Raw genomic sequence first — 113,853 nt, forward strand, 5'->3', positions numbered from 1 at the left:
TCGCGGTTATGAGTTAACCCATAACTTCCTGGTTATGGATTCCCATGTCTCTCGCCCCCGACCTCCTGTTCCGGACGCTCGCCGACCCCACAAGGCGGGCGATCTTCGAGCGGCTGTGCCGCGAGGGGGAGCAGACGGTCGGGGCCCTGACCGCGAGATCCGGCGTTTCCCAGCCGGCCGTCTCGAAACATCTCGGCGCGTTGAAGCTGGCCGGCCTCGTGCGGGACCGCCATGAGGGGCGGCAGACCCACTACAGCGCGCAGCCCGGCGCACTCGATCCGCTGCGCGACTGGACCAGCCAGATGACCGGATTCTGGCAGAGGCGGCTCGACGCACTCGACGATCTCCTGAAGAGGATGGACCAATGACCGAAGCCTCAAGCGAAACACGCTCCGTCGTCGTCGAGCGCGAATTCGCCTTCCCGGCCGAGCGGCTCTGGCGCGCGCTGACGCAGCCGCATCTGATCGAGGAATGGCTGATGAAGAACGACTTCAAGCCGTCAGTCGGTCATCGCTTCAATCTTCGCGGTGAATGGGGCGGCGTGCTGGACTGCGAGGTGCTCACCATCGAGCCGCAGAAGACGCTCGCCTACACCTGGAATTTCTCGCATGAGGACGCCGCGTTCAACCTCAGGAGCGTCGTGACCTTCACGCTGACGCCGACCGGCGCGGGCACTCACCTACGCGTCGAGCAGGCGGGCTTCAGCCCGACGCAAAAGCAGGCTTACGGCGGCGCGCATGCCGGCTGGAAGCAGTTCCTTGCCAAGCTGGACGAGGTGCTGGCGCGGGTTGAATAGCCCCGGCCGGCCGTATCCATTCCAATCATTTTGAGAAGGAGACCCCAGTGAGTACAGACATGTGGATTCGTCAGATCCATCGCTGGTTGTCGATGGCTTTCACGCTCGCCGTCATCGCCAACATCGTCGCCATGACCATGCAGCTCCAGGCGGTCTGGATCGGCTTCCTGGCGCTCGTCCCGCTGATCCCGCTGCTGGCGACCGGGCTCTATCTGTTCGCGCTGCCCTATATCGGCCGCCGCGGCAACGCGTGATGCGAGGCGAGACGATGAAGAAGGCAGTAGCAGCGAAGAAGAGCAGCACGAAAGACGCGACTGGGCCGTCGCCCTCCAAGCTGATCGACGGCAGGATCAAGGAGCTCGGCGACTGGCGCGGCGAAATGCTGGCGCGGGTCCGCGGCCTGATCAAGCAGGCCGATCCTGAGGTCGTCGAGGAATGGAAATGGCGCGGCGTTCCCGTCTGGGAGCACGACGGCATCATCTGCACCGGCGAGACCTACAAGGAAGTGGTGAAGATGACCTTTGCCAAGGGCGCCGCGCTGGACGACCCGGCCGGCCTGTTCAATTCCAGCCTCGACGGCAACGTGCGGCGCGCGATCGACATTCGCGAAGGCGAGAAGATCAACGAGAAGGCGTTGAAGGCGCTGATCCGCGCGGCGGTTGAGCTGAATGGGTCGAAGAAGAAGGCGGCGAAGAAGCGGCCGGCGTAGAACAGCCGTTATCCAGCCGCGAATCTCTTCCTTCTTCCCTTGTGGGAGAAGGTGGCACGAAGCGCCGGATGAGGGGTCTCCTTCGACACGTAAAGGTGCGGAGAGATACCCCTCACCCAAGCGAGCTTGTATCTTCCGGCGTCGCCGCCCTCTCCCACAAGGGGCGAGGGCACATCAACGCGCATCTCGCCTTATTGCCGCGCAGACGGCAGCCTCAAGCCACCGCCGCCGGGATCGGACGCGGGCTCACGACGTATTCGCGCATGACCTTGTCGTTGGCATCGACCTCGATCAGTGCGACGTCGTAGGTCCAGAGATCGGCCAGGTGCTGCAACACCCGCTTGGCATCGGTCTCGTTGAGTTGCGAGCCTTTGATGACGTGGTGGTGCAGGATCAGCCGGCGGTCGCCGGAGAGATCGACGTCGACCACCTCGATATTGGCGTCGATGAAGCCGACATCATGCTGCCGTGCCAGCTCGCGGCGGACGCGGCGGAAGCCGCGCTCGTCGTGGATGGCATCGACCCGGATGCCGGCGCGCTCCTCGGGATCGTCGTGCAGATGGAACATGCGGAAGTGCCGCATCAGCTTCGGGCTCAGGAACTGGGCGATGAAGCTTTCGTCGCGGTAGTTGGCCCAGACGTCGCGCAGCACGCCCATCACGTCGCCCTTGCCGGCGATGTCGGGGAACCATTCGCGGTCCTCGTCCTCCGGTTTGGCGACGATGCGCTCGATGTCCTGCATCACGGCAAAGCCGAGCGCATAGGGGTTGAATCCGGAGAAGCGCGGGTCGTCGAATTCGGGCTGGAACACCACATTGGTGTGCGATCCCAGGAATTCGAGGAAATTGCCGTCGGTGATGCGGCCCTGCTCGTGCAGCTTGGTCATGATGCGATAGTGGACGTAAGTCGCCGTCCCCTCGTTCATCACCTTGGTCTGGCTCTGCGGATAGAAATATTGCGCGATGTGGCGGACGATGCGCAGCAGCTCGCGTTGCCACGGCGCCAGTCGCGGCGCACTCTTCTCCAGGAAATAGAGCAGGTTTTCCTGCGGCAGGCCGAGCAGCTTGCGGCGGCGCTCGATGCTGAGCGCGGACCGGCTCTTGGCCGCGCCCTTGGGGACGGTGCGCCAGAGGTCGTTGAAGACCTCCTCCTCGTGCTGGCGACGGCGCCCTGCCCGCTTCTCTTCGGCCCGCAGATCCAGCTTCTTCTTGCCGGGATAGCGGTCGATGCCGTGCGACATCAGCGCATGCGCGGCATCGAGCGTCCGCTCGACCTCGACGCGGCCGTAGCGCTCCTCGCATTGCATGACATACGTCTTGGCGAAGTCGAGATAATCCAGGATGCCGTCGGCGTCAGTCCACTGCTTGAACAGGTAATTGTTCTTGAAGAAGTGGTTGTGACCGAAAGCGGCGTGCGCGATCACCAGGGTCTGCATCGTCGCCGTGTTCTCCTCCATCAGATAGGAGATGCAGGGCGAGGAGTTGATCACGATCTCATAGGCGAGCCCCATCAGGCCCTTGCGATAGGACGCCTCATGGTAAGCGAATTGCTTGCCGAACGACCAGTGCTTGTAGAACAGCGGCATGCCGACGGAGGAGTAGGCATCCAGCATCTGCTCGGCGGTGATGACCTCGATCTGGTTCGGATAGACGTCGAGCCCGAGATCCTTCGTCGCCACCGCCTCGCAGGCATCGGTGATGCGCTGCAAGGTGTGGAAATCCCAATCCGCGCCTTCGAACAATCGTTCCGTCATGGAGCGGCTTTCTCCTGGGCAGTTTCGCGGCGCTGGAACAGATCGTGGAACACCGGAAAGATCTCGCTGCGCTCGCTGACCTTGCGCATCGAGAGCGGTGCGCCGCTGTTGCGCAGGCGGTCGTAGAGAGTCCAAAGCGAGGAGTCGGAGAGATCGAAGGCGCTGCCGCCGGATTCCCCGACCTCGAGATAGGCAAAGAACTGACAGACCGGCAGGATCTTGTCGGTCAGCAGCAGCCCCGTGAGCTCGCCGTCGGAATAGGAATTGTCGCCGTCGGAGGCCTGCGCGGCGTAGATGTTCCAGTCCGACGGATTGAAGCGCTCGCGCACGATCTCGTGCATCGCCTGCAGCGCGCTCGAGACCAGCGTGCCGCCCGAGGCCGGGCCATAGAAGAAGGTCTGCTCGTCGACCTCCTCGGCGCGGTCGGTGTGGCGGATGAAGACGATCTCGACATGCTTGTAGCGGCGCTTCAGGAACACGTAGAGCAGCATGTAAAAGCGCTTGGCGAGATCCTTCATGTGCTCGGACATCGAGCCCGACACGTCCATCAGGCAGAACATCACCGCCTGCGCCACCGGCTTCGGCACCGTCTCGAAGCGGCGGTAGCGGATGTCGAGCGGATCGATGAAGGGAATCCGCTTGGTCTTCGCCTTCAGCTTCTCAAGCTGGGCGAGAAGCACCTCAAGCTCGTCCTCGTCGGTGCAGGCGGCGATCGCGGCTTCCAGTTCCTCGATCTCCTCCTTGCGGGGACGCTTGAGCGCGATGCGGCGGGCGAGCGCCAGCTTCACCGTCCGGCTCACCGAGATGTTGGCGGGCGAGCCCGACGTGGTGTAGCCGGCGCGCTGAATGCCCTCGCTCTCGGTCTGCGCGATCTTGCGCTTGGCCAGATCCGGCAGCTCGAGATCGTCGAGGAAGAGATCGACGAACTCGTCGCGGGAGAGCACGAAGCGGAAGGCATCCTCGCTGTCGCCTTCGCCCGGGCCGGAATTCTTGGCGCTGCCCTGGCCGGAGCGCTGCAGATAGTCCCCCTCGATGAACTTCTTGTTCCCGGGCAGCACCATGTCGCGCGTTCCGCCTTCGCGGCGGAAGCGCGGCTCGTGCATGCCGTCGAGCGGGATCGTGACCTCACCACCCTCCAGGACGTCCTTGATGTCGCGTTCCTGCGAGGTCTTCTTGACGGCGCCCTGCACCAGGGATTTGGCCCGACGCAAGAACCGCTGGCGGTTCTCAAGACTCTTGCCGCCTGGATTCAGGCGCCTGTCAATAATGTGAATGGGCACTTTACCATCCGCCTCAACCGGCCTGCTTCACACGCATGTACCATTCGACGAGCCGGCGAACCTGACGCTCGGTGTAGCCACGCTCCACCATGCGTGCGACGAACTCGCCGTGCTTCTTCTCCGTCTCGCCGTCCTTCTTCGATCCGAAAGAGATGACCGGAAGCAGGTCCTCGACTTGCGAGAATATCCTCTTTTCGATCACGTCGCGAATCTTCTCGTAGGAGGTCCAGGTCGGATTTTTGCCACCGTGCTGGGCCCGCGAGCGTAACGAGAATTTGACGACCTCGTTGCGGAAGTCCTTGGGGTTGGCGATGCCCGCCGGCTTCTCGATTTTGGTCAGCTCCTGGTTCAAAAGCTCGCGATCGAGCAGCTGGCCGGTGTCGGGATCCTTGAAGTCCTGGTCCTCGATCCAGGCGTCGGCATAGTCGACGTAGCGGTCGAACAGATTCTGGCCGTAATCCGAGTAGGATTCGAGATAGGCCTTCTGGATTTCGTTGCCGATAAACTCGGCGTAGCGCGGCGCCAGATCCGCCTTGATGAATTCGAGATAGCGCTTCTCGACTTCCTCCGGCAGCTGCTCCCGGCGGATCGACTGCTCCAGTGCGTACATCAGATGCACGGCGTCGGCGGCGACCTCCTGCGGATCGTGGTTGAAGGTCGCAGCCAGGATCTTGAAGGCGAAGCGGGTGGAGACGCCGTCCATGCCCTCGTCGACACCGGCGGCGTCGCGATATTCCTGGACGCTGCGCGCCTTCGGATCGGATTCCTTCAGGCTCTCGCCGTCGTAGACCCGCATCTTGCCGAACAGGGTGGAGTTCTCGTGCTTGCGCAGGCGCGACATCACCGAGAACCGCGCCAGCGTCTCCAGCGTCGAAGGCGCGCAAGGCGCCGACGCGAGCTCGGAGCCCTGGATCAGCTTCTCGTAGATCTTCTGCTCCTCGGTGACGCGCAGGCAGTAAGGCACCTTGATCACGCAGATGCGGTCGATGAAGGCTTCGTTGTTCTTGTTGGCCTTGAAGCTCGCCCACTCGGCCTCGTTGGAGTGCGCGAGGATGACGCCGGTGAACGGGATCGCGCCGATGTTCTCGGTGCCGATATAGTTGCCCTCCTGCGTCGCGGTCAGCAGCGGGTGCAGCATCTTGATCGGCGCCTTGAACATCTCGACGAACTCGAGCACGCCCTGGTTGGCGCGGTTGAGGCCGCCGGAATAGCTGTAGGCGTCGGGATCGTTCTGTGCGTAGGTCTCGAGCTTGCGGATATCGACCTTGCCGACCAGCGAGGAGATGTCCTGGTTGTTCTCGTCACCGGGCTCGGTCTTGGAGATCGCAATCTGGCGCAGCCGCGACGGCTGGATTTTTGCGACACGAAACTGGGAGATATCGCCGCCGAAGGCTTCCAGCCGCTTGTAGCACCACGGGCTCATCAGGCCGGTGAGACGACGGCGCGGAATGCCGTATTTCTCTTCCAGCATCGGCCCGAGATGATCGGGATCGAACAGGCTGAGCGGGCTCTCGAACACCGGCGAGAGCTCGTCGCCGGCCTTGAGCACGTAGATCGGATGCACTTCCATCAGCGACTTCAACCGCTCGGCGAGCGAGGATTTGCCGCCGCCGACCGGCCCGAGCAGATAGAGGATCTGCTTGCGCTCCTCCAGGCCCTGCGCCGCATGGCGGAAGAAACCAACGATGCGCTCGATGGTTTCTTCCATGCCGTAGAAGCCGGCGAAGGCCGGATAGGTGCGGATCGTGCGGTTCAAAAAAATACGGCCAAGGCGTGGGTCCTTGGCCGTGTCAATCGTCTGGGGCTCGCCGATCGCCGCTAGTAGTCGTTCGGCCGCGTTCGCGTATTTCATGGGATCGCTTCGACACGATTCCAGATATTCCGCCATCGACATGTCGTGCTGGCTTCTCGCCTCGAACGACCGAGCGAAAGCGTTGAATAGAGAATCGTTGTACATGATCCCTCTCCGCGTGAGTTCCGCTACAAGCTGAAACGAAAGCAGTTACCGGACCGTTCCTCAGGCCGTTTCGAATCAGCGTGAGCACATGACGATCATTGGACACCCGGGTGCCGACACCACGCAACGCACAACGTAGGCACTCGTTGAGTTACGAACAGGCACCTGCCCGTATTTTGTGCGAATCTCTGTCTATATTGGCTCATTTCCAGAAAATGTCACTCAGTCGCAACATCCGGGCGTTACCGGGGATGAGTCCATCCGGCGTTGCAGCATAGCGATCTGCGAGCGGCGATCTTATGACGCTTGTACGGCGAAGCCTTGAGCGCCGCCTTGGTTTCCACCTTGGGTGCCGCGTTCATCTTCCTGCTGCAATGCGGCGCGCGGAGTGCTGGCAGCGTGACAGTCGCGGCAAGCGCGCAGCAATGTATCAAAATCGGTCGCCAGGCCGTCCGACAGGATGACGATACGATCGTTTCGCACGCAACGGGCCAAATCGCGGATGCCGCAGAGCTGCTGCTGCAAGGCCGGCGTCGGCGTCAGCACGATCATCTTGTGGCCGCGGCTTTCCTCAGCCGAAATCTCTGCAATCGAATCCCACGGCAGAAATTCATTGCCGATGCGGAGATCGCGGATGCCGTAGGGGGTGACGACCACCACCGCCCCCCGTTCGGCGGGCAGCATCCAGATCAGCCAACAGGTCACCAGGCCGAACAGCGCGACGCCGGCATAGCCGAGCGTCGTGTCGTAGTCGCCCAAACCGTCCCACAAGTCGAAGGCGAGGCTGGCGCTGAGCAGGGTCATCGCAAAGCCAGCCGCGACCAGCAGCCGCAACCGCGTCGCGCATCGCCTGATTTCGAGATCGCGGGATGCGTCGATGGTCATGGCAGATTGCTGGCTGTCGGCAACACCAAACGCCAGACCTTCAGGATGGGCGTGCATGCTCTTCCCCAGCATGGCCATTCGCGGCCGAACCACGATGCACCAGACGGACCGGAATCCGCTGATGGCACTCCACGCAGCCACTGGCTGACGACGAAGCGGCCGGCGTTACGCAACGAGACCCGGCCGAACCTTCGGCCAACGACTTTTTACGCAACAACCGCTACTCCCGCCCGAATCGCCATGATCGCGACGGAGTTACACTGGAGGTATGACGCCTGTACCCTTGATTGGTTCCCTCCCGGGTGCATGTAAGCTAGAGGATAGCGCGTCAGGACCGGCGCGGAAACCCCTCGCCCGCAGGCTTGGAGATAAATAAGCATCATGAATCCCGTCAAAGAACTGGAAAAGCACGGACAAGCCGTCTGGCTGGACTTCCTGGCCCGCGGCTTCATCGCCAAGGGCGACCTGAAGCGGCTGATCGAGACCGATGGCGTCAAGGGCGTCACCTCCAACCCCTCGATCTTCGAGAAGGCGATCGGCAGCTCGGACGAGTATGACGCCCCGATCGGCAAGGCGCTGAAGCGCGGCGACCGGACCGTGGCCGACCTGTTCGAGGCCGTCGCGATCGAGGACATCCAGAATGCAGCCGACGTGCTGCGCCCGGTCTATGACCGCCTCGAGGGCGGCGACGGCTATGTCAGCCTGGAGGTCTCGCCCTATCTCGCCATGGACACATCAGGCACGGTCGCTGAGGCTCGCCGGCTCTGGAAGGATGTTGGTCGCAAGAACCTGATGGTGAAGGTGCCGGCGACGCCGGAAGGCCTGCCGGCGATCGAGCAGCTGATCGGAGACGGCATCAGCATCAACATCACGCTGCTGTTCTCCAAGGCGGTCTACCTCCAGGTGGCCGAAGCCTACATCGCCGGCCTCGAAAAATACGTCGCAGGCGGCGGCGACCCCTCGCATGTCGCGAGCGTGGCCAGCTTCTTCGTCAGCCGTATCGACAGCGTGGTCGACAAGCAGCTCGACGACAAGATCGCCCGCGCCAACGATCCGTCCGAGAAGGAGCGGCTCGCCGCGCTCAAGGGCAAGATCGCGATCGCCAACGCCAAGGTCGCCTACCAGGACTACAAGCGCCTGTTCTCGGGTCCCCGCTGGGACAAGCTCGCCGCCAAGGGCGCCAAGCCGCAGCGGATGCTGTGGGCCTCGACCGGCACCAAGAACAAGGATTACAGCGACGTCCTCTATGTCGAGGAGCTGATCGGTCCAGACACCATCAACACCGTGCCGCCGGCAACGCTGGATGCGTTCCGCGACCACGGCAAGCCGCGCGACAGCCTGGAAGAGAACGTCGAGGACGCCTACCGCGTGCTGGAAGAGCTGGAGCGCTCCGGCGTCTCGCTGGACGCCATCACCGAGGAGCTCGTCAAGGACGGCGTCAAGCTGTTCGCGGACGCCGCCGACAAGCTCTACGGCGCCGTCGCCCACAAGCGCGCCACGGTGCTTGGGCCCGCGCTGGACCGCCAGTCTCTCTCGCTCGGCGACGGGCTCGACAAGGCCGTAACCAAGAGCACGGAGGAATGGCGGGCGTCCGCGAAAATCCGCAGGCTGTGGCAGCGCGACAAGTCGGTCTGGACCGGCACGGACGAGGACAAATGGCTCGGCTGGCTCGACAGCGCCGCCAAGGCCGACGTCGCCGATTACGAGGACTACGCCGGCCGCGTGAAGGGGCAGAAGTTCTCCGACGCCGTCGTGCTCGGCATGGGCGGATCGAGCCTCGGGCCGGAGGTGCTGGCCGAGACTTTCGGGAAAAAGCCCGGCTTCCCGAAGCTGCATGTGCTGGATTCCACCGATCCGGCGCAGGTGCGGGCGATGGAGGCCCGGATCGACATCTCCAACACCGTGTTCATCGTCTCCAGCAAGTCCGGCGGCACCACCGAGCCGAACGCGATGAAGGACTATTTCCATGAGCGCGTTGCGCAAGCACTCGGCCCGAAGGCGAAGACCGGCTTCCGCTTCATCGCGGTGACCGATCCCGGCTCATCGCTGGAGAAGGCCGCCAAGAAGCTGAACTACGCCCGCATCTTCCATGGCGAGCCCTCGATCGGCGGGCGCTATTCCGTGCTGTCGCCATTCGGCCTCGTGCCGGCGGCGACCGCCGGCATCGACGTCAAGACCTTCGTCAAGCATGCGCTGGCCATGGCGCGCTCCTGCGGACCGGACGTGCCGCCGAGCGAAAACCCGGGCGTGCAGCTTGGCCTTGCCATCGGCCTCGCTGGCCTCGAAGGCCGCGATAAGGTGACGATCCTGTCGTCGAAGAAGATCGCCGATTTCGGCGCCTGGGCCGAGCAGCTCATCGCGGAATCGACCGGCAAGGAAGGCAAGGGCCTGATCCCGATCGAGGGCGAGCCGCTGGGCGATCCTTCCGTCTACGGCAACGATCGGTTCTTCATCGACATCCGCGTCGAGGGCGAAGCGGATGCCGCCCATGACTCCAAGCTTGCCGCGATCGAAGCGGCCGGCCACCCCGTCGTGCGCATCGTGATGAAGTCGATCGACCATCTCGGCCAGGAGTTCTTCCGCTTCGAGATGGCGACCGCTGTGGCGGGCTCGATCCTCGGCATCAACCCGTTCGACCAGCCGGACGTAGAAGCCGCCAAGATCAAGACCCGCGAGCTCACGGCGTCGTTCGAGAAGACCGGCGCCTTGCCGGAAGAGCAGCCGGTGGTCAGCACCGATGAGGCCGATCTCTACACCGACGAGGCCAACGCCACCGCGCTGCGCGCCGCCGGCGCCAACGGCGACCTCGCCTCGTGGCTCAAGGCGCATCTGTCGCGCTCCGGCGACGGCGATTACGTCGCCCTGCTCGGCTACATCGCCCGGGACAAGGTGACCATCGACGCGCTTCAGGCCATGCGGCTAGAGGTCCGCGAGAAGCGGCAGGTCGCGACCTGCGCCGAGTTCGGACCGCGCTTCCTGCACTCCACCGGGCAGGCCTACAAGGGCGGGCCCGACAGCGGCGTGTTCCTCCAGATTACCGCCGATGATGCCAAGGACCTGGCGGTGCCGGGCCAGAAGGCCAGCTTCGGCATGATCAAGGCGGCGCAGGCACGCGGCGATTTCGACGTGCTCACCGAACGCGGCCGGCGCGCGCTACGCGTGCACCTCAAGGGCGGACTCAAGAAGGGTCTCGCGGCACTCAATGCGGCACTCAACGACGCGCTGAACTAAGGGAATATCGCAGATGCAACTCGGCATGATCGGCCTCGGCCGAATGGGCGGCAACATCGTTCGCCGCCTGATGCGCCAGGGACACTCGACCGTGGTCTATGACAAGGACGCCAAGGCCGTAGCTAGCCTTGCCGCGGACGGTGCGGTCGGCTCCTCGACGCTCGAAGACTTCATCTCGAAGCTTGAGCGGCCGCGCACGGCCTGGGTGATGCTGCCTGCGGGGCACATCACCCAGACCACGATCGACACCATCGCGGGCGTGATGCAGCCAGGCGACGTCATCATCGATGGCGGCAACACCTTCTGGCAGGACGATGTCCGCCGCGGCAAGGCGCTGAAGGAACGCGGCATCCACTATGTCGACGTCGGCACATCGGGCGGTGTCTGGGGCCTCGACCGCGGCTATTGCATGATGATCGGCGGCGAGAAGCAGGTGGTCGACCGGCTCGATCCGATCTTCGCCGCGCTGGCGCCCGGCGCCGGCGACATTCCACGCACGGAAGGACGCGAGGGCCGCGATCCCCGCATCGAGCAGGGTTACATCCATGCCGGCCCGGTCGGCGCCGGCCACTTCGTCAAGATGATCCACAACGGCATCGAATACGGCCTGATGCAGGCCTATGCCGAAGGTTTCGACATCCTCAAGAACGCCAACATCGCGGCTCTCCCGGCAGATCACCGCTACGATTTCGATCTCGCCGACATCGCCGAAGTGTGGCGGCGCGGCAGCGTGATCCCGTCCTGGCTGCTCGATCTCACCTCGACGGCGCTCGCCGACAGCCCGCAGCTGGCGGAATATTCCGGCTTCGTCGAAGATTCCGGCGAAGGACGCTGGACCGTGAACGCGGCGATCGACGAGGCCGTGCCGGCCGAAGTTTTGACCGCGGCGCTCTACACACGTTTCCGTTCCCGCCAGGAACACACCTTCGCCGAAAAAATTCTCTCCGCGATGCGCGCAGGTTTTGGCGGTCACAAGGAGCCGAAGCAGCCGGGCGCCGCGAAGCCCAAATAAGAGCTCAGTAAGCGTAACTAAGCGAAGGCCGACAATTCGTGACAAAAGACCCGCAAGTAAAGCGCAAGCCGGAAAATTGCGCCTTCGTCATCTTTGGCGTGACCGGCGACCTCACTCATCGGCTGGTGATGCCGTCGCTCTACAATCTGGCGGCCGAGCATCTGTTGCCGGAAAAGTTCTGCGTCGTCGGCGTGGCCCGCAGGGGGCAGTCGGATGACGAACTGCGCAACAGCCTGTTGAAGGGACTGCGCCAGTTCGCGACCCGTCCCGTGGACGACGACATCGCAAAGAAGCTGCTGGAATGCGTGACCTTCGTCGAGGCCGATCCGAAGGACCCGCCGTCGTTCGATCGCCTGCGCGAGCACCTGGATTCGCTGGAATGCGCGCAGGATACTGGCGGCAACCGGCTGTTCTATCTGGCAACGCCGCCCACTGCGTTCGCACCGACGGCGCGCGAGCTCGGCCGCACCGGCATGATGAAGGAGAACGGCGCCTGGCGGCGGCTCGTGATCGAAAAGCCGTTCGGGACCGACCTCGCCTCGGCCAAGGCGCTGAACGCCGAGTTGCTGAAGATCATGGACGAGCACCAGATCTACCGGATCGATCATTATCTCGGCAAGGAGACCGTGCAGAACATCCTGGTGCTGCGCTTTGCCAACGGCATGTTCGAGCCGATCTGGAATCGCAACCACATCGATCACATCCAGATCACCGTGGAAGAGAAGCTCGGCGTCGGCCATCGCGGCGGCTTCTACGATGCCACCGGCGCGCTGCGCGACATGGTGCCGAACCACCTGTTCCAACTGATGTCGCTGGTGGCGATGGAGCCGCCGGCGCGCTTCGACGCCCATTCCGTGCGCTCCGAGAAGGCCGAGGTGCTCACGTCGATCCAGCAGCCGAGCCGCGAGGATGCGCTGCAAAACTCGGTCCGCGCGCAATATCTCGCGGGCCGCGTCGGCGACGACGATATCCCGGACTACCACAAGACCCAGGACGTCAAGCCCGGCAGCAGCACCGAAACCTTTGTTGCGCTGAAACTGATGATCGACAATTGGCGCTGGGCCGGCGTGCCGTTCTATTTGCGCACCGGCAAGGCGCTGGGCCACAAGCGCACCGAAGTCGCGATCAAGTTCAAGCAGGCGCCGCTGTCGATGTTCTCAGGCACGACCGTCGATCGCCTGTCGCAGAATTTTCTCACCATCGGCATTGCGCCGACCGAGACCATCGAGCTGCAGTTCAACGCCAAGATCCCGGGGCCGAGCGTCACCATCGACGGCGTCGAGATGAAATTCCGCTACGGCGATTATTTCCGGGCCGATCCCTCGACCGGCTACGAGACGCTGATCTACGACTGCATGATCGGCGACAACATCCTGTTCCAGCGCGCCGACGGCATCGAGGCCGGATGGCAGGCAGTGCAGCCGTTCCTGGACGCCTGGAAAAGCGCGGGCACCAACGGCATCGAGACCTATGAAGCCGGCAGCGACGGCCCGGCCTGCGCCGACGAGCTGCTCCGGCGCGACGGACGAAGCTGGCGGAAATTTTCGTGATGGCGGCGGCCGGACTGCCGGAGCTGATCGTCGCGGCCGACGCCGGGGCGCTGGCGCAAGCCGCGGCCGAACGGGTGATGGTGCGGATCAAGGCCAACCCCTCGCGCATCGCGATCTGCCTCACCGGCGGCTCCAGCCCGAAAAAGCTCTATCAATTGCTCGGCAGCGAGCCCTGGCGCGGCAAGATCCCGTGGGACCGCGTGCACTGGTTCATCGGCGACGAACGCTTCGTGCCTGAGAGCGATCCGCTCAACAACATGGCGGTCGCGCGCGCGGCCTTTCTCGACCGCAATGCGCCCTCCGGCCATATCCACCCGATCCCGACCACGGCTGACAATCCGGACCGAAGCGCCGAGGCCTATGCGCGCGAGCTGCAGGCCTTCTACGGTTCTGAAAATCTCGATCCGGCGCGGCCGTTGTTCGACTTGGTCCTGATGGGCGCCGGCCCCGACGGCCACACCGCCTCGCTCTTCCCGGGCTTCCCCGAAATCGAGGAGACCGAACGCTGGGTGGTCGGGGTGCCCAAGGCCAATGTCGCGCCTTTCGTGCCGCGGATCTCGCTCACTTTGCCCGCTCTGGCGTCCTGCCGCGAAATGCTGTTCGAGATTGCCGGGCATGACAAGCAGCCGATCTTGACGCGCCTCGTCAATGGCGAGACTCTGCCGGCCTTACGCGCGCGCTCGAATGGTGAGACCGTCTGGCTGGTCGACAGGGCCGCGCTTCCGGAGGGAATTCGTGGCGGGCGTTGAAGCACCTTGTGCATTGATCGTGATGGGCGTGTCGGGTTCGGGCAAGAGCACGGTTGCGGAAGCACTCGGCGAGCGGCTCGGTTGGCGCTTCGAGGACGGCGACGGCTTTCATCCCGCCAGCAATGTCGAGAAGATGCGGGCCGGCCATCCCCTCACCGACGAGGACCGCTGGCCCTGGCTCAACGCCATCGCCGACGAAATCGCACAGGTTTGCGACAAGGGCGGGCATATCATCATCGCCTGCTCGGCGCTGAAGCACACCTATCGTGACGTGCTGCTGCGTGGACGCGACGACGTCCGCTTCGTGTTCCTGAAGGGAACCAAGGAGCTGATCGCCGAACGGCTGGCGCAGCGCAAGGGGCATTTCATGCCGCCTGGGCTACTGACGAGCCAGTTCGACACGCTGGAGCCGCCGGAGGCGGGCGAGCACGTCATCACCGTCTCGATCGACGAAACCGTCGAAGCGATCGTGGACGGCGTGGTGCGGCAGCTGAAACTGGGTACTGCGAAACGCTGAGGCAAAACCGTTAGGTCCTGTCATGACGCAAATCTCACTCGTAGTGTCCGACGTCGACGGCACGCTGCTGACCAAGGACAAGACGCTGACGGAACGCGCGAGGAGTGCGGTGCAGCGGCTGCACAAGGCCGGCATCGGCTTCACCATCACCTCCAGCCGTCCCGCCATCGGCATGCGCTTCCTGATCGAGCCGCTGGCGCTCTGGCTGCCGGTCGGCCCGTTCAACGGCTCCTCGATCGTCGATCCGGAGATGCGGCCGGTCGAGCAGCACCTAATCCCGGCCAGCGCGGCCGAGCGGTCCTTGCAGATCCTCCGCAAGTTCGGCGCCGACATCTGGCTGTTCACCACCGACAAGTGGCTGATCGACAACCCCAGCGGTAAATACGTCGCGCACGAGCAGCATACGATCCGCTCCGATCCCACCATCGTGACGGACTTTTCGCCTTACCTTTCGAGCGCCTGCAAGATCGTCGGCGCCAGCGCCGACGCCGCCAGGCTCGAGGCTTGCGAGAAGGCGATGCAGGAGGCGCTAGGCAACGAGGCAACGGCAGTGCGCTCGCAGACCTATTATCTCGACATCACCCCGCCCGGCTTCAACAAGGGCACCTTCGTCGAGGCGATGGCCAGGCGCCTGGGCATTGCGACCGGCGCCGTCGCCACCATCGGCGACATGCAGAACGACCTTGCGATGTTCGCCGTCAGCGGCATCTCGATCGCCATGGGCAACGCCACCGACAACGTCAAGGACCAGGCGACGCACGTCACCGCGAGCAACGAGCAGGATGGTTTTGCCGAAGCGATGGAGATGATCTTGAAGCGGAATGGGGTGGGCTGAGCGATCGGCCTAATTCGGTGTGCGATCTTGGGAATTGAACATCTCACTCTTCTGGATGATGGCGCGCAGCTATTCCGGCGGGCGCTGACCTCAGATGCGGTGAGCCAGCTCAAGGCAATCCTGTCCCATCTGCCGCCTGACCACGCGGGCCTGAGACTAAGAGGCGTCGACGGCCTCGCGCCCTTCCTGGCCACGAGCGGAGATATCGGAAGCTGTGCCGCGTCGGCGCTTGGAGAAGCCTGCCGCCCGGTCAGGGCCATCCTGTTCGACAAGACGGCTGCGACGAACTGGGCTTTGGGCTGGCATCAGGATCGCACGATCGCCGTGAAAGCGCGCGTACCGGTCGACGGCTTCGAAACATGGAGCGTCAAGAGCGGCATGCAACACGTCGAGCCGCCCTTCGCATTGCTATCGGGTATGGTAACTCTGCGAGTTCATATTGATCCTGTCCCGGCAAGCAATGCGCCGCTTCTGATCGCGCCCGGATCGCATAAGCTTGGGCGGATTGCCGAGGAGGACGTAAAGGACGTCGTCCGGCATTGTGGCACCATCGCGTGTGTGGCCGAGGCAGGCGATATCTGGCTCTACGCGACGCCGATTCTCCATGCATCGGAGGCGGCGACCACTCCGATGCATCGCCGCGTCCTGCAAGTCGACTTTGCCGTAGGCGAGCTTGCGGGCGGCCTAGAGTGGCTCGGGGTCTAGGGGCAAGCGGCTATGACTATTTCGACCGCTGCACCGCCGGCTTCTCGCTCTCCTGTCTTGCCGCCGACAGATTATGCGCGGTGTTGATCAGCGCGATGTGCGTCAGCGCCTGCGGAAAGTTGCCGGTCTGGCGGCGGGCGACTGAATCGTATTCCTCCGCCAGCAAGCCGACATCGTTCGCGATGCCCACGACGCGATCGAGCAAGATCTGCGCCTTGTCGAGATCGCCGGCGAGCACATGGGCATCGGCGAGCCACAGGCTGCAGGCCAGAAACGCGCCTTCGAGCGGCGGCTGCCCCGCAGGCAGCTCGCGCGGATCGTGCCGCAGCACGAAGCCGTCGCGCATCAGGCATGTCTCGACCGCGGCGATGGTGCCACGGATGCGCGGGTCCGACGGCGGCAGGAAGCCCACGGCCGGCAGGAGCAGCACGCTGGCGTCGAGCAGCTTCGAGCCGTAGGATTCGACGAAGGCATTTTCCTCCATGTCGAACCCCCGATCGCAGACGTCGCGATGAATGGCCTCGCGCAAGGTACGCCAGTGCAGCAGCGGCGCCTTGAAGCCGAAGGTCTCGGCGCTCTTGATGCCGCGGTCGAAGGCGACCCAGGTCATCACCTTGGAGAAGACGTAATGCCTGGGCTGGCCGCGCCGCTCCCAGATGCCGTGATCGGGCCGGTCCCAGACTTCGGCCAGATGATTGAGCACGGCACATTCCAGCGCCCATGTCGTTTCATCATCGAGCTTGAGCTTGGCCATGCGCGACTGGTGGAAGGCGTCGATCAGCTCACCGTAGACGTCGAGCTGGAGCTGCGCATGCGCGGCATTGCCGACGCGCACCGGCCTCGCGCCCTCATAGCCGTCGAGCCAGCCCGCCTCCCATTCCAAGAGCCGCCGCTGGCCCCAGATGCCGTACATGATCTGCATGTTCGCCGGAGAGCCGGCCGCCGCGCGCAGCAGCCAATTGTGCCAGGCCAGCGCTTCCTCGGTATAGCCCGAGTTCATCAGCGCCAGCAGCGTGAAGGTGGCGTCGCGCAGCCAGCAGAAACGATAATCCCAGTTCCTGCTGCCCCCGAGCTTTTCCGGCAGCGAGGTGGTGGGTGCCGCGACGATGCCGCCGGTCGGCGCGAAGGTCAGCGCCTTCAGCGTGATCAGCGAGCGCATGACGAGGTCTTGATAGTCTCCGTCGCGGGCGCAATGGCCGCACCAATCCTGCCAAAACTTTTCGGTGTCCTGAAGCGCGATCTCCGGATCGATCGGCGCGGGCGGCTCCAGATGCGAGGGGCCGTAGGTCAGCACGAAGGGTACCGTCTCGCCGGCCTTCACCTCGAAATCGGACACCGTGGTCAGATCCTCGCCGCGGGTCTCGACCGGCGTGCGCAGCACCGTCATGTCCTGGCCGGCGATTGCCATCAGCGAATGGTCGATCCGCCGCACCCAGGGGATATCGGTACCGAAGCCGAAGCGGATGACGAGCTCCATCCGCATCTTCACCGCGCCGCTGACGCCGCGGACCAGCCGCACGATGTCGGACGCCTTGCCGCGCGGCGGCATGAAATCGATCAGCGCGACGGTGCCGCTCTTCGTCTCGAAACGCGTTTCGAGGATGAGAGTGTTGCCGAGATAGCGGCGCGAAATCTTCGTGACGTCCTCGCCCGGTGCGATCAGCCAGCGGCCATTCTTGTGGGTGCCGAGGATGGCGGCAAAGCAGGCATCGGAATCGAAGGCCGGCCAGCACAGCCAGTCGATCGAGCCGTTGCGCCCGACCAGCGCCGCGGTCTCGCAATCACCGATCAGCGCATAGTCCTCGATCCTCTGAGACAATGTCGTGCGAGCCTTGAAAGAGCCCTTGTAACCCTCGCGCGTCAACTCCCGCCATTCAGCGAACGTTCCCGCGTCGCGGCTCGCAAGGCCGTGAGGTCGACCTTCGCGGCGATCTTGTCGAGCGCGACCGGCAAGCGCTGACGCCAGTTCGGATGTTCGTCGATCGTGCCGGGAATGTTGGGCTGGTCGATCACGCCGAGCAGGTCCTCCATTGAGACCGCGAGCAGCCGCGACGGCGTGCGCGACAGGAAGGCCAGCACGGAATAGAGGTCGTTGGCACGAATGCCGTTCTGGCGCAGGATCTCGTCGAGCCTGCCGAGCGCATCCCAGCGCGCCTGGTCGTTCTCGCCGGGATCGAGCCCGAGCGAGCGCTTCATCTTGAGGTCACTGAAGGAGCGCCAGCCGGCATAGGTCGACAAATCATGCGTGTTCAGCGTGACCAGCGCGTTGGGCCGGTAATGGTCGACGTTGCGGAAATGGCCGGCATCGTCGCGCTCGAACATCATGACGAGATAGGACCAGATACCGAAATCCTGCATCATCTCGCGAAAACCTTCCGGCACGGTGCCGAGATCCTCGCCGATCACGATGCATTTGTGGGCCGCGCTCTCGCGCGCCACCGCGCCAAGCAGCGCCTCGAACGGCATCTGCACATAGGCACCGTTGTCCGGCTTGAAGCCGCGCGGCACCAGATAAAGCCGCTTCAGCCCGAGCACGTGATCGAGCCTGATAGCGCCGGCATGGCGCATTGAAGCGGCGAGCATGTCGGCGAACGGCACGAAGGATTGCGCTTCCAGGCCGCCGGCGTTGAAGCCGGCAAGGCCCCAGTCCTGGCCGATGGTGTTGAGCACGTCGGGCGGCGCGCCGACGGCGAGATGACGGGAGATCGCCATCTGCTCGTTCCAGGCATCGAAGCCGTTGGACTGCACGCCGACGGCGACATCGAGATAGAGCCCGACGCGCATGCCGAGCTGGCTGGCAAGCTCCTTGGCAGCATGCAGCTGGCTATCTGCGGTCCATTGCACGAATTCGACGAACTCGACCTCGCGCTTGTCAGGCCCATTGCGCAAGCTGGCGCATTTTGCCTCATCCGGTTGCTGCCATTCAACCGGCCATTCCCACCATGGCGCGGTGAAACGATGGCGCAGCACCTCGAAGCAGGCGAAGCGGGACAATAGGGGCGCGCGGGCGGCGCGGAAGGCGTCGAACGCCTTGCGGCGCGCCGCGCTTGCCGTCGTCACGAAGCTGTCAAAGGCGGCGCGCAGGCCCAGCCATTTCAACGCCGCCATATCGGCATAGGGGACGCGGTCGCCTTGGCGCAGACGCGCCGCGGTCGCGGCTGCGTCGGGGACGAGGTCTGCGGAGAATTCGGGAATGGCCTCGACGTCGATATAGAGCGGATTGAGGAACAGCCGGCTGTTCGGCGAATAAGGGCTGCAATCGGCCGGGTGGTCGTCGAACAGGACATGCAGCGGATTGAGCCCGACGCCGTCGGCCCCGAGCTGCTTTGCGAGCCGGACCAGATCGGCGAGATCGGTGAAATCGCCAATGCCCCAATTGCGGTCCGAACGGACGCTGTAGAGCTGCACGGCAAGCAGCCAGCCGCGGTCGAAATCGCCGCCGAAGGCGCGCTCGGGCGCCACGATCATCGGCACCTCTTCCGTCACACCTTCCGCATCAGTCAGTGTCAACCGGTGATAGCCGAGCGGCAGGCCGGCAGGCCAGGCGATCACGGGCTCGCGGGCCTTGCCCTCGGCGATCACCTCCGCCTTTGCGGTCAATTTCCACTTCAGCGGCGGCGCGCCGATCGTCGCCAATTCGGTGCGCGGATGCCCTAAGGCGCGGACCACGACCGGCCCGCTGACGAAGCGATAAACCCGCTTCTCCGGCAGGGCATCGAGGATGGATTTGAGGGCCACGGGATCGGTGACCCGCAGCTTTCCGAGGGCGTCGATGAATTCGGATTGAACGCCCTTGATGCGGGCTTGAGCTAAAAGATCCATTCGGCACGCAGCTTGCAGGCCACCCTTTTGCCGGGGGCATCAATTTTAACGAGACGGTGGAAGACGTTAGTCAGCCCTAACTCGCAGACCGCGCTACCCGTTCCCGAGGGAACTAATGACACACAACCGGCTTTCTATATAGGTATCAAGCGTAGGTTCCCGACAAGGGAAACGGGCTCCTGCTTTCTTGTCAATGGCATCACCGTGAACAAGACAATTCAAACTGTCGAAAGTGCCGCAGCCGGCAGCGCTTTCCTGATCGAGGACGTCTATCCCGCAATCGACGCCGGCCGCTTCGCCGTGAAGCGGATCGCGGGTGAGCGCATGGAGGTGTGGGCCGATGTCTACCGCGATGGCGACGCCGTGGTCGGGGCCGCGCTGATCTGGCGCCGCGAGCAGGACCGCGACTGGAAGCACGAGCCGATGGACCATCGGGGCAACGACCGCTGGTCCGGCGGATTCACACCCGTTGAGCCCGGGCAATACGTCTATGCCGTCGAGGCCTGGACCGACGAGTTCGCCACCTGGTCGCACGGGGTCGCGCGCAAGCAGCGAATGGGTGCCGATGTCAGCCTCGATGCGATCGAGGGGGCCGGGCTCCTGACCAAGGCGCATGGCGCGCGACAGGACGCGGCGGCCGTCATCGTCAAACAGTGCGAGGATTATCTTCAGACTGGCGATGTCGCCTCGCTGCTTGCCGCCGAGCTCGGCAATGCCATGGCAGAGAGCCAGTCCAGGCCAGACCTGACCCGCTCGCAGCCCTTCCCGCTGACCGTCGACCGCGACAAGGCGCGCTTCGGCGCCTGGTATCAGATGATGCCGCGCAGCCAGAGCCAGGTCGCCGGCCAGCACGGCACGCTGCGAGACTGCATCGCCCGCGTGCCTGATATCGCCGCGATGGGTTTTGACGTGCTCTATTTCACGCCGATCCACCCGATCGGCCGTCGCCGCCGCAAGGGCCGCAACAATGCGCCGGTGGCAACCGAAGGCGAGCCCGGCTCGCCCTACGCGATCGGAGCCGCCGAGGGCGGCCACGATGCGCTGCATCCCGAGCTCGGCACCATCGAGGATTTCCGCGCGCTGGTCGCGACTTGCCTGGAATATGGTCTCGAGCTCGCGCTTGATTTCGCCGTGCAATGCTCGCCCGACCATCCCTGGCTGACGCAGCATCCGGAATGGTTCAAATGGCGGCCGGACCGCTCGGTGCGGACGGCCGAGGGACCCTATTCGGACATCGTGATCCCCGATTTCAACTCCGTCGACAGGGCCGGGCTGTGGAATGGGTTTCGCGACGCCATGCTGTTCTGGATCGATCAAGGCGTCACCATCTTCGCCATCGACAACCACGACACCGCGCCGCTTGCGTTCTGGGACTGGCTGGTCCGCGACATCCGCCGCCGGCATCCCGAGGTGATCCTGTTCTCCAAGACGTTTGCCCGGCCGAAGCTGATGAAGGGCCTCGCCAAGCTCGGCTTTGCGCAGTCCTTCACCTATTTCCCGTGGCACACGACAAGGTGGGAGCTGGAGCAATATCTCGGCGAGCTGACGCGCTATCCCGAGCGCGACTTCTATCGCCCGAACCTGTTCGTCAACACGCCCGACCTGCTGCCCTATCATCTCCAGAGCGGCGAAGCCTGGGCATTCAAGTCGCGCCTCGCGCTGGCGGGGACATTGTCGGGCAATTACGGCGTCTACAGCGGGTTCGAGTTGCTCGAACACGAGGCGATGCCCGGCCGCGAGGAATATCTGGATTCCGAGAAATACCAGATCCGGCAACGCGACTGGGACCGGCCCGGCAACATCAAGTCCTACATTGCCGCGCTCAACCGCATACGCAACGACAATGCCGCGCTCCAGCAAACGGCGAACTTGCGCTTTCTCGGCGTTGAAGACGGCGAGACGATCGCCTTCGTCAAGGAAGCGGCCGAGCCTGCCAATACCGTCCTCAGCGTGATCGCGCTTTCGGGCCATTTGCGCGAGTGCTGGCTGCCGCTGGGCGACGTCACCGTTGACGCCGGCGGGCAGCGGCACCATGTGACGAAACTCGAAAACCTTCTCACCGGCGAACAGTCCCGCATCGAATGGGGCGGGATCAGGTTGCGTATCGATCCCGACCGCGATCCGGCGCTCTTGTTCCGCTGCCTGGCGTAAGGGGTCACGCCATGAATGTTCTGTCTTCCGTCGACACCAAGAAGCTTGAGGCTGCCGAGATCGTGGATGAGCTCTGGTACAAGGACGCCATTATCTATCAGCTCCACGTCAAGGCCTTCGCCGACAGCAACAATGACGGCATCGGCGATTTCGCCGGTCTGACCGAGAAGTTGCCCTATCTGCAGGAGCTCGGCGTCACCGCGCTGTGGCTTTTGCCGTTCTATCCCTCGCCGGGGCGCGACGACGGCTACGACATCGCCGACTACGGCTCGGTCAATCCCGATTTCGGGACCATGAAGGATTTCAAGCGCTTCATCCAGGAAGCGCAGAAGCGCGGCCTGCGCGTCATCACCGAGCTGGTCGTCAACCACACCTCGGACCAGCACAAATGGTTCAAGCGCGCGCGCCGCAGCCATCCCGGCTCCAGCGCCCGCAACTGGTATGTCTGGAGCGACACCGACCAGAAATACCAGGGCACACGGATCATCTTCACCGACACCGAGAAGTCGAACTGGACCTGGGATCACGAGGCCGGTGCGTTCTACTGGCACCGCTTCTTCTCGCACCAGCCGGATCTCAATTTCGACAATCCGCGCGTGGTCAGCGCGCTGATCCAGGTGATGAAGCGCTGGCTGGACGCCGGCGTCGACGGCTTCCGGCTCGATGCCATTCCCTATCTGTGTGAGCGCGAGGGCACCTCGAACGAGAACCTTCCCGAGACGCATGCGATCATCAAGCGCCTGCGCCACGAGCTGGATTCCTATTCAAAGGGCAAGCTGCTGCTGGCCGAGGCCAATCAATGGCCGGAGGACGTGCAGGAATATTTCGGCCGTGGCGACGAGTGCCATATGGCCTACCACTTCCCGCTGATGCCGCGCATCTACATGGCGATCGCGCAGGAGGACCGCTTTCCGATCACCGACATTCTGCGCCAGACACCTGATATTCCGGCGAGCTGCCAATGGGCGCTGTTCCTGCGCAACCATGACGAACTGACGCTGGAGATGGTCACCGACGTCGAGCGCGACTATCTCTGGACCACCTACGCCAACGACCCGCGCGCCCGCATCAATGTCGGCATCCGCAGGCGCCTTGCGCCGCTGATGGACAACGACCGGCGCAAGATCGAGCTGATGAATTCGCTGCTGCTGTCCTTCCCCGGCACGCCGATCATCTATTACGGCGACGAGATCGGGATGGGCGACAACATCTATCTCGGCGACCGCAACGGCGTCCGCACGCCGATGCAGTGGAGCCCCGACCGCAACGGCGGCTTCTCGCGCTGTGACCCCGCCCGCCTCTACGCGCCGCTGATCATGGACCCCGTCTACGGCTACGAATCGGTAAATGTCGAAGCGCAATCGCGCAGCCTGTCGTCGCTGCTCAGCGCCACCAAGCGGCTGATCTCGGTGCGCAAGTCGACGCTCGCTTTCGGCCGCGGCACCATGACCTTCATCCGCCCAGCCAATCGCGCCGTGCTGGCCTATGTCCGGCAATATCGCGACGAGGTGATCCTCTGCGTCGCCAATTTGTCGCGCGCCGCGCAAGCGACCGAGCTCGACCTGTCGCCCTGGAAGGACCGCATCCCGCAGGAGATGCTCGGCCGCACCCGCTTCCCCGCGATCGGCGAACTGCCCTACATGATCACGCTGGGGCCTTACGGCTTCTACTGGTTCCAGCTTCAGGAACGCGACAAGTCCGAGCCGGTGACGCCGCGCGCGGTGCCGGAGTTCGAGACGCTGGTGGTGCCGGTGAACTCGAACTGGGTGTCGCTCGCCCGCGAGCGCGGCGTGTTCGAGCGCGACGTGCTACCGGGATTCTTGTCGCGGACGCGGTGGTATCCCGAGCACAATCCCAAGCAGATCAAAACCACGCTGACCTCGGCCGTGCCGTTCTGCGACATCGGCGACAACAGGCCCTGGATCGCTTTTTTCCAGAAGGCCGACCAGGGCGCCGCGTCGCGCTACGTGCTGCCGATGCAGATCGAGTGGGTGCGCTTCGACCGCGAGCGCTTCAACCCGAAGGCGCTCGCCGCCGTCCGCCAGGGTGCGCGAGAGGGCACGCTGCTCGACGTGGCGACCGATCAGATCTTCATCGGCCTGTTCCTGCGCAACCTGTCGCAGAATTTGGTGGTGGAAGAAAACAATCTGCGGCTGGAGTTCAAGGCGACGAGCCGCTTCGCCGATTACACCATCAAGGAGCCCGAACGCATCCGCGCGATCGAGCAATCGAACAGCACCGCGCTGGTCGACAACCAGTACGTCGCCAAGCTCTATCGCCAGCTCGAAGGCGGCATCAACCCCGAGATCGAGATCGGCCATTATCTCACCGAGGTCGCGCGCTTTGCCAATACGCCGGCGCTGCTCGGCAGCGTCGAGCTGGTCGAAGGCGATCAGCGCAGCACGCTCGGCGTGTTGCATGCTTATGTCGAGAACCAGGGTGACGGCTGGACCGTGACCACGGGCTATCTCGATCGCTATATCGACGAGCAGCGCGTGCTATCGGCAGGCGAAGCGCCGCGCGAGACCCAGGAGCAAGCGCCTTATCTGCACTTCATCGCGCAGATCGGCCGGCGGCTCGGCGAGTTGCATGTCGCCTTGGCGGCGGCAGAGCCGCACGATCTTGCTCCAGAGCCGATCGGCTCTGCGCACGCCAAACGATTTGTGTCCGACCTCAAGGCACGGGCCGAGCGAATTTTCGAGCGGCTGGCCGACAGCCGCGACGGCCTGCGGGAGGCGGACCGACCGTTGATCGACCGGCTCGCCGCCGTGCGCACGTCCCTGCCCGACCACCTGAATGCGCTATTGCCTTCCGGGATCGGCGGGCTGAGCATCCGTCATCATGGCGACTTCCGCCTCGGGCAAACTCTGATCGTGAAGGACGATATCTTCATCATCGACTTCGACGGCGATCCGCGTCTGCCGCTGGCCGACAAGCGGCGCAAGGCGCCGGCCGCGCGCGACGTCGCCGGCCTGATCCGCTCGATCGATCTTTCGGTTAACGCGGCGCTGAGCCGTGCGCTCACGGGCGCTTCCGACGAGCAGGGCCGGATCACCGCCGCGCTCGACGAATGGCGCGAGCGAGCCGCCGCAACCTTCCTGTCCGCCTATCGCGAAGCCATGACCGATCGACGGCTGTGGCCGGAGGATCGGCAATCCGCGGAAGGCCTGTTAAGGTTTTTCCTGCTTGATCAAGCCTTCGATGAAGTAGAGTACGAGCTGTCCAACCGGCCTGAGGGGCTCCATGCGCCGCTGACCGGACTGCTTCGCATTCTGTCCAGTGCCGGGAGCGAAGCCCATGCCTAAACTGCCTGCCGAGGCCTATGCGATCATCGAGGGCCGCCACTCCGACCCCTTCCACTATCTCGGGCTGCACCCCGAAGGCGATAAAAGCGTGGTGCGCGCTTTTCTCCCCGAGGCCTCAAATGTCGAGGCAGTTGGCGAGCATGGCGAAGTCGCTCCGCTCGACCGCGTGCATGATTCCGGCCTGTTCATCGGCGCCCTGCCCAATGGCTCGAAGCACTATCAGCTGCGCGCAAAATTCGGCGGCAACGTCGTCGAGTTTGAGGACGCCTACCGCTTTCCGCCGATCCTGACCGATTTCGACCTCTATTTGCTCGGCGAAGGCACCGATCAGCGCCTCTACGACAAGCTCGGGGCGCATCCGATGCGGCTCGAGGGCATCGACGGCATCGGCTTCGTGGTACTGGCCCCGAACGCACGCCGCGTTTCCGTGGTCGGCGATTTCAATTTCTGGGACGGACGGCGCCATCCGATGCGGGTGCGCGGCGCCGGGTATTGGGAATTGTTCATTCCGCATGCCAAAGCCGGCGATCACTACAAGTTCGAGATCATCGGGCCGCACGGCCATCTGCTTCCGCTGAAATCAGACCCGATGGCCTTTGCCAGCGAAGTCCGTCCGAAGACGGCCTCCATCGTGCTCGACGAAACGCATTTGCCACGGCCACGCCCGGCGCCTGACGGCATCAACGCGCTGTCGGCGCCGATGTCGATCTATGAGGTGCATCTCGGCTCGTGGCGTCGCAAGAACGGCGATGAATGGCTGACCTATCGCGAGCTGGCCGAACAGTTGCCGGCCTATGCCCGCGACATGGGCTTCACCCATCTCGAATTCCTGCCCGTGAGCGAGCATCCCTTCGATGGCTCCTGGGGCTATCAGCCGACCGGCCTCTATGCGCCGACCAGCCGCTTCGGCACGCCGGAGGATTTTGCCGCCCTCGTCGATGCCTGCCACCGCGAGGGTGTCGGCGTGCTGCTCGATTGGGTGCCCGGTCACTTCCCCGACGATCCGCACGGGCTCGGCAGTTTCGACGGCACCGCGCTCTACGAGCACGCCAACCCGCTCCAGGGCCGCCACCTCGACTGGGGCACCTTGATCTACAATTACGGCCGCACCGAAGTGACTAACTTCCTGGTGTCGAACGCACTGTTCTGGATGGAGCGCTATGCGATCGACGGCTTACGCGTCGATGCCGTCGCGTCCATGCTCTATCTCGACTACAGCCGGCCGCCCGGCGCCTGGATCCCGAACCAGTATGGCGGCCGCGAAAACATCGAGGCGATCAACTTCCTGCGCCGCTTCAACACCGAGGTCTTCGCGCGCTTCCCGCAGGCGACCACGGCGGCCGAGGAGTCCACCGCATGGCCGCAGGTCTCGCGCCCCGTCGAGTTCGGCGGGCTCGGCTTCGGCTACAAGTGGAACATGGGCTGGATGCACGACACGCTGAACTACATCAGCAAGGACCCTGTTCACCGCAAGCACCATCACGGCGAGATCCTGTTCGGCCTGCACTACGCGTTCTCGGAAAACTTCATCCTGCCGTTGTCCCACGACGAGGTCGTGCACGGCAAGCGCTCGATCCTCGGCCGCATGCCCGGCGACGAGTGGCAGCGCTTTGCGAATTTGCGCGCCTATTACAGCTTCATGTTCGGCCATCCCGGCAAGAAGCTGTTGTTCATGGGCGCGGAAATCGCCCAAAGCCGCGAATGGAATCACGACCAGTCGCTCGACTGGCACCTGCTCGAATACAAGTATCATTCCGGCATTCAGTCACTGATCCGGGACCTCAACCGGCTCTATCGCGCGGTGCCGGCGCTGCACCAGATGGACTGCGACCAGGCCGGCTTCGAATGGCTGATCACGGATGACGCCAACCGCAACGTGTTCGCCTGGCTGCGCAAGGGATTCGACGAGCAGGCGCGGTGTCTCGTCATCATCAACTTCTCACCCAATGTCTATCGCAACTATCGCGTTCGCGTGCCCTTTGCCGGCAAGTGGAAGGAAGTGTTCAATTCGGACTCCGCCCATTATGGCGGCAGCAATGTCGGGAACATCGGCGAGGTTCATGCCGTTGAAGGCAAGGCGCCCGAGCTCCGCCTCACCATTCCGCCGCTCGCCGCGATCTTTCTCGTTCCGGAAAGCTGACACATGCGCCTGACTGCTGGATCGCCTGCACGCCTCGGCGCAAGCTGGGACGGACGCGGCACCAATTTCGCGCTGTTCTCCGCGAACGCACAGAAGGTGGAACTCTGCCTGTTCGACACGCAAGGCCGCCGCGAGCTCGAGCGCATCGAGCTGCCGGAAAGAACCGAGGATGTCTGGCACGGCTATCTCAACGACGTCTCGCCCGGCCAGCTCTACGGCTATCGCGTGCACGGCCCCTACGAGCCCGAGCACGGCCACCGGTTCAATGCGAACAAGTTGCTGCTCGATCCCTATGCCAAGCGGCTCGCGGGACGCCTGGTCTGGAGCGATGCGCATTTTGCCTACCGCACCGGGAGCCCGCGCGAGGATCTGTCCTTCGACCGGCGCGACAATGCCCGCGGCATGCCCAAGGCCGTCGTGGTCGACGAGACTTTCAACTGGGGCCGCCGCGAGATCCGTCCCAACATCCCCTGGGAAGACACCGTCATCTACGAGGCCCACGTCAAGGGTTTGACCCAGAAGCGCGACGACGTGCCGCCGAACCTGCGCGGCACCTATGGCGGGCTGTCTTCGCCGGCGATGATCGAGCACCTGAAGAAGCTCGGCGTCACCACGGTGGAGCTGCTGCCGGTGCACAGCTTCGTCGACGACCGCATCCTGGTCGAGAAGAAGCTAGCCAACTACTGGGGCTACAACTCACTCTCCTTCTTCGCGCCGGAGTTGCGCTACGCCCAGGACAATGCGCTCGACTCCTTCCGCACCACGGTGGCGCGCCTGCACGATGCCGGCATCGAGGTGATGCTCGACGTCGTCTACAACCACACCGCCGAGGGCAACCATCTCGGCCCGACGCTGTGCTACCGCGGCATCGACAACGCCTCCTATTACTGGCTCAACCGCGAGAACCCGCGCTATTACGATGACTTCACCGGCTGCGGCTCATCGGTGAATCTCACCCATCCGCGCGTGCTGCAGATGGTGATGGATTCCCTGCGCTACTGGGTCGAGGTCTGCCACGTCGACGGCTTCCGCTTCGACCTCGCCACCACGCTCGCGCGCGGGCCGAACGGTTATGATCGCGGCATCTCGTTCCTGACCGCGATCCGCCAGGATCCGGTGCTTGCGGCCGTCAAGCTCGTCGCCGAACCCTGGGACCTCGGCCTTGGCGGCTATCAGGTCGGCGCATTCCCCTCGCAATGGTCGGAATGGAATGATCGCTATCGCAGCGCCATGCGCCGCTACTGGAGCGGCGAAGGCAGCCTGATCGGCGACATCTCCAGCCGGATGACGGCATCGTCCGACCTGTTCAACCATGACGGACGGCGGCCGCGCGCCAGCATCAATCACATCACCGTCCATGACGGCTTCACGCTCGCCGATCTCTTCAGCTACAACGAGAAGCACAACGAGGCCAACGGCGAGGACAACCGCGACGGCTCCAACGACAACCACAGCAACAATTGCGGTGTCGAGGGGCCGACCGATGATCCTCAGATCCTCGCCCTGCGCCGTCAGCTTCGCAAGAACGTGCTGGCTTGCCTGATGCTGGCGCAGGGCGTTCCGCTGATCCTCGCCGGCGACGAGGTCGGCAACTCGCAATCCGGCAACAACAACGCCTATTGCCAGGACAACGAGATCGGCTGGGTCGGCTGGGACAATCTCGGCAAAGAGGGCGACGACATGGTCGATTTCGTTGGCCATCTCGCCGACATCCGCCGCCGGTTCTCGCAGCTTCGCAGCCATCGCTGGCTCGACGGCCGCCCCGCAGACGGCGTGTCGTACGGCGCATTGTGGCTGACACCTGCGGGCGACGAAATGACGGAGAACGACTGGAAATTCCCGGAGGGAAGATTCCTCTCCTATGTGATGGGCCCGGTGGAACCGGGTGGGGCCGCGATCTTTATCGTACTGAACGCCGCCCCCGAAGAGATCGCATTCAAATTGCCCAAAATGACCGAATACAAGAGCTGGCAGCAGATCTTGAACACGACCGATGCCAAGCTGAATACGGTCGAGTTCCCGCCCGGGAGCGACAGCAAGGCGCCGCCGCGCTCGGTGCTCGCCTTCGCGGGGGCGCTATGAGGCCATCCTTCGGGGCGAGGCCGACAAAGGACGGCGTGTCGTTCCGCCTGTGGGCGCCTGGCGCGCGGCGTGTCGACCTCCTGCTCGACCGAAGACACGCGATGCAGCGCCGGCAGGATGGCTGGTACGTGGCCGAGATTTCCGGCCTCACCGCCGGCAGTCCCTACAAGTTCAGGATCGATGACGAGATCGAGGTACCCGATCCCGCCTCGGCCTTTCAGCCCGAGGATGTGTTCGGGCCGAGCCAGGTGATCGATCACGACGCCTTTTCGTGGCGTGCGCGCGATTGGCGCGGCCGCCCCTGGGAAGAGACGGTGCTGACCGAGACCCATGTCGGCACCTTCACCTCCGAAGGCACTTACCGCGCCATGATCGACAAGCTCGATCATCTCGTCGCAACCGGCATCACCGCGCTGGAATTGATGCCGCTGGCCGATTTCGCCGGGCGCCGCGGCTGGGGCTATGACGGCGTGCTTTGGTATGCGCCCGACAGCGCCTATGGCCGGCCCGAGGACCTGAAGACGCTGATCGACGAAGCGCATCTGCGCGGCCTGATGGTGTTCCTCGACGTCGTCTACAATCATTTCGGGCCCGAGGGGAATTATCTCGGCCGCTATGCGCCGGCCTTCTTCACCGATGCCCACACGCCCTGGGGCAGTGCGATCGACTATCGCGTGCCGCAGGTGCGCGCATTCGCGGTCGAGAATGCGCTGTCCTGGCTCAGCGACTACCGTTTCGACGGCCTGAGGCTGGATGCCGCCAATCACATCATGGCGATCCCCGGCGAGCAATCGATGCTGCAGGACCTCAGCGTCGCCGCCGGCGAGCTTGCCAAGGCCACGGGGCGGCACATCCATCTCGTGCTGGAGAACGGCGACAATCGCGCCAGCCTGCTCGACGCGGCGCAGGAGCCGCCGAACGGCAAATATCGGGGACAGTGGAACGACGACTATCACCACGTCTGGCACGTGATGCTGACCGGCGAGCTCGCCGGATACTACGCGGATTATCAAACGCCGCGGCTCGATCTCGCCCGCGCGCTGGCCTCCGGCTTCGTCTACCAGGGCGAGGTTTCGGAGTTCTGGGGCAAGAAGCCGCGCGGCGAGCCGAGCGGCAAGCTGCCGCCGGCGACCTTCGTCAATTTCGTGCAAAACCACGACCAGATCGGCAACCGTCCGCTCGGCGACCGGCTCGAGAGCCTGGCATCATCGCAGCAGATCGAAGCGGCGCTTGCAGTGACACTACTCGCGCCGATGGTGCCGATGCTGTTTCAGGGCGAGGAATGGGGCTCCACGGCGCCTTTCCCGTTCTTCTGCGATTTCCACGGCGAACTCGCCGATGCCGTCCGCAAGGGGCGCAAGCAGGAATATGCCTGGGCTTACGAGAAGTACGGCGACGAGGTGCCCGACCCGCTCGATCCGGCAACGCTGCAATCAGCCGTGCTCGACTGGACCGGCCGCACGCCGCAGCAGGACGCGCGGCTCGCGCTGGTCCGGGAGCTGCTCGCGCTTCGCCGCAAGGAGATCATGCCGCGGCTGAGGGGCGCGAGCTTCGGCGAGGCCGAGGCGGCCGACAGCGGCCTGCTCACCGCGCATTGGCGCATGGGCGACGGCACGGTGCTTCGCCTGTCCGCCAACCTGTCGGACCAAGAAATCATCTCCAATGTCAGCGCGGGTACGCCGATCTGGGGCGGCGACGGCGACCGGCTTGCCCCCTGGTCGGTGGTCTGGCGCCTCGGAGGTTAGGATGCCTCCCGCCATTCCGCTCGCGACCTACCGGCTTCAGCTCACCGCGGATTTCGATTTCGACAAGGCCGCCGCGGTGGTGCCCTATCTGAAAGCGCTGGGGATTACGCATCTCTATGCCTCGCCGGTGATGAAGGCGCGCAAGGGCTCGACCCACGGCTACGACACCGTCGATCACAGCCAGTTCAGTCCGGAGCTTGGCGGCGAAGCCGGCTTCGCCCGGCTGAGCGAGGCGCTGACCAGGCACGACCTCGGCCTCATCATCGACTTCGTGCCCAACCATGTCGGCGTGCATTTCGCCGACAATCCCTGGTGGCTCGACGTGCTGGAATGGGGCCAGGCTTCGCCCCACGCGGTCTCCTTCGACATCGATTGGGATCAGCTCGCCTACCGCGCCCGCGGCGGCGTGCTGCTGCCGATCCTGGGGGCGTCCTATGGCGAGGCGCTCGAGCGCGGCGACATCGAGCTGCGCTACGATCCGGACCAGGGAAGCTTTTCCGCCTGGTATTTCGAACATCGCCTGCCCGTCGCGCCGGAGCGCTATGGCGAGATGCTGCGCATGATCGTCAAGGAAGCGGATGCCGCCGAGACGGAGGCCGGCAAGCGCCTGCTGTCGCTCGCAGCGCGCTATACCGGATTACGCCGCCCCAACCGCAAGGAAGCCCCCGCGTTCAAGGCCGAGCTCAGGGAGATCCCTGGTGCTGCCGAAGTCATCGCACGGGGCCTTGCCGCCTATCGTGCCGCCAAGAACCGTCCCGCGCAGACGCTGGCGCTGCATCATCTGCTCGAACGCCAGCACTATAAGCTCGGGCACTGGCGGCTTGCCTCCAGCGATATCAACTATCGCCGCTTCTTCGATGTCAACGGGCTCGCCGGTCTGCGCGTCGAGGACGCGAGCACCTTCGCCGCCACGCACCGGCTGGTGAAGCAGCTCATCGCCAGCGGCAAGCTGCAGGGCATCCGGCTCGATCACATCGACGGCCTGCGCGATCCCGCGCAATATTGCCAGCGGCTGCGCCGGCTGGTGCGCGACGCCCAAGGAAATACCAAGCCGTTTTATACGGTGATCGAAAAGATCCTGTGCGAGCACGAACGCCTGCCGCACTTCGCCGGGGTTCAGGGCACCACCGGCTATGAATGGATGAACGTCATCACCCATGCGCTGGTCGAGGCCGGGGGACTGGGGGCGCTGGACGAGACCTGGCGGCAGGTCAGCAACCGGCCGCCGCGGCTTGCGCCTTACGTCAAGGACGCCAAGCGGCGCGTGCTGGAGACGCTGCTCACCAGCGAATTCACCGTGCTGACCCGCCTGCTCGCGCGCATCGCCAACGGGCATTACTCGACGCGCGATTTCTCCGCCGACAGCCTGCGGCAGGCGCTCGAGCTCTATGTGCTGCATTTCCCGGTGTACCGCACCTATCTGACCAACAGCGGCCCGACCGCGCCCGACCGCAAGCTGATCGACGACACCATCGCGCGCGCCCGCGCGGAATGGTTCGCCGCGGACGAAGGCATCTTCGACTTCCTGCGCGACGCGCTGACCATGGACCTGCTCAAGCCTGGCCGCCCCCCGCACAGCGCCCCGCGCGTGCGTCGTTTCGCGCTGAAGGTGCAGCAATTCACCGGACCGATGATGGCGAAGTCGCTGGAGGACACCGCGTTCTATCAATTCCACCGGCTGCTCGCGCTGAACGAGGTCGGCGGCGATCCCGCCAGCACCGGGCTCACGATTTCCGCCTTCCACGAGACCATGCAGGCCCGCGCCAGGGAATGGCCGCTGGGAATGACGGCGACCGCCACCCACGACACCAAGCGCGGCGAGGACGCCCGCGCGCGCATCGCGGCGCTCAGCGAGATTCCCGGCGAATGGACCAGCGCAGTGGCGCGCTGGAAGGTGTTGAACGCGCCGCACCTCACGCTCCACGGCAATTACCGCGCGCCGTCGGCGACGTTCGAATACATGCTCTACCAAACCCTGCTCGGAGCCTGGCCGCTGCACGGGCCGGTCGATGCCGGCTTCGTCGAGCGCATCCAGGCCTATGCGCTGAAGGCCGCGCGCGAGGGCAAGGAAGAGACGAGCTGGCTCAACCCGCATGAAGCCTATGAGAACGGCATCAAGAGCTTTATCGACAAGATCCTCGATCCTGCACTGTCAGGGGAATTCCTGGATTCGCTGCAAACGCTGGCCCGACGCGTGGCGCTGCTCGGCGCCTTGAATTCTCTAAGCCAGCTCACCCTCAAGGCGACGCTGCCCGGCGTGCCCGACTTCTACCAGGGCACCGAGTTCTGGGACCTGTCGCTGGTCGACCCCGACAACCGTCGCCCGGTCGACTTTGGCGCGCGGCACGCGGCGCTGGATTCGTTGGACGATCCGGATTGGCGTGGCCTGATCAAGAGCTGGCCCGACGGCCTGCTCAAGCTGGCCTGGACACGGCGTCTTCTCAAGCTGCGCAATGAACTCGCCGACGTCTTCGCTCAAGGCGACTATCAGCCGCTGGCGGTGCGCGGCGCACATGCCGACCATGTCATTGCCTTCGCCCGCCGTCATGGCCGCGCTGCGGCGATCGTCGTGGTCGGGCGTCAGTTCGCGCCGTTCACCCAAGCCGGCCGGGAATGGCCCACGCTGGAGGGATTTGACGCGGCCGTCGATATCACAGGCTATGCCGCGACGGGCCTTGAGGGCCACGAACTGCCGGTCACCCAGGCTTTCCGCGATTTTCCCGCCGCTGTCATCGAGGCCCGCACGGCAAGCGCCATCAGGCCCGCGCGGCCGCGCGTGCGCGCCTGAAGCTACTTTCCGTCGTCCTTGGTCAGCAGCAACTGCCCGCGCTTCTTGATCGTGGCCTGCGCCATCTCGGCAAAGCGCTGCAACAGCCAGGGCAGCACCACCTGGACCTTGACATGGTCTTCAGCGACGTCGACCTGACCCGTCGCGATCTGCCCGAGCGCGCGAATGCGAAACGCCATGCTGTCGCCGGTCCAGCGCTCCTCCTCGACCTGCATCACCGGAATGCTGGCTGCCGCCCGGCCGAGCCCGGTCTTGAGCCGGCGCACCGCCTCCTCGCGGCCGAGACGGTGCGGAATAGAAACGACAAGCGGTGCTGACATGGCCCTGCCCCGTGATGATCAATCCTCACATAGTCATGCCGGACGAAGCGGCAAAGGTTCCATGCAACTTGGACCTGTGGCCCTGTTTCAAACCCGGAACTTAAAAACCTGCGGCAAGTTGCCCTCGCACAAGGGGACAGGTGCAAACGACCCTTTCAACAAAGGGCTGAGGAGATTCGCATGTCAATCGGTACGATCATTCTGGTCATTCTGGTCATCGCCCTGCTCGGCGGCTTCAGCGGCATCGGCGGCGGCCCGTTCTACGGCACCGGCTATTACGGCGGCGGCGGCCTCGGGCTGGTCATCGTCATCCTGTTGATCCTGCTGCTGATGGGACGGATCTAGGACGAGAACTCGTAGGTGGGCAAAGGCGCTCTTGCGCCGTGCCCACCTATTCGTCGTAATGAAAAAGATTCGTTACAACGAAAAAAACGTGGGCACTCTTCGCTTTGCCACCCTACGGGCGCGGTGCCCGGAGCGCGACCTACTTCCTTTTCCCCGCAAGCTTCTTGATCGCCGCCTTGGTCGAGGCGGCCGCATCGTCATAGTCCTCCCACGCCTTTGACCGCGGCAGCAGGCCCGGCACGGTCCGCAGCGTATAGCGCTTCGGATCAAGATCGCTCTTCACCTGCGCCCAGGTGACGGGCATCGAGACCGTTGCCCCGGCGCGCGCCCGCGGCGACAGCGGGGCCACCGCCGTCGACATCCGGTCGTTGCGGAGATAGTCGAGGAAGATCTTCCCCTTGCGCAGCTTCTTCGACATGTTGAGCAGATAGCGCTCTGGATCGTCGTCGGCCATCCACTGGCAGACGCCTTGCGCGAAGGCCTTGGCTTCCTTCCAGCTCACCTTGTCGCGCGCGCCGTGAAGCAGCGGCACCACCACATGCAGGCCTTTGCCGCCCGTGGTCTTGCAGAAGCTCTCCATGCCGACATCGGCCAGCCGCTGCCGCATCTCCTTGGCGGCCTCGACGACATCGGCGAACTCCACATCCGGCGCCGGATCGAGATCGAACACCAGCCGGCCCGGCGTATCGTAGGCATCAGGTGCGCAATTCCAGGGATGCAGCTCGACACCGCCGATCTGCGCGACGGCGGCAAGCCCTTCGACGCGATCGATCTGCAAATAGGGTTTGCGATCGCCCGAGACCTTGGCCAGCTCAAGCAAATTCGAGGTGCCCTGCATCGCGTGACGCTGGAAGAACGTCTCGCCGCCGATGCCGTCGGGCGCACGCACGATCGAGCACGGGCGCCCTTTCAGATGTTCGATCATCCAGTCGCCGACCGCCTCGAAGTAGCGCGCGAGATCGAGCTTCGTCGCGCCCTCGCCGTCACCTCCGTCGGGCCACAGCTCCTTGTCAGGCTTGGAGATGACGACGCCCATCACCTCGGCGGTGCCGGTGTCCTTCGATCGCTTGGCTGTCTTCGCCGCGCGCTTGCGGGGCGTGGGCTCGGCAAGCTCGGTATCGACAGGCGTCTCCGCCTCGACCTCCTCGGCGGGCTTGTCCTGCCGCAAGCCCTTGAACGCGGCCTGGCGGATATTGCCGTCGGCAGTGAAGCCGGCGAACTCGATCTCGGCCACGAGCTCCGGCTTCAGCCAGTGCACCTCGCGGCTCTTCTTCGGCGCGTTCTTGCCACCGAAGGGGCTCTCCTTGGCCTCCATGGCCTTCAGGGACGGCATGATGCGCTTGACCTTGTCGGCGCCAAAGCCGGTGCCGACCATGCCGACAAAGACGAGATGATCGCCGCGATGCACGCCCGCCATCAGCGAGCGGAATTTGCCGTTGGTGGTCTTGTAGCCGCCGATCACGACCTCGTGGCCGGCGCGGCACTTTGCCTTGGTCCAGCTCTCGGTGCGGCCGGAGCGATAGGGCGCGTCCAGCTTCTTCGACACCACGCCTTCCAGCTCAAGCTTGCAGGCCGATTGCAGCACCGCATCGCCGCCGCTTTCGAAATGCTCGACATAGCGGATCTGAGTCGATTTCCGCTTGCGCGCTCCCAGCAGCTGCTTCAGCCGCGCCTTGCGCTCGCCGAGCGGCAGACGCCGAAAATCGAGATCCTCCGCGAACAGGAGGTCAAAGGCAAAGAAGATCAGCTCTTCGGTCTTGCCGTCCGACAGCGCGGCCTGGAGCGAGGAGAAATTCGGCGCACCGTCGTGATCGAGCGCCACGATCTCTCCGTCGATCATCACGTCCGGCAGCGCCGCCGCCTCCTTCGCGATCGAGGCGAACTTGTCGGTCCAGTCGAGGCCCTTGCGCGTCTTCAGCGTCGCCTTGCCGTCCTCGACCCGGAGCTGCACGCGGTAGCCGTCGAACTTGATCTCGTGGCACCAGCCTTCGCCGGCCGGCGGACGCTCGACCGACGTGCAGAACTGCGGCGGCACGAAGTCCGGTATCTCGACGATCTTCTTGCCATTGGTCGCAGTTGTGGCCTTCTTCCTCGCCGTCCTGGTCTTGACGATCTTGCCGCCCTTCAATGCCGTGCGTGGCGCCGGCTTGACCGTTTGCCCTTTCGCTTCCTCGGCCCGGTTGGATTGCCAGACCGCGTCGGCCTTGGTCTTCGCACCCTTGGCCAGCATGAACGGCTTTGGCGCGCGCCCCTTGCCCTCGGCGATCTGCTCCATTGCGCGGCCGGAGGCGACGGACTTGTCCTCATCGAGAATGTCGTTCTTGGCCCCTTCACGGACAAATTCGTCGCGGTGCTTGATCAAGAGCCAGTTGGTGCGCTTGCCGCCGGTACGGTCGTTGCGCATGCGGACCAGGACCCAGCTTCCGTGCAACTTGTCCCCATGCAGGGTGAACTTCAAATCGCCCTTCTTGAAGCCGCGTTCGGGATCTTCCGACTCCCAGGTGCCGCGATCCCACAGCATCACCGTGCCGCCGCCGTACTGCCCTTCCGGTATCGTGCCTTCGAAATCGCCATAGTCGAGCGGATGGTCCTCGACCTCGACCGCCAGCCGCTTGTCGTGCGGATCGAGCGAGGGACCCTTGGTCACCGCCCAGGACTTGAACACGCCATCGAATTCGAGCCTGAGATCGTAATGCAGCCGGCTCGCGTCGTGCTTCTGAATCACGAAGCGCCGCTGCTTCGACGGCGTCACCGCCGTTTTGCCCGACGGCTCCGGCGTCTTCTCGAAATCACGTTTCTGTCGATAGGTGGAGAGTTTTTGCAGCACGACCGGTCCCGCTTCTCTTTCGGGGCTTCAAGCCTATCACGGCCAAAGTCCCATCCGGAACCAAAACCCCGCGGGGCGGTTGGGGTTCCAAAACGCCTTGAAAACGCTGGAGAATGGAATGGCCCCGCGCGCCTATTGGAAGGGAACGTTGAAGCTCTCGCTGGTCAGCTGTCCGGTCGTGCTTTATCCGGCGACCACTGCGGCCGAGAAGACGCGGTTTCACCTGATCAACCGCGAGACCGGCAACCGACTCAAGCAGCAGATGATCGATGCCGAGACCGGCGATGTCGTCGAGAGCGACCAGAAGGGCCGCGGCTACGAGCTGCGCAAGGGCAAATATGTCGAGATCGAGCCGGAGGAGCTCGAGGCGGTCCAGATCGAGAGCAACCATACCATCGACATCGAGAGCTTCGTGCCGAGCGATGAGATCGACCAGCGTTACCTCAACCATCCCTATTATCTTGCACCCGACGGCAAGGCCGCGGTCGATGCGTTTGCGGTGATCCGCGACGCCATGAAGGACCAGGAACGGGTGGCGCTCGCCAAGATCGTGCTCACCAACCGCGAACACATCATGGCGATCGAGCCGCTCGGCAAGGGCCTGCTCGGCACCACGCTGCGCTTTCCTTACGAGCTGCGCGACGAGGACCAGTTCTTCGACGATATCAAGAGCCCGAAGATCACCAAGGACATGGTCGAGCTTGCCGGCCACATCCTCCAGACCAAGGCCGCCCATTTCGACCCCGGCAAGTTCAAGGACGAGTACGAGAACGCGCTGAAGGCGCTGGTGAAACGCAAGGCCAGCGGCAAGAAGATCGAGCTGCCGGAGCCCGAGGAACGGCCCAGCAACGTCGTCAGCCTGATGGATGCGCTGAAGCAGAGCCTGAAGGGGCGTGGCGGCAAGAAGACGGCGGCGAAGTCGCATGCCCGCCGCGCGACCGGACGGCAGCGAACCGCGAAGAAGGCGCATCGGTCCACGGCGCGGCACAGGAAGGCGGGTTGAGGAAACTGCTCGCCCAGCACTCGATATCGTAGGGTGGGCAAAGCGAAGCGTGCCCACCACCTTTATCAAAATCGCGAGAATGGTGGGCACGGCGCTTTGCGCCTTTGCCCACCCTACGACTGTCGAAGTCGGAGCCTAATCCCCCGCCTTCAACCGGTACCCGATCCCCGTCTCGGTCAGCACATATTGCGGCCGCTCGGGATCAGCTTCGATCTTCTGGCGGAGCTGGCGGACATAGACGCGCAAATACTGCGCGTCGGTCAATTCGTCCCACAGCTCCTTCAGCAGAAAGCGGTGGGTGAGCACCTTGCCGGCGTGCTGCACCAGCACGCGCAGCAGGTCGTATTCCTTCGGCGACAGCTTTATCTCACGCTCGCCGGCCTTGACGATGCGGCGGACGAGATCGACCGAGAGATCGCCGCTGCGAAACACCGGGCGCTCGCCCTGGACCTGGAGCTGGTGCCGCAGCGCGGCGCGCAGGCGGGCCAGAAGCTCGTCCATGCCGAACGGCTTGGTCAGATAATCGTCGGCGCCGAGATCGAGCGCCTGCACCTTGCCGGCTTCGTCGCCGCGGCTCGACAGCACCACGATCGGCACGCCTTCGTTGCGGGCACGGATGGTGCGCAGCAGTTCGTGTCCCTGCACGTCGGGCAGGCCGAGATCGAGGATGATCAGCGCGGGCTCCTCAACGAGCTTCTCCAGCGCGATCTTGCCGTTCGACGCTTCCAGGATCTCATAGCCTTGCGTCGTCAGCCCCATCCGCAGCAATTTGCGGATCGGCGGCTCGTCGTCGATGACCAGGACCTTGATCGGCGCAGCGCTCATGCGGCGGTATCCAATGCGCGGCTCTCTGCCGGAACGGGAAGACGGATGGTGAGGACAGCGCCACTGCGGTCGCTGCGGTTGGCGGCCGAGATCGTGCCCCGCATCGCCTCGACGAAGCCACGCGAGATGGCGAGCCCGAGCCCCGTGCCGGGACGGACATGATCGCCTTTCTGCACACGGTAGAACTTGTCGAACACGCTATCGAGCTCGTCAGGCGGAATGCCGGCCCCCTCGTCCGCGATCTCGAGCACGACATGATCGCTGTCACGCCGGCTGCGGATCGAGATGGTGGTCTCGGGTGGCGAATATTTCGCGGCATTGTCGAGCAGGTTGAACAGCACCTGCTCGAACAGCACCGCATCGAGCTGCAGCATCGGCAGATCGGCGGCCAGCACCAGCTCGACCTCGTGCGCGGTGAGAATCTTGGCTGCACGCCGCAGCGCGCTACCCACGATCTCGCTGAGATCATGTAGCGCCGCGTTGGGCACGATGGCGCCCGATTCGAGCTTGGTCATGTCGAGCAGGTTGGCGATGAAGCGGTTGAGCCGCTCGGATTCGTCGATCACGGTCGCGAGCAGGTCGCGCTTCTCGGTGTCGGAGAGGGCGCCGGCGAGATCGCGCATGGTGGAGGCCGCCCCCAGCACCGAGGCGAGCGGCGTCTTCAGATCATGGGAGATCGAGGTCAGGAGCGCCGAGTGCAGCCGCTCGGACTCGACGGTGCGCTTGACGCGGTCCATGTCCTCGACCAGCAGCACGCGCTCGACCGCCAGCGCGCCCTGATCGACCAGCGCGTCAAGCAGGCGGCGCTGGTCCGGTGTCAGCAGCGGACCGGTACGGTCGTCGTCGATGCCGATGACGCCGATCGGGCCGCGCCCGGTGCGCATCGGCAGGAACAGCCGCTTTGCACCCGGCAGCGTATCCGAGCCGCGGCCGGCGGGGCGGTCGTTGCTCCAGGCCCAGTTGGCGGCGGCAAGATCGGCCTGATCGAGCTCGTCCTCGGGCGGATAGCCGGATTTCACCGTGAGCAGACCTTCTTCCGGCAGCAGCAACACCACCCGGACTTTCAGCATCAACGCGATCTGGTAGGCCGTCGCCCACAGCACATCGTCGAGCGTCGCGGTGCCGGCGAGCTTGCGGCTGAAGGCGTAGAGCTGCTCGCTCATCCTGATCCGGCCGATGGCGGCATCGGCCTGGGTGCGCACGCGCGCCGCGACATTGGAGACAATCATCGCGACCACCATGAACAGCACGAAGGCGGCGACGTTGGTCGGGTCGGTGATCGTGAAGGTGTGGATCGGCGGCAGGAAGAAGAAATTGTAACAGAGCGAGGCTGCGACAGTCGCCAGCAGCGACGGCCATAGTCCGTAGCGGACCGCGACCGCCACCACCGCCGTGAGTAGCACGAGGTCGACGTTCTCGATGCCGAACCGCGGCTGAATCAGCTCGGCGGCGCCAAGGCCGATCAGCACGATGCCGAGCGCCTTCAGATATGGCAACGGATTGAACGGCTCGGACCGCACGGCGGTTTGCACCGCCGTCTTGGGCGCCGCTTCGCCCGGCAGCTCGTCGCCGGCGATGACATGAACCGTGATGTTGCCGGCGCGGCGCACCAAATCGTGCACGACGGAGCCGCGTGTCATCTCGAACCAGCGCGAGCGGGTCGACTTGCCGATCACGATCTGGGTGACGTTGTTGCCTTGCGCGAAACTGACGACGTCATCGGCGATGCGGCGACCGACCGCCGGAATCGTCAACGCCTCGCCGCCGAGCGATTCCGCGAGCCGCAGCGTATCGGCCAGCCGGTCGCGCTGCTCGTCGGACAATTGCAGCGATCGCCGCGTCTCGATCGAAACCGCGGTGAATGGCGCATGCAGCCGGTCGGCCAGCCGCTTGGTGTAGCGGACGAGACCGGCCGCGCGCGGATCCTCGCTGACGCAGACGAGAATGCGCTCGCCCGCAGCCCAGGGCCCGGGAATCGCATTGGCCTGCATGTGGTTGAGGAGCTGCTCGTCGACCCGCTCCGCCGTGCGGCGCAAAGCGAGCTCGCGCAACGCCGTCAGGTTCCCCGGCGAGAAATAATGCTCCAGAGCACGCTCGGCCTGCTTGGGCACATAGACCTTGCCCTCCTTGAGGCGCTGGATCAAATCGTCGGGCGTGAGGTCGATCAGCTCGATCGCGTCGGCGCGATCGAACACCGAGTCCGGCACGGTCTCGCGCACCCTGACATGGGTGATCTGCGCGACGACGTCGTTCAGGCTCTCGATGTGCTGGATGTTGACGGCGGTGTAGACGTCGATGCCGTGGGACAGCAACTCCTCGACGTCGAGATAGCGCTTGGGATGGCGGCTGCCCGCCGCATTGGTGTGGGCGAGCTCGTCGACCAAAGCAATCTGCGGCCGACGCGCGATCACCGCATCGAGGTCCATCTCTTCGACGATCTGCCCGCGATAGTCCAGCCGCTTGCGCGGGACCATCTCGAGCCCGCGCACCAGCGCCTCGGTCTCGGCGCGGCCGTGGGTCTCGACGAAGCCGACCACGACGTCGATGCCGGACTTGCGCTTGGCGTGAGCGCTTTGCAGCATCTCGTACGTCTTGCCGACGCCGGGGGCGGCGCCGACAAAGATCTTCAGCTTGCCGCTCGCGCTCCCTTCCCGCCGCGCCGCTTCCAGCAGCGCCTCGGGCGACGGACGTTGTTCGGGATCGCGGCGCTCTCGGACCATTTTTCCAATATAATCAACTGCGTGACGCGAGCCTAGACCGCTACTTGGCGGCGGCGCGATCCAGCGAGAGATTCAGTGCCAGAACGTTAACCCTGGGTTCGCCAATCAGACCGAGCAAGCGGCCTTCGGTATTGGCGGTCACGATCTGCTTGACCTGATCCTCCGGCATATTCCGCGCCTTGGCCACGCGCGGCACCTGGAATTGCGCCGCTTCCGGCGAGATATCAGGATCGAGGCCGCTGGCCGACGTCGTCACCAGGTCGACCGGCACGGTAGCGCTCGGATTCTCGGCCTTGAGCTTGTCTACATCTTCCCTGAGCCGGTCGGCCAGCGCCTTGCTGGTCGGGCCGAGATTGGCGCCGCCCGAATTGGCGGCGTTGTAGGGCGCGGGCACCGTCTTGGTCGAATCATTGGGGTCCGGCGCAACCGTCGCCGAGGGACGGCCGTGGAAGTATTTGTCGTCCCTGAACTCCTGCCCGATCAAGGCGGAGCCGATCACCTTGCCGTCCTTCTCGATCAGGCTGCCTTGGGCCTGCGCAGGGAAGAGCGCGCCGGCGATGGCCGTCATCGCCAGCGGATAGGCAAGGCCGGTGATGGCCGTGAGCACCAGCAAGAGGACGATGGCGGGGCGGATTTCTCTGAGCATGTTGGTCTCCTAAGTCTTCGTCATGGCGCGCGGCGCCTTGCGCCGCGCCAGGACGGTCAAGCCAGGTGCAAGGCGGTGACGACGAGGTCGATTGCCTTGATACCGATGAAGGGAATGACGATGCCGCCGAGGCCGTAGATCAGGAGGTTGCGCCGGAGCAGCGCGCCGGCACCGACCGCGCGGTAGGCAACGCCCTTCAGCGCCAGCGGAATCAGCGCGATGATGATGAGTGCGTTGAAGATGATCGCCGACAGGATGGCGCTCTGCGGGCTCGACAGGTTCATGACGTTGAGTACGTTGAGCTGGGGATAAAATGCCAAAAACATCGCCGGAATGATCGCAAAATACTTTGCGACGTCATTGGCGATCGAGAACGTCGTCAGCGCGCCGCGCGTCATCAGAAGCTGCTTGCCGATCTCGACGACCTCGATCAGCTTGGTCGGGTTGGAATCGAGATCGACCATGTTGCCGGCCTCGCGGGCGGCCTGGGTGCCGGTGTTCATGGCGACACCGACGTCGGCCTGCGCAAGCGCCGGCGCGTCATTGGTGCCGTCGCCGCACATCGCAACCAGCTTGCCCTTGGCCTGCTCGTCGCGGATCAGCTTGAGCTTGTCTTCGGGGGTGGCTTGCGCCAGGAAGTCGTCGACCCCTGCCTCCGCTGCGATGGCAGCCGCCGTCATCGGGTTGTCGCCGGTGATCATGATGGTGCGAATGCCCATGCGGCGCAGCTCGGCAAAACGCTCGCGGATACCGCCCTTGACGATGTCCTTGAGCTGGATGACGCCGAGCAGCTTGCCGTCCCTCGCGACCGCCAGCGGCGTGCCGCCGGACTTCGATACTTCATCAGCAATGGCCTGGATCTCGCGACCGAGGTCCGACAATGCCGCCGGCTGGATCGCCCGCGCGGTGTTGCCGGAGGCGACCGCCATCGGTGCGCCGCCGCCGACATAGTTCAGCATCGCATCGACCGCGCCCTTGCGCACCGACGAGCCGCCGGCATCGACGCCGCTCATGCGGGTCTGCGCCGTGAACGGGATGAAAGTCGCGCCAAGCTCCGCCATGTCGCGGCCGCGGATGCCGTATTTCTCCTTTGCCAGCACCACGATGGAACGGCCTTCCGGCGTCTCGTCGGCAAGCGAGGCGAGCTGAGCTGCGTCGGCGAGCTCCTGCTCGGTCACGCCGCGCACTGGGCGGAAGGCGGTCGCCTGGCGGTTGCCGAGCGTGATGGTTCCGGTCTTGTCGAGCAGCAGCGTGTCGACGTCGCCGGCAGCCTCGACGGCGCGGCCGGACATCGCCAGCACGTTGAAGCGCACCAGGCGGTCCATGCCGGCGATGCCGATCGCCGACAACAGCGCACCGATCGTGGTCGGGATCAGCGTCACGAACAGCGCGACCAGCACGATCACCGAGATCGAGCCGCCGGCATAGGCCGCGTAGCTCGGAATGGTGACGGTGGCGAACACGAAGATGATGGTGAGGCCGGCGAGCAGGATGTTGAGCGCGATCTCGTTCGGCGTCTTCTGCCGCTCGGCACCCTCGACCAGCTTGATCATGCGGTCGATGAAGGTCGAGCCCTGGGCCGCCGTGATGCGGACTCGGATCCAGTCGGACAGCACCTGCGTGCCGCCGGTCACCGCGGAACGATCGCCGCCGGATTCGCGAATGACGGGCGCGGACTCGCCGGTGATGGCGGCCTCGTTGACGGAGGCGACGCCCTCGATCACCTCGCCGTCGGAGGGAATGGTGTCGCCGGCCTCGACCAGCACGATGTCGCCGACCTTCAGGCTCGTACCCGGTACCAGCTCGAAGGCCCGGCCGACACCCGTCAGGAGCTTGGCCTGGCTCTCGGTGCGGGTCTTGCGCAGCGAGTCGGCCTGCGCCTTGCCGCGGCCTTCGGCCACCGCTTCGGCGAAATTGGCGAACAGCACCGTGAACCAGAGCCAGACGATGATCTGGAAGGTGAAGCCGAGGCCTGAGCCGCCGGTGACGACGTCGCGCAGGAAGATCACCGTCGTCAGCGCGGCCACGATTTCGACCACGAACATCACGGGGTTCTTCACCATCAGCCGCGGGCTGAGCTTGGTGAAGGAGGCGCGGATCGCAGGCATCACGATCCCAGGGTCGAGCATTGCCGAAACGGCAGCACGTTTTTGCAGTTTCATCGTATCCATGGAGGTCACTCCAGACAATCAGAAGAGGTTGCCGGCGTTCATCGCCAGATGTTCGACGATCGGGCCGAGCGCGAGCGCCGGGAAGAAGGTCAGGCCGCCCATGATCAGGATGACGCCGGCGACGAGGCCGACGAACAGGCCGCCGGTGGTCGGGAACGTGCCCGTCGACGGCGGGATCGACTTCTTCTCCGCGAGCGAGCCCGCGATCGCCATGGCGGGGACGATCATGAAGAAGCGGCCGACGAACATCGCGCTTGCGAGCGTGAGGTTGTAGAAGAAGGTGTTGCCGGTGAGGCCTGCGAAAGCCGAGCCGTTGTTTCCGGCCGCCGAGGTGAAGGCATAGAGCACTTCGGTGAAGCCATGCGGGCCGGCATTCGCCATCGAGGCGACGGCCGCCGGATAGACCACGCCGACGGCGGTCCAGCCGAGGATCATCAGCGGCAGCACCAGGATGGCCAGCATCGCCATCTTGACCTCGCGGGCCTCGATCTTCTTGCCGACATATTCCGGGGTGCGGCCGACCATCAGTCCGGCGACGAAGATCGCGAGGATGACGAACAGCAGCATGCCGTACATGCCGGCGCCGACGCCGCCGACGATGATCTCGCCGAGCTCGATGTTGATCAGCGGGATCATGCCGCCGAGCGCGGTGAAGCTGTCATGCATGGCGTTGACGGCACCGCACGACGCGGCGGTGGTGACGACCGCGAACAGCGAGGACGCGACGATGCCGAAGCGGACCTCCTTGCCCTCCATGTTGCCGCCGGTCAGGCCCAGCGCGTGGAGCATCGAGGTTCCGTTCGCTTCCGCCCAATAGGTGATGGCGACGCCTGCGACGAACAGCACGCCCATCACGGACAGGATCGCCCAGCCCTGGCGCTGGTTGCCGACCGTACGGCCGAACACGTTGGTCATTGCGGCGCCGAGCGCGAAGATCGACAGCATCTGCACGAAATTCGACAGCGCGGTCGGATTCTCGAACGGGTGCGCCGCGTTGGCGTTGAAGAAGCCGCCGCCATTGGTGCCGAGCATCTTGATCGCCACCTGGGAAGCGACCGGGCCGAGCGCAATGGTCTGCTTGGCGCCTTCGAGCGTGGTCGCCTCGATATACGGGCCGAGCGTCTGCGGGATGCCCTGCCAGACCAGGAACAGCGTGTAGACGACGCAGATCGGCAGCAGCACGTAGAGCGTGCAGCGGGTGACGTCGACCCAGAAATTGCCGACTGTGCGCATCGAGGCGCGCGAGAAGCCGCGGATCAGGGCCATCGCCAGCACGATGCCGGTTGCGGCCGACAGGAAGTTCTGGTGCGTCAGGCCGAGCATCTGGACGAGATAGGACAGCGTGCTCTCGCCGCCGTAGTTCTGCCAGTTGGTGTTGGTGATGAAGGAGACCGCGGTGTTGAAGGAAAGATCCTCGGCGACCGCGCCCTGCCCGGCCGGATTGAAGGGCAATACGGCCTGAAGCCGCATCACGCAGTAGATGACGAGGAAGCCGCCAACATGGAACAGCAACATGGAGACCGTGTAGGTCAGCCAATGCTGCTCGCGCTTCTCGTCAACGCCGGAAATCCAGTACACGCCGGCCTCGATCGGGCGCAGCACCGGCGACAGGAACGTCCGCTCGCCGTTAAATACGCGCGTCATGTACCAGCCGAGCGGCTTGGTCAGCGCAACAATAATGGCGCAGAACAGAATGATCTGGAGCCAACCGATCACAGTCATGGAATCAACCCTTCAGGCTTGGTGTCCGGCGCAACAGGGGCAGGAGCACCGTTAGCAGGCAGGCGACGAGCACAGTGTCCGCCAGCAGCAATTCGACGAGCAGCAGCACGGGTCAGAACCGCTCGGGCCGCAGCAGCGCGTAAGTGAGGTAGAGCAGCAGACCGAACGAGACGGCACCGGCGAGCGCATAATCGAAGATCATGGGTTGCTCCGTCACAGCCGTTCGCAGGCGTAGGTGTAGCCGATGGCGAGGGCGAAGAAGACGAAGCCCAGCGCCAGCATCAGAATGTCCATCATCGGATTGCTCCTCGTTGCGTCGCTTAAGTCCGGCGCAACCTTCTCTCGGTGACCCGGCTGGCTCGCGAAGGACATGGAAGGCACGTCCACGCATGACAGCCGGGACTTTTGACCGTGCTGAAATGCCAGCGCAGGCATAGGTTTTCGAGATGAGGCCTATGGCGAAGATATAGGAATCTCATAAAAGCGGCGGTGCTGCTCGCGAGGCAACCTCACTGTCGTCCCGGACAAGCGAAACGCAGATCCGGGACGACGGTGGAGAATGGCGAGCCACCCCGCCTCTCCCGCACTTATGAAATCCCTATATCTCCCCCCTCTTCCCCATCTCGTTTTCAAATGCCTTTGGGGCCCATCCTGGCAATGCCGGCCGACTGACCGACACCAATTCCAGGAGGCCTGACATGACCGCCCCTCTCCGACGCCTCGCCCCACCTTCCCTCGACCAGCAGCTTCGCGCGGCACCGGCGATGACCCGGCCGTTGATGCTCGACATCATTGCGCACGCCTGCCGGCGCGTCCCCTCACTCGGCCAAGGCGAACGCGCCGCACGCATCATGCGCCTGATCGACGTTGAAGCCTGGGCCGATGTGGCGCTGGCGCTGATCGAGCTCGAGCTGCCGATGTGGCAGGTCCGTCGCCTCGCCTATGACGAGGGCGAATGGCATTGTGCGCTGTCGCGCGAACGCGAGCTGCCGGACTGGCTGGATGCCGCTGTCGAGGCGCGCCATTCCGACCTCGCGCTGGCTCTGCTGTCGGCCTTCATCGAGGTCCGGACATCGGCTGCGGACGTGCCGCGGCCAAGCGTTCCTTCCGTTCGTCCCCTGCTGGATCCGCTGTGCGAGCCAGCCGTCTGCGACAATTTCAGTTGAAGCCTCCTGACAGAAGGATCCCGGAAAATGCCGATGCTGACACATCGCTTTGAACAATCGCTTCACTGGGCCCAACGCCAGTCAGGGCTCTCGAAGATGCGCAGAGCCCGGCTCGAGCGCCTCGCGCTGCATGCGCTGACCGTACTCTCGATGGGCAGCGTTCTCACCGCCCTGATCGCGCTAAGAGCCGCCATCTATTTCTGGCATCTCGGGGATTGACCACCATGCCGCTCCTCAAGGGAAATCTCGAGCATGTGGTCACAATCACCATCCTGACCATGACGCTGAGCCTGATCTGGGGCGCGATCCTGACGCTCGTGATCACGCTTGTCGCGCGCGGGCTCGGCGTCTAGTTCCTCGCTTCCCGCTCGATCAGCCGCGCCAATTCCGCCGCGGTGACCTCGATCGGCCGGCCGCTGCGCTCGACCCGGGCCTGGATCAACGCGCCCTGGAGCGCCGACGTGCAGAGCACCGCAAGCGTTTCCGCGCGAGATCTGACGAAGCCGTCAGCGACAAGCTTGTCGCGCAGGATCGACAGTCGCGCCGCATAGGCCTTGCGGCCGGCATCGGACAAGGCGCGCTCGCGCGGCGCAAGCTCGAGCAGCACGGTCGTAATCGGGCAGCCGTTGCGAAAGCCGGAGCCCTGCATCCAGCCCGCCAATAGTCTTGCATGCGCTCGCAAGAGGTCGGCGGTCGAGCCGCACTCTTCCGCGAGCCTGGCGACCGTCGCCGCGACGCGGCGGCCCGCCTCCTCCACGGCCGCCACCGCGATCGAGGACTTTCCATTCGGAAAGTAATGGTAGAGCGAGCCCTTCGGCGCACCGCTGACGTCGACGATGTCGTTCAGCCCGGTCCGGGCATAGCCCTGGCGGCGGAACAGTGTCACCGCGGCATTGATGATGGGCTGGCGGTGTTTTGGCACGGCCGGCATGGCGCTCTCCCCCCTCGCACGAAATTATATTGATTGGTCTACATCAGCCTCCGACAGTCAAGCCTGGTTCATGACAGGAGAGGCAAATGCCAATGGGAGTGAGTTTTGAGGTGAGCGACGGCGTCGCGCGGATCGGGCTCGACGACGGCAAGGTCAATGTGATGTCGACCACGATGCTGGGCGAGATCGGCGCGGCCTTCGACCGGGCCGAAAAGGAAGCCGAGATCGTGGTGCTGCGCTCGGCGCGGCCCGGCATCTTCTCGGCCGGCTTCGATCTCAAAGTGTTCGGCTCGGGCGATGCCGCCAAGAGCCTCGAGATGGTCCGCGCCGGCGCCGAGCTTGCGCTGCGGCTGATGTCGTTTCCGCATCCGATCGTCGGCGTGATGGAAGGTCACGCCTTTCCGATGGGGGCGTTCCTGCTGCTCGCCTGCGACGTCAGGCTGGGCGCGCGCGGACCGCATCGCATGGGGCTGAACGAGGTCGCGATCGGCATCGCGCCGCCGAGCTTTGCCATCGAGCTCGCGCGCAGCCGCCTGCATCCGGCCTGGCTCAGCCGCACCGTCACGCTCGGCGAGATGTACGAGCCCGAGGAGGCGTTGACCGCCGGCTTCCTCGATCGGGTGGTTGCGCCCGAAGCCGTCGACAAAGCCCTTGAGGAGATCGTCGCGGCGTTGCGCGCGATCCACAAGCCGTCGCATGCGACCGCGAAGCAGCGCCTGCGCCAACCGGCCACGGACGCGATGCGGATTGCGATCGACCGTGAACTGACCATGGCTGCCTATGAGGCGAGCAACCGGGCGCGCAGCGCGGTGGCGATGCCCGGTTGACGCCGCCTGTCCGACGGAAAAGACCCGGCCGATCTGGCGCAATTCCAGGGAAACGTGTAGAGCGGTTTCATGAGCATCAGCACCGTCAACGTCGTCGCCCACCCCCTAGTCCAGCACAAGCTCTCGCTGATGCGGGAGAAGGATCGCTCGACCAAGAGCTTTCGCGAGATCCTGAACGAGATCGGGATGCTGCTCGGCTACGAGGTGACGCGTGATTTGCCGCTGGAGCTGGTCGATATTGAAACGCCGATCGCACCGATGCAGGCGCCCAAGATCGCCGGCAAGAAGCTCACGCTGGCGCCGATCCTGCGCGCCGGCGTCGGCTTCCTCGACGGCATGCTGGCGCTGATGCCCTCGGCGCGCATCGCCCATATCGGGCTCTACCGCGACCCCGAGACGTTGCAGGCCGTGGAATATTACTTCAAGGCGCCGCAGGACCTGTCCGACCGCGCCGTGATCCTGATGGATCCGATGCTGGCGACCGGCAACTCGGCCTGCGCCGGTGCCTCCCTGCTCAAGGCCCGCGGCGCCCGCGACATCCGCTTCGTGTGCCTTCTGGCCGCGCCCGAGGGCATCGCCCAGTTCCAGAGCGAACACCCGGACGTGCCGATCTGGACCGCCGCGATCGACGAGCGGCTCAACGACCACGGCTACATCGTGCCGGGCCTGGGCGATGCCGGCGACCGGATGTTCGGCACCAAGTAGACAGGTTGGCGCGATCGGGTTACTCCCCTTGCCATGAGTGCCAATGCGTCTTCGCTGCAATCGCTGATCCGGACCGAGGCCGCCGCCAATCCCGCCTTCGTATGCGACGGCACGCCAGTCTCGCGCGCGGAATTGGCAGCCAAGATCGAGGCGACCGCGGCCTGGCTTGCGGCACAAGGCATCGGCAAGGGCGACGTGGTCGCAGTCTGGCTGGTCAACCGGATCGAATGGGTCGCGCTGCTATTCGCCGCCGCAAGATGTGGCGCGATCGTCGCGGCCGTCAATACACGCTACCGGAGCGCGGAAGTCGCGCATTTGCTTCGTTTGTCCGGCGCCAGGCTGATGGTGGTCGAGGCCGCATTCCGCTCGGTGGATTTTGCCGCGATCCTCACCGACATCGCCAAGGACGAGGTGCCCGCGCTGCAACGGCTCGCGGTGATCGGCGCGGATGCGATCCCGGCGCACTGGCCCTGTGTGCGGTTCGATGCTTTCGACAGGCCTTATCCGCCCGTCCCGCTGGCCCAGGACAACATCGACCTGCCGGTGCTGCTCTACACGACATCGGGCACCACCAAGGGGCCGAAGCTCGTCGCGCATTCGCAGCGGACGCTCACCACGCACGCGAGCTGCGTTGCTCGCGCGCTGCAGCTTCATCCGCAGCGTCATTCGCTGCTGGCCATGCTGCCGTTCTGCGGCACCTTCGGCATGACGAGCCTGCTCGGCTTCGTCGCGGCGGGTGCGACCGTCCACGTGCTCGACGCCTTCGAGGCGGCGCCGGCGCTGAAGATCCTCGGCGAGCACAAGATCACGCACGCCTTCGGCTCCGACGAGATGTTCCGGCGCATCCTCGCCCTCACCGATGCACCCCGGCCGTTTCCGCATCTGGAAGTCTGCGGCTTCGCCGCGTTCCAGCCTGGCTGGCGCGAGCTTGCCGCGGAGGCCGAGGCGCGCGGCCTGCCGCTGTTCGGCCTCTACGGGTCGAGCGAGGTTCAGGCCCTATTCTCGATCGCCCGCCCCCTCGATGCCTTCGCCGACCGCATCGAGGGCGGCGGCTGGCCGATGTCGGCCGACGCAAAGGTACGCGTGCGCGACACCGAGACCGGCGAGCTTGCGGCTAGCGGCATTTCCGGCGAGATCGAGATCAACGCGCCGTCAAGTTTCCTCGGCTATTTCAACAATCCGGATGCGACGCGCGATGCGCTCACCGCGGACGGGTTCTTCCGCACCGGCGACATCGGCCGACTGCGCGGCGACGGCTCCTTCGTCTACGAGACCCGCGCGGGCGATGCCATGCGGCTCGGCGGCTTCCTCGTCGCGCCCGGCGAGATCGAGGACGAGCTCAAATCATGTGCCGGTGTGGCCGACGCCCAGGTGGTTGCAGTCGATCTCAAGGGTCAGGCGCGCTGCGTCGCCTTCGTAATCCCGGCGAAGGAGACGCCAATGCAGGAGACGCTGGTCGCGCGCCTGCGGGAGCGGCTCGCCGGCTACAAGGTCCCGGCCCGGATCTATGTGGTGGAGGCCTTCCCGGTCACCGACAGCTCCAACGGCGTGAAGATCCAGCGCGCCAGGCTTCGCGCCATGGCGATGGAGCGGATTGCCGCCGAATAGGCGAGCCTATTTGGTTTGCGCCACAAGGCTCGTTCAGTACGACTTCGCGAGCCCCAGCACCTTCTCCGCGATGAAGCTGAGCGCGAGCTGCGGGCTGACCGGCGCGATGCGCGGGATCAGCACTTCTCGCAAGTAGCGCTCGACGTGGAATTCCTTGGCGTAGCCGAAGCCGCCGTGGGTCATCACGGCCTGCTCGCAGGCCGAGAAGCCCGCTTCGCCCGCAAGGTATTTTGCGGCATTGGCTGAGGCGCCACAGGGCATGCCCTTGTCATATTGCCAGGCCGCCGACATCACCATCAGCCAGGCCGCCTCGAGCTCGACCCAGTTCACCGCGAGCGGATGCTGGATGCCCTGGTTCTTGCCGATCGGACGGTTGAACACCACGCGCGTCTTGGCATATTCAGTGGCGCGCGCCAGCGCCAGCTTGCCGAGGCCAACCGCCTCCGCCGCGATCAGGATGCGCTCGGGGTTCATGCCTTCGAGGATGTACTGAAAACCCTTGCCCTCTTCGCCGATGCGATCCTCCATCGGGATCTCAAAATCTTCGAAGAACAGCTCGTTGGAATCGACGATCTTGCGGCCCATCTTCTCGATCTCGTGGACCTTGATTCTGGTGCGGTCGAAATCGGTGTAGAACAGGCTGAGGCCGTGGGTCGGCGAGCGCACCTCTTCCAGCGGCGTGGTGCGGGCCAGCAACAGGATCTTGTGCGCGACCTGCGCGGTCGAGATCCACACCTTCTGGCCGTTGACGATGTAACGGTCGTTCTTGGCGACCGCACGGGTCTTCAGCTGCGTGGTGTTGAGGCCGGTGTTGGGCTCGGTGACGGCAAAGCACGCCTTCTCGCGGCCCTCCACCATCGGCGGCAGCATGCGCCTTCGCTGCTCCTCGGTGCCGAACACGACCACCGGATTGAGGCCGAACACGTTGATGTGCACGGCGGATGCGCCAGACATCCCGGCGCCGGACTCGGCGATGGTGCGCATCATGATCGCAGCTTCGGTGATGCCGAGCCCCGAGCCGCCATATTCCTCCGGCACGCAGATGCCGAGCCAGCCGGCGTCGGCAAGCGCCTTATGAAAATCGTGCGGGAAGCCGCCGTCGTGGTCCTTCTTCAGCCAATAGGCATCCGGAAAGCCTTCGCAGATCTTGGCGATGGCGTCGCGAATGGCTTCCTGCTGATCGGTGAGCGCGAAATCCATGATCTTGATCTCCGTCTTGGGAGCCGCGACCGCGCCATCTCCCGTCTCTTCGCGTTCCCCGCTCAAAGGCCGTGGCCGCTTGCGTCGCGCCCTGACGTGCCCTTGCCTGGGTTCTTAGCTCGAAAAACCGCGTACAGATACGTGAATTTGTCTATCAACTGTGTCTACCATGCATAGGGTCATGCGACGTAAAGCGATGAGCGCGCCGTTATTTCGCAGGGAGGAAACCGCGATGGCCGGACTTTATTTCGAAGACTTTTCCGTAGGCCAGGAGTTCAGGCATCCGCTGACCCGGACCGTCACGGAGATGGACAACACCATGTTCAGCTTGCTGACGCTCAATCCGCAGCCGCTGCATATCGACGCGCATTTCGCCGAAAAGACCGAATTCGGTCAGCGCATTTTCAACAGCCTTTACACCCTCGGCATCATGATCGGCATGACGGTCTATGATACGACCATGGGGACCACCGTTGCCAATCTCGGCATGACCGACGTCACCTTTCCAAAACCGGTTTTCCATGGCGATACGTTGCGGGCGACGACAAAGGTGCTCTCGGTGCGGGAATCCAAATCGCGGCCCAAGGCCGGCATCGTCGAGTTCGAGCACCATGCCTTGAACCAGAACGACGAGATCGTCGGCAAATGCCGCCGCATGGCGATGATGCACAAGAGGCCGGTCTGATGCGTTCGATGCTGTTCGTGCCGGGCGATTCCCCGCGCAAATTCGAGAAGGCGAGCGAAGGCAAGGCCGACGCGCTGATCATCGACCTCGAGGATTCCGTCGTCACCGAGAAGAAGGCGGAGGCGCGCGGGTTGACGCTCACGATGCTGAAGGGCCGCCCCGGCCCGCACCAGCTCTATGTCCGCGTCAACGCGCTCGACACCGGCATAACGCTCGCCGATCTCGCCGCGGTGATGCCGGGCAAGCCCGACGGCATCGTGCTGCCGAAATCGCAGGGCGGTGATGACGTAAGGCAGGTCGCAACCTGGCTCGAAGCCCTAGAAGCCGCGGCCGGCACGGAGCTGGGCTCAACCCGCATCGTTTGCGTGGCGACCGAAACCGCGGGCTCGATCTTCGGCCTCGGCAGCTACAAGGGCTGCTCCCCTCGCCTCGCCGGCCTCATGTGGGGCGCGGAAGATCTCTCGGCTTCGCTCGGCGCCACCGAAAAGGCGTCCGGCGGCGTGTTCCATAGCCCCTATCGTCTCGCGCGAGATCTCTGCCTGATGGCGGCGGCCGCGGCCGAGGTCGCGCCGATCGATACCGTCTATACGGACATCGATAACCTCGCCGGCCTAAACACGCGCGGCGCGCCGCGACGGGTTTTCCGCCAAGGCGCTGATCCATCCCAAGCATGTCGACGTCGTCAACGCCGCCTTCGCGCCGACCGAAGCCGAACGCACCTGGGCGGAGAAAGTGATCGCGGCGTTTGCCAGCAATCCCAATTCCGGAACGCTGCGGCTCGACGGCCAGATGATCGACAAGCCGCATCTTCGCGCCGCGAAGAAGATCCTCGGCCAGCCCTAGGGCAGCCGGGGGCTGCGGCCGAAGGCGTCGGCTCGAAGCTGCGGCCTTAGTCGAACCCCTGAACCGGCGGCGCCGAGGCTTGCGCCGGAGCGGCGGGAGCGGCCTGAACCGGCGGAGCCGGATTGCCAGCAGCTCGCATCTGACCGTTGGCTGCCATCGCCTCGCGGGTGCGCGTCGGGCTCCTGGTCGCGGCCGCGCGGCGCGGCGGCGGCCGATGTCCTGCCGAGTGCGAACCTCTCATACCCCAGGACCGAGCGATCGAAGGTCCGGCAGTGTAGCCGATCAAGGCTCCGGCAACCGCCCCGACCGGGCCCAGCACGACCGCGCCGGAGACGGCACCGAGTGCTGCATCGCCGGCGCGCTCCTGCGCAACCGCGCTCACGGGCACACACGCCAGCATTGCGACAGCAGTAATCAGAGCCTTGGTCATCGGAGCGCCTCCCTCGCGGGAAATCACTCGTTCCCAAATATGGCCACAGGAGGTTCGCTTGCCGGCCAACAAATGGCAATCGGCGGGTGGAACTCCCCTGGCGCAGGGCTGCCGCCGCCAACCGGCGGTTGCGACGGCGGCGTGGAACTACACGATCTTGATCGACATATCAGGCAAGCCCTCGAGCTTGCACAGCAGCACGTCGCCCTTCACGACGGGACCGACATTCTCCGGCGTGCCGGAATAGATGATATCGCCGGCTTTCAATTCGAAGGCTTCCGACAGCTTTGCGATCTGCTCGGCCACGTTCCAGATCATCTTGCTGAGATCCGAGTTCTGCTTCACCGTGCCGTTGATCGCCAGCGAAATGGCACCCTTCTCGAAATGGCCGGTCTTGCTGGCCGGGTGAATCGGGCCGATCACCGCGGCGTGGTCAAAACTCTTGCCGATCTCCCAGGGCTTCTTCTCCGCGGCCATGCCGTTCTGGAGGTCGCGCCGGGTCATGTCGAGGCCGAGCGCGTAGCCATAGACGTGGTCGAGCGCCTTATCGACCGGGATATTGGTGCCGCCTGATTTCAGGGCGGCGACAAGCTCGACCTCGTGATGATAGTTCTTGGTCAGTGACGGATAGGGATGATCGGCGACCTCGCCGACCGCGACGTTCTGGATCGCGTCCGTCGGCTTCTGGAAGAAGAACGGCGGCTCGCGGTTGGGGTCCGAGCCGCGCTCGATCGCGTGCGCGGCGTAGTTGCGCCCGATGCAGTAGATACGGCGGACCTGAAACACCTGGCTCTCGCCGACGATCGGGATCGTCACCATCGGCACCGGAAAGACCGGCTTCGGTCCGGCCTGCGCTGCGGCCGGCGCCGCTTCGGCTATCCCCGCCGCGGTCATCGCGGCCGCGGCAGTGAGCACGTCACGTCGAGACGTCTTCGTCATGGTTCTGTTCCCTGGCTTGGGGGAAGTTTCCTCGAGGGCGTTCTTAGAACCAAACGGTCCGCAGGCCAATGGCCCGGCTGCTGCATCTTGAGTCGCGAGACGATCGACATCAGGATTTCAGCGAACTCCGCGCCGTCTCCGGCGCCATCAGCGTCGCGACGATCGTGATGATGGAGAGGGCGATGATGTAGACGGACACGGCCCAGTACGAGCCGGCCCACGCCAGCAGCGCAGTCGCAATCAGCGGCGAGAAGCCGCCGCTCAGCGCCGCCGCGACATTGGCCCCGAGCGAGGCTCCGCTGTAGCGCACCTGGGTGCGGAACAACTCCGGCATGAACGCGGCCTTCGGCCCGAACAGCAGCGCATGGGTCAGCGTCATCGTGACGACGAGCGCCAGCGTGATCAGCGCCGGCTCCTTCGTATCGAGGAACCAGAACAACGGAAACGCCAGCGCCACCGAGAACACGCCGCCGGCAAGGTATAGAGCCTTGCGGCCGAAGATGTCGGACAGCCAGCCGGCGAGCGGCAGCGTCGCGAACTCGACGAGGGCGGCATAGACCACGGCATCCAGGATCACCTGCCGCGGCAGCCCGAGCTTCGTCGTGGCATAGACCACGGTGAAGACGGTGAGGAGATAAGCAAGCCCAACCTCCGACACCGTGATGCCGATCGCCAGCAGAAAGCTGCGCCAGTCGCGGCGGAGCACTTCCAGCACCGGCTGCGCCAGCACCTCCTTGCGCTCGACCACTTCCTTGAAGTGCGGCGTCTCCGCGAGCTTGAGCCGCACGATGAAGCCGACACCGACGAGCAGGATGCTGATCAGGAACGGCACGCGCCAGCCCCAGCTCAGGAAATCGGCTTCGGGCAGCTTGGTCATCAGGCCGAAAATGCCGGTCGAAGCGGCAACGCCGACGGGAAAGCCGATCTGCACCAGGCTGCCATAGAAGCCGCGGCGATTGCCGGCATGCTCGATCACCATGACGACCGCGCCGCTCCATTCGCCGCCCAGGCCGATGCCCTGGACGAAGCGCAGCACGATGAGCAGGATCGGCGCCCACACGCCGATCTGGCTGTAGGTCGGCAGGCAGCCGATCAGGAAGGTGCCGAGCCCCATCGCGATCATGGTCGCGACCAGCATGGTTTTGCGGCCGAGCCGGTCGCCGTAATGCCCGATGATGGCGCCGCCGATCGGCCGCGCCACGAAACCGACCGCATAGGTCGAGAACGCCGCCAGCGTGCCGACGAAGGGATCGAAGCTCGGGAAGAACAGCTTGTTGAAGACCAGCGCCGCCGCCGTGCCGTAGATCAGGAAGTCGTACCACTCGATCGCGGTGCCGAGCGCGCTCGCCCACACCACGTGCGCCGTCGTCGATTTCTCCGCCGCCGCGGAGACTCCCGTTGCTGCCGTCATGCCCTGCCCCAGAGATTCCCGCGAGCATCATGGCCAATCGTGCCGAGGGTTGCAACCTGCAGGGGTGATGGCTCTCACAGGATAACAACGCGGGATTTTGTGCGCCTGTGTCGCAACATCCGTCATTGCGAGGAGCTCTTGCGACGAAGCAATCCAGGCTGCCTCCGGGAGAGAGTCTGGATTGCTTCCGCCTTCGCCAAGGCTTCGGCGGACAAGTCGCTGCGCTCGCAATCACGGGCGCTGAAGCAGCGGTGCCCCCTGTCGTCTCATCCGCCGAGAGGAACTCATTCCGGACCCCGAATTCACCATTGACAAACTTATCTGCTTATATCTAATTCAACTCAAGAACAGCCAACCGCGCCATGCGGCCAATAAGAGAGAGGAAACAACGATGAGAGGGCTTCTGGCCTGCGCCATGCTCGCGGCCATGACTTCGGCAGCCATGACCACAGTCGCCACCGCGCAAGTCTCCGACGACGCGGTGCGGATCGGCGTGCTGACGGATCTGTCGAGCTGGGGCCGCGACAACTCAGGGCCGGGCTCGGTCGAGGCCGCGAAGATGGCGGTGGAGGAATTCGGGCCGACCGTGCTCGGCAAGCCGATCGAGATCATCAGCGCCGATCACCAGATGAAGACCGACGTCGGCGTGCAGATCGTGCGCGGCTGGTTCGACAACGGCAAGGTCGACGCCGTCGTCGACATCCCCAATTCCGGCATCGCGATCGCCGTCCACAACATGGTGCACGAGCGGGGCAAGGTCGCGTTGCTTTCCGGCCCCGGCGCAAGCTCGCTGACCGACGAGCTGTGCAGCCCGAACACCGTGCACTTCACCTACGATACCTACGCGCTGTCGAAGGTGACGGCCTCCGCCGTGATCAAGGAGGGTGGTAAGTCCTGGTACTTCATCACCGCGGACTACGCCTTCGGCCAGCAGCTCGAGAAGGACGCCACGCGCTTCGTCAACGAGATGGGCGGAAAGGTCCTGGGCGGCGTCAAGCATCCGACCAACACCGCGGACTTCTCCTCCTTCGCGCTCCAGGCGCAAAGCTCGAAATCCGACGTCGTCGCTTTCGCCAAGGCCGGCCAGGACACCGACAACGCGATCAAGCAGTCCGGCGAGTTCGGCCTCGTCCAGGGCGGCCAGAAGCTCGTCGGCCTCCTGATGTTCGACACCGACGTACACGCGATCGGCCTCAAGGCCGCGCAGGGCACCTACATGACCACGGCCTCGTACTGGGCCATGGACGAGGCAACGCGCGCCTGGTCGAAGAAGTTCTACGAGCGCACCAAGGTGATGCCGACCATGATCCAGACCGGCGTCTACGGCTCGGTGCTGCACTATCTGAAGGCCATCAAGGCGGCCGGCACCGACGATTCCGCCAAGGTGATGGCCAAGATGCGCGAGCTGCCGATCGAGGATACATTCGTCCATGGCGGCAAGTTGCGCGAGGACGGCCGTGTCATTCGCGACATGTATCTCGCCAAGGTGAAGAAGCCCGAGCAGTCGAAGGAGCCGTGGGATTACCTGGACATCGTCAAGACCGTGAAGGGCGAGGACGCCTTCCGCCCGGTCTCCGAGTCCAAATGTCCGCTCCTGAAGAAGTGAGGCCCAGATGACCGGCAGCGAGCATAGCGCAATTGAGACTTACGAGTGCGATGTGCTCGTGGCCGGATCAGGCTGCTCCGGCATGTCGGCCGCGATCACCGCGCGCCATCGCGGCCTCGACGTGCTGATCGTCGAGAAGGAGCCGCGCTTTGGCGGCACCACCGCCCGCTCCGGCGGCTGGCTCTGGATTCCCGGCACCTCGCTGGCAAAGGCCTACGGCATCGCGGAAGCGCCGGAGCAGGCCCGCACCTATTTGCGGCACGAGGCCGGCAACAATTACGACGCGGCACGCGTCGATGCATTTCTCTCGGCCGGTCCCGAGGCTGTCGATTTCTTCACCACCAAGACCGCGCTCCGCTTCGACATGCCGCTGGTATTTCCCGACTATCACGCCGAAGCACCCGGCGGCGCACAAGGCGGTCGCTCCATGGTGACGCGCCCGTTCGACGGCCGCGAGCTCGGCGACCTCATCAAGTCGCTGGGCATGCCGCTGCCCGAGCTCACCGTGTTCGGCATGATGCTGGGAAGCGGCAAGGAGATCATCCACTTCATGCGCGTGACCAAGTCGCTGACTTCCGCGGTCTATGTCGCCAAGCGCTTGTCGCGTCACCTGATGGACGTGCTGCGCTACGGCCGCGGCATGACGTTGACCAACGGCAATGCGCTGGCCGGGCGCCTCGCGAAATCCGCCCAGGACCTGAAGATTCCGATGTGGCTGTCCTCGCCCGTGCGCGAGCTGACGGTCGAGAACGGCGCGGTCACCGGCGCGATCGTGTCGCGCGAGGGACGCGAGGTGCGCGTGCTCGCGCGCCAGGGCGTCGTGCTGGCCTGCGGCGGCTTCCCGCATGATGTGGAGCGGCGCAAGAAGATGTTTCCGCACGCGCCGACCGGCAACGAGCATTTCTCGCCGGGGCCATCAGGCAATACCGGCGATGGACTGCGTCTTGCGGAGCGCGCAGGCGGACATATCGAGGACCGGCTGCCGAACGCGGCGGCCTGGGTGCCGGTGTCGCTGACCACGCGCAAGGACGGTTCCAAGGGCGTGATGCCGCACTTCATCGACCGCGCCAAGCCCGGCGTGATCGCGGTGATGCGCGACGGCAAGCGCTTTGCCAATGAGGGCAATTCCTATCACGACTTCGTCCAGGCCATGATCAAGGCCGCCAAGCCCGGCGAGGAGATCGCCGCCTTCCTGGTCTGCGATCACCCAACGCTGCGCAAATACGGTCTCGGCTGCGTGCCGCCTTTCCCGATGCCGCTGGGTCATCACTTGACTACCGGCTATCTCATGCGCGGCGACACGCTGGAGGCGCTGGCGGCGAAGGCCGGCATCGACGCCAAGGCATTCGCCGAGACGGTCAAGCAGTTCAATGCCACCGCGCCGCAAGGCCATGACGCCGCCTTCGGCAAGGGCTCGAAGGCCTATAATCGCTACCAGGGCGACGCGATGCACGGCCCCAACCCCTGCGTCGCGCCGGTCGAGAGCGGGCCGTTCTATGCCATCAAGATGGTGATCGGCGATCTCGGCACCTATGCCGGCATCGTCACCGACGCGAACGCGCGGGCGCTCGATGCCGAGGGCCGGGTCATTCCCGGGCTCTATGCCGCCGGCAACGACATGGCGAGCATCATGGGCGGCAATTACCCGGGGGCCGGCATCACGCTTGGGCCGGCGCTGACCTTCGGCTACATTGCCGGGCGTCATCTCGCCGACAGCGCCGCCAAGCGCGACGCGGCGTAAGCCAAGCGCATCGGAGGCGCATGAAGAGGGAAAGCCGCGGCATCCAGTCCATCGAGGTCGGCGGAGAGCTGCTCCGCGCGCTCGCAAGGTGCGGCGAGCCGATGATGCTGCGCGATCTCGCGCGCGAGGCCGGCATGTCGCCGGCCAAGGCGCACCCTTATCTCGCCAGCTTCTCCCGCATCGGGCTGATCGAGCAGGACGAGACCACCGGCCGTTATGAGATCGGCGCGCTGGCGCTGGAGCTCGGCCTGATCAGCCTGCGCCGGCTCTCCGGCGTGCGCATCGCAAGGCCGAAGATCGCCGCGCTCGCGAGCCAGATCGGACATGCGGTCTCACTGGCAGTCTGGGGCACGTACGGCCCGACCGTCGTCCAGCTCGAAGAGCCGGCCCAGCCGGTCCACATCGTGATGCGCGCGGGCTCGGTGATGGCGCTGCTGGAGACGGCCACCGGCCGCGCCTTTGCGGCGTTCCTGCCGGAGAAGACTATCAACGCCGCGCTGGAGAGCGGCCTCGATCGTCACGGCGTCGGTTACAATCCGAAGCGCACCGTGAAGGGCGCCAAGGTCGCCGAGATGCTGACGGAGGTCCGCAAGCACGGTCTCGCCCGCGCGCTCGGCGATCCCCTGCCCGGCGTCAATGCATTCTCGGCTCCCGTGTTCGATCATACCGGCCATGTCGCGCTGGTCATCACGGCGATGGGACCCGAAGGCACGTTCGATGCGCGCTGGGACAGCCCGATCGCGCATGCGTTGCGGGATTGTGCCGGCGGCATCTCGAAGCGGCTCGGCTACGGGATGACGGTCGCGGCGGAGTGAGGGCCTACTTCTCCTTCACCGGCACCGTGTAGTTCAGGACCAGCCTTCCACCGTCCGGATAGATCGTCTGCCCGGTAATGTAGGACGCATCGTCGCTCGCCAGGAACGCGACGACGGACGCCACCTCGCTCGGCTCGCCGCCGCGGCCGGCCGGCGTGCGTGACATCACGGTTTTGCGCGCGTCCTCCGAGGTGTAGATCGACGACGCCACCATGTCGGTCAAAATCGTGCCCGGTCCGACCGCGACGACGCGGATGTTGTGCGGGGCGAGCGCGACGGCGGCGACCGAGGTCAGCTGCTTCATGCCGCCCTTGGACATCGCGTAGGTCGCCAGCGCCGGGATCGCCAGCAGCGCGTTCACCGAGGACATGTTGATGATGACCCCGCCGCCGCCTTGCGCGATCATTTGCTTCGCCGCCGCCTGGACGCCGAAGAACGCGCCCTTCAAATTGATGCCGATGATCTCGTCGAATTCCTCCTCGGATATCTCCAGGATGTCCCGGTTGCGGGCGACGCCGGCATTGTTGACCATGATGTCGAGCCGGCCGAATTCCTTCGCGGCGGTGGCGACGAGCTGATCCACGTCAGCACGTTTGGCCACATTGCCGACGATTGTGCGCAAGGCATCCGGCCGGGCGAGCTCGGCGGCTGTCGCGGCGAGGCCCTCGGCATCGACGTCCGAGATCACGACCTTGACGCCGTCATCCAAAAATCTCTTCGCGCAGGCCTTGCCGATGCCACGCGCCGCGCCGGTGATGGCGGCGACCTTGCCGGATAACTTCATGGGCTCGCTCCAGGACTTGTGACGATCTCACGGACGCGTTCACGCAAAGACGCGCGGGCGCAGTCCGGCGTGAAACCAGGTGATCATGGAATAGATGTCGTAGACCGGCAACCCGACCTCGGCCTGCAACGCTGCCGCATAAGGCGGCATGTTGGTGCATTCGAGCACGATCGCGCCGACATCGGGATTTTTGGCGACAAGCTCCTTGCCGGCCTCGACCACGTCACGCTCGGCCTGCGCGATGTCCATATCGTCCTTCTCGGCCTTGATCAGGACGCGGAAGAATTCCTTGCCGTTCTCGGTGCCGACCAGCGGCGTGTCGAGCGGCACGCCGGCGCCCTCGAGATGAGCCGGCGTCAAGGTCGAGCCCGACACCGTGACGAGGCCGACGCGCTTGCCCGGCGGCAAGGTCGCCTGCACCCACGGCACCTGCATCAGCGACGAGGTCGCAACGGGAACGCCGACCGCGGCCGCGATCTCCTTCTGGAACAGCGAGAGGAAGCCGCAATTGGTGGTGATGGCTTCAGCGCCGAGCCGCACCAGATCCTTGGCGGCATCGATGAAATCGGGCAGCAGGCCGGCCGCGCCCTTCAGCACCACCTTCTCCGGCGAAGCCCCGCTCACCACGCGATAGAGCACGGGGAAAGGCCAGGTCGTGCCGTTGCCCATGTCGCCGGGAATGCGGGGGAAGCGCGCTTCCAGCATCAAGATGCCGAGCGGCGCGCCATAGATGGCCTTGCCGCCGCGGGCGATGCGAGAGGGTAAATTGGCCGAACTGGTCATGCTGCGACCTCAGAGGAAACGTTCGGGCGCAAACGGCGCCAGCGGAATCTCGGGCGGCTTGCCGCTAAGCAACTGCGCGACGAGCCGGCCGGTACGGGCCGAGCCGACCAGCCCGACGTGGCCGTGGCCGAAGGCATAGACGATGTCACGCGAAGCGCGCGCATAGCCGATGCAGGGACGTCCATCCGGCATGCTCGGCCGATGGCCGAACCAGGTTTTGATGCGCGAGGCCGGAATGTCTTTCGGCAGTTTTGGAAACATGCTGACAAGGTGGTTGCGCAGAATTTCGGCGCGCTTCCAGTTCGGCGCGGCCTGAAGGCCGGCGATCTCGACCGTGCCGGCGGCGCGCAGGCCCTTGTCGGTCCAGTTCACCACCATCTTGGCGTCGGATGCCATCATCGAGCTGCGCGGACCTGACTCCGGGTTCTCTATCATGACATGGTAGCCGCGCTCGGTCTCGAGCGGCAAGGGATCTCCGACCGATGCGGTGAGCTGCTTTGATCGGGCGCCGGCCGCGACGACGGCAGCATCACAGGCGATCTCGCCGGTCTCGGTAAGGACGGCCATGAGCTTGTCGCCATTCAACTTCAAGCCGGTCGCCTTGGCCCGCATATGCGTGACGCCACTGGCGATCGCGTGGTTGGCAAGCGCCGCAACATAAGCGCCGGGATCGCGGCAGCGTCCGGCCTCCTCCACCACCACGCCAAAGGTGTAGCGCGGATGCAGATCAGGCTCACGCTGGCGCATCTCGTCGGCGTTGAGCTCCATCCATTCGACGCCGACCTTCTTGCGCAGGCGCCAGCCGAGATCATTGTCGAAATTGCCGCGCGACGGAAACACATGCATCACGCCATTGCGCTCGATCAGCTCGGGCACGCCGGCCTCCTCCGCCAGCTTCCGGTGCAGCAGCGGCGCGTCCTTCAACAGGTCGCGCAGCGCGAGGGCTGTCGTCTCGACCCGCGCCTCGGTCCAGCCCGAGAGCAGATATTTGATCAGCCAGGGCAGCGCCTTCGGCAAATACGACCAGCGGATCGCGAGCGGCCCGAGCGGGTCCATCAGATAGCCCGGCACCTTCTTCCAGATGCCCGGCTCCGCCGGCGGGATCACCGAATGCGACGACAGCCAGCCGGCATTGCCATAGCTCGCCGCCTGTTCGCCGCCTGGCTCGCCCGGATCGATCAGCGTGACGCGATGGCCCTCGCGCAAGGCCTCGATGGCGCTGATGACACCGACCGCGCCGGCTCCGATGATCGCAACGTGGCGACCGGTCGTCATCGCTTACGCCTTCACCGCGGGCGCAAAGTCCTTGCCGACTGAGATCGCGCGCGGGTCGATGATGCAGTGGAGGATCGACGGCTTGCCGGAGGCCAGCGCACGCTCGAACGCCGGCGCGAACTCTTCGGTGCGCTCAACGCGCTCGCCATGGCCGCCGAATGCCTTCGCGTACATTGCGAAATCAGGGTTCTTGAGCTGGGTGCCGACCACGCGGCCGGGATAGTCACGTTCCTGATGCATGCGGATCGTGCCGTATTGCGAATTGTCGACGACGATCACGACCAGCGACGCGTCATACTGCACGGCGGTCGCGAATTCCTGACCGTTCATCAGAAAGCATCCGTCGCCGGCGAAGGCGACGACGGTGCGATCCGGATATTGCCGCTTGGCGAGAACCGCGGCCGGGACGCCGTAGCCCATCGAGCCCGAGGTCGGCGCCAGCTGCGCGGCAAAGCTGTGGAAGCGATGATGGCGATGGATCCAGCCGGCATAATTGCCGGCGCCGTTGCAGACGATGGCGTCCTTCGGCAGCCGGTCGCGCAGCCAGGTCATGACCTGGCCGTACTGGAACGTGCCCGGCAGCTCGCGGGCGTTCTCGGTCCAGGCGAGATAATCGGCGTGCGCCTTGGCGGCCTCGCCCTTCCAGGCCACCGCGCCTGAAGGCTTCAGCGTCTCGACCGCGGCGGCGAACGCGGCGGGCGTCGCCTGGATCGCGAGCGCCGGCTGATAGACCCGGCCGAGCTCTTCGGAGCCCGGATGCACATGGATCAGCTTCTGCTGCGGGTTCGGAATGTCGAGCAGTGTGTAAGACGAGGACGGCATCTCCGACATGCGGCCGCCGACGAGAAGCACGACATCGGCGTTGTCGATGCGCGCCTTCAGCCCCGGGCTCGGTCCGATGCCGAGATCGCCGGCATAATGCGAATGGTCGGCATCGATCAGCGAGGCCCGGCGGAACGAGGTCGCGACAGGGAGGTCGAAGCGCTCGGCAAAGCGGGCGATGCTCCTGGTCGCCCCATCCGTCCAGCGCGAGCCGCCGAGGATGACGAGCGGCGCCTTGGCGCTCGCGAGCAACGCGCCGAGCTTCTCGATATCCGCAGGCGCGGGCCAGCTCACGGCCGGCTCGATGCGCATGGCATCGGCAACGGCGGCGGTCTCGGTCAGCATATTCTCGGGAAGCGAGATCACGACGGGACCGGGGCGGCCCTGCATGGCGACGCGGAAGGCGCGCGCCACCAGCTCCGGAATGCGATCGGGACGATCGATCTCGACCGCCCACTTCGCCATGGTGCCGAACACCGCCTTGTAGTCCAGCTCCTGGAACGCCTCGCGCTCGCGCATGCCGGTGTCGACCTGGCCGACGAACAGGATCATCGGCGTCGAATCCTGCATCGCAATGTGGACGCCGTGGCTGGCATTGGTCGCGCCGGGGCCGCGGGTGACGAAGCAGATGCCGGGCCGCCCGGTCAGCTTGCCGTAGGCCTCCGCCATCATCGCCGCGCCGCCTTCGGCACGGCAGATCATGACGTCGATCGGGCTGTCATGCAGCGCATCGAGCGCGGCCAGATAGCTCTCGCCCGGCACACAGGTGACGCGCTCGACGCCCTGGGCCACGAGCTGATCGATCAGGATCTGGCCCCCGGTGCGGGTGTTGCGGATGGTCATGACGGCTCCCTCAAGGCTCTGGCGATGCGCTATTATTCGGAGACTGCGTAGGACAGGCCGAGAGGGCGCGCAAGATCGAAAGGCTTCTCGCAGCCTGCGCAGAGGTCATGCCCGTCGGTGCCGTTTGCACGACGCCTGTTCGTCGGGCTTGGTGCAGGGATTGCGGTTGGCACGTCATTGCGAGGAGCCCGCGACAGAATTGCGTAGCAATTTTGCGCTGGTGCGACGAAGCAATCCAGTGCCGTAGGGTAGGCAAAGGCGGACTTGCGCCGTGCCCACGATCTCCCTCCATAAGCAACAAGAGCGTGGGCACGCTGCGCTTTGCCCACCCTACGATATCGGTTGTGACTCGCAGACATGCCTCCACCTTCTCGCGGCGCTTCCGCCCGAGCTTTGCTGTCCGCTTCACGCCCTCTCCGAAGAAAAAGGGCGCAGGGAAGGCCGGGTGCCGGCTGGCACCCGCAAGACCCCCGTGCGAAGACATTGCACACGCAATGCACGAGGGAGACACAGGGCAGCCGATCATCCGGCCTTCCCTGCGCGATGTTTGACGGCCTATGGCGCGCTCTCCCCGGAGACGAGTTCCTGCTTGCCTCCGTCACCCCGCGGATTGGCGGCGCGCTTCGCCCGGTCGGGCTCGGCGCACCTCCGCAAGGCTTGGGTGTAGCAACGACAGCCAGGACCACGCGATTTGGCCGTACGCTTCAAGCGCCGTTCGTCCGCACGCCGCCGGGACCTCACGGGGTTCTCCCGCCCTGCTCCCGCCTCTCGTGCACGACGCCGCCGCGTCCACCGCTCCCCGATCCGCGGCTCGTGACGACGTACGACCGCCCCTTTCGCCGGATCAGGATGGCCGACACATACGCTGAAACCGAATTTCGGTAAAGTGGAATATTTTTGCACTTCTGGATTGACAGAGGGCGACACAGGACGATGGCGTAGCCCGGATGGAGCGCCAGCGTAATCCGGGACGGTGTGAGATGCCGGGCGAAGGCCCCGGATTACGCTAACGCTCCATCCGGGCTACGAGCGCTGAAATAATTAGGCCTGACGGTGCATCAAGCCGCAATCAAGCGATGGCTACCGGGCTTCGACGTCTTCGTTTACGATCCGGCCGAAACCACATCGTCGAGGACACCGGAATGCAAACCATCGGCTTGATCGGGGGCATGAGCTGGGAGAGCACGACACTCTACTACAAGCTCATCAATGAGCGGGTCCGCGACCGCATGGGCAAGCTGCATTCGGCGCCGCTCCTGCTGTATTCCTACGATTTCGAGGAAATCAAGCAGATGCAGTACGCCGGCCGCTGGCGCGAGGCGGCGGCCAGCCTGGCGGAGGTCGCCCGGCGTCTTGAAGGCGCCGGCGCGCGGGCGATCGTGCTGTGCACGAACACGATGCACAAGCTGGCGCCCGACATCATCTCCAGCGTGACCGTTCCGTTCACCCATCTTGGCGACGCGACGGCCAAGCGGATCCGGGCGAAAGGTTATCGGCAGGTCGGGCTGCTCGGCACCAAGTTCACGATGGAGGAGGACTTCTACATCGACCGGCTGCGCGCGCATGATCTCGACGTGCTGGTTCCTCCCACTGAGGCGCGCGCCGACGTGAACCGCATCATTTACGACGAGCTGTGCCTCGGCATCGTCGCCGATCCCTCGCGCCGCCGCTATCAGGAGGTGATGGCAGCGCTGGTCACCGCCGGCGCCGAGTGCATCATCCTCGGCTGCACCGAGATCACGATGCTGGTCGGCCCTGACGACACATCAGTGGAGACGTTCGACACGACGGCCATTCACGCCAAGACGGCGGCGGATTTCGCCATCGGGTGATGCGATGTCGGCCGTCGCCGAGCCCCGCCTCTATCACCGATGCTCGATCGCGCGAATCGCGCCGCGAAGCTCGGCGAGACCGCGCAGGCGGCCGATCGCGGTGTAGCCGGGATTGGTGCGCTTGGTCGCCGCGAGATCGTCGAGCATGCGGTGACCATGGTCGGGACGGAACACGATCTGCTTGTCGGGCGAACGCTTGGCGTTCTCCTTGAGCAGCGCCTTGAGCACCGCGACCATGTCGACGTCACCGTCGAGATGATCGGATTCGTAGAACGACAGCCCGTCGGCCTCGCGCTTGGTGGCGCGGAGGTGGGCGAACGCAATACGCGGGCCGAAGCGTTCGGCCATTTCAGGCAGATTGTTTTCGGCGCGCACGCCGAGCGAGCCCGTGCACAGGCAGATGCCGTTGGCCCTGGACGGCACGGCGTCGAACAGCGCCTGGTAGTCGTCGGCGCTCGAGGCAATACGCGGCAGGCCGAACAGCGGCCGCGGCGGGTCGTCCGGATGCAGGGTCAAGGACACCCCGAGCTGCTCGGCCACCGGCGTCACGCGCCCGAGGAATTCGACGAGATGCTGCCGCAGGATCTTTGGCGTGATGTCGCGATAGGTCTCCAGCCGATCGCGGAATTGCGGGATGGTCATCGGCTCGGTGGTCGAGCCGGGCAGCGCGCTGGCGATCACCATGACGAGATAGTCGATATCGGCCTGGCTCATCTGCTCGAACAGCGCTTTCGCACGCGCCTGCTGCTCGGGCGAATAGTCCTGCACGGCCGCAGGGCGCTTGAGGATATGCAGCTCGAAAGCGGCAAAGCGGTCCTGATCGAAGCGCATGGCGCGGGCGCCGTTCGGCAGCTCCCATTCCAGATCGGTGCGGCACCAATCGACCACCGGCATGAAATTGTAGCAGATGATCTTGATGCCGGAAGCCGCGACGGCTTCGAGGCTCGCGATCCAGGCCTCGATCGACTTGGTCGCCTTGCCGCCGAGCCGCTTGACGTCGTCTGGGATCGGAATCGATTCCACCACCGACCAGGTCAGCTGCGAGCGGCCGGGCTGGCCGCGCTCGATGAAGTTCTTGCGCTCCTCCACCGCCTTGCGCGTCCAGGCTTCGCCAATCGGCACCTGATGCAGCGCCGAGACGATATCGCTCGCCCCGGCCTGCCTGACATCGTCGAGCGAGACAGGATCGTCGGGCCCGTACCAGCGCCAGCCTTCGAGCATCATGCGCAATCTCCTAAAGCGTTTTCGAGCGAAGTGGGTATCGGTTCGCGTGAAGAAAACGCGTCAAAACAAGAGTCAATTCGCGGTCAGCACGACCTTGACGCTCTGCGAGCGGTCGAGCGCCAGCCTGAGCGCATCCGGCGCGGTCGACAGCGGACGCTCGGCGGTGACCAGCGACAGCACGTCGACGCTGCCATTGGAGATCAGTTCCACCGCGGTTGAGAATTCGAAGCCGAAGCGGAACGAGCCGCGCAGGTCGATCTCCTTCGCCATCACCGCATTCGACGGCGTCGGAATCTGGCCGCCCGGCAGATTGCCGATCTGCACCACGATGCCGCCGCGCCTGACGATGCCGATGGCGCTCGCAAGGCCCGCGGCCGTTCCCGAGACCTCGAACGCGACGTCGTAGGGACGCGACGCGGCCTGCGCCTTCAGGCCCTCTTCCCCGGCCGACACGTTCTCGACATGCGAAGCACCGAGCTTGGTCGCGAAGGCCAGCGGGGCCGGCGCGATGTCGGCCACCGTGATATCGGCCATGCCGGCGCGGTGGGCGGCGAGCATGGTCAGAAGCCCGATCGGGCCGGCACCAAAGATGATGCCGCGCTTGCCCTCGATATTGCCGGCACGCGCGACCGCGTGCAGGCAGACCGAAAGCGGCTCGGCCAGCGCCGCGGCCTGGTAGGACACATGGTCGGGAATCTTCACGCACTGCGCGGGGATCGCGTCGAAGTAATTGGCAAAGCCGCCCTGCATGTGCGGCGTCTTCGAGGCCGAGCCCATGAAGTAGATGTTCTCACACAGGTTCGGCCGGCCCTCGCGGCAGGCGACGCAATGGCCGCACCAGCGCGAGGGATTGACGGCGACGCGGTCGCCGACCTTCAGGTTCGCAGCCGCGCCGGAGATCTCCACGACCTCGCCCGAGATCTCGTGGCCGAGCACCAGCGGCGACTTCACCACGAAATCGCCGGTCCGGGCATGGCGGAAATAGTGCATGTCCGAACCGCAGATGCCGCCGGCGCCGAAGCGGATGCGCACCATGCCGTCTGCGAGCTTGTCGAGCGGATGCTCGATCATGCGCAGATCTTCGGGCCCGAACAGGGTAGCGGCGAGAGCAACGGAGGTCATTTGGAGAGTCCCATGTATTTTGGCAGCCAGAGGGTCAGTTCGGGAATGTAGGTGATCGCGATCAGCGCGAGCATCAGCGGCACCAGCCAGGGCAGGATCGCGACCGTGGTGCGCTCGACCGAGAGCTTGGCGACGCGGGCGAGCACGAACAGCACCATGCCGAGCGGCGGATGCAGCAGGCCGATCATAAGGTTCAGCGTCATGATCAGGCCGAAATGGATCGGGTCGATGCCGAGCTTGAGCACGATCGGCAGCAGGATCGGCACCAGGATGGTGATCGCCGCCGTGGTGTCGATGAAGCAGCCGACGAAGAGGATCAAGACGTTGGCGAGCGCCAAAAACACCCATTTGTTGTGGGTGACGCTGAGCATCCAGTCCGACAGCGTCTGCGCCGCCTGCGACACCGTCAGCAGCCAGGCGAAGATCGAGGCTGCCGTGACGATGAACAGCACCGAGGCCGTGGTCTCGATGGTGTCGAACGTCGCCTTCGCCACCGTCTGCAGCGTCATGGTGCGGTAGCGGACGAGGCCGAGGAACAGCGACCAGATTACGGCCGCGACCGCGGCCTCCGTCGGCGTGAACCAGCCGAGCGTCATGCCCCCGATCAGGATCACCGGCGCCATCAGCGCCATCACCGCCGAGAAGTCGAAGTACCAGTCGATTGCCAGCAACGTGCCGAGGCCGATCACCACGGCGACGTTGACCGAGAGGCCGGCCAGCACCATCAGCCAGATCGCCATCGGGAAAGACAGCACGATGAGGATTTCGAGGCCGGCCGAGCCGAGCTGCGGCCAGGAGAACGGCGTGTCGCTGCCCCATTTGTTCTTGTGCGCGAAATAGGTGACCGTCGCCATCATGAACAGCGTCAGCACGACGCCCGGGATGACGCCGCCCAAGAACAGCGCGCCGATCGAGACGTTGGCCATCATGCCGTAGATCACGAAGGGCAGCGACGGCGGGATGATCGGGCCGAGCGTCGCCGAGGCCGCGGTGACGCCGACCGAGAACTCGGTGGAATAGCCGTGATCCTTCATCGCCTTGATCTCGATGGTGCCGAGACCGGCGGCGTCCGCGATCGCGGTCCCGGACATGCCGGAGAAGATCACCGAGCCGATGATGTTGACGTGGCCGAGGCCGCCGCGCATCCAGCCGACCAGGGCGACGGCGAATTTGTAGATGCGGCCGGTGACGCCGGCGATGTTCATGAGGTTGCCGGCCAGGATGAAGAACGGCACCGCGAGCAGCGGAAAGCTCTCGACGCCGGCGATCATGCGCTGAGCCAGCGTGACGTCGGGCGTCACGCCGCTGACCAGGATGTAGAGCAGCGACGACGCGGCCATGGCGATCGCCACGGGAACGCCGAGCAGCATCAGGATGAGAAAGCCTCCGAGCAGCAGCAGCATGATGTCAAATCTCCGATCCGTCGTAGGCGCCGGGTCGTTCGAGGACCGAGTAGCCTTGCCGCCAGTGTTGCAGCGCCGCCTGCACCGAGCGCAGGAACATCAGTACGAAGCCGAGCAGCACGGCGTAATAGACGTAGTTCTTGGGAAAATTGATCGTCGTCATCTGCTCGTCGCCGATGATCTGGATGTAAGTCCAGACCAGCTTGGTGGCGTAGCCGAAGAAGGCGATCCGGATCAGGTCGATCAACGTCGACAGAGCGCGCGCCACGAGATGTGGCAGATAGCGGTAGACGAGATCGACCTGGATGTGCCGAGACAGCCGCACGCACATCGAGGCGCCGATGAAGACGACGCCGATCAGGCAATAGGTCGCGATCTCCTCGGTCCAGGCGTAGCTGTCGTTGAGCACGTAGCGGGTGAAGAACTGGAGGAAGACGGCGAGCGCCATCACCCAGAAGATCGCGAGCGCCACCCAGTCCTCGAACGCGTAGATGCCGAGGTCGACCTTCGGCGTCGCCTCCTCCTCGAAGGTATGGGCGATCTCGTCCGCGGTGATCTGCCGGTGTATTTCGGCGGTGGACATGGATTACCTCTCTCCAAATCGTCGTTCCGGGGCGACGCGTCCGCGTCGAACCCGGAACCTCGAGATTCTCAGGTGCGCAATTGCGCACCGTAGTTCGGTCCTACGGACCGCCCCGGGATGACGACTACGTCGTCACTTCACCGCCTGGATCTTTTCCCAGTCGGCCTTGCGATAGCCGAAGGTCTCGAACGCGACGTTCTTCAGCACGGTGTCGCGGAACTCGTTCTTGTCGACCTCGGTCACGCTCAGGCCCTTCTCCTTGAAGAAGGCGACCAACTTGGCCTCGTTCTGCTTGATCTCCGCGGTCGCCTTGGCGGCGGCTTCCTGGGCGACGTCGGTGAAGATCTTCTTGTCCTCGTCGGAGAGCTTCTTCCACAGCGCGCCCGCAACCACCGTGTTGAGGTGATCGACGATGTGGCCGGTCAGCACGATGTGCTTCTGTACCTCGTAGAACTTCTTGGCCTCGATCGTGGTCAGCGGGTTTTCCTGCGCCTCGACGGTGCCGTTCTGGAGCGCGAGGTAGACTTCGGCGAAGGCGATCGGCGCAGTGTTGGCGCCGCAGGCGCGCGGCATCGCGAGATAGGCCGGCACGTCCGGCACGCGCATCTTCAGGCCCTTCATGTCGGCGCAGGTCTTGATCGGCTTGTTCGACGAGGTCTGGCGCACGCCGTAATAGGTCACCGCGACGATGTGGTGGCCGCTCTTGTCCTCATAGCCCTTGGCGAGCTCCTTGAAGATGTCGCTCTTGGTGTAGGCGAGCAGATGATCGGCGTCGCGGAAGGTGTAGGGATAATAGGTCACGCCGATCGGCGGGAAGCTCTTGGCCGCGAAGCTCGAGCCGGAGATGATGATGTCGACCGAGCCGAGCGAGAGGCCCTGGTTGATGTCGGCTTCCTTGCCGAGCTGAGAGGCCGGATAGACGTCGATCGCATAGCGCCCGTTGGTGCGCTTGCCGATCTCCTGCGCGGCCCAGACCGAGGCGGTGTGGAACGGCTCCGAGGTCTCGTAGACATGGGCCCATTTGAGCTTGGTCTGCGCCACACTGGCCTGGGTGGCAGCCAATAGCGTGGCGGCGGACATCACTGCTGCAATCGTCATTTTCTTCAACATCGACTTTTCCTCCATCGTTCAAGTCTGCTTCTTGTTCGCCCGCCCCGGCACGGATGCGGGCCGTACAATCTCATCGCTGCCGCGCGCTGCCGCTCTTGGCCCGCTTCTTCGGTGGTCGCTTTGGCACCGCCGGCTTCGCCGGGGATCGGACGGTGCGGCTCCGCCCCGAAGATGATCCCGCCGCTTTCTCGGCGCCGAAATTCTGCGCGAAGCGCTCCTGCGACCGCGCCAGATGCGCGCGCATCGCATCGCGCGCGGCTTGCGGATCATGCGCCGCGATCGCCTCGCGCACGGCGCGATGCTCGTCGAGCGCGGTACGCCAGGTGCCCGGGCTTTCGAAATAATGCGCGAGCTGCGCGAAATAGGGATTGAGGCGCTGGTCGAACAGCTCGCCGACCACGCGCACCAGAACGGCATTGCCGAGGCTGCCGGCGATCGCGACGTGAAACGCGCGGTCATGCACCATCGAGGCCTCGCCGGGATGCTCGACGTTCTCCATCGCGATGAGCGAGGCGTCGATGCGGGCGATGTCGTCCCTGGTCGCGACGCGCGCGGCCTGTTCGGCGATGGCGCTTTCGAGGAATTCGCGGGCGCGCAGCAGCTCGAACGGCCCCTCGATGACGGACGCGGCCGCGGGCGCGGCGATTGCGGCGGGCTCGATCACATAGATGCCGGAGCCGACGCGGATGCGCAGGCGGCCCTCGACCTCGAGCGCAATCAAGGCTTCGCGCACGGTCGGCCGGGACACCCTAAGCTGCTCGGCGAGCTCGCGCTCGGTCGGCAAGCGGCTGCCGACCGCGTACTCGCCGCTGTCGATCAGGCTTCGCAATTGATCGGCGACCTGGCGATAAAGCCGTCTCGCCTCCACAGCTTCCAGCGGCACGCTGGTCCTCCCGAAAGGGTCGCGCGGGGCACTCGAAATGCCCGCGGCCCGCCAATTTTGGAAAATTGGTCTTACCAATTGACCGGAGCATTGACCTGATACGGGCGCCATGTCAAGCAGCGGCAAAGCAAAGGGGAGACGTCCATGCGCCCAGGTTCAATGCGCCTTGGCCGCGCCAATCTCGGCCGGCTGCCGCCAGCTGTCCGCCGCCCGGCCTACGACCGGTCGCGCATCACGCCCGGCATCGTGCATCTCGGCCTCGGCGCGTTTCATCGCGCGCATCAGGCCGTCGTCATCGACGATTGTCTTGCCGCAGGAGCCGCGTCCTGGGGCATCGTCGGCGCCAGCCTGCGCAGCCCGGATACGCGCGACGCCCTCGCCCCGCAGGATCATCTCTATACCGTTGCCGTGCGCGCCGCCGAAGGCACCGAGCACCGCGTCATCGGCGCGCTGCTCGACAGCGTCGTCGCACGCGAAAGCCCGGCAGCGTTGGTCGAGCGGATGGTCGATCCCGCCATTCGTATCGTCTCGCTGACGGTCACCGAGAAGGGCTATTGCCACACGCCGCAGACCGGCGATCTCGACGAGCGGCATCCTGACATCGTGCATGATCTCAACAATTTCGACGCGCCGCGCTCGGCGCCCGGCTTCATCGTCGCTGCGCTGGCGCGGCGGCGCGCGCTGGGGGCCCCGCCGTTCACCGTGCTGTGCTGCGACAATCTCGCCGCCAACGGCCACACCGTGCAGCGGATCGTGACGCAGTTCGCCGCGCTCCGCTCCAGGGAACTCGGCAAGTGGATCGTGGACAATGCCGCTTTCCCCTCAACCATGGTCGACCGTATCGTTCCGGAGACGAATGATGCCGACCGCGATGCGGTCGCGAACGCGCTCGGCATGCGCGATGCCTGGCCTGTCATGACCGAGCCGTTCACGCAATGGGTGGTCGAGGATCGTTTCACCGCGGGCCGGCCCGACCTTGCTGCAGCGGGCGTCGAGCTCGTCGCCGACGTCAAGCCGTTCGAGTTGATGAAGCTGCGGCTGCTCAACGCCAGCCATTCGGCGCTGGCTTATCTCGGCTATCTCGCAGGCTACGAGACCATCGCCGGCACCATGCAGGATCCGCATTTCGCGCGGCTTGCCGCACAGGTGATGGAGGAGGCCGCGGTGACGCTGACGATGCCTGCGGGCACTGACCTTGCTGCCTATCGCGCCTCGCTGCTGAAGCGCTTTGCCAATCCGGCGTTGCATCACCGCACCTGGCAGATCGCGATGGACGGCTCGCAGAAGCTGCCGCAGCGGCTGCTCGGCGCGATGCAGGATCGCCTCGCGAGGGGCCTGCCGATCGCAACGCATGCGCTCGCGGTGGCCGGCTGGATGCGCTATGTCAGCGGCCTCGACGAGCAGGGTCGCACCATCGACGTGCGCGATCCCCTTGCCGCCGAATTCGCCGCGCTGGCGCGCGAGGCGGGGCCTGTTGCCGAGCGGCTCGCGCCTGCACTGCTCGGGGTTCAGAAGGTGTTCGGGCCGCTGGGTGCTGATCCGCGCCTGCGCGAGGCCGTGACCACGGCGCTCGGCCGTCTTTACACGGAAGGTGCGCGGCGGGCCGTGGAGACGCTCGTCTCGGCCTGACCACTGAGCGGGCAATGCTGCACTGCGGTCTAAATCGGACACAAGGTCGAACGGAAGTCGCGCTTGATTTTTGCCTGTCCTTGCCCCACCCGAGAGCGATGGCAAAGGACAGCAAGATCATCGCCGCCAACGCGGCCTTTTACGCCGCGTTTTCGACCGGCGACTTCGACGGCATGGAACGGATGTGGGCGGACGACGACGGGATCTCCTGCATCCATCCCGGTTGGCCGGCCATCATCGGGCGCGCGACGGTGATCGGAAGCTGGCGCGACATCCTGCAAAGCCCGGAGCGGCCGCAGATCGTCTGCGCCGAGCCGCAGGTCATCGTCGACGGCGATAGCGCCCGCGTGCTCTGCATCGAGATCGTCGACGGCACCGCCCTGGCCGCCGCGAACCATTTTCGCCGCGTCGGGGACGAGTGGCGCCTGGTGCACCATCAGTCGAGCCCGATCGCGCAGATTGTCGAGCAGGCTGAAGACGATAGAACGAGCCACCGGGTCCACTGAACGCGGCGGACACACGAGCGTGATCTACTGTGCATGGGGTTGTTTTTCAGTTTCTAGTTTGGCCAGTTCCGACAGGTCATCCAGCACGGCCCGCGCCGCGGAAAAATCATCATCCGCAAAGAACATGCTGCGGGTGATCAGAACCGGAATGCCGGCGCGTGAGGCCGCCATCAGCCCGTTGGCGGAATCCTCTATTGCCACGCAGTCGGCCGCGCCGAGCTGCAGCCGCGCCAGCGTTTCCAGATAGACGTCCGGTGCCGGTTTCTTGTGCCTGACATCGTCACCGGCGACGATGGCGTCGAACTCGGCAGCCCAGTTCGCCCCCAGCGCCTGCGACAGCAGCGCATCGATGTTGCCGTGCGAGGTCGTGGTCGCAATCGCCAGCCGCTGGCCGCGCGCCTTCGCCGCAGCGAGCAGCTCCGTCACGCCCGGCCTTAAGGGACAGCAACCGGTCTCGATCAGCCCGGCATAGTGCGCGGTCTTGATGTGGTGAAGCGCGGCGATGGCCTCGTCCGGCAATGACGGGCTGATCCCTAATCTTTCGTGGTAAGCGCGCATGCGCTCCTTGCCGCCGGTCACCCGCAGCAGGTCCTTATAGAGAGCGCGGTCCCACTGCCAGTCGAGACCGTGGCGGGCGAAGGCATGGTTGAAGGCCTGCCGATGCAGTTCCTCCGTCTCGGCCAGGGTGCCGTCGACGTCGAAGATCAGCGCGGCCGCGCGCCGGATCAGCGCATCCGCCGGGGCGAAAGCGAGCGCCTCTGCCTGCATGATCGATGCCTCCCTGTGACAGGCGAACATCGCCCGAGGCAGAAGGCGAGACAAATCGCAATATCTTTTGCCGGACCCAAAAATCTCTTATGAGCAAACGACGCGCGACGGCGCGGACGGGAACTTTCGACCTGCACGGGAGACGCATGCGGCTCTTCATCCTTGGCCTCGGCTATAGTGCCCGGCATTTCGTCCGCAAACATCGCGGCAGCTTCTCGCATATCGCCGGCACCGTGCGCGATCCCGCGCAGCGGAACGGCCTTGCCGACATCGAGGTCCACGCCTTCTCCGGCGAGCCCCTCGCACGCGAGACGACCGAGCAGGTCCGCGATGCCGACGTCCTTGTGGTGTCGATCCCGCCCGGTAGCGGCGGCGATCCCGCCATCACGGCGTTCGGCGACGTGTTGGCGGCGGGCCGCCGCAAGATCGTCTATCTCTCCACCATCGGCGTCTACGGCGATCACGGCGGCGGCTGGGTCGACGAGAGTACCCCGCCGCAGGCAACGCTCGACCGCGCCCGCATGCGGATTGCTGCCGAGCAGGCCTGGATGGACATTGCGCACGGCGATGCCGCGATCCTGCGGCTTGCGGGCATCTACGGCCCCGGCCGCAACGCGCTGGCGACATTTCGAGCGGGAACGGCGCGTCGCATCATCAAGCCCGGCCAGGTCTTCAACCGCATCCACGTCGACGACATCGCGAGCGCGATCATGGCCGCGATTCAGCACAGGGGCGGCGGGACCTGGAACGTCTGCGACGACGAGCCGGCACCGCCGCAGGACGTGATCGCCTATGCGGCGAAACTGATGGGCGTTGCGCCGCCGCCGGAAGAGGCGTTTGCCACCGCCGAGATGTCGGCGATGGCGCGCAGCTTCTATGCCAGCAGCGCCCGCGTCTCCAATGCGAGACTAAAGCGCGAGCTCGGCGTCACGCTTGTCCACCCGACCTATCGGCACGGCCTCGATGCGCTGTGGCATGCAGGCGAAGCACGATAGGGTTCCGGCGTCCCGGCGCGTCCCAGACATGCTTTGCCCGCGCTTGACTTCGCGCCGGTGCAGTCGTGATCTAGGCGTGCAACGAGCCGCTCACACAACGAGCTCGTGCGGGAGGACATAATGAACAAGACGATCGCCATGATCGCGGCGGCGGCTGCCGTCATCACATTCAGCACGGCCATCGCCGCGCCGCTGCCCGAAGCCAAACCCGACGATGTCGGCTTCTCCAGTCAGGGCCTTGCGCGCCTCGACAATTTCTTCGCTCGCGAGATCGCCGCCAAGCGCGTCCCCGGCGCGGTGGTCGCCATCGCGCGCGACGGCAAGCTCGTGCACTACAAGGCTTACGGCATGCTCGATCCGGACAAGGGCACGCCGATGCCGATCGATGCGATCTTCGCGCTGGCCTCGATGACCAAGCCGATGGCCGCGGTCGCGGGCCTGACGCTGATGGAGCAGGGTCGGCTGCCCCTCCAGGCCAAGCTGTCCGATTACTATCCCGGCTTTGCCGACATGAAGGTCGGCGTGACCGAGGCCAACGGTTCGCTCAAGCTGGAGCCGCAGGCCTCGCCGATCTTCATCCACGATCTCTACCGGCACACCTCCGGATTGATGTATGGCGGCCGGCCAGACAGTTCGAGCCCGGTGGCCCGGCAATATCCTGACGGCGTCGCGCCCGCGATCGAAGGCGACACCCAGGCCTTCATCGACCGCATCACCAAGCTGCCGCTGGCGCATCAGCCCTCGACCGAGTTCGAATACGGTTTTTCGATCGACGTGCTCGGCGCCGTCGTCGAGAAGGTGAGCGAGCAGAAGCTCGGCGAGTATCTCGCCGCCAATGTCTGGCAGCCGCTCGGCATGAAGGACGCGACTTTCCATCCGACCGACGCGCAGCGCCCTCGCCTCGCCCGCCCGTTTGCCAACGATCCGCTGACCGGCAAGCCGCAGGCGATCAAGCTGCTCGACACCCCGACCAAGTTCGACTGCGGCGGCGCCTGCTCGTTTGCGACGGTCGGCGACTACGCCCGCTTCGGGCAGATGCTGCTCAACGGCGGCGAGCTCGACGGCCAGCGCATCCTCGGTCCGAAGACCGTGCATCACATGACGACCAACCATCTTGGCCCCGAGATCAAGAACAACGTGGCCAATGTCGAGCCGCATCGCGGCGGCTTCGGCTTCGGCCTTTCGGTCGCGGTTCGCACCAGCGAAGGGCTGTCGTCGGTCCCCGGCAATCCCGGCGAGTTCACCTGGAACGGCGCCTACGGAACGCAATTCTTCTGCGACCCGAAGGAGCGTCTCGTCGTCGTGGTGGGAACGGCTGCGCCGGGCGAGCTCAGAAAGTATTATCGCGAGCAGGTTCAGGACATCGTCTATGGTGCGATGGTGAAGTGAGATCGGCGCGCACTGAACGAAAAAGGGCGGCCGATCGGGCCGCCCTTTTGTTCTGACCCAGCGCTCAGCTCAACACGCCGTACTTCTTGAACCAGGCCTGCGCCTGCTTCCAGGCATCTTCCGCGGCGTCCTTGCGGTAACTGCCGCGGTAGTCGGCATGGAAGCCGTGCGGCGCTTCGGGGTAGATCTTGAATTCGGCCGTCTTCTTGCTCTGCTCGAGCGCGGCCTTCATCTGCTCGACCTGGGCGACGGGAATGCCGGTATCGGCGCCACCATAAAGGCCGAGCACCGGCGCCTTCATCTCGGGGGCGAGCTGCATCGGGCTCTTCGGCAACAGCGGATTTTCGGGGTCGACCAAGGTGCCATAGAAGGCGACGCCGGCCTTGAGCGCGCCGCTGTGGGCGGCATATTCCCAGACCGTGCGACCGCCCCGGCAGAAGCCGATGATGCCGAGCTTGACCGTGTCACCGCCCTGCGATCCTGCCCATGCCACCGTCGCGTCGAGATCGGACATGAGCTCCGCGTCCGGCTTGGCATTGACCACCGGCAACAGATCCTTGACCTCGGCGACCTTGGTCAGATCGATGCCTTTGCGGAAGTAATAGTCAGGCGCGATTGCGAACGCACCAAGCTTGGCGAGGCGCCGCGTCACGTCCTTGATGTATTCGTGCAAGCCGAAGATCTCCATCGCCACGATGATCACCGGCACCTTGGTATTGCCGGCAGGACGGGCAAAATAGACGGGCATCTCTTCGGAGCCGACCTTGATCCTGGCGTCACCGACCTGAAGACCATTGGCGTCGGTCGTGATCGCCTCGGCGCGCACGGGCCCGGCCGCAAGCGTGTAGCCGGCGGCGACGGCCGCGGTGGCGCTCATGAATCCGCGGCGCGAAACCGGGGCGGCTTTCGTCAACCCGACGACGTCGGATGTCATGGTGGTTTCGAAGCTCATCGGTCTATCCCTTGCTGCCTGTACTGATGCCCCCGGGGGCGACGCATTCGCCAATAGTTGCCGGCGAGATGCAAATCACCAGCCTGCGAGCACGCGCGCTTTCAGGCCAGACCGTGCCAGGCGACCGTGGCTGCCAATGCTGCACGACGTTGAATGGCGCTGACTATTTCGAGTCCAAACGACACTCTGACATTCCCATCGCTCGTGCGCCGGACTTAACCGTCTAGCTGCACTGCATCGCAACATCCATTAACCGAAAAAGACGGTTCTCTCACGGCTGCCCGCACCGCCAATTGCCGCGGCTGATGCGCATGTGCGCGCATTCGACGCGCTCACCCGCAACAAATGGACACCGCAGCGGCAATAATGACACATCATGTTGCTCGCGCATCGGCACATCACCGTCAATCACGTGCGAGCCGTCGTCATTTGATTGAAATTTTCAGCGGACTTGAGCCGTGCGATTTACTCGAACTTTCTTTGTGACGCCCTAGTTCCACGGCCGGAAGTTCCATCTCTGCAACGAGAGCTTCTTCCCCACGCGCGGTCCGCCGTCCGGCAACGGACCAAGGGTCACGCGAGGACTTCATTCTCGTCCACACAGATTGCGCACCCCAAGGCTCAATTGAATAAAGCTTTATCCGATCTGGAATTGAAATGAATTTGGCTCGCGAATCGATTGAACTGTTGGAGCAAGTCGCACGAATCCTGTGGTTCGAAGGCACCAAGCACGGCTTGCGCGACCGCGAGTGGATGGCGCTGCGCTTCCTCTCCCGCGCCAACCGTTTTTCCCGGACGCCTTCGGCGCTCGCAAGTTACGTCGGCACCACGCGCGGCACTGCCTCGTTCATCATCGGGGAGCTCGAGCGGCTGGGTTACATCGAGCGAAAACGCTCGGCCACCGACAAGCGCTCGGTGATGCTGAGCGTGACGCAGCAGGGCAAGAAGTTCCTGGTACGCGACCCCGTCAGTGTTCTCATCGAGGCGATTGCCGTCCTCGACGACGAGGTCAAGATCCGTTTCCGCGACACGTTCCGGCACGTGCTGGATCAGTCGGACGCGGCCGAGCAGCGGCACCACACCGACGTCTGCAAGCGATGCATCTTCCTCCGCGAGGAGCGCACCACCACCGACAGCAAGGCAGCGGCCGAGTTCAGCTGCCGCCTGTTTCGCTCGCCGATCGCGGAAGCGGAGGTCGATCTGCTATGCACCAGCTTCGAGCATCACCGCCAATAGAGGACAGCCCTCGATCAGGGCGTCGCCTTGCGTGACGAATAGATGACACCGCCGCTCGCCTCCACCACCAGGCGCCCGTTCTCACTCCTGATCTCCTCGATGCGGCCAAGGCCGGGCACCTGCTGTCCCAGCACCGCCTCGATGACGCCGTTCGGACCCTGCAGGATCGCAATGCCTTCATAGGCCTGGCGGACCGACCAGCCCTTGATCACCTTCCGCGGCGCCGGCGCGCGCTCCGACGGAGACACCGAGCCCGTGAACTCAGGTGCTGCGGCCGAGGCCAGCATCGATCCTTGCTGTGGCGAGGGCTGCGATTGCACCATGGCCGGCGCCGGAGCCGGCGTCTGAACCTGTGCTTGAGCGAGCTTGTCGAGCTTCACTGTCGAGGACGAACTCACCCGCTCGATACGGTCCAAATTCTCGGCGAACCTGCCGAAACGGTCATTGGTCGCCTTGCTCGATTGATCCACCGCGGTGCGCAGGCCGTCGAGATTTTCCGACACGCCCGACACCTGCTTGCGCAGATGCGCGACGGTCTCGCGCAGATTCCTGATCTCCGTATTGGCTGCAACGTTGTTCTGGGCGGGCTGCGTGGTGAGATAGGCGATCACGCCGGTGCAGGCGCAGACCACCAACATGGCGGCGACCGCCAATGTTGCGAGCGGCGCAACCCATGTCGGACGGGGCGGCGCGGGCTTGGCGACGATCACGGCCGGCTTGATCACTGTCGGCGCGGGCTTGGGGATCGCCATCTTGTCGAGACGCGCCTTGGCGCGAATACGTTTCAGCCCCTCGAGTGCCTCCTTCGCGAGAGCTTCATCGCTTGCCGCGGCCGATGCCCGCTTTGCGCCCGCAGCGGGCCTGGGCGCTCGCGCCATATCGTCCTTCGTATCGCGTGCTTCGAGAGTCGGCTTCGTCGTCGCGGAAACATCAGCGGTCGCGTTGGGACGAGCTTGTCCATCGGACAACATGTGAAAATGCTCCGTTCGGTTCGATCTGTCGAACGGTGACGTTATTTGCCGAAGCTTGCCTGAAACGTGCGCATCGAAAACTTTTCCATCGCGCGCGATGCGACGTCACATGAGTCAATCGCGTCATGCACGTGGCGAGAGTGCGACTCGAAAGACACACACTCGCCAAGATTTCGCCAAGCTGGAGTCTCGCCGCCACACGTGAGTCGAATTGTCGCATGGGGAAACACTCCCATGAGAGTCAATCCCGGGTTGAAAACCCCTCGGTATGCCTCATCCCCCACACCACCTAAAATAGCTGTGATTGTACGGGGATGCGGAACCTTAGACCCATCACGATGCAGAACTAGTTTAGTTTCCAAATCAACTGATGCGTTTGAATATATCAAGAAACAACCCGAAACAAACCAACAGCATCAAGCACACGTAGCAATCGCTTTGTTACGCACGCTTGATCGGAAATCGGCAATTGTTACGGTCCTACTCAAGTGATTCTCGCCAGTTGGCGAGGAGATCGACACAGATTCAGTGGCGTTCGGACGCGATGAGCAACTTGGCGCAACTGTTCTAGGTCGTTTCTCAATCCGCCCCGCGAGGTGATCCGTAAGACACCCGCCGGGCCTCACGCAGTAAGCGTTCAGTATCGAGTTGAAGTAACAGGCCTGCGAGACGCAGGCACTGAATGCGTAGGGCTGCCCGCGAATATCGAAACCATAACAACGGTTCGCGGGAAGGAATGTCGTCAAACAGCATCGTTGCCGAGCCGGGCATCACAACAACCAACCGGCCGCGACAGGTGCGAAACAGGGGCGAAAGACTGATGTATATTATCGTTGATGATCGCGAGAGCGTCGCGAACAGCTATGTCGGAGGGCTCGTTCGCGAAGGCGTATCGTCGATCGGCTTCTCCTCCGGAGAATTCTGGGACTGGCTGCAATCCGCCAGTGAATCGGATCTGGCGGCGGTGGACGCCTTCCTCCTCGGGGATTGCGATGCCCGCGGAAGCCTGCCGCGGGCGATGCGCAAGCGTTCCTCGGCTCCCATCATCGCCATGAGCGGCCAGAAGATGCTCAAGAACACGCTGGAGCTGTTCGAGTCGGGCGTCGACGACGTCGTGCACGTGCCGATCCACCTGCGCGAGATCCTGGCCCGAACGGCCGCGATCGCGCGCCGCCGGGTGGGCGAGCTGCCGAGGCCCTGCGAGAGCAGGATCCAGGTCTTCTTCAACGGCCGTGACCCCGAGATCGCGGGCCACGCCCTCACCCTGCCCCGCCGCGAACTGCGCATTCTCGAGTATATGGTCAGCAATCACGGCAAGTGGATCACCAAGACGCAGATCTTCAACGCGGTCTACGGCATCTTCGAGTCCACCTTCGACGAGAGCGTGATCGAGAGCCACGTCAGCAAGCTGCGCAAGAAGCTCCGCGACCGCCTCGGCTTCGATGCGATCGTGGCCCGGCGTTACGTCGGCTACCGCCTCGACATCCCGGCCGGCGAGACCCTCGACGTGCCGATGCGGGAGCTCGACGAGGTCGGCATCATCCTGAACAGGGCGCATGCCGTCCCGGCCGCCTATCCGGTCAACAACTGACACGGCACAAGCCTGCGGGCGAAACCAACAACGGCCTCTGCGAAGCAGCTTCGCAGAGGCCGTTGCACGTTCGGGGCGGGAGACGGATGGGATGAGCCCTACGAGTGCCCCGATGGAGCTGCGTTCCCCTACCCCTGGTGAGCAGGGCAATCGCATATGGGCGCGATTTCGCCTGTGGCCATCCTTCGAGACGCCCGCCGTTGGCGGGCCCTCAGGATGAGGACCGAGAGCGTTGCGCCAGTTTTGACGAGTGTCGATGCCCGCTTAGCCTCATCCTGAGGAGACCGCGAAGCGGTCATCTCGAAGGACGAGGCGCGCGCTCAGCTCGCGCAAAGCGCCAAATGCGATAGCCCCTGCATCACGTTCTACGGCTTCTGCTGAAATTCTTCCTTGGAGACGTAATTGAAATCCTCGACCAGGACGTCCTGGACGACGTCAGCCTGCATCCGCTCGTTGACGCGCTGCTTGATGGCGGCCGTCAGGATGGAGAGGTCGTAGCGGGCGAGCTTCCTGAAGTCGAGACGGTCGTCGGCATAGATCCTGCGAAAGGCCTCGTCGACGACGAACGGCTCCGGCGGAACGTTGAGCTGGTGCATCGTCCGCGCCTCCACGGTGTAGACGAAGCGCGCGACGATATAGCCCTGCACATTGCCGTTCTCGACCATGGGCACGCTCAATGCCCGGGTCTTCTGGTATTGCAGGCCGTCGAGATATTCGTCCTTCGCCGGCAGCAGGCTGCCGTTCTCCTTCCAATAGGCCACGCCATAGCTCGTGCCCGCGGTGAGGATGCATACCCAGAGCCCGGCCAGCACCAGTCTGATCATTTTCCGTCCTGTGCTGCGCGGCCGGTATAGGTGCCGTCCGACTCGGCCTCCTTGATCGCCTTGACGATGATGCCCGCGACCTCGCGCACCGCGTCGTAGTGCATTTCGAGGATCGAGCGATTCCGCTCGAGCTTCTCGCGCAGCCGCCGAATTTCCTCGGTGACCTCGACGTCGCCGCCGAGATGCATCCGCGCCCGCATCAGGCGGACGAATTCGAGCATGCTCCGGCTCTTCCGCGCGCTGAAGTCGTCGAAATCGATCTTCTGACGCGTCGTGAGCGCGACCGTCTCCTCCTCGACGATGCTCTCGAGCCGGCGGATCGCTGCCAGCAGGCCGCGCACTTCATCCGATCTCGCCGCATCCGCGCCGTCGACCACGGCCTCGCCGCTCATGATCGGCAGCAGCACCGGCAGCAGCGCATCGGCTTCTGCTGCTTCCGTCGTCATCACCCCGGTATCCACGACCGGCTGCTCGATCACCATGGCCGCCGCGCTGTCTTGTGCCTGCATAGGAAATTCACCCTTCAACTTCTGTCACCCGTTCGCGGATCTTCATCCGGCCTTGCCGGCACCGTTCGGCCCCGCTGGATTGGCGGCGGCCAGCTGCTTGGCGATGCCAATGCCGTTGCCCTTAGCCAGCTGGCTGCCGAGTTGCTCCGCCAGCATCGACTTCCAGACGCCGCCGGCCGTGCCCTTGCCAAAGACCTGCTCGGATTCCTTCGGCAGCATCGTCTCGACGAAGGTCTGGAGGATGAAAGCTTCGAACTTCCGGTACACCTCGCCGGATGCCGGCGCCTTGATCATCCGCACCGGCGCCCCGTTCACCACATCCGACTGCGCCTCGGAAACCTTCGTCGCGGTCTGCTCGGCAGCCGCCTTGCCGGCCTCCGCGTCCATGGTGGCGGCGAAGTCGGCATCGGAGGACTTCAGCGCATCGAGTTTCGCGGTCGCCGCGCGCTGGGTCACGGGATCGGCGGCCTCGAGGACGTCGAGAACGAGGTCGGGCGTCGCGGTCACGATCATGGCTTGTTCCGATTGGCTGGCCGTGGCATCCACGCGCGCACGGCTGGGCTTATTCCCGTCATCTCCTCGAGGGAGCGCTTCTCGGCGTCGCGGAGCTTGTCGGCCAGCGCCGCCTTCGCGACCTGCTCGAGCTGCTTCACGCGGCGGCTCTCGGCGCGGACCTGGTCGAGCTGCTGCGCGGCCTGCGTCTGGATCGCGCGCGCACCGACACTCGTCCGGTTCAAGCGCCGCGCGATCGACTCGCTCGACGATCCCGCTGGCGGCTTGCCTTCATTCAGGGCTCCCACCAGCCATTCCTGCTCGTCCCGCAGGCTTCTCTCCTGCTGCCGCAGCTGCGCGAGCTGCCATTCGGACAGCCGGAGCTGGAGCTTCACCAGCGAAACCATCCGGCCGAGCTTGTCCGCGCGCGACGTCATCACAGCATCATTCCGCCAGCCAGGACGAGAGGCCGAGCATGAATTGCGTCAGCAGCTCGTCGCTCGTGAGGTAGAGCAGCAGGAAGCCGCCGAACAGCACGAAGGGCACGGAGATGAAATAGACCGGAATCGCCGGCGTCAGCTTGTTGATCAGGCTGACCGCCAGGTTGACGATCACCGAATAGACGATGAACGGGCTGGCGATCCGCAGCGTCAGCACGAATGCTTCCGACAGGCGGCCGACGAGCAGGTCGAGCGCCATGCCGCCGCCGAGCCTGTCGCCGGGACGCCAGACGTCGTAGGAATTCATCAGCCCGCGCAGGACCTGCCAATGCTGGTCGGTCATGAAGAACAGCGTGGTGACCGACACCATGATCAGCGGCACCAGCGCCGGCGCCGGATCGCTGTCGGCAACCGGCGTTCCCGGGATGTTGCTGAGCCCGATCGCGCTCGCCATCACGGTCGCCATGGTCTGGAGCGCCAGAAAGAACACCCGCCCGCCGAGCCCGATGACGCTGCCGACCACGAGCTCGGAGCAGATCAGGAGCGCCAGCGTCAGCGGCGCGGCGTTGTCCGTGAGCGGCTTCAGCACCGCGATCAGGATCGGCGTCAGCGCGAAGGTCGTGACGAGCGCGACGAACAGGCGGACCTGGGCCGGAACGTTGACGCTGGAAAAGCCGGGCACCAGCATCAGGCAGGCGCCGATGCGGCAGAACACGATGAACGTCACCAGCACGCTGTCGGCAAGGCCGCTGATCACGACACGGCTCCGAGCGCCCTGATCTCGGCGCTGCGCGCGACTTCGACATGCGACAGGATCGGCAAGGTCGGGAACACCCGCTCCAGGATCATCCGGACATAGGGCCGGGCTTCCGGCGTCACCGCCAGCACGACGCTGGTGCCGTTCTCGGTGAACTTGCGGATCGCGGCGCTGGCCTCGGTCGCGAACTGCTCGATCAGGCGCGGATCGGCGTCGAACTCGACGACGTCGCCCTTGGCGTCGCGCTTCAGGCTCTGGTGGAACGCCAGGTCCCAGCGGTTGCCGAGCCTGACGACGTTGAGCACGCCGTTGTCGGAGAGATCGCCGCAGATTTGCTGGGCAAGCCGGGTCCGCACGTGCTCTGCGACCTGCTCGGAGCGCCGCACATGAGGCGCGATCTCGGCGATCGCCTCGAGGATGAGGTGAAGGTTGCGAATGGAGACGCGCTCGGCCAGCAGAATTTTCAGGATCGCCAGCAGGCCGGAATAGGAGATCTGCGACGGGCAGAGATCCTCGACGAGGCGCTTGTACTCGGGATCGAGCCGGTCGAGCAGCGCGCGCATGTCCTTGTAGGACAGTAGCTGGGCGAGGTTCGCCCGGATCACCTCGCTCAAATGCGTGAGCAGCACCGACAGATTGTCGACCGGCTTGCAGCCCTGCCGCTTGACTTCGTCCGTGAAGGCTTCCGTCACCCACAGCGCCTTCATGCCGAAAGCGGGTTCGACCACTTCTTCGCCGGGCACGTCGGGCTTGCCGTCCTTGTCGACCAGCACCAGCACCTCGCCGAGCCTGAGCTCGCCATGGGCGACGCGGGTGTCGTGGATCCGGATCTGGTAGCCCTTGGGGTCGATCGACAGATTGTCGCTGAGCTTGATCTCGGGAATTACGAAGCCGTACTGCTTGGCGAACTTCTTGCGGATCTTGGCCACGCGGTGGGCCAGCTCGGTGCGCGAGCCCAGCAGATGGACCGAAAGATGGCCGCCGAGCGCCAGCTCGATCTCGGCGGTCTTGAGCTGGTCCTTGACGGATTCCTTGGCCTCGGCCTGGGCGCGCTCGTCGGCCTTGCGCGCGTCCTCCTTCTGCTTCAAGGCCGCCTGCTGCTTCGGCAGCGAGTAGCCGACGAAGGCCATGACGCCGCCGAGCAGCACGAAGGGCGCCAACGGCAGCCCCGGCATCAAGGCGAGCACGAACATCATCAGCGCGGCGGCCGAGACCGCGCGGGGATAGCCGCCGAGCTGGCGCAGCACGGCCTGCTCGGCCGATCCTCTCGTGCCGCCCTTGGAGACCAAGAGGCCGGCCGACAGCGACACGATGAGCGCCGGCATCTGCGACACCAGACCGTCGCCGACGGAGAGCTTCGTGTAGACGTCGGCGGCGCGCGACAGCGTCAGGCCGTGATGGGTGACGCCGATGATGATGCCGCCGAAAATGTTGATCGCGGTGATGATCAGGCCGGCGATGGCATCGCCTCGAACGAATTTCGAGGCACCGTCCATGGCACCGAAGAACGCGCTCTCTTCTTCGAGCTCGCGGCGCCGGCGCTGGGCTTCCTTGTCGTCGATCAGGCCCGCCGACAGATCGGCGTCGATCGCCATCTGCTTGCCGGGGATGGCGTCGAGGGTGAAACGGGCGCCGACTTCGGCGATACGCGTCGCACCCTTGGTGATCACGACGAAATTCACCGTGACCAGGATGGCGAAGATGATCAAGCCGATGACGAAGTCGCCGCCCATGACGAACTTGGAGAAGCCTGCGACGACGTGGCCGGCGGCCTGCTCGCCCTCCCCGCCGCGCGACAGGATCAGGCGGGTGGTCGCGACGTTCAGCGCCAGCCGCAGGATGGTCGCGATCAGCAGCACGGTCGGGAAGGCCGAGAAATCGAGCGGTCGCTGGATCCACAGCGCGACCATCAGGATCAGCGCCGACAGCGCGATCGAGAACGCAAGGCCGAGATCGATCAGGATCGGCGGGATCGGCAGGAACAGGATCGTGAGCATGGCCACGATACCGCCGGCGAAAAAGGCGTCGGCCCCCAATCGTCGTGGGGTCGGCAGGCTAGCAGCTAACGTATCGGCCATGGGTCACCGGCAGAGGGTCCACCCCTAATCTGCCCGGCAAAGCTTACGCGGGGATGGTGGCAGATCGCCGGCGCGGATCAGAAGCCGCGCTCGATCCGCGAATAGACCATCTCTGTGAAGGTGGAGAGGTGTGCTCCGATGAAGGAGCCGGAGACGGCAACGACCAGGAGAATGACGATGATCTTCGGAACGAAGGTCAGCGTCACCTCCTGGATCTGGGTCAGGGCCTGGATCAGCGCAATGATGGTGCCGACCAGCATGGCCGCGCCGACCGCGGGCCCGGAGGCGACGATGATGGTCCAGATTGCAGCCTGGACGATGTCGAGAGCGTCGCGTTCGTTCATGACTGGCTGATCGTGAGTCCCGGCCCGACCGCGACCTTGGTGCCGTTCTCGAGGGTCGCGATGGAGCCGTCGGCGTTGATGGAGACCGAGACGACCTTGCCGCTGAAGCTGGCGCCGGTGGCGTCGGTGAAGCTGACGGTCTTGCCGATCAGGCCGTTGGCCTGTGACAACGACTGCGAGGACAGCAGCGCATCCAGCTTCGAATTGGTCTGCATGGCCTGCTCGACCGTCGAGAGCTGCGCGAACTGGCTCATATATTGCGAGGTATCCATCGGATTGGTCGGATCCTGGTTCTTCATCTCGGCGACGAGAAGCTGAAGAAACGTGTTGTAGTCGACGCTGTTGCTCGAGGTCGAATTGGTGGAGCCGGTCGAACTGGACGACTTGCTCGTGCTGTCGGTCGCGCTGTTGACGTTCATGTAGCTCTCCGCTGTCAGGCAGCCTGGAATGGGGACTCGGTGATGGCGCCGGCCAAGATGGCCTGCTCCACCGGGAACAGGGCCCGGATCCGCTTCAGAGCCTCGAAGTAGCGGGTCGCCTCGACCAGCTCGTCGACCGCGCCCAGTCCGTCCAGCATCTCGCGGCTCTCGCACACGGCGCACAGGGCCGCGTGATGCTGTGCGTAGAGCGCCGCGGCGTCGCGGATGTCGGTCGGGTTCATCAGCATGAGCTGGACGATGAAGTAGAGCTGCCGCAGCGCCGTGGTGGCGTCGGACGCCTGCATGACCTGCCCTTCGAGCAGGAACATCACGTCGTTGACGAGCTCGACGGAGACCTTGCGGTCCACGCGCAGCACCGCGCCGTTGATGTAGATCCGTTCGCCCGCCCGCAATGAGATCTTCATCAAAGAGCGTCTCGGATCAGGCGGTTGATTTCGATGAGCTGCATCACGTCGTTCGACCTCTCCTCGCGAAGCCGATCGGCCTCCTTGACGACCCACAGGCCGATCGAGATGATGTCGGCGCGCAGCTTGTCCGGGAGCCCGTTCTCCGGATGCGAGAGATCCTCGATGAAGATCGTCCATAGCCGCCGCACATAGAGCAGGCTCTCGACCAGATCCTCGAGGCGGAACACGCCTCGCTGAATCCGCTCGAGCCGGTCGATGCCGAGGCTGAGCGCCTGCCGCTCGCGGCCCCGCGCCTCGTAGCCGCTCTCGTCGACGACCGATTCATAGGCTTCAAACGTCATCAGCATCACTCTGCGCAGGAGACCGGTTAACAAAACGAGGCTGCGAGCCTCGGCTCTAGAGATAGTTGATGAGGCTGATCTGCTGGAGCTGCGAGGTCAGCGCGAGCGCCGTCTTGATCTGGGTCTGCAGGGTGTTGACGCGGACCGAGGCCTCGGTCGGGTCGACCGCCTCCAGCTTGACGATCTGGTCGTTGAGGATGTCCTTCTGGATCTTCAGCTTCTCGGTCGCGCCGGTGACCCGCTGCTGGATCGAGCCGACGGTACCGCCGAGCACAGCGAGATCGTTGATCGCCCCGCTGACCAGACTGATGGCCTTGTCGACGACGACCTGAAACGTGTCCTTGCTCAGGCTCGTGTTCCCGAGATCAGTGAGCATGGTGTAGGCCTCGGCCAGCTTGCGGAAGCCGGGCTGGTTGGCGCTGACCGAGCTGTCGACGACCTCGGTCGTGGAGATACGGCTCGACAGCGTCTGGTCCGTGGCCGACGACCAATTGGCGTTCCAGGCCGGGCTCGCGAACTCGGGGTCGAGGGTGTTGTCGAGGAAATTCTGCATCTGCGCCGGCGTGATGGTGCTGACACCGGCCGCAGCCTGCGAGAAGCCGAACGTCGCCAGGAAGTCCGCATCGACCTGGTTCTTGCTGGCCGAGCCGGCCGCGTAGTTCGTGATGGGCACGGTCTGCGTATCGATTCCGCCGAACAGATACGACCCGTTGTAGGAGACGTTGAGCGCGCCGATGACGTCCTGAAGGTTCGCTGACGCGCTCGGCAGGATGATCTTCGCGCCGCTGTCGGCGTCGCGGGCCGCGATCAGGTTCTTGAGGAATTCCGACGCGGTCTTGCCGAGCTGCGTGATCCGGTTCTGGGTCACGTCGAGGCGCCCCGAAACCAGCTCGTTGGTGTCGACGAGCTGATCGGCGAAGTTGAAATCGGCGCGCAGCGCCACGTCACGGCCCGTTCCCGTGCCGAGCTCGAGGCCGACATCGGCGAAACGCCCGGTGGTCGCCTCCTTCGAGGCCTTGGTCAGCGCGCTCTGGTTGTTCGTGATCGACGACCTCAACGATGAAGACAGCATCAGGGTCGAGATGTAGTTCGCGCTCATCATGACTTAATTCCCCACGGCAGCCAGCAGGCTCTGCAGCATCTCATCGACGGTGGAAATGATCTTCGACGACGCCGAATAGGTGCGCTCGACCTGGAGCATCAACGCCATCTCGTCGTCCATATTGACGCCGCTGACGTTGGACAGCGCCGCAGTGCTGCGGTCGAGCAGCGTATTCTGATACTGGACGTTGTCGTCGGCGGTCTTGCGCTGGCTTTCGATCCAGCTCGCCGAGGAAGACGCGAACTCGATCACGCTGCCGCTCGGCTTGCCCTGGGCCGTGGCATCGAACGGCTGCGGCGCTTCCATCTTGTTGATGAGCTGCTGCAACCGCGCCGAGAAGCCGGCATTGCCGGTCGTGTTGTAATTATAGGCGGCAACGCCGCTGATCGCGCCGTCGCGCAGCAGGTTCGGGTTTCCGCCCACGGCCGGATCGACCGAAGCGGCAACCGAGATCCTCCCGGCGAGGCCCACCGAGATCGTGGCGCTCGCGGGCATCGCGGGCGCGCCGGGATAAGTGAACAGGCCGGGCCGGTCCGCCAGCGTCGGGACAGCCGACTGGTCGCTTTCCTTGAAGGCCTCGATCAGGCCGCGCGCGATTTCGTCGAGCTGGCTCTGATACGTGACCGTGTCCTTGTCGCGCAGCTGGGCCAGGCCGGCGAGCTTGCCGGACTTGAGCGGCATGACGGAATTGGCACCGGTCACGGGAACGCCGTCGATGAAGACGGCATTGCCCGTGGTGCCGGCGGTATAGGCGTTGGTCGGCGCAAAGCTCACGGCCCGCGCCGTCTTGTCGAACAGCACGACGCCGCTGTCGGTATAGAGCGCGGCATCTCCATTGGTCCGGATCGACATCGAGACGCCGACCTCCTGCGACAGCCTGGAGACGATGCTGTCGCGCTGGTCGAGATAGTCGGTGACGTCGTCGCCGGAGATCGTACCCTTCACGATGGCGGTGTTGACGGTCTGGAACTGGGACAGCAGCTGGTTGATGTTGGCGACCGAATTCGCCATGTCGGCGTCGGCCCCCTCGCGGACCGACTGCACCGTCCTTGTGGCCTGGTTGAGCCCGGTCACCATGTCCTTGGCGGACGTCACGGCGGCCTGCGCCAGGGTCGCATTGTCGGTGGAGTTGGCGAATTGCTGCAGCGCCTGCTTCAGCTTGTTGAGCTGGGCGGTCGGTGACTGCTCGAGCTCGGGATCGTCCACCGTCGCGGCCGCGATCTTCTGCAGGCCGTCATAGATCACGTTCTGCTTGGCCGACGACGAGGTCGCGGTCAGCACGTTCGAATAAAGGCCCGAACTGGCCGCGCGCTGGATCGCCGCGACATAGACGCCGGTGCCGGGTAGGTTGTCCAGCACGGCGATCTTGCGCGAATAGCCGGTGGCGCTGGCACCGGCGATGTTGCGCGAGATCGTCGACGACTGGATGCCCGACGCCATGAGCGAGGCGCGAGCGGAGTCGAGGGCGGCGGTAAGGGACATGATCTGCTCTTGCCGGGGGTGAGCGCTGGAGAATTCAGCGCTTCAGGTTGACGACGACATCGAGCAGGTCGGCGCCCGTCTGAAACGATTTCGAGTTGGCGGTGAAGCCGCGCTGCGCCTCGATCATCCCGGTGAGCTCGTCCGCGAGATCGACGTTGGAGTCCTCCAGCGCACCGGACTGGACCGTGCCGAGCCCGCCGGTGCCGGCATTCCCGGCCTGCGCATTGCCGGAATTCATGTTGGTCGAATAGACGTTGCCCGGCTCGGGCGTCAGATTGTCGGGGCTCGCGACGTCGGCGAGCATGATCGTGTAGAGCGTCAACTGCTGCCCGTTCTTGAGGATCGCCGTCACGTGGCCCGCCTCGTCGACATCGACCTTGTCGATCGCCGCGGGGACGCTGCCGTTGACGGTGGCCTTGAAGCTGAAGTCGGCTCCAACCTGCGTCATGTTCGACAGGTCCATGGTCATCGCCGCGCCGCCCGGGACCGTGAACGTAAGGCCCGTCGGGCTCGCCGCGGCCAGCGCGCCCTTTCCGGTCGCGGTGGTGTCGAAGGTGAAAGTGGTGGCGGCGGCGAGCGAGGTGCCCGTCGCGGAATTGTAGACCTGAACCTGCCAGGTATCCGAGCCGGCCGCCGTCGCGGTGTGGGACATATAGACGTCGAGCGTAACGGCCTGACCGATATTGTTGTAGGCGACGATCGAGCTTTTCGACGAATATGACGCCGGACCGGGCGGACCGGCAATGACAGCCGCCTTCGGATCGAGATTGCCGGTCGTCAGGGTGCCCGCAGTCGACGGCACCGGCACCTGCGAGACCTGGGCGATGTTCACGATCTGCATTCCAGCCAGGCTGTTCTGCGAAAAATTGGTCACTTTACCGGGCTGGCCCAGAAGGTAGTAGCCGGCCGCGTTGACGAGGTTGCCCTGAGCGTCCGGCACGAAGGAGCCGGCGCGCGTCAAATATTGCTGCGTGTTGGTGGCGTTCGAGACCACGAAGAAGCCGTTGCCCTGCACGGCAAGGTCGGTGGACGACGTCGTGAACTGGGTATGTCCGGCGTCGCTGATGGCGTAACGGACGGTCGTCTCGACGGCGCCGGAGTCGTAATTGCCGGAGCCGCTCTTCAGGATCAGCGAGGAGAATTCGGTCGAAGCCCGCTTGTAACCGGTGGTGTTGACGTTCGCGATGTTGTCCGAAACCGTCGACAGCTTGTTGGACTGCGCGCTCATACCGGAAACGCCGGTGCGCATAACACCATACAGGCTCATGAAGTGGGCTCCTTTGGTAGGTTGCAGTTACAATGGGGGATCTTGCTTGCGCGGGGCTGATGGTTCGGAACCATGCACAACTTCACGTCGTCATGTCGTTTTCGGCTGACAGAACGAGCGCGCCTTGTCGGTCCAGGCGCCGAAGCCGCTCGACACGAGGTGAGCTACGATGTGACAGACATAGCGCTTCTGCGCCGGCTGGTTGTTGGGGCCGGCATTGTAGCGAGCCACCGCCATGGTCCAGCTGCCCTCGCGCTGCTTCAGCTCTTTCAGGAAGCGCGCGGCATACTCGACGTTCTTGGCGGGATCGAACATCGCGCGCACCGAGGCGAACTTGTCGCCGTGATAGTAATGATTGATCTGCATGCAGCCGAGATCGATCAGCTTGATGCCCTTGCCGCGCATGGCCTGGAAACTTGCGATCGCATCATCCATGTCCCTGGCGAACACGGTCTGGCCGTCGGCGCCGAGGGCATAAGGATGCAGCGCGCCGCGGCGGCCGGTCTCGGTGAGACCGACTGCATAGAGAATGCCGAGCGGAATCCCATGCTGCTGGGCCGCGCGCGCCATCTCGCGCTCGCAGGGGCGCACGACGTCGGTGGCCGCGTCCGCGGCGCCCGCATTACAGATAAACAGGGCCGCGACGATTCGGCTGACCCACGTCCTGGTCATGACGCGTCTCCTGGGGCTGGCGTTCCTGGCGGGCCTGTTTCGCGCCGCCATCGGATTGCCCCGACGACGTGCCTGCGCCACCGAACGCACCTTGCGACTGCGACGAGGGCTGTTGCTGGCCCGAGAGCTGCGGCTGCGACTGGCCGGAACCGCTCTGGAATCCATCCAGCGAGCCGTGCTGCACGGGCGCGACGTCGGCGACATAACCCGCCGTCTGCATGAGATCGCGGATCTGGTCGCGCTGCTGATCCAGCATCTGGCTCGTGTCCTTGCGCGCGGCCGCAAGGTGGACGGACACTTCGGTGCCGACGAGACGAAGGCGCACGGTGACGTTGCCGAGCGCCGGCGGCTCGAGATTGATGGTCAGGATCTTGAGCGGCTGATCCGGCGCATTGGTCTGGGATGCTGCGAGATCGGGCGCTGCCGACACCGCCGGGGCTGCGGAGTCCTTCAGCTCGGCGACGACCGCATTGGCGACCTGTTGCGGGGCGTTGAACTGCGCCGGGGGCAGATGGGTCTCCTGCTGGACCACGGTGACCTTGGTCGTCTCGGGCAACGCGTCGCGCGTCGAGACCTTGGCGGCGCGTTCGACATTGGCCGTGACCGCCTCGAAGCCTGAGGTCGCGGGCATGGCTTTGGCGGAAGCCTCGCTGCCTGGCTGTGCGGCCGCGGCTTGCGATGCATCGCCTTGTGCACGCGCGCCGGTCGGAACGGCAGCAGACGGCACGGAATCCGCTGTCGCTGCAACCTCACGCCTCGTCCCGGATGAGCGCTCGTCGCGCGCGGGCACGTCTTTCCTGTCGCCCGACTGCGACGGCATTTGCGGCTTCGCGGCCGATGCGGCAACGAGATCCTGTCCCACGATCGCGGGAGCGTTCGGGCGGTTTGAAACGTCCGGCTTCGGATCATGGCCGACCGGACTTTGCGTCTCCGACGATTTGTCGGTCGTCTGGTCGCCAGCCTTGAGCACGTCGGTCGCCTCGGTGCGCTCGTCCGTCTCGTCCTTCGACTTGTCCTTGCCTGCGGGGTGGGCCAGACGCGTGGGCAGCGCTCCGGCCTTCGCGGTCGTATCGTTGCCCTCATCGTTGAGTGCCTGCTTGGCGAGGTTCGAGACGGTGTGGAGCAGATCGTTGAACGACGAGCCAGCCTGCGACTTGGCCCCGGCGCTCTTTGCCGAACGCGACGTGCCGCGGATGTTGAGGCTCTCGGCGAGACCCGAGAAGAGCTGTCCGGAGGTTCCACTGAGCTTGGTCATGGGCGGCGGTCCCTGGTAAGGAGTTCGAGTTCGCCGAGCTGCTTCTGCGCGCGCGCGAGCGTCACGGTCGATGACGCCAGATCGAGACGCGCCGGCGTTGCCGGAGGCTTGTCGGCCGAGGCGGCGGATCCGCCCGGAAACGGCTTGCGAACATCGAGCGCGAGCTGCACCGTGGCATTCATAAGGGGCACGTCGCGCTCGGGCAGCTTCGACCGGTCGACTGCCTTCAGCTCGGCAAGACCGCCGTCATATTCGTCGGTGAGCGCTCGCGCGGCGCCGCGGAAGAAATGCGCCCGCTCGCGATCCGCCGAGGCGTCGGCGCTGAGCGTCAGCGCCCGCTCGCCGGCAAGCCGCGTCACGGCCATCTGCCCGCGCACCATCGCCGCGCGCGCGATCACGAGATAGAGCTTGAGGCGGCTCGCGCGATCAATCTGCTCGAGCAGCGCTGCGATCCGCGCGAAGCGGCGATCGTCGAGCGCCAGACTCGATTGCGTCAGGCCCGAGGAAAAGCGCTGCCAGAAATCGCCAGCATAGATCGAGTTGCGGTAATGGCGGATATAGGCCAGCGCCAGGAACTCGAACTTGTCGAAATCCTCCGCCTGCCCCACCAGCAGGATCTCGCGCCGCAACGCCGCCTCCTCCACCAGCGTACCGGGCAGGAGCAGGCGCGCGTCGTCCAGACGCTCGATCGCCAGCGATGCCTCGGAACGCGCGAACAACGCGCCCTGGACCAGCGCGACCTGTCCGCCGAGGCCGGAGGACAACGTCCGCGGCTTGACGTCCTTGAGCAGCTCCCGCGCTTCCTCCTGACGGCCCTCGACATAGGCGAGCGCGCCGTTGAACAGCCGCTCGTCGACGTTCATCTTGTCGCGCGGCAACTTGCGGACGATTTGCGGCGCGCCGCCGCTGAGCAGGTAGATGACTGCAGCCTGGCTGTTCTGCGCATTGCTCCACACGTCCGGATCGGCGGCGAGAAACTTCTCTCCGATCTGCCGGATCAGCGCGACGTGGCTGCCATGCGCGGCGGTGTCACCGTTGGCGATGCCGTCCTGCACGGCTTGCAACGCGCGGACGAGCTCATAGGGCTCGCCCGACTGGCGCGCGGGTTGTGCGAGCGCGTTCGCTGCCGTGAACGGCAGGAGCAGCAGGACGGCGCAGAGGAGCGGCCTGATCAAGGGCGCTTCTCACGGATCAGGATCTCGATTCGGCGGTTCTGAGCAGCCGCCGGATCGCTCGGAAGCTTCGGCCGGCGGTCGGCATAGCCTTCGACATGCTCGATCCGCTGCGCGTCGACACCGGAGCGAACCAGCATGTAATAGGCCATCTGCGCGCGGGCGGTCGACAACCGCCAATTGCCGTAAGTCTCAGAACGATACGGCCGATTGTCGGTATGGCCGCGGACGATGATCATGCCCTGGCGTTTCGTCAGCAACGGCCCGATCTTGTCGATCACGCGGATCAGCTCGGGCCGCGGCTCGGCCGAGCCGACTGCAAACATGCCGAAGCTCGCATCGTCGGTCAGGCTGATCAGGAGGCCCTCCTCGACCTGACGCACCTCGGCCGCCGGCCCGGCGCCCGCCTTGATGTCAGATAGCGCGTCCGCGATCGCGGCCTGAAGCTGCTTCACGGTCGGCTGCTGGGTTTGCGCCGCATCGCGCGGCTCAGACTCCTTCGTCGTATCGTTGGGACGCGCCTGCGCGGCGGCGTTGACTTGAACGCTCGCTTGCGCGCTGCCCTCGCGCGGGGCTTGCGCCGGCGCAGGCCCCGGCGGCAATAGCGGCGACAGGTTTGCGGACGACGCATCCGCGTTCGGCGCCAGGCTTCCGCCGGCATCGTCCGCCTTGGCACCACGGGCCTGCGGCTCGCCCTGATTTGTGCCTGAGGCGCCGTCGCGCGCGGAGGCATTCGGCTTGGGCTCGCTCTCGATCATGCGATCGGCATCCTTGGATGCTTGCGGCGCCAGCTTCCAATAGCCGGGGTCGAAGGGATCGCGGTAGGCGTCGCCGCCCTTTAGACCATCCTCTTCGGCAGACGTCAGCGCGCCGGCGCGCCGCTGTCCCGTGGACTGGTTCGCGCTGTTCGCGATCTCGGAGAGCGTTGCATAGGGATCACGGAACAGGACTTTCTCTTCATAGGAGGCCGGCTTCTCGGCCGTCGGCGAGTCGCCGCGACGTTCCTCGTTCGAGCCGGCCGGCTGACGCTTGCCGTCCTGACCTTCGAACGAGGTCGGCTCCTTCTTGGAGAGATTCTTCAGGCCCTTCGGCGCGGGGGCATTTTCCGCGAGCTGGATCGGATTGAAATAACTCGCGACGACCTGCTTCTGATCCTGGTTGAGCGCGTTGAGCAGCCACATGACCAGGAAGAACGCCATCATCGCGGTCATGAAGTCCGCATAGGCGATCTTCCACACGCCGCCGTGATGCGCCTCCTCAGCGAAAGCGCTGCGCCGGCGGACGATCACGAGTTCATGCTTGACCTCTTCCATGGCGGGTTACCGGCGTGCTTCCTTCAGGCGCTCGCTCCAGGCCGTGATCTGCGTCTCGATCACGGTCTGGTCGGCCACGACGCGAACCTCCAGGGTGTCGGCGGCCTCGTACTCGATGCCGGTGCGCCTGGACGCCTCGAGCTGCGTCTTCACGAGGTCGAGCAGCTCGCTCGGGCCGGTGACCTTGAACGCCGGCACCGACGAATTGCCGGTCAGCGCCGCGATCTGCTCGACCAGCGATCCGATCGCCTTGTCGCGGACCGCCTCGGTGAGGAACGGCAGCAGTATCCGCGCCACGGAGCTTGCGATGTTGGTCTCGATCTCGCGGCAAGCCGTCTCGAAGCCGCTCACGATCGCGACCGCCTGCTGGTCGGACCATTTGGCGCGCTCCTCGCCGAGCCGGATCGCGCTGCGGACGCGCTCCTCGGCAAGCCTGGCGTCGCCTTCCGCGACGCCGGCCGCATGGCCGCGGCGGTAGGCATCGTCCAGGACATTGGCCGGCGGCGCTTCCGCCTTCGGCGCCGGAGACGGCGACTGCGGCAGCGGCTGCGAATGGGCCTGAGGCTGCTGCGGAGGCTCGCGCATGACCTCCTTCGGCCTCGTCAGCACGTCCTGGATCCTCGGCGGCGGAGGCGGCGGTGATTTGGCCCGGCCGTTCGCGTCGAACTGCGTCAGGAACTTTCCGATTGCCGCGTTCATGCCGCCTCCTCGCGTCGCATCCAGTCTTTAAGGATCGCTGCGGCCTGCGCCTGGTCGAGCCGGACGATCTGCTCCAGTCGCTTCTGCGGCGTTCGCTGCATCTTGCCTTCGAGATCTTCGACGAGATTGAGCTCGGGGTCCTGACTCTCGGCCAATGCAAGGGCCGCAGCAGCCTCGATCTCGGCGGCCTCGGCGGCCTCAACCTGCTCCTGCTCCGCGCGATGGGTCAGAATGCCGTTGACCGCCGGCCGCAAGCCGAACCAGACCAGCATCGACGCAACGGCCAGGATCGTCACCGCGTTGATGACGCTGCCGAGCTGCTTGTTGATCATCTCGACGAAGCTGATCGGCGGCACCGGGGCCAGCTCACGCGAGCCCTCGATGAAGTCGACGGCCGTCACCTGGATCTGGTCGCCGCGCTGCTTGTCCAGTCCGCCGGCCGTCGCCGCGAGCTGGCTGATCTCGGCGAGCTTGCTGTCGACGATGGCCTGGTTGCTCTTGTCGCCGAGATCGGCGACCAGCCGCGCCCGATTGACCAGGACGGCGATGAAGAGCTTCTTCACCGAATAGCCGTCGCTCACCGTCGTCGTGGTCTTGGACGAGACCTCGAAGTTTGTGACGTCCTCCCGGCGGGTCTTGTCTTCGCTGGAGTTCTTGCCGCCGCCGGCGTTGACCTGCTGATCGGGAAGGTTCTGCTGCACCGTGGTCGGCGTCGAACGGTCGGCGTTCTGCGAGGATTCCTTCTCGCGCACGTTCCGCACCGAACGCTCGGCCCGGCTCTCCGGATCGTAGACGGTCTCGTTGATCTGCCGCTTGTCGGTAGAGAGCTGCGGTGCGACGCTGACCTCGAAATTGTCGAGGCCCAGATACGGCGTCAGCGCCTTGCGGATGTTCTCCTGCACCATGCCGCCGACCGTCTTCTGCAGGCTCGCCATCTTGGTCGGGGCGGCGCTCGCCTCGTCCTCCTCGGCGAGCAGCATCGAACCGTCGGCATCCAGCACCGTCACCTTGTCGCGGTTCATGCCTGGAATGGCGGCGGCGACGAGATGGCGGATCGACTGCGCGGTGCGGGCCTCGATCGCGCCGTCGGTGCGCAGCACGACCGATGCCGATGGCGGCTGCTGCGTCGCGCGGAACGAGCCGCGCACCGGCAGCACGATATGCACCCGCGCCGCCTTGACGCCCTTCATCAACTGCACCGTGCGCGCGATCTCGCCTTCCAGCGCCCGGAGCTTGGTGACCTCCTGCATGAACGAGGTCAGGCCGAGCGAGCCGATCTTGTCGAACAGCTCGTAGCCGGAATTGGCGCTGGTCGGCAGCCCCTTCTCGGCCAGCAGCATCCGCGCCTGCATGGTCTGGCTCGGGCGTACCGAGAGCGCGTCGCCGGCCGTATTGACGTCGAAGGTGATGTTCTGCTCGCGCAGCGCGGCGCCCATGCGCGTCACGTCTTCGCGGGTGAGGCCGGTATAGAGCGTCTCGAATTCAGGCCGGCTCAGATAGTACGCGCCGCCGACGACCGTCACGAGAACGGCAAAACCGATCAGGCCCAGGGCCATCAGGCGTCGCGGCCCAAGCTCCAGCAGATTGTTGAGCAGTTGCTGTACCTGCGCACGACTGAGCATATGACCTCGTACCAATGCGAACGTACGGGACACTCCGCTGCCAACCTTGTCTGAAGGTTGCGCAAGGACACGAATGTGTCAGTTCGCAGGCGAGGCGTTGCAATTTTACAAGAAGGCCTATTTTACAAGAAGGCCTATTTTACAAGAAGCCCTGACAAGGCAATCGGGCCAGCGGCTACGTGCGCCGGGACGCATGGCCGCACGATCGGCCGCGGCGTATCGCATGAAATTCAACGTCGGGAGATCGATTGCGGGCGTCTTGTGCCGCCCTCCGCCGGTCACGGCGGGGACCGTGCTCCCTTAAGGGAGCACGGTCGTTTTCAAGAGCGCCGCTTAGCCGCGGAACAGCGACAGGATGCTCTGGCTGTTCTGGTTGGCGATCGAGAGCGCCTGAACGCCGAGCTGCTGCTGGGTCTGCAGCGCCTGGAGCCGGGTCGATTCCGCGTTCATGTCGGCGTCGACGAGCTGGCCGATACCGCGATCCACCGAGTCCATCAGCGACTTCACGAACTCAGTGTTGTTCGAGATGCGGTTCTTGATGGCGCCGAGGTTGGCGGCGGACTGGCTGACCGTGTTGATCGCGGTGGTGACCTGCGCGATGTAGCCGTCGAGGATGGTCTGGTCGGCCGTCGAGTCGGTCAGCGAACCGATACCGATGGTGTTGACGGACGCGCTGCCGGTCACCGTGTCCAGGATACCGCCTGTGGTCGCGGTGTAGAGCGAGTAGTTGGCGACCGTCACCGTGATGGTGTTGATCGTCGGCGTGCCGCCGACGCGCGAGAACGACGACACCAGGTTGACGGTGGTCGGCGTGGATGCGTTGGTGCTCAGCCAGTTGACGCCGTTGAACGTCGCCGCGTTGGCCACGTTCTTCATGTCCTGCTGGATCTGGGTGATTTCGGCCTGGATCTTGGTGCGGTCGATGCCGGCGGTCTTGGCTTCGACCAGCAGCGCCTGGAGCTTGGTCAGGCCGGAGTTCTGGTCGCCGATGACCTTGTTCAGAGCGGTGTATTCGGTGTCGACCGTCGCAGCCGACAGACCGAGCGAGTCGGAGACGGCGGAGAGCGCGGCGTTGTCGGCGCGCATCGAGGTCGCGATCGACCAATAGGCCGAGTTGTCCGAAGCGGTCGAGACGCGCTGGCCGGTGGAGATGCGGTTTTCGGTGGTCTGCAGGCTGGCGCTGACATTCCGGAGGGTCTGGAGCGCAGTCATTGCAGCGGAGTTGGTAAGCAGGCTGGAAGCCATCTTTGATGTCCCTTTGAAAACAGATTGGATGGGGACATACCGGGCTTGCACCGGTACGACAGGGCGGCATCATGCCTTTGGGCTGCGGAAATGCGCGTAAACCCAATCCGTCGTAACGGCCAGACTAGCCGGCGAAGCTTGTGCGGGGCTTGTGGCGCTGTGCCCCCGCTGCAACAGGGCGGCCGAAATCACGGTGCGCGGGTCAGGCAAACGAAAGGGCCGCGCTTCGCAAGAAGCGCGGCCCTCCCAAGATCGTCGAAGGCTTAGCGGAACAGCGACAGGATGCTCTGGCTGTTGTTGTTGGCGATCGAGAGCGCCTGAACGCCGAGCTGCTGCTGGACCTGGAGGGCCGCCAGGCGGGTGGACTCCTGGTTCATGTCGGCGTCGACGAGCTGACCGATACCGCGATCCACCGAGTCCATCAGCGACTTCACGAACTCCGAGTTGTTCGAGATACGGTTCTTGATGGCGCCGAGGTTGGCGGCGCCCGAAGACACCGTGCCGATCGCTGCGGTGACCTTCGCGATGTAACCATCGAGAATGGTCTGGTCAGCAGCCGAGTCGGTCAGCGCACCGATGTTGAGGCTGTCGACCGACGCGCTGCCGCTCACGGTGTCGAGGATGCCGCCCGTGCTCGAGGTGTACAGCGAGTAGTTGGCGACGGTCACCGTGATCGAGCTGGTGGTCGGCGTAGAGCCGACACGCGAGAACGACGACACGAGATTGACGGTCGTCGGCGTGGAGGCGTTCGTGCTCAGCCAGTTGACGCCGTTGAAGGTCGCCGCGCTTGCGACGTTCTTCATGTCCTGCTGAATCTGGGTGATTTCCGACTGGATCTTGCTGCGATCGATACCGGCGGTCTTGGCTTCGACCAGCAGCGACTGCAGCTTGGTCAGGCCGGAGTTGCTGTCGCCGAGGACCTTGTTCAGAGCGGTGTACTCGGTGTCGACGGTCGCGGCCGACAGACCGAGCGAGTCGGAGACGGCGGAGAGCGCGGCGTTGTCGGCGCGCATCGAGGTCGCGATCGACCAATAGGCGGCGTTGTCCGCGGCGGTAGCCACGCGCTGGCCGGTGGAGATCCGGCTCTGCGTGGTCGAGAGTTGCGAGCTGACAGACCGCAGGGTCTGGAGCGCGGTCATGGCGGACGAGTTCGTGAGTAGGCTTGACATTGCGAATGTCCCTTTATGTACGCGTTACATTTTCATCAGGGGACATACCGGACTTGCACCGGTACGGAGGGGCGGCATCATGCCTTTGGACTGATGTGGGTGAGGTCCAACCCGCCGTGACGCCTTGCTAACACGTCGAATCTTGCCGCCGGATTAAGATCGGCTTGAATTCCATAGCAATATCATATGGTTAATATTACTTTCCGCTAACCATAACGAGCCGGGCCGACGCTCGTCGCCGTTACGAGAACGAGCGCACCAGTCCGGAGGCGAGCAGATTCCAGCCGTCGATCAGCACGAAGAACAGCATCTTGAACGGCAGCGCCAGGATCGTCGGCGGCATCATCATCATGCCCATCGACATCGTCAGCGTCGCCACGATCATGTCGATGACGAGGAACGGCAGGATGATGAGAAATCCGATCTCGAACGAGCGCCTCAGCTCGGAAATCATGAAGGCCGGAATGATGACGCGCAAATCGACGCGCTTGTCGTCGAACTTCTTGCGAAAGCTCTCCGCGGCGAGCGACTCGAAGGTCTGCAGATCCTTGTCGCGGACATGGGCCAGCATGAACTCGCGGAACGGATCCGTGATCTTCAGATAGGCCTGCTCTTCCGAGATCTCGTTCTTCATCAGCGGCCGGACGCCGGTCTCCCAGGCGCGATCGAAGGTCGGCGCCATCACGTAGAAGGTCATGAACAGCGCGAGGCTGATCAGCACCAGGTTGGCCGGCGTGGTCTGCAGGCCGAGGCCGGCGCGCAGGAACGACAGCGCCACCGCAAATCGCGTGAAGCTCGTCACCATGATGAGCAGTCCCGGCGCCACCGACAGCACCGTGATCAGCGCCATCAGCTGGATGATCCGGCCGCTGGTCGAGCCGTTTCCGGGCGGCAGCAGCGAGTTGAGGTCCGGAATCTGGGCGAGCGCCACTTCGGGCAGCACGACCAGGACCAACGCGAGCAGCAGGATTTTCACTCTCACTGAATCACCAGAGTCTCAATGATCAATTCGCGCACCTTGCCCGACGAGCGGATATTGGCGCGCTCGGTCAGGTCGTCGCGCAGATGCTGAAGCCCGCGCGATCCCTCGAATTGCGTCACCGTCGCCGACCGCAGATAGGTGACGATGTCCTCGCTGATGTGGGCAGCCAGGATGCCGGCATCCTCGTCGCTCATGCTCTCGGTCACCATGGAGGCCTCGATGCGGGCCCAGTTGTTGGCCGGCGCGGCGAGGTTGGTCACGATCGGCGACAGCTTCCTGAGCCGCGCGCTGCCGGCGTAGCTCGAGGCAAGCGGCGGCGGCGTGGCAGTTTTCTTCGCGTCGGCGACGCGCTCGGCGGCCGCAAACAGATGCAGCCCGGCCAGCGCGCCCGCACCGATCGCGACAAGGGTCAGCACCACGATGGCCGCAATCAGGCGCATCACGTCCCCTGCCCTCGCGGCGCGGCCAGACCGGCGCGGACTTCAGAATGGTGCCACGGCGTCATAGATCCGATGTCCCCATCCAGGCTGCTGCACGTCGGACAGATTTCCGCGACCGCCATAGGACACGCGGGCCTCGGCGATCTTGTCGTAGGAGATCGTGTTGGCCCGCGAGATATCGCGCGGACGCACGATGCCGCCGACGTTGAGCACGCGCATCTCCGTGTTGACGCGAAACTCCTGCGAGCCGCTGATCATCATATTGCCATTCGGCAACACGTCGGTGACGATGGCCGCGATCGAGAGCTTGATGTCCTCGGTGCGATCGATCTGGCCATTGCCCTTGATCTGGGTGTTGGTGCTGAGATTGGCGTTGGTCGATCCCTTGTCGCTCCACCCTGCGACGTCCATCAGCCAGTCGAGCCCGAACTTGACCTGCGAATCGCGCGAGCGACCGGTCTTGTTGTCGAGCTTGGCCTTGTCCTGCATCGAGATGATCACCGTCACGACGTCGCCGGTGCGCCGGGCGCGGGGATCGCGGTAGAGGTCGGTGCCGTCGTCCCAGGTCGAGCGATAGCTGACAGGCGTGCGCATGCGCGGCGTCACGGGAATCGGATCGGCCTGGGTCCGAAGGCCGCTGCCGACCGGCGACATTTGCGGGCCGGTCAGGACCTCGGACGGATCATGGAAGCATCCGGCCAAGGGCACGGACGCCAGCACGAGCGAGAGGATGAGGATCGGCTTCTTCATCTATTTGGTCTTTCCGTCATCCACGCGACGCATTCCGCCGAGCAGGTCGGCGAGGTGCGCCGCGCGTGCCGTATCCATCTCGTTGAAGATCGCGCTCGAGTTCCTCGGGCTAAGCTTGGCGAGCACGGCGGCGGCAGTCTCATCCGCCATGCCGGCAATCTGGGTCGCCGCAGCTTCGGGCTTCATGCGCGAATAGATCTCGACGACGCTGGCTTCGGCCTTCTTCAGGAAGTCGTCGCGCAACGCCATCCACTTCTCGTATTCGACGCGCTTGGCCTCGACCTCGGCGATCCGCTCGCGCAGCAGGCTCTCGGCCTTTTCCAGCTCCTTGAGCTGCCAGGCCAGCCTTGCATCGACGGCGGGATCGGCGACGTTGCTGCAGAACAGGGCGACTTCATTGTCCGCCGATACCGCGGCCTGTGGCGGCGCAGGTTTCGGCGGCGCCGTGACGCTGCCGGGCTTGGCCGGACGTGCCGGTGGTGGTGCAGGTGCAGCCGCTGGCGTCTGGGAAGCAGGCACCGCGCCGGTGGTCGCGGGTCCCTGGTCTTCGGCCGCCCATGCCGTCGCCCGGATCGACGCATTGTCGCCTGGCATCGTGGTGACCGGCAGCGGCTTCTGCGGGCCGGAGGCGCGGGCGCGCGCGAAGGAGAGCAGGTTGAGCGGCTTCGGCGGCTTGGCCTCGTGCAGGGCCAGCACGGGCGACGCGCCCGCGAGCACGGATGCCGCGATCAGCAGGAGGAGTTTGGCTTTGTGATCCAGCTTCAGCATCGGGCGGCGTGCGATTCTCGGTCGAGACACGAGCATTGAGCGACCAAGCTTGCACGACGCTTGCGCATCATTGGACGATGACATCGGCCTGGAGCGCACCAGCCGTCTTGATCGCCTGCAGGATCGCGATGATGCCCGACGGCTTCAGGCCGATCTGGTTCAGCCCGCGCACCAGGCGCTGGAGATCGACCCCGCTGAGGATCGCCACCTGAGATCCGGCCTCGTTGGCCTCGACCACGGTCTGCGGGACCACCACGGTCTGCCCTCGCGAGAACGGCGCCGGCTGCGACACTACGGGCATCTCCGTGACACGTACCGTCAGATTGCCGTGCGTCACGGCGACGGTCGATATCCGCACGTCGCGCCCGATCACGACAGTGCCGGTGCGCTCGTTGATCACCACCCGTGCCGGCGTGTCAGGCTCGACCGTCAGTTCGCCGATCTCGGCAAGGAAGCGGACAGGGCCGATGTGGCGCGGCTTCGACAGCACGATGGTGCGGTAGTCGCGCTCGAAGGCGATCTGCGCGCGGTAGCGTCCACCGGCGTAGCGGTTGATGGCGTCCAGGATGCGTGTTGCGGTGACGAAGTCGGGGTTCTTCAGCTGCAGCACCAGGAACTCCATCTCATGGAGACTTCCTTGCACCTCGCGTTCGACCAGCGCACCGTTCGGGATGCGCCCGGCCGTCGGCGTACCCTGACTGACGTTCTGCGCCTGGCCTCCGACGCTGTAACCGGCGACCGTGATCGCGCCCTGCGCCACCGCGTAGACGGCGCCGTCCGCCGCGCGCAGCGAGGTCATGACCAGCGTACCGCCGAGCAGCGAGGTCGCATCGCCGAGCGACGACACCGTCACGTCCATGCGCTCGCCGGGCCCGATCGAGGGCGTCAGGTCCGCAGTCACCATCACGGCCGCGACGTTGCGCGTGCGCAGCGTCGTCGGTCGCGTCGGATTGTTGGTGCTCGTGGTCTCGTTCCTGACGTTGATGCCCATGTTCTCGAGCATCGATTGCAGGGACTGCTCCGTGAACGGAGCGTTGCGAAGCGTGTCGCCGGTGCCGTTCAGGCCGATGACGAGGCCGTAGCCGACGATCTGGTTTTCGCGCAGGCCCTTGATGTCCGCGATGTCCTTGATGCGGACGGCGGCATGGGCGCTGGCGGCCGAAAGCAGCAGGACGAGCGCAAGCAGGATTCTGGTCATGACCCGTCCACGACCTTCACGGTGCCGTCCGGCTGGACCACGCCCCTGATGATCACCCCGGTATCCGTATTGCGCACCGGGATGAGCGCGCCGGACGCACCCGATTGCATCGCCGAGCCGTAAGTGACGATGGACAGGCCGCTGTCTTCCACCACGACCTTGACCATGGCGCCGCGGGCGACGGTCCAGGGGTCTTCCACCGAGTTGGTTGGGATGGGCTGGCCCGGCAGCAGCGCGCGCCGCGCCATGCGGCCGACCAGGACCTGGCGCCCTTCGACGAACATGGCAACGCCGAGCACGCTCGGCGCGAAGGCGCGCTCGGTGATCATGTCGTCCCGGATCAGCTCGCCGGCGCGGATTGCAACCGCCGGCACCGGAAGCCGCTTCTCCTCGGCCTCGGCGAGGCGCGCTGAAGCCAGAACCAGCAGCACGGCGGCCAACCCGCGCACGATCAGGCCCACCCTGTTCAACATCGAGACACCGGAACTAGCGCATGCCCTTCGATACTGTCTGGGCCATTTCGTCCGAGGCCTGGATGACCTTGGCATTCATTTCGTAGGCGCGCTGCGCCGAGATCAACTCGGTGATTTCCTTGACCGGGTCGACGTTCGAGGCTTCGAGCCATTTCTGGTTGATCTTGCCGTACCCGGAATCGCCAGGCAGGCCGACGACGGGCGTGCCCGACGCCGTGGTCTCCTTGTAGAGATTGCTGCCCAGCGGCTCGAGGCCCGCCTCATTGGCGAAGTTGGCGAGGTTGAGCTGGCCGATCTGGCGCGGGTTCACCTCGGTATCCAGCTTGGCGAAGACCTGGCCGGTCTGGTTGACCGTGACCTCGACCGTGCCCTGCGGTATTGTGATCGCGGGATCCAGCAGATAGCCGTCGATCGTGACGAGCTGGCCGTTGGCATTGGTGTTGAACGAGCCCGCGCGGGTGTATTGCACCTCGTTGTTCGGACCGAGCACCTGGAACCAGCCGCGGCCGTTGATCGCCATATCGTAGGGGTTGCCGGTCTGCGTCAGCGCGCCCTGGATGTGCAGCTTGCGGATCGCGGCCGACTTGACGCCGAGACCGAGATTGGCGCCTTCCGGGATCGGCGACGAACCGTTGACGTTCGCGACGCCCTGCATGCGGTCCATCTGGTAGAACAGATCGGTAAACTCGGCGCGCGCACGCTTGTACGACGTCGAATTGATGTTGGCGATATTGTTCGCGATGACTTCGATGTTGGTCTGCTGGGCGTTCATGCCCGTGGCCGCAATGGCGAGCGATTTCACAGCTTCATTCCTTCAGATCAAATCGACATCCGGACGACTTCCTGGTAGGCCTGCACGACCTTGTCGCGAACCGCGACCGCCGTCTGCAAGGCCTGCTCGGCCGACATCAGCGCCTCCACGACCTTGCGCGTCGATTCCTTGCCTTGCATCGCCGAGATCGACGCCGCTTCGCCTGCCTTCAGCGTCCCGATCGCGTCGGTCGTCACCTGCTTCATCACCGATTCGAAGCCGACATCGTCGGTGGACTGAATGGCGGTCGGAGCCGCCGGCGAGATGGCCTGCGCCTCGGTCGCACGGCTCGCCGCTTGCCCAGCGGAAATCGCAGTGGATGAAATTGCCTCAAGCATTGTCAGCTCCTCAAGAGGTCGATGGTCATGCCGAGCATCGACCTCACCTGTTTCACGACCTGGAGATTGGCTTCATAGGACCGGTTGACTTCCCGCATGTCGGCCATCTCGATCATCATGTTGACGTTCGGAAGCTTGACGTAGCCGGCCTTGTCGGCAGCGGGATGTCCCGGGTCGTACTCCACGCGGTACGGCGTGGTGTCGACCCCGATCTCCTTGACCTTCGCCAGCTGCGAGCCCGAGGCGCGATCCATCGCAGCATCGAAGGTGATCGTCTTGCGCTGATAGGGATCGGCGCCGGCGGTGCGCCCCGTCGAGGTCGCGTTCGCCAAATTCTCCGAGACGATGCGCATACGCGTCGACTGCGCTTCGAGCCCGGAGCTCGCGACCGTCAATGACGCTTGCAGTGAGTCCAGCATCTCAATTCACCTCAGCTCTTCGCGCTCGACAGCAGCATGCGGTGAAACGACCGCACGACTGCCGAGTTCATCGAGTAATCGCGACTGACGTCGCTGCCCTTGATCATTTCCTGCTCGAGGCTGACCGAATTGCCGGAGTGAACCACTTCCCAGCTGTCCTTCTTCGCGGTCGCCCGCGTGTCGGTCTCGGCCGCGGCCAGCTGCATGTGCGACGGCGACGTCATCGCAAGCCTCATCGGCAAGCCGTCGAGCACCTTGTTGAAGGGCTCGACGTCGCGCGCCTTGAAACCGGGCGTGTTGGCGTTGGCGACGTTTGTGGCGATGGTCGACTGGCGAAGCTCGAGGTACCGCGCCTGCGACGATGCGAGTTCGAAGAGATAAAGCGGTCCCACGACAGCCCCGTTCTGGTCCATTCGGGAGAAGCCTAGGGCGTTAAGCTTTCGTCAAGCTGTTGGGTCGGACGTCGTCCTCTGAATTCTACTGGACCTTCTCGGTGCGCGACGCCTGCTTCGACTGGAGGAAGTAGATGATCTCGGCGACGGGGCGGAAGAATTCCGCCGGGATCACCTGATCGGCCTGCACCGCCTCGTAGAGTGCGCGCGCCAGCGCCTTGTTCTCGATCACCGGAATCCGATTCTGCTCGGCGACCTCGCGGATCTTCAGCGCGATCACGTCCATGCCCTTGGCCACCACGAGCGGCGCGGGATTTTCCTCGCGCTTGTAGCGCAATGCGATCGCGAAGTGCGTCGGGTTCGCGATTACCAGCGTCGCGCGCGATGCGGACGCGATCATCCGCTGCCGCGAGCGGTCGCGCGCCAGCGAGCGCAGGCGCGCCTTGATCAGCGGATCGCCTTCCGCCTGCTTGTGCTCGTCCTTGATCTCCTGCTTGGTCATGCGCAACTGGCGCCGCCAGTGGAAGCGTGCCCAGGCGAGATCGATCGCCACCAGGACGATGGTCGCGATGCAGATCGCCGAGACGATCCGCATCGCGATGTTGAGAATCATCTCCGGCAGCGCAACCGGATCGGTGTACATCGCCTCGAACGCCTTCGCCTCCGACGCGCGCAGCACGAAGGCGACCACGGAGGTCACCGCGGCTAGCTTGAACAGCGACTTGGCGAATTCGACCAGTCCCTGCGTTCCGAACAGACGGCTCCAGCCGCTGATCGGAGAGATTCGCGACAGGTCGGGCTTGATGCGCTCCAGCACCAGGCGCGGCGCGTTTTGCAGCAGCGAGGCGGCGAGCCCGAACGCGCCGAGGGTGACGACCAGCGGCACCAGGAAGCGCAGCGCCTGGAGGCCGACCACGGTGAGCAGGTTCTGCGCGTCCGCGCCGGTCGAGAGCGGGAAGCCTTCGGGATCGTCCAGGAGGTTCTTCAACGTCGGCGTCAATTGCTGCACGCCCTGGCCGATCAGGAACGCCTGAATGACCATCAGCGCGGCCATCGAGGCGAAAATGGAGGCCTCCCGAGAGACCGGGATCTTGCCCTGTTCGAGCGCATCACGGACTTTCTTCTCGGTCGGCTCTTCTGTCTTGCTCTCCTGATCGGATGATTCTGCCATGCCCGTTCAGCGGTCAGCGGAAGACCAGCTCATCCTCCTGGTCGGGATTGAGCTCGATTTCACCCTTCTCTGCGAGCTCGAGCGCGAGGTCGGTGATGACGCGGCGCGCCTCCAGCACGTCACGCTGGTTCGACGGCTCGCCGATGGCGAGCTCGTGCTCGACGACGCGGCGGACGCGCGAGGCGACCGCGGACAGGATCAGTTCGCGGAAATGCTTGTCGGTGCCCTTCAGCGCGACGACGATGCGATCGGTCGGCACCTGGTCGAAGATCATGGTGCGCGCCTTCGGCGCCAGGTTGATGACGTCGTCGAAAGTGAACAGCAGCTCCTTCAGCACTTCGGCCGACTTCGGCCGCTTCTCCGACAGGCTCTTGAGCATGTCCTCGATATGTCCGCGCTCCATCTTGTTGATGATGTCGGCGACGCGGGCGTAGGTGTCGGCGCCGAGGTTGCGGGCGAAGTTCAGCGTCAGATCCTCATGCAGCGTCTTCTCGAGCACCCTCATGGCGTCGTCGGCGATCGGCTTGAGGCTGAGTACGCGCCGCATCAATTCGTTGCGCAGGCTCGAGGGCAGCTGGCTCATGACCTTGGCGGCGCAGGCCGGCTTGACCTTGGACAGGATCAGCGCCGCGGTCTGCGGATGCTCCTTGGACAGGTAGCTCGCGAGCGAGTTTTCGGACACCGACGAGACACGGTCCCACACCGACCGGCTCGAATTGCCGAGCAGGTCCGACATGATCGCCGACACCTGGTCGGCCGGAAGCACGTCGCCGAGCACGGCCTCGAGGCCACCGAGGGTGCCGAGAATGTTCGCGCCCATAGAGAATTGCTGGGCGAACTCCTCGACGATGGATTCGAGTTCTTGCGCCGTGATCGGCCGCAGCTCGGCCGCGGCCTTGGTAACGATGCGAATATCCTGCGGCTCGAATTGCGCAAGCACGCTCGCGGCCGCCTGCCGGCCCATGGCCAGCAGCAGCGCCGCGACCTTTTCCGTGCCGCCCAGCGTGGCAACGCCTCGCTGCTTGACGGGAGCGATGCCGACCTGTGCCGCCATGGTCAGCTGTCACCCTGCCCCAGCGGTCCGACGATCTCCGTGAGCGAGACGCCGAAGCGGGAATTGTCCTCTTCGACGACGACCACCTCGCCGCGGGCGACGATGCGGCCGTTGACGACGACGTCGACGGGCTCGCCGACCCGATGGTCGAGCGGAACCACCGCGCCGCGCCCGAGCTTCATCAGGTTCGCCACCGGAATGGTCGCGGATCCCAGCACCACCTGCATGGTGACAGGAATACGCAGGATGGCATCGACATTGCCGAACTTGCCGCTCTCCTCCGCCGTGCGCGCGGCGATCTCCGCGAGCCGCTCCAGCGGAGAGGTGTCGGTATGCCCCTCGTCGGCGGCAGGTGCTCGCGTGGCAGAGTCATAGTCGAAGGATTGCGCCATCTGGTATCGCCTCTTGGTCTTTCCGCTCCCGGAACGCCTCGGCGTTCCGCTCGTATTGGTTCTGTCGGCTCTGGCTTCAGTGCTTGTTCACCTCAGCGCCGCCTGCGGTCGCGGCCGGCGCGAGCCCGCTGCGGGCGTCAAGCGCCGCGATCGCCTCGTGGGCCTGATCGATCTTGGTGGTCAGCACGTTGGCGAGCCGTCCGAGATTGGCGGTGGAATCATGCGCCGCGGTGATGACGGTGTCGAAGGCGCCCGCGGTCTCGTGGACGATGGTGGAGAATTCGCCCTGGTAGCTGCGCAGCCGCGCCAGCTCGCGGTGCATCCGCGTCACCCGCATGCTGGTGAAGGCGAGCGCGATCAGCAGCACGGCATCAACGAGATAGGATATCATCGACGAACTCCCGTTTCTGATCGACGGGATCGGCCACCTGCATGGCGTAATAGCCATCGAGCTGGCCGATCTGACACCAGAACAACACCTGGTTGTTGCTCTCGAGACGGGCCAGCGTGCGCGGCGTCGCCTCGAGCTCGAGCACCTGCCCCACCTTGAACTTCACGACGTCCTCGAGCGAAATCATCTTCTCGTCGAGCACCGCGCTCAGGGTCACCTCGGTCCGGTGGACCTCGCTCTCCATCTGCTCGCGCCAGCGCGGATCGGTCGCGCGACCGTCGCTGGCGGTGACCGTTGCAAGCTTCTGACGCAGCGGGTTGAGCGCGGAGTGCGGAATGATCAGGAACATCTGGCCGCCGCGGTAGAGTGCCTGCACCATCATGTTCGCACAGATCGACATGTTGCTGGCGCGCCCGATCGCCAGCGAGGCCATCGCCGTCTCGAC

At 64.8% G+C, this 113,853-nt stretch carries 105 protein-coding genes and 1 pseudogene (1 of these 106 only partly in view); 37 read left to right on the top strand and 69 right to left on the bottom strand.

What is annotated here, in order from left to right; genetic code table 11:
• Positions 1 to 44: 44 nt before the first annotated feature.
• The 4 genes from GGD61_RS11030 to GGD61_RS11045 are packed head-to-tail and all read left to right on the top strand — an operon-like array spanning position 45 to position 1,505.
• Positions 45 to 368, top strand: a complete 324-nt coding sequence (locus GGD61_RS11030) for a helix-turn-helix transcriptional regulator (RefSeq protein WP_092253644.1) — start codon at positions 45 to 47, stop codon at positions 366 to 368.
• Entirely contained in the window at positions 365 to 796 is a 432-nt protein-coding gene (locus GGD61_RS11035; protein ID WP_092253645.1) for an SRPBCC domain-containing protein, read from the top strand. Before GGD61_RS11030 ends, GGD61_RS11035 begins: the two co-directional genes overlap by 4 nt.
• Positions 797 to 855: 59 nt before the next feature.
• Entirely contained in the window at positions 856 to 1,050 is a 195-nt protein-coding gene (locus GGD61_RS11040) for a hypothetical protein (protein ID WP_092253647.1), read from the top strand.
• A gap of 14 nt (positions 1,051 to 1,064) precedes the next feature.
• Positions 1,065 to 1,505: a DUF1801 domain-containing protein gene (locus tag GGD61_RS11045; RefSeq protein WP_092253998.1), complete on the top strand. Its 441-nt coding sequence runs from the start codon at positions 1,065 to 1,067 to the stop codon at positions 1,503 to 1,505.
• A 214-nt stretch (positions 1,506 to 1,719) separates the two neighbouring features.
• Here the strand turns inward: GGD61_RS11045 and GGD61_RS11050 are convergent, their stop codons facing one another.
• The 4 genes from GGD61_RS11050 to GGD61_RS11065 form a co-directional block, all read right to left on the bottom strand.
• Positions 1,720 to 3,258, bottom strand: coding sequence for a SpoVR family protein (locus GGD61_RS11050; protein WP_183230684.1), 1,539 nt, complete (start codon positions 3,256 to 3,258; stop codon positions 1,720 to 1,722).
• Positions 3,255 to 4,532, bottom strand: a complete 1,278-nt coding sequence (locus GGD61_RS11055) for a YeaH/YhbH family protein (protein WP_177237006.1) — start codon at positions 4,530 to 4,532, stop codon at positions 3,255 to 3,257. Before GGD61_RS11055 ends, GGD61_RS11050 begins: the two co-directional genes overlap by 4 nt.
• Before the next feature lie 19 nt (positions 4,533 to 4,551).
• Positions 4,552 to 6,495, bottom strand: a complete 1,944-nt coding sequence (locus GGD61_RS11060) for a PrkA family serine protein kinase (protein WP_092253653.1) — start codon at positions 6,493 to 6,495, stop codon at positions 4,552 to 4,554.
• Positions 6,496 to 6,792: 297 nt separating this feature from the next.
• Positions 6,793 to 7,458, bottom strand: a complete 666-nt coding sequence (locus GGD61_RS11065; protein ID WP_183230685.1) for an STM3941 family protein — start codon at positions 7,456 to 7,458, stop codon at positions 6,793 to 6,795.
• Between the two features lie 303 nt (positions 7,459 to 7,761).
• Here GGD61_RS11065 and GGD61_RS11070 point away from each other — a divergent pair, with 303 nt between their 5' ends.
• From GGD61_RS11070 to GGD61_RS11100, 7 genes are read left to right on the top strand one after another with little or no spacing between them, the layout of a single operon-like run.
• On the top strand, positions 7,762 to 10,611 hold the full coding sequence (locus GGD61_RS11070; RefSeq protein ID WP_183230686.1) for a bifunctional transaldolase/phosoglucose isomerase: 2,850 nt from the start codon (positions 7,762 to 7,764) through the stop codon (positions 10,609 to 10,611).
• Between the two features lie 13 nt (positions 10,612 to 10,624).
• Complete coding sequence (gene gnd / locus GGD61_RS11075) at positions 10,625 to 11,623, top strand: phosphogluconate dehydrogenase (NAD(+)-dependent, decarboxylating) (protein WP_092253659.1); 999 nt, start codon at positions 10,625 to 10,627, stop codon at positions 11,621 to 11,623.
• Between the two features lie 38 nt (positions 11,624 to 11,661).
• The gene (gene zwf, locus GGD61_RS11080; protein ID WP_092253661.1) at positions 11,662 to 13,173 is read left to right on the top strand and encodes a glucose-6-phosphate dehydrogenase; all 1,512 of its coding nucleotides are present in this window, start codon (positions 11,662 to 11,664) and stop codon (positions 13,171 to 13,173) included.
• Positions 13,173 to 13,922, top strand: a complete 750-nt coding sequence (gene pgl / locus GGD61_RS11085) for a 6-phosphogluconolactonase (RefSeq protein WP_177236975.1) — start codon at positions 13,173 to 13,175, stop codon at positions 13,920 to 13,922. The genes zwf and pgl overlap by 1 nt, the downstream gene beginning before the upstream one ends.
• A complete protein-coding gene (locus GGD61_RS11090; protein ID WP_092253665.1) occupies positions 13,909 to 14,439 on the top strand; it encodes a gluconokinase in 531 nt (176 codons plus the stop codon). The genes pgl and GGD61_RS11090 overlap by 14 nt, the downstream gene beginning before the upstream one ends.
• A gap of 22 nt (positions 14,440 to 14,461) precedes the next feature.
• Positions 14,462 to 15,274 (top strand): Cof-type HAD-IIB family hydrolase, encoded by an 813-nt coding sequence (locus GGD61_RS11095; protein WP_018318525.1) that lies wholly within the window; start codon positions 14,462 to 14,464, stop codon positions 15,272 to 15,274.
• A gap of 27 nt (positions 15,275 to 15,301) precedes the next feature.
• Positions 15,302 to 15,979, top strand: coding sequence for a phytanoyl-CoA dioxygenase family protein (locus GGD61_RS11100; RefSeq protein WP_183230687.1), 678 nt, complete (start codon positions 15,302 to 15,304; stop codon positions 15,977 to 15,979).
• 16 nt (positions 15,980 to 15,995) lie between these two features.
• Here GGD61_RS11100 and GGD61_RS11105 read toward each other — a convergent pair whose 3' ends face one another.
• Entirely contained in the window at positions 15,996 to 17,798 is a 1,803-nt protein-coding gene (locus GGD61_RS11105) for a glycoside hydrolase family 15 protein (RefSeq protein ID WP_183230688.1), read from the bottom strand.
• A gap of 41 nt (positions 17,799 to 17,839) precedes the next feature.
• Positions 17,840 to 19,801, bottom strand: a complete 1,962-nt coding sequence (gene malQ / locus GGD61_RS11110; protein ID WP_092253669.1) for a 4-alpha-glucanotransferase — start codon at positions 19,799 to 19,801, stop codon at positions 17,840 to 17,842.
• Between the two features lie 204 nt (positions 19,802 to 20,005).
• On the opposite strand from malQ, the gene GGD61_RS11115 reads away from it, so the two are divergent.
• From GGD61_RS11115 to treY, 6 genes are read left to right on the top strand one after another with little or no spacing between them, the layout of a single operon-like run.
• Positions 20,006 to 21,952, top strand: coding sequence for a maltotransferase domain-containing protein (locus GGD61_RS11115; protein WP_092253671.1), 1,947 nt, complete (start codon positions 20,006 to 20,008; stop codon positions 21,950 to 21,952).
• 11 nt (positions 21,953 to 21,963) lie between these two features.
• Positions 21,964 to 25,257 carry a maltose alpha-D-glucosyltransferase gene (treS, locus tag GGD61_RS11120; protein ID WP_092253673.1) on the top strand — a complete coding sequence of 1,098 codons (3,294 nt, stop codon included), beginning with the start codon at positions 21,964 to 21,966 and terminating at the stop codon, positions 25,255 to 25,257.
• The gene (glgB, locus tag GGD61_RS11125) at positions 25,250 to 27,397 is read left to right on the top strand and encodes a 1,4-alpha-glucan branching protein GlgB (protein WP_177236976.1); all 2,148 of its coding nucleotides are present in this window, start codon (positions 25,250 to 25,252) and stop codon (positions 27,395 to 27,397) included. Before treS ends, glgB begins: the two co-directional genes overlap by 8 nt.
• Positions 27,398 to 27,400: 3 nt before the next feature.
• On the top strand, positions 27,401 to 29,479 hold the full coding sequence (gene glgX / locus GGD61_RS11130) for a glycogen debranching protein GlgX (protein ID WP_092253677.1): 2,079 nt from the start codon (positions 27,401 to 27,403) through the stop codon (positions 29,477 to 29,479).
• Positions 29,476 to 31,224 carry a malto-oligosyltrehalose trehalohydrolase gene (gene treZ / locus GGD61_RS11135; protein WP_092253679.1) on the top strand — a complete coding sequence of 583 codons (1,749 nt, stop codon included), beginning with the start codon at positions 29,476 to 29,478 and terminating at the stop codon, positions 31,222 to 31,224. The genes glgX and treZ overlap by 4 nt, the downstream gene beginning before the upstream one ends.
• A 1-nt stretch (position 31,225) precedes the next feature.
• The gene (gene treY, locus GGD61_RS11140; protein ID WP_183230689.1) at positions 31,226 to 34,012 is read left to right on the top strand and encodes a malto-oligosyltrehalose synthase; all 2,787 of its coding nucleotides are present in this window, start codon (positions 31,226 to 31,228) and stop codon (positions 34,010 to 34,012) included.
• A gap of 2 nt (positions 34,013 to 34,014) precedes the next feature.
• Here treY and GGD61_RS11145 read toward each other — a convergent pair whose 3' ends face one another.
• Positions 34,015 to 34,332 carry a polyhydroxyalkanoic acid system family protein gene (locus tag GGD61_RS11145; protein WP_092253683.1) on the bottom strand — a complete coding sequence of 106 codons (318 nt, stop codon included), beginning with the start codon at positions 34,330 to 34,332 and terminating at the stop codon, positions 34,015 to 34,017.
• Positions 34,333 to 34,512: 180 nt separating this feature from the next.
• On the opposite strand from GGD61_RS11145, the gene GGD61_RS11150 reads away from it, so the two are divergent.
• Positions 34,513 to 34,677: a DUF3309 family protein gene (locus tag GGD61_RS11150; protein WP_183230690.1), complete on the top strand. Its 165-nt coding sequence runs from the start codon at positions 34,513 to 34,515 to the stop codon at positions 34,675 to 34,677.
• 139 nt (positions 34,678 to 34,816) lie between these two features.
• On the opposite strand, the gene ligD is transcribed toward GGD61_RS11150, so the two are convergent.
• Positions 34,817 to 37,504, bottom strand: a complete 2,688-nt coding sequence (gene ligD, locus GGD61_RS11155) for a DNA ligase D (RefSeq protein ID WP_092253685.1) — start codon at positions 37,502 to 37,504, stop codon at positions 34,817 to 34,819.
• 118 nt (positions 37,505 to 37,622) lie between these two features.
• On the opposite strand from ligD, the gene GGD61_RS11160 reads away from it, so the two are divergent.
• Positions 37,623 to 38,507: a Ku protein gene (locus tag GGD61_RS11160; RefSeq protein ID WP_018318512.1), complete on the top strand. Its 885-nt coding sequence runs from the start codon at positions 37,623 to 37,625 to the stop codon at positions 38,505 to 38,507.
• A 135-nt stretch (positions 38,508 to 38,642) separates the two neighbouring features.
• Here the strand turns inward: GGD61_RS11160 and GGD61_RS11165 are convergent, their stop codons facing one another.
• From GGD61_RS11165 to GGD61_RS11195, 7 genes are all read right to left on the bottom strand, one after another.
• Positions 38,643 to 39,332, bottom strand: coding sequence for a response regulator (locus tag GGD61_RS11165; protein WP_092253687.1), 690 nt, complete (start codon positions 39,330 to 39,332; stop codon positions 38,643 to 38,645).
• On the bottom strand, positions 39,329 to 42,052 hold the full coding sequence (locus GGD61_RS11170; protein WP_183230691.1) for a sensor histidine kinase KdpD: 2,724 nt from the start codon (positions 42,050 to 42,052) through the stop codon (positions 39,329 to 39,331). The genes GGD61_RS11165 and GGD61_RS11170 overlap by 4 nt, the downstream gene beginning before the upstream one ends.
• Positions 42,053 to 42,092: 40 nt before the next feature.
• The gene (locus GGD61_RS11175) at positions 42,093 to 42,698 is read right to left on the bottom strand and encodes a K(+)-transporting ATPase subunit C (RefSeq protein WP_092253691.1); all 606 of its coding nucleotides are present in this window, start codon (positions 42,696 to 42,698) and stop codon (positions 42,093 to 42,095) included.
• A 56-nt stretch (positions 42,699 to 42,754) separates the two neighbouring features.
• Positions 42,755 to 44,869: a potassium-transporting ATPase subunit KdpB gene (kdpB, locus tag GGD61_RS11180; RefSeq protein ID WP_092253693.1), complete on the bottom strand. Its 2,115-nt coding sequence runs from the start codon at positions 44,867 to 44,869 to the stop codon at positions 42,755 to 42,757.
• An 18-nt stretch (positions 44,870 to 44,887) separates the two neighbouring features.
• A complete protein-coding gene (kdpA, locus tag GGD61_RS11185) occupies positions 44,888 to 46,591 on the bottom strand; it encodes a potassium-transporting ATPase subunit KdpA (protein WP_092253695.1) in 1,704 nt (567 codons plus the stop codon).
• A gap of 112 nt (positions 46,592 to 46,703) precedes the next feature.
• Complete coding sequence (locus GGD61_RS11190; protein ID WP_049814895.1) at positions 46,704 to 46,793, bottom strand: K(+)-transporting ATPase subunit F; 90 nt, start codon at positions 46,791 to 46,793, stop codon at positions 46,704 to 46,706.
• An 11-nt stretch (positions 46,794 to 46,804) separates the two neighbouring features.
• Positions 46,805 to 46,963, bottom strand: a complete 159-nt coding sequence (locus GGD61_RS11195; RefSeq protein ID WP_177236946.1) for a hypothetical protein — start codon at positions 46,961 to 46,963, stop codon at positions 46,805 to 46,807.
• A 326-nt stretch (positions 46,964 to 47,289) separates the two neighbouring features.
• Between GGD61_RS11195 and GGD61_RS11200 the strand changes: the two genes are divergently transcribed.
• Genes GGD61_RS11200 through GGD61_RS41235 form a run of 3 tightly spaced genes read left to right on the top strand, consistent with a single transcriptional unit; the run spans position 47,290 to position 48,110 of the window.
• Positions 47,290 to 47,757 (top strand): hypothetical protein, encoded by a 468-nt coding sequence (locus GGD61_RS11200; protein WP_092253697.1) that lies wholly within the window; start codon positions 47,290 to 47,292, stop codon positions 47,755 to 47,757.
• A 27-nt stretch (positions 47,758 to 47,784) separates the two neighbouring features.
• Positions 47,785 to 47,976 carry a hypothetical protein gene (locus GGD61_RS11205; protein ID WP_092253699.1) on the top strand — a complete coding sequence of 64 codons (192 nt, stop codon included), beginning with the start codon at positions 47,785 to 47,787 and terminating at the stop codon, positions 47,974 to 47,976.
• A 5-nt stretch (positions 47,977 to 47,981) separates the two neighbouring features.
• Positions 47,982 to 48,110, top strand: a complete 129-nt coding sequence (locus GGD61_RS41235) for a hypothetical protein (RefSeq protein ID WP_256375091.1) — start codon at positions 47,982 to 47,984, stop codon at positions 48,108 to 48,110.
• Here GGD61_RS41235 and GGD61_RS11210 read toward each other — a convergent pair.
• Positions 48,107 to 48,688, bottom strand: coding sequence for a TetR/AcrR family transcriptional regulator (locus GGD61_RS11210; RefSeq protein WP_092253701.1), 582 nt, complete (start codon positions 48,686 to 48,688; stop codon positions 48,107 to 48,109). The two genes, GGD61_RS41235 and GGD61_RS11210, sit on opposite strands and share 4 nt — an antisense overlap.
• Before the next feature lie 86 nt (positions 48,689 to 48,774).
• Between GGD61_RS11210 and GGD61_RS11215 the strand changes: the two genes are divergently transcribed.
• The 3 genes from GGD61_RS11215 (at position 48,775) to GGD61_RS11225 (ending at position 51,828) form a co-directional block, all read left to right on the top strand.
• Positions 48,775 to 49,515 (top strand): crotonase/enoyl-CoA hydratase family protein, encoded by a 741-nt coding sequence (locus tag GGD61_RS11215; protein WP_183230692.1) that lies wholly within the window; start codon positions 48,775 to 48,777, stop codon positions 49,513 to 49,515.
• 69 nt (positions 49,516 to 49,584) lie between these two features.
• Entirely contained in the window at positions 49,585 to 50,220 is a 636-nt protein-coding gene (gene upp / locus GGD61_RS11220; RefSeq protein ID WP_092253704.1) for a uracil phosphoribosyltransferase, read from the top strand.
• Positions 50,221 to 50,253: 33 nt separating this feature from the next.
• Positions 50,254 to 51,828: an AMP-binding protein gene (locus GGD61_RS11225; RefSeq protein WP_183230693.1), complete on the top strand. Its 1,575-nt coding sequence runs from the start codon at positions 50,254 to 50,256 to the stop codon at positions 51,826 to 51,828.
• A gap of 33 nt (positions 51,829 to 51,861) precedes the next feature.
• On the opposite strand, the gene GGD61_RS11230 is transcribed toward GGD61_RS11225, so the two are convergent.
• Positions 51,862 to 53,028 (bottom strand): acyl-CoA dehydrogenase family protein, encoded by a 1,167-nt coding sequence (locus GGD61_RS11230; protein ID WP_183230694.1) that lies wholly within the window; start codon positions 53,026 to 53,028, stop codon positions 51,862 to 51,864.
• Positions 53,029 to 53,209: 181 nt separating this feature from the next.
• Here GGD61_RS11230 and GGD61_RS11235 point away from each other — a divergent pair, with 181 nt between their 5' ends.
• Both GGD61_RS11235 and GGD61_RS11240 read left to right on the top strand, forming a co-directional pair.
• Entirely contained in the window at positions 53,210 to 53,713 is a 504-nt protein-coding gene (locus GGD61_RS11235; RefSeq protein WP_338313716.1) for a MaoC family dehydratase, read from the top strand.
• Positions 53,713 to 54,556 (top strand): annotated as a pseudogene (locus GGD61_RS11240) (HpcH/HpaI aldolase/citrate lyase family protein). The gene GGD61_RS11235 and the pseudogene GGD61_RS11240 overlap by 1 nt, the downstream one beginning before the upstream one ends.
• A 46-nt stretch (positions 54,557 to 54,602) precedes the next feature.
• Here the strand turns inward: GGD61_RS11240 and GGD61_RS11245 are convergent.
• The 3 genes from GGD61_RS11245 to GGD61_RS11255 form a co-directional block, all read right to left on the bottom strand.
• A complete protein-coding gene (locus GGD61_RS11245; protein ID WP_049814890.1) occupies positions 54,603 to 54,986 on the bottom strand; it encodes a hypothetical protein in 384 nt (127 codons plus the stop codon).
• Positions 54,987 to 55,133: 147 nt separating this feature from the next.
• A complete protein-coding gene (locus GGD61_RS11250; protein WP_092253710.1) occupies positions 55,134 to 55,925 on the bottom strand; it encodes a fumarylacetoacetate hydrolase family protein in 792 nt (263 codons plus the stop codon).
• 109 nt (positions 55,926 to 56,034) lie between these two features.
• Entirely contained in the window at positions 56,035 to 57,336 is a 1,302-nt protein-coding gene (locus GGD61_RS11255; RefSeq protein WP_092253712.1) for an MFS transporter, read from the bottom strand.
• 391 nt (positions 57,337 to 57,727) lie between these two features.
• Here GGD61_RS11255 and GGD61_RS11260 point away from each other — a divergent pair, with 391 nt between their 5' ends.
• Genes GGD61_RS11260 through GGD61_RS11270 form a run of 3 tightly spaced genes read left to right on the top strand, consistent with a single transcriptional unit; the run spans position 57,728 to position 61,498 of the window.
• On the top strand, positions 57,728 to 58,942 hold the full coding sequence (locus GGD61_RS11260) for an ABC transporter substrate-binding protein (RefSeq protein ID WP_183230695.1): 1,215 nt from the start codon (positions 57,728 to 57,730) through the stop codon (positions 58,940 to 58,942).
• A 7-nt stretch (positions 58,943 to 58,949) separates the two neighbouring features.
• On the top strand, positions 58,950 to 60,683 hold the full coding sequence (locus tag GGD61_RS11265; protein WP_183230696.1) for an FAD-dependent oxidoreductase: 1,734 nt from the start codon (positions 58,950 to 58,952) through the stop codon (positions 60,681 to 60,683).
• 20 nt (positions 60,684 to 60,703) lie between these two features.
• Positions 60,704 to 61,498 (top strand): IclR family transcriptional regulator, encoded by a 795-nt coding sequence (locus GGD61_RS11270; RefSeq protein ID WP_183230697.1) that lies wholly within the window; start codon positions 60,704 to 60,706, stop codon positions 61,496 to 61,498.
• 4 nt (positions 61,499 to 61,502) lie between these two features.
• On the opposite strand, the gene GGD61_RS11275 is transcribed toward GGD61_RS11270, so the two are convergent.
• Genes GGD61_RS11275 through GGD61_RS11290 form a run of 4 tightly spaced genes read right to left on the bottom strand, consistent with a single transcriptional unit; the run spans position 61,503 to position 66,005 of the window.
• Complete coding sequence (locus GGD61_RS11275; protein WP_092253718.1) at positions 61,503 to 62,282, bottom strand: SDR family NAD(P)-dependent oxidoreductase; 780 nt, start codon at positions 62,280 to 62,282, stop codon at positions 61,503 to 61,505.
• Positions 62,283 to 62,321: 39 nt separating this feature from the next.
• Positions 62,322 to 63,065 (bottom strand): aspartate/glutamate racemase family protein, encoded by a 744-nt coding sequence (locus GGD61_RS11280; protein ID WP_183230698.1) that lies wholly within the window; start codon positions 63,063 to 63,065, stop codon positions 62,322 to 62,324.
• A 9-nt stretch (positions 63,066 to 63,074) separates the two neighbouring features.
• Positions 63,075 to 64,340: an FAD-binding oxidoreductase gene (locus GGD61_RS11285; RefSeq protein WP_183230699.1), complete on the bottom strand. Its 1,266-nt coding sequence runs from the start codon at positions 64,338 to 64,340 to the stop codon at positions 63,075 to 63,077.
• A 3-nt stretch (positions 64,341 to 64,343) separates the two neighbouring features.
• Positions 64,344 to 66,005, bottom strand: a complete 1,662-nt coding sequence (locus GGD61_RS11290; RefSeq protein WP_183230700.1) for a thiamine pyrophosphate-binding protein — start codon at positions 66,003 to 66,005, stop codon at positions 64,344 to 64,346.
• Positions 66,006 to 67,147: 1,142 nt separating this feature from the next.
• On the opposite strand from GGD61_RS11290, the gene GGD61_RS11295 reads away from it, so the two are divergent.
• Positions 67,148 to 67,837 (top strand): aspartate/glutamate racemase family protein, encoded by a 690-nt coding sequence (locus tag GGD61_RS11295; protein ID WP_183230701.1) that lies wholly within the window; start codon positions 67,148 to 67,150, stop codon positions 67,835 to 67,837.
• Positions 67,838 to 67,870: 33 nt separating this feature from the next.
• On the opposite strand, the gene uxuA is transcribed toward GGD61_RS11295, so the two are convergent.
• From uxuA to GGD61_RS11325, 6 genes are all read right to left on the bottom strand, one after another.
• On the bottom strand, positions 67,871 to 69,061 hold the full coding sequence (gene uxuA / locus GGD61_RS11300) for a mannonate dehydratase (RefSeq protein ID WP_092253727.1): 1,191 nt from the start codon (positions 69,059 to 69,061) through the stop codon (positions 67,871 to 67,873).
• Positions 69,062 to 69,133: 72 nt separating this feature from the next.
• A complete protein-coding gene (locus tag GGD61_RS11305; protein WP_092253729.1) occupies positions 69,134 to 70,183 on the bottom strand; it encodes an L-idonate 5-dehydrogenase in 1,050 nt (349 codons plus the stop codon).
• The gene (locus GGD61_RS11310; RefSeq protein WP_018318480.1) at positions 70,180 to 71,586 is read right to left on the bottom strand and encodes a TRAP transporter large permease; all 1,407 of its coding nucleotides are present in this window, start codon (positions 71,584 to 71,586) and stop codon (positions 70,180 to 70,182) included. The genes GGD61_RS11305 and GGD61_RS11310 overlap by 4 nt, the downstream gene beginning before the upstream one ends.
• A gap of 4 nt (positions 71,587 to 71,590) precedes the next feature.
• A complete protein-coding gene (locus GGD61_RS11315) occupies positions 71,591 to 72,169 on the bottom strand; it encodes a TRAP transporter small permease (RefSeq protein WP_092253731.1) in 579 nt (192 codons plus the stop codon).
• Between the two features lie 132 nt (positions 72,170 to 72,301).
• A complete protein-coding gene (locus GGD61_RS11320) occupies positions 72,302 to 73,267 on the bottom strand; it encodes a sialic acid TRAP transporter substrate-binding protein SiaP (protein ID WP_409362392.1) in 966 nt (321 codons plus the stop codon).
• An 82-nt stretch (positions 73,268 to 73,349) separates the two neighbouring features.
• Positions 73,350 to 74,162, bottom strand: coding sequence for a FadR/GntR family transcriptional regulator (locus GGD61_RS11325; protein WP_092253733.1), 813 nt, complete (start codon positions 74,160 to 74,162; stop codon positions 73,350 to 73,352).
• A 144-nt stretch (positions 74,163 to 74,306) separates the two neighbouring features.
• Between GGD61_RS11325 and GGD61_RS11330 the strand changes: the two genes are divergently transcribed.
• A complete protein-coding gene (locus GGD61_RS11330) occupies positions 74,307 to 75,791 on the top strand; it encodes a mannitol dehydrogenase family protein (RefSeq protein ID WP_183230702.1) in 1,485 nt (494 codons plus the stop codon).
• Positions 75,792 to 75,889: 98 nt separating this feature from the next.
• A complete protein-coding gene (locus tag GGD61_RS11335) occupies positions 75,890 to 76,297 on the top strand; it encodes a nuclear transport factor 2 family protein (RefSeq protein WP_018318475.1) in 408 nt (135 codons plus the stop codon).
• A gap of 24 nt (positions 76,298 to 76,321) precedes the next feature.
• Here the strand turns inward: GGD61_RS11335 and GGD61_RS11340 are convergent, their stop codons facing one another.
• Positions 76,322 to 77,065, bottom strand: a complete 744-nt coding sequence (locus GGD61_RS11340) for an HAD family hydrolase (RefSeq protein ID WP_092254002.1) — start codon at positions 77,063 to 77,065, stop codon at positions 76,322 to 76,324.
• A gap of 146 nt (positions 77,066 to 77,211) precedes the next feature.
• Here GGD61_RS11340 and GGD61_RS11345 point away from each other — a divergent pair, with 146 nt between their 5' ends.
• Both GGD61_RS11345 and GGD61_RS11350 read left to right on the top strand, forming a co-directional pair.
• Positions 77,212 to 78,060 (top strand): SDR family oxidoreductase, encoded by an 849-nt coding sequence (locus GGD61_RS11345; RefSeq protein ID WP_092253737.1) that lies wholly within the window; start codon positions 77,212 to 77,214, stop codon positions 78,058 to 78,060.
• 120 nt (positions 78,061 to 78,180) lie between these two features.
• A complete protein-coding gene (locus tag GGD61_RS11350; protein ID WP_092253739.1) occupies positions 78,181 to 79,449 on the top strand; it encodes a serine hydrolase in 1,269 nt (422 codons plus the stop codon).
• A gap of 64 nt (positions 79,450 to 79,513) precedes the next feature.
• Here the strand turns inward: GGD61_RS11350 and GGD61_RS11355 are convergent, their stop codons facing one another.
• Positions 79,514 to 80,401, bottom strand: a complete 888-nt coding sequence (locus GGD61_RS11355) for a dienelactone hydrolase family protein (RefSeq protein ID WP_092253741.1) — start codon at positions 80,399 to 80,401, stop codon at positions 79,514 to 79,516.
• 657 nt (positions 80,402 to 81,058) lie between these two features.
• On the opposite strand from GGD61_RS11355, the gene GGD61_RS11360 reads away from it, so the two are divergent.
• Positions 81,059 to 81,637: a MarR family winged helix-turn-helix transcriptional regulator gene (locus GGD61_RS11360; RefSeq protein ID WP_092253743.1), complete on the top strand. Its 579-nt coding sequence runs from the start codon at positions 81,059 to 81,061 to the stop codon at positions 81,635 to 81,637.
• Between the two features lie 14 nt (positions 81,638 to 81,651).
• Here the strand turns inward: GGD61_RS11360 and GGD61_RS11365 are convergent, their stop codons facing one another.
• Positions 81,652 to 82,608, bottom strand: coding sequence for a hypothetical protein (locus tag GGD61_RS11365; protein WP_092253745.1), 957 nt, complete (start codon positions 82,606 to 82,608; stop codon positions 81,652 to 81,654).
• 820 nt (positions 82,609 to 83,428) lie between these two features.
• Between GGD61_RS11365 and GGD61_RS11370 the strand changes: the two genes are divergently transcribed.
• Positions 83,429 to 84,199, top strand: a complete 771-nt coding sequence (locus GGD61_RS11370; RefSeq protein ID WP_177236979.1) for a response regulator transcription factor — start codon at positions 83,429 to 83,431, stop codon at positions 84,197 to 84,199.
• Between the two features lie 365 nt (positions 84,200 to 84,564).
• On the opposite strand, the gene GGD61_RS11375 is transcribed toward GGD61_RS11370, so the two are convergent.
• From GGD61_RS11375 to GGD61_RS11550, 36 genes are all read right to left on the bottom strand, one after another.
• Positions 84,565 to 85,023, bottom strand: coding sequence for a hypothetical protein (locus tag GGD61_RS11375; RefSeq protein WP_018318468.1), 459 nt, complete (start codon positions 85,021 to 85,023; stop codon positions 84,565 to 84,567).
• Complete coding sequence (locus GGD61_RS11380; protein ID WP_092253749.1) at positions 85,020 to 85,532, bottom strand: flagellar biosynthesis protein FlgN; 513 nt, start codon at positions 85,530 to 85,532, stop codon at positions 85,020 to 85,022. Before GGD61_RS11380 ends, GGD61_RS11375 begins: the two co-directional genes overlap by 4 nt.
• A 42-nt stretch (positions 85,533 to 85,574) precedes the next feature.
• On the bottom strand, positions 85,575 to 86,045 hold the full coding sequence (locus GGD61_RS11385; RefSeq protein WP_177236980.1) for a rod-binding protein: 471 nt from the start codon (positions 86,043 to 86,045) through the stop codon (positions 85,575 to 85,577).
• The gene (locus GGD61_RS11390) at positions 86,042 to 86,461 is read right to left on the bottom strand and encodes a hypothetical protein (protein WP_183230703.1); all 420 of its coding nucleotides are present in this window, start codon (positions 86,459 to 86,461) and stop codon (positions 86,042 to 86,044) included. The genes GGD61_RS11385 and GGD61_RS11390 overlap by 4 nt, the downstream gene beginning before the upstream one ends.
• A gap of 7 nt (positions 86,462 to 86,468) precedes the next feature.
• Positions 86,469 to 87,221, bottom strand: a complete 753-nt coding sequence (gene fliR / locus GGD61_RS11395) for a flagellar biosynthesis protein FliR (protein ID WP_018318464.1) — start codon at positions 87,219 to 87,221, stop codon at positions 86,469 to 86,471.
• Positions 87,218 to 89,299: a flagellar biosynthesis protein FlhA gene (flhA, locus tag GGD61_RS11400; RefSeq protein WP_018318463.1), complete on the bottom strand. Its 2,082-nt coding sequence runs from the start codon at positions 89,297 to 89,299 to the stop codon at positions 87,218 to 87,220. The genes fliR and flhA overlap by 4 nt, the downstream gene beginning before the upstream one ends.
• A 77-nt stretch (positions 89,300 to 89,376) precedes the next feature.
• Complete coding sequence (fliQ, locus tag GGD61_RS11405; protein ID WP_018318462.1) at positions 89,377 to 89,643, bottom strand: flagellar biosynthesis protein FliQ; 267 nt, start codon at positions 89,641 to 89,643, stop codon at positions 89,377 to 89,379.
• A complete protein-coding gene (flgD, locus tag GGD61_RS11410; protein WP_018318461.1) occupies positions 89,640 to 90,062 on the bottom strand; it encodes a flagellar hook assembly protein FlgD in 423 nt (140 codons plus the stop codon). The genes fliQ and flgD overlap by 4 nt, the downstream gene beginning before the upstream one ends.
• Before the next feature lie 14 nt (positions 90,063 to 90,076).
• The gene (gene flbT / locus GGD61_RS11415) at positions 90,077 to 90,487 is read right to left on the bottom strand and encodes a flagellar biosynthesis repressor FlbT (protein WP_018318460.1); all 411 of its coding nucleotides are present in this window, start codon (positions 90,485 to 90,487) and stop codon (positions 90,077 to 90,079) included.
• Complete coding sequence (gene flaF, locus GGD61_RS11420) at positions 90,487 to 90,831, bottom strand: flagellar biosynthesis regulator FlaF (protein WP_028145728.1); 345 nt, start codon at positions 90,829 to 90,831, stop codon at positions 90,487 to 90,489. Before flaF ends, flbT begins: the two co-directional genes overlap by 1 nt.
• Before the next feature lie 55 nt (positions 90,832 to 90,886).
• Positions 90,887 to 91,933 (bottom strand): flagellar hook-associated family protein, encoded by a 1,047-nt coding sequence (locus tag GGD61_RS11425; RefSeq protein WP_092253755.1) that lies wholly within the window; start codon positions 91,931 to 91,933, stop codon positions 90,887 to 90,889.
• Positions 91,934 to 91,936: 3 nt separating this feature from the next.
• The gene (gene flgK, locus GGD61_RS11430) at positions 91,937 to 93,415 is read right to left on the bottom strand and encodes a flagellar hook-associated protein FlgK (protein ID WP_092253757.1); all 1,479 of its coding nucleotides are present in this window, start codon (positions 93,413 to 93,415) and stop codon (positions 91,937 to 91,939) included.
• Between the two features lie 34 nt (positions 93,416 to 93,449).
• Entirely contained in the window at positions 93,450 to 94,682 is a 1,233-nt protein-coding gene (locus tag GGD61_RS11435; protein WP_018318456.1) for a flagellar hook protein FlgE, read from the bottom strand.
• Positions 94,683 to 94,772: 90 nt separating this feature from the next.
• Positions 94,773 to 95,354: a transglycosylase SLT domain-containing protein gene (locus GGD61_RS11440; RefSeq protein WP_183230704.1), complete on the bottom strand. Its 582-nt coding sequence runs from the start codon at positions 95,352 to 95,354 to the stop codon at positions 94,773 to 94,775.
• The gene (locus tag GGD61_RS11445) at positions 95,305 to 96,609 is read right to left on the bottom strand and encodes a flagellar hook-length control protein FliK (protein ID WP_183230705.1); all 1,305 of its coding nucleotides are present in this window, start codon (positions 96,607 to 96,609) and stop codon (positions 95,305 to 95,307) included. Before GGD61_RS11445 ends, GGD61_RS11440 begins: the two co-directional genes overlap by 50 nt.
• Positions 96,606 to 97,784, bottom strand: a complete 1,179-nt coding sequence (locus GGD61_RS11450) for a chemotaxis protein (protein ID WP_183230706.1) — start codon at positions 97,782 to 97,784, stop codon at positions 96,606 to 96,608. Before GGD61_RS11450 ends, GGD61_RS11445 begins: the two co-directional genes overlap by 4 nt.
• Positions 97,781 to 99,094, bottom strand: coding sequence for a MotB family protein (locus GGD61_RS11455; RefSeq protein WP_183230707.1), 1,314 nt, complete (start codon positions 99,092 to 99,094; stop codon positions 97,781 to 97,783). Before GGD61_RS11455 ends, GGD61_RS11450 begins: the two co-directional genes overlap by 4 nt.
• Before the next feature lie 6 nt (positions 99,095 to 99,100).
• Positions 99,101 to 99,793 carry a hypothetical protein gene (locus tag GGD61_RS11460; RefSeq protein WP_183230708.1) on the bottom strand — a complete coding sequence of 231 codons (693 nt, stop codon included), beginning with the start codon at positions 99,791 to 99,793 and terminating at the stop codon, positions 99,101 to 99,103.
• Positions 99,790 to 101,415, bottom strand: coding sequence for a flagellar basal-body MS-ring/collar protein FliF (fliF, locus tag GGD61_RS11465; RefSeq protein WP_018318450.1), 1,626 nt, complete (start codon positions 101,413 to 101,415; stop codon positions 99,790 to 99,792). The genes GGD61_RS11460 and fliF overlap by 4 nt, the downstream gene beginning before the upstream one ends.
• Before the next feature lie 333 nt (positions 101,416 to 101,748).
• The gene (locus GGD61_RS11470) at positions 101,749 to 102,660 is read right to left on the bottom strand and encodes a flagellin (protein ID WP_018318449.1); all 912 of its coding nucleotides are present in this window, start codon (positions 102,658 to 102,660) and stop codon (positions 101,749 to 101,751) included.
• A 263-nt stretch (positions 102,661 to 102,923) separates the two neighbouring features.
• Positions 102,924 to 103,829 (bottom strand): flagellin, encoded by a 906-nt coding sequence (locus GGD61_RS11475; RefSeq protein WP_028145737.1) that lies wholly within the window; start codon positions 103,827 to 103,829, stop codon positions 102,924 to 102,926.
• A gap of 241 nt (positions 103,830 to 104,070) precedes the next feature.
• Positions 104,071 to 104,811: a flagellar type III secretion system pore protein FliP gene (gene fliP, locus GGD61_RS11480; RefSeq protein ID WP_092253767.1), complete on the bottom strand. Its 741-nt coding sequence runs from the start codon at positions 104,809 to 104,811 to the stop codon at positions 104,071 to 104,073.
• Entirely contained in the window at positions 104,808 to 105,251 is a 444-nt protein-coding gene (locus GGD61_RS11485) for a flagellar basal body-associated FliL family protein (protein ID WP_177236981.1), read from the bottom strand. Before GGD61_RS11485 ends, fliP begins: the two co-directional genes overlap by 4 nt.
• 42 nt (positions 105,252 to 105,293) lie before the next feature.
• Positions 105,294 to 106,001 (bottom strand): flagellar basal body L-ring protein FlgH, encoded by a 708-nt coding sequence (gene flgH / locus GGD61_RS11490; protein ID WP_092253771.1) that lies wholly within the window; start codon positions 105,999 to 106,001, stop codon positions 105,294 to 105,296.
• A complete protein-coding gene (locus GGD61_RS11495; protein WP_177236982.1) occupies positions 106,002 to 106,769 on the bottom strand; it encodes a MotE family protein in 768 nt (255 codons plus the stop codon).
• Positions 106,770 to 106,836: 67 nt separating this feature from the next.
• Entirely contained in the window at positions 106,837 to 107,967 is a 1,131-nt protein-coding gene (gene flgI / locus GGD61_RS11500; protein ID WP_038950160.1) for a flagellar basal body P-ring protein FlgI, read from the bottom strand.
• A complete protein-coding gene (flgA, locus tag GGD61_RS11505) occupies positions 107,964 to 108,440 on the bottom strand; it encodes a flagellar basal body P-ring formation chaperone FlgA (protein ID WP_092253775.1) in 477 nt (158 codons plus the stop codon). The genes flgI and flgA overlap by 4 nt, the downstream gene beginning before the upstream one ends.
• A 13-nt stretch (positions 108,441 to 108,453) precedes the next feature.
• Complete coding sequence (gene flgG / locus GGD61_RS11510; RefSeq protein WP_018318441.1) at positions 108,454 to 109,242, bottom strand: flagellar basal-body rod protein FlgG; 789 nt, start codon at positions 109,240 to 109,242, stop codon at positions 108,454 to 108,456.
• A 17-nt stretch (positions 109,243 to 109,259) separates the two neighbouring features.
• The gene (locus GGD61_RS11515; RefSeq protein WP_018318440.1) at positions 109,260 to 109,589 is read right to left on the bottom strand and encodes a flagellar hook-basal body complex protein FliE; all 330 of its coding nucleotides are present in this window, start codon (positions 109,587 to 109,589) and stop codon (positions 109,260 to 109,262) included.
• Positions 109,590 to 109,591: 2 nt separating this feature from the next.
• The gene (gene flgC / locus GGD61_RS11520; protein WP_028145745.1) at positions 109,592 to 110,008 is read right to left on the bottom strand and encodes a flagellar basal body rod protein FlgC; all 417 of its coding nucleotides are present in this window, start codon (positions 110,006 to 110,008) and stop codon (positions 109,592 to 109,594) included.
• A gap of 11 nt (positions 110,009 to 110,019) precedes the next feature.
• Positions 110,020 to 110,421 (bottom strand): flagellar basal body rod protein FlgB, encoded by a 402-nt coding sequence (gene flgB, locus GGD61_RS11525; RefSeq protein WP_092253777.1) that lies wholly within the window; start codon positions 110,419 to 110,421, stop codon positions 110,020 to 110,022.
• Positions 110,422 to 110,485: 64 nt separating this feature from the next.
• A complete protein-coding gene (gene flhB, locus GGD61_RS11530) occupies positions 110,486 to 111,571 on the bottom strand; it encodes a flagellar biosynthesis protein FlhB (protein WP_092253779.1) in 1,086 nt (361 codons plus the stop codon).
• Positions 111,572 to 111,584: 13 nt separating this feature from the next.
• On the bottom strand, positions 111,585 to 112,625 hold the full coding sequence (locus tag GGD61_RS11535; RefSeq protein WP_018318436.1) for a flagellar motor switch protein FliG: 1,041 nt from the start codon (positions 112,623 to 112,625) through the stop codon (positions 111,585 to 111,587).
• A 2-nt stretch (positions 112,626 to 112,627) separates the two neighbouring features.
• Positions 112,628 to 113,017, bottom strand: a complete 390-nt coding sequence (fliN, locus tag GGD61_RS11540) for a flagellar motor switch protein FliN (protein WP_092253781.1) — start codon at positions 113,015 to 113,017, stop codon at positions 112,628 to 112,630.
• A gap of 76 nt (positions 113,018 to 113,093) precedes the next feature.
• Positions 113,094 to 113,408, bottom strand: a complete 315-nt coding sequence (locus tag GGD61_RS11545; protein WP_092253783.1) for a hypothetical protein — start codon at positions 113,406 to 113,408, stop codon at positions 113,094 to 113,096.
• Positions 113,389 to 113,853, bottom strand: the 3' end of a protein-coding gene (locus GGD61_RS11550; RefSeq protein ID WP_092253785.1) for a flagellar motor switch protein FliM. Its footprint extends 477 nt past the window's final position; 465 of the gene's 942 nt are visible here — the last part of the coding sequence; its start codon lies off the right edge, out of view; it ends in the stop codon at positions 113,389 to 113,391. Before GGD61_RS11550 ends, GGD61_RS11545 begins: the two co-directional genes overlap by 20 nt.

It is taken from the genome of Bradyrhizobium sp. SBR1B, assembly GCF_014198205.1.
Classification (GTDB): domain Bacteria; phylum Pseudomonadota; class Alphaproteobacteria; order Rhizobiales; family Xanthobacteraceae; genus Bradyrhizobium.

Excerpts from the sequence above, each read along its gene's own strand:
- GGD61_RS11305 (WP_092253729.1), bottom strand. The coding sequence starts at position 70,183 with ATGACCTCCGTTGCTCTCGCCGCTACCCTGTTCGGGCCCGAAGATCTG.
- flgI (WP_038950160.1), bottom strand. The coding sequence starts at position 107,967 with ATGACCAGAATCCTGCTTGCGCTCGTCCTGCTGCTTTCGGCCGCCAGC.
- GGD61_RS11330 (WP_183230702.1), top strand. The coding sequence starts at position 74,307 with ATGCGCCCAGGTTCAATGCGCCTTGGCCGCGCCAATCTCGGCCGGCTG.
- flbT (WP_018318460.1), bottom strand. The coding sequence starts at position 90,487 with ATGAAGATCTCATTGCGGGCGGGCGAACGGATCTACATCAACGGCGCG.
- GGD61_RS11515 (WP_018318440.1), bottom strand. The coding sequence starts at position 109,589 with ATGCTTGAGGCAATTTCATCCACTGCGATTTCCGCTGGGCAAGCGGCG.
- GGD61_RS11335 (WP_018318475.1), top strand. The coding sequence starts at position 75,890 with ATGGCAAAGGACAGCAAGATCATCGCCGCCAACGCGGCCTTTTACGCC.
- GGD61_RS11245 (WP_049814890.1), bottom strand. The coding sequence starts at position 54,986 with ATGACCAAGGCTCTGATTACTGCTGTCGCAATGCTGGCGTGTGTGCCC.
- GGD61_RS11190 (WP_049814895.1), bottom strand. The coding sequence starts at position 46,793 with ATGATCTTCGATTATGCGCTCGCCGGTGCCGTCTCGTTCGGTCTGCTG.
- GGD61_RS11375 (WP_018318468.1), bottom strand. The coding sequence starts at position 85,023 with ATGATCAGACTGGTGCTGGCCGGGCTCTGGGTATGCATCCTCACCGCG.
- GGD61_RS11545 (WP_092253783.1), bottom strand. The coding sequence starts at position 113,408 with ATGATATCCTATCTCGTTGATGCCGTGCTGCTGATCGCGCTCGCCTTC.
- GGD61_RS11485 (WP_177236981.1), bottom strand. The coding sequence starts at position 105,251 with ATGCGCCTGATTGCGGCCATCGTGGTGCTGACCCTTGTCGCGATCGGT.
- gnd (WP_092253659.1), top strand. The coding sequence starts at position 10,625 with ATGCAACTCGGCATGATCGGCCTCGGCCGAATGGGCGGCAACATCGTT.
- GGD61_RS11195 (WP_177236946.1), bottom strand. The coding sequence starts at position 46,963 with ATGTCCTTCGCGAGCCAGCCGGGTCACCGAGAGAAGGTTGCGCCGGAC.
- GGD61_RS11160 (WP_018318512.1), top strand. The coding sequence starts at position 37,623 with ATGGCCCCGCGCGCCTATTGGAAGGGAACGTTGAAGCTCTCGCTGGTC.
- GGD61_RS11475 (WP_028145737.1), bottom strand. The coding sequence starts at position 103,829 with ATGTCAAGCCTACTCACGAACTCGTCCGCCATGACCGCGCTCCAGACC.
- GGD61_RS11470 (WP_018318449.1), bottom strand. The coding sequence starts at position 102,660 with ATGGCTTCCAGCCTGCTTACCAACTCCGCTGCAATGACTGCGCTCCAG.
- GGD61_RS11210 (WP_092253701.1), bottom strand. The coding sequence starts at position 48,688 with ATGCCGGCCGTGCCAAAACACCGCCAGCCCATCATCAATGCCGCGGTG.
- pgl (WP_177236975.1), top strand. The coding sequence starts at position 13,173 with ATGGCGGCGGCCGGACTGCCGGAGCTGATCGTCGCGGCCGACGCCGGG.
- GGD61_RS11285 (WP_183230699.1), bottom strand. The coding sequence starts at position 64,340 with ATGACGACCGGTCGCCACGTTGCGATCATCGGAGCCGGCGCGGTCGGT.
- GGD61_RS11310 (WP_018318480.1), bottom strand. The coding sequence starts at position 71,586 with ATGCTGCTGCTGCTCGGAGGCTTTCTCATCCTGATGCTGCTCGGCGTT.
- flgB (WP_092253777.1), bottom strand. The coding sequence starts at position 110,421 with ATGGACCAGAACGGGGCTGTCGTGGGACCGCTTTATCTCTTCGAACTC.
- GGD61_RS11345 (WP_092253737.1), top strand. The coding sequence starts at position 77,212 with ATGCGGCTCTTCATCCTTGGCCTCGGCTATAGTGCCCGGCATTTCGTC.
- malQ (WP_092253669.1), bottom strand. The coding sequence starts at position 19,801 with ATGGATCTTTTAGCTCAAGCCCGCATCAAGGGCGTTCAATCCGAATTC.
- GGD61_RS11340 (WP_092254002.1), bottom strand. The coding sequence starts at position 77,065 with ATGCAGGCAGAGGCGCTCGCTTTCGCCCCGGCGGATGCGCTGATCCGG.
- GGD61_RS11390 (WP_183230703.1), bottom strand. The coding sequence starts at position 86,461 with ATGACGTCGCGCGCGGACAAGCTCGGCCGGATGGTTTCGCTGGTGAAG.
- GGD61_RS11045 (WP_092253998.1), top strand. The coding sequence starts at position 1,065 with ATGAAGAAGGCAGTAGCAGCGAAGAAGAGCAGCACGAAAGACGCGACT.
- GGD61_RS11150 (WP_183230690.1), top strand. The coding sequence starts at position 34,513 with ATGTCAATCGGTACGATCATTCTGGTCATTCTGGTCATCGCCCTGCTC.
- fliQ (WP_018318462.1), bottom strand. The coding sequence starts at position 89,643 with ATGAACGAACGCGACGCTCTCGACATCGTCCAGGCTGCAATCTGGACC.
- GGD61_RS11255 (WP_092253712.1), bottom strand. The coding sequence starts at position 57,336 with ATGACGGCAGCAACGGGAGTCTCCGCGGCGGCGGAGAAATCGACGACG.
- glgX (WP_092253677.1), top strand. The coding sequence starts at position 27,401 with ATGCGCCTGACTGCTGGATCGCCTGCACGCCTCGGCGCAAGCTGGGAC.
- GGD61_RS11460 (WP_183230708.1), bottom strand. The coding sequence starts at position 99,793 with ATGAACGCGGCAATCGGAAAGTTCCTGACGCAGTTCGACGCGAACGGC.
- GGD61_RS11170 (WP_183230691.1), bottom strand. The coding sequence starts at position 42,052 with ATGGTCCGAGAGCGCCGCGATCCCGAACAACGTCCGTCGCCCGAGGCG.
- GGD61_RS11455 (WP_183230707.1), bottom strand. The coding sequence starts at position 99,094 with ATGGAAGAGGTCAAGCATGAACTCGTGATCGTCCGCCGGCGCAGCGCT.
- GGD61_RS11425 (WP_092253755.1), bottom strand. The coding sequence starts at position 91,933 with ATGATGAGCGCGAACTACATCTCGACCCTGATGCTGTCTTCATCGTTG.
- GGD61_RS11440 (WP_183230704.1), bottom strand. The coding sequence starts at position 95,354 with ATGACCAGGACGTGGGTCAGCCGAATCGTCGCGGCCCTGTTTATCTGT.
- GGD61_RS11215 (WP_183230692.1), top strand. The coding sequence starts at position 48,775 with ATGCCAATGGGAGTGAGTTTTGAGGTGAGCGACGGCGTCGCGCGGATC.
- kdpA (WP_092253695.1), bottom strand. The coding sequence starts at position 46,591 with ATGACTGTGATCGGTTGGCTCCAGATCATTCTGTTCTGCGCCATTATT.
- GGD61_RS11175 (WP_092253691.1), bottom strand. The coding sequence starts at position 42,698 with ATGCTCAGAGAAATCCGCCCCGCCATCGTCCTCTTGCTGGTGCTCACG.
- fliF (WP_018318450.1), bottom strand. The coding sequence starts at position 101,415 with ATGCTCAGTCGTGCGCAGGTACAGCAACTGCTCAACAATCTGCTGGAG.
- GGD61_RS11265 (WP_183230696.1), top strand. The coding sequence starts at position 58,950 with ATGACCGGCAGCGAGCATAGCGCAATTGAGACTTACGAGTGCGATGTG.
- uxuA (WP_092253727.1), bottom strand. The coding sequence starts at position 69,061 with ATGATGCTCGAAGGCTGGCGCTGGTACGGGCCCGACGATCCTGTCTCG.
- flgC (WP_028145745.1), bottom strand. The coding sequence starts at position 110,008 with ATGCTGGACTCACTGCAAGCGTCATTGACGGTCGCGAGCTCCGGGCTC.
- GGD61_RS11250 (WP_092253710.1), bottom strand. The coding sequence starts at position 55,925 with ATGACGAAGACGTCTCGACGTGACGTGCTCACTGCCGCGGCCGCGATG.
- flhA (WP_018318463.1), bottom strand. The coding sequence starts at position 89,299 with ATGGCCGATACGTTAGCTGCTAGCCTGCCGACCCCACGACGATTGGGG.
- treY (WP_183230689.1), top strand. The coding sequence starts at position 31,226 with ATGCCTCCCGCCATTCCGCTCGCGACCTACCGGCTTCAGCTCACCGCG.
- GGD61_RS11065 (WP_183230685.1), bottom strand. The coding sequence starts at position 7,458 with ATGGCCATGCTGGGGAAGAGCATGCACGCCCATCCTGAAGGTCTGGCG.
- GGD61_RS11315 (WP_092253731.1), bottom strand. The coding sequence starts at position 72,169 with ATGTCCACCGCCGAAATACACCGGCAGATCACCGCGGACGAGATCGCC.
- GGD61_RS11270 (WP_183230697.1), top strand. The coding sequence starts at position 60,704 with ATGAAGAGGGAAAGCCGCGGCATCCAGTCCATCGAGGTCGGCGGAGAG.
- GGD61_RS11380 (WP_092253749.1), bottom strand. The coding sequence starts at position 85,532 with ATGCAGGCACAAGACAGCGCGGCGGCCATGGTGATCGAGCAGCCGGTC.
- GGD61_RS11445 (WP_183230705.1), bottom strand. The coding sequence starts at position 96,609 with ATGACCAAGCTCAGTGGAACCTCCGGACAGCTCTTCTCGGGTCTCGCC.
- GGD61_RS11355 (WP_092253741.1), bottom strand. The coding sequence starts at position 80,401 with ATGAGCTTCGAAACCACCATGACATCCGACGTCGTCGGGTTGACGAAA.
- GGD61_RS11280 (WP_183230698.1), bottom strand. The coding sequence starts at position 63,065 with ATGACCAGTTCGGCCAATTTACCCTCTCGCATCGCCCGCGGCGGCAAG.
- flgD (WP_018318461.1), bottom strand. The coding sequence starts at position 90,062 with ATGAACGTCAACAGCGCGACCGACAGCACGAGCAAGTCGTCCAGTTCG.
- glgB (WP_177236976.1), top strand. The coding sequence starts at position 25,250 with ATGCCTAAACTGCCTGCCGAGGCCTATGCGATCATCGAGGGCCGCCAC.
- GGD61_RS11035 (WP_092253645.1), top strand. The coding sequence starts at position 365 with ATGACCGAAGCCTCAAGCGAAACACGCTCCGTCGTCGTCGAGCGCGAA.
- GGD61_RS11165 (WP_092253687.1), bottom strand. The coding sequence starts at position 39,332 with ATGAGCGCTGCGCCGATCAAGGTCCTGGTCATCGACGACGAGCCGCCG.
- GGD61_RS11290 (WP_183230700.1), bottom strand. The coding sequence starts at position 66,005 with ATGACCATCCGCAACACCCGCACCGGGGGCCAGATCCTGATCGATCAG.
- flgH (WP_092253771.1), bottom strand. The coding sequence starts at position 106,001 with ATGAAGAAGCCGATCCTCATCCTCTCGCTCGTGCTGGCGTCCGTGCCC.
- GGD61_RS11070 (WP_183230686.1), top strand. The coding sequence starts at position 7,762 with ATGAATCCCGTCAAAGAACTGGAAAAGCACGGACAAGCCGTCTGGCTG.
- GGD61_RS11225 (WP_183230693.1), top strand. The coding sequence starts at position 50,254 with ATGAGTGCCAATGCGTCTTCGCTGCAATCGCTGATCCGGACCGAGGCC.
- fliN (WP_092253781.1), bottom strand. The coding sequence starts at position 113,017 with ATGGCGCAATCCTTCGACTATGACTCTGCCACGCGAGCACCTGCCGCC.
- GGD61_RS11060 (WP_092253653.1), bottom strand. The coding sequence starts at position 6,495 with ATGTACAACGATTCTCTATTCAACGCTTTCGCTCGGTCGTTCGAGGCG.
- kdpB (WP_092253693.1), bottom strand. The coding sequence starts at position 44,869 with ATGGATACGATGAAACTGCAAAAACGTGCTGCCGTTTCGGCAATGCTC.
- GGD61_RS11435 (WP_018318456.1), bottom strand. The coding sequence starts at position 94,682 with ATGAGCCTGTATGGTGTTATGCGCACCGGCGTTTCCGGTATGAGCGCG.
- GGD61_RS11360 (WP_092253743.1), top strand. The coding sequence starts at position 81,059 with ATGAATTTGGCTCGCGAATCGATTGAACTGTTGGAGCAAGTCGCACGA.
- GGD61_RS11320 (WP_409362392.1), bottom strand. The coding sequence starts at position 73,267 with ATGACGATTGCAGCAGTGATGTCCGCCGCCACGCTATTGGCTGCCACC.
- upp (WP_092253704.1), top strand. The coding sequence starts at position 49,585 with ATGAGCATCAGCACCGTCAACGTCGTCGCCCACCCCCTAGTCCAGCAC.
- GGD61_RS11030 (WP_092253644.1), top strand. The coding sequence starts at position 45 with ATGTCTCTCGCCCCCGACCTCCTGTTCCGGACGCTCGCCGACCCCACA.
- GGD61_RS11050 (WP_183230684.1), bottom strand. The coding sequence starts at position 3,258 with ATGACGGAACGATTGTTCGAAGGCGCGGATTGGGATTTCCACACCTTG.
- GGD61_RS11295 (WP_183230701.1), top strand. The coding sequence starts at position 67,148 with ATGCAAACCATCGGCTTGATCGGGGGCATGAGCTGGGAGAGCACGACA.
- GGD61_RS11095 (WP_018318525.1), top strand. The coding sequence starts at position 14,462 with ATGACGCAAATCTCACTCGTAGTGTCCGACGTCGACGGCACGCTGCTG.
- flgK (WP_092253757.1), bottom strand. The coding sequence starts at position 93,415 with ATGTCCCTTACCGCCGCCCTCGACTCCGCTCGCGCCTCGCTCATGGCG.
- GGD61_RS11145 (WP_092253683.1), bottom strand. The coding sequence starts at position 34,332 with ATGTCAGCACCGCTTGTCGTTTCTATTCCGCACCGTCTCGGCCGCGAG.
- GGD61_RS11495 (WP_177236982.1), bottom strand. The coding sequence starts at position 106,769 with ATGCTGAAGCTGGATCACAAAGCCAAACTCCTCCTGCTGATCGCGGCA.
- GGD61_RS11260 (WP_183230695.1), top strand. The coding sequence starts at position 57,728 with ATGAGAGGGCTTCTGGCCTGCGCCATGCTCGCGGCCATGACTTCGGCA.
- treZ (WP_092253679.1), top strand. The coding sequence starts at position 29,476 with ATGAGGCCATCCTTCGGGGCGAGGCCGACAAAGGACGGCGTGTCGTTC.
- flhB (WP_092253779.1), bottom strand. The coding sequence starts at position 111,571 with ATGGCAGAATCATCCGATCAGGAGAGCAAGACAGAAGAGCCGACCGAG.
- GGD61_RS11535 (WP_018318436.1), bottom strand. The coding sequence starts at position 112,625 with ATGGCGGCACAGGTCGGCATCGCTCCCGTCAAGCAGCGAGGCGTTGCC.
- GGD61_RS11365 (WP_092253745.1), bottom strand. The coding sequence starts at position 82,608 with ATGTTGTCCGATGGACAAGCTCGTCCCAACGCGACCGCTGATGTTTCC.
- treS (WP_092253673.1), top strand. The coding sequence starts at position 21,964 with ATGAATGTTCTGTCTTCCGTCGACACCAAGAAGCTTGAGGCTGCCGAG.
- flaF (WP_028145728.1), bottom strand. The coding sequence starts at position 90,831 with ATGACGTTTGAAGCCTATGAATCGGTCGTCGACGAGAGCGGCTACGAG.
- GGD61_RS11385 (WP_177236980.1), bottom strand. The coding sequence starts at position 86,045 with ATGATCGTGACCGCGACGCCCGACCTCGTTCTCGACGTCCTCGAGGCC.
- GGD61_RS11235 (WP_338313716.1), top strand. The coding sequence starts at position 53,210 with ATGCGACGTAAAGCGATGAGCGCGCCGTTATTTCGCAGGGAGGAAACC.
- GGD61_RS11275 (WP_092253718.1), bottom strand. The coding sequence starts at position 62,282 with ATGAAGTTATCCGGCAAGGTCGCCGCCATCACCGGCGCGGCGCGTGGC.
- GGD61_RS41235 (WP_256375091.1), top strand. The coding sequence starts at position 47,982 with ATGCCGCTCCTCAAGGGAAATCTCGAGCATGTGGTCACAATCACCATC.
- GGD61_RS11200 (WP_092253697.1), top strand. The coding sequence starts at position 47,290 with ATGACCGCCCCTCTCCGACGCCTCGCCCCACCTTCCCTCGACCAGCAG.
- flgA (WP_092253775.1), bottom strand. The coding sequence starts at position 108,440 with ATGTTGAACAGGGTGGGCCTGATCGTGCGCGGGTTGGCCGCCGTGCTG.
- GGD61_RS11205 (WP_092253699.1), top strand. The coding sequence starts at position 47,785 with ATGCCGATGCTGACACATCGCTTTGAACAATCGCTTCACTGGGCCCAA.
- GGD61_RS11230 (WP_183230694.1), bottom strand. The coding sequence starts at position 53,028 with ATGGATTTCGCGCTCACCGATCAGCAGGAAGCCATTCGCGACGCCATC.
- GGD61_RS11040 (WP_092253647.1), top strand. The coding sequence starts at position 856 with ATGTGGATTCGTCAGATCCATCGCTGGTTGTCGATGGCTTTCACGCTC.
- GGD61_RS11350 (WP_092253739.1), top strand. The coding sequence starts at position 78,181 with ATGAACAAGACGATCGCCATGATCGCGGCGGCGGCTGCCGTCATCACA.
- GGD61_RS11370 (WP_177236979.1), top strand. The coding sequence starts at position 83,429 with ATGTATATTATCGTTGATGATCGCGAGAGCGTCGCGAACAGCTATGTC.